The sequence below is a fragment of the Lactobacillus crispatus genome (assembly GCF_018987235.1).
Classification (GTDB): Bacteria; Bacillota; Bacilli; order Lactobacillales; family Lactobacillaceae; genus Lactobacillus; species Lactobacillus crispatus.
In genome coordinates, this window is record NZ_CP072197.1 from 980414 (window position 1) to 1095756 (window position 115343).

Annotated in this window: 104 protein-coding genes, 1 other RNA gene, 3 pseudogenes and 1 CRISPR repeat array (2 of these 109 running past the window's edge); of the genes and pseudogenes, 71 read left to right on the forward strand and 37 right to left on the reverse strand. The window is 35.3% G+C overall.

Translation table 11 applies throughout. The features are described from left to right. The 5 genes and pseudogenes from J6L97_RS04780 to tnpC all read left to right on the forward strand — a co-directional run. A protein-coding gene (locus J6L97_RS04780) for a mucin-binding protein (RefSeq protein WP_263386388.1) crosses the window boundary here: on the forward strand, positions 1-1886 show its end. 2296 nt of this gene lie to the left of the window's left edge; the window shows 1886 of its 4182 coding nt (coding positions 2297-4182); its start codon lies off the left edge, out of view; the stop codon is at positions 1884-1886. A gap of 221 nt (positions 1887-2107) precedes the next feature. Continuing rightward, positions 2108-2284: a hypothetical protein gene (locus J6L97_RS04785; protein ID WP_164477102.1), complete on the forward strand. Its 177-nt coding sequence runs from the start codon at positions 2108-2110 to the stop codon at positions 2282-2284. Then, positions 2281-2628, forward strand: a complete 348-nt coding sequence (tnpB, locus tag J6L97_RS04790) for an IS66 family insertion sequence element accessory protein TnpB (protein ID WP_054832798.1) — start codon at positions 2281-2283, stop codon at positions 2626-2628. Before J6L97_RS04785 ends, tnpB begins: the two co-directional genes overlap by 4 nt. 88 nt (positions 2629-2716) lie before the next feature. Further along, positions 2717-2920, forward strand: a pseudogene (locus J6L97_RS11070) (transposase domain-containing protein). Continuing rightward, positions 2874-4106: an IS66 family transposase gene (tnpC, locus tag J6L97_RS04795; RefSeq protein WP_220309105.1), complete on the forward strand. Its 1233-nt coding sequence runs from the start codon at positions 2874-2876 to the stop codon at positions 4104-4106. Before J6L97_RS11070 ends, tnpC begins: the two are co-directional and overlap by 47 nt. Before the next feature lie 228 nt (positions 4107-4334). Here the strand turns inward: tnpC and J6L97_RS11225 are convergent, their stop codons facing one another. Further along, on the reverse strand, positions 4335-4475 hold the full coding sequence (locus tag J6L97_RS11225) for a hypothetical protein (protein WP_216786117.1): 141 nt from the start codon (positions 4473-4475) through the stop codon (positions 4335-4337). A 74-nt stretch (positions 4476-4549) separates the two neighbouring features. Then, positions 4550-4711, reverse strand: a complete 162-nt coding sequence (locus J6L97_RS04805) for a hypothetical protein (RefSeq protein ID WP_164477101.1) — start codon at positions 4709-4711, stop codon at positions 4550-4552. A 453-nt stretch (positions 4712-5164) separates the two neighbouring features. On the opposite strand from J6L97_RS04805, the gene J6L97_RS04810 reads away from it, so the two are divergent. The 9 genes from J6L97_RS04810 (at position 5165) to cas2e (ending at position 15119) form a co-directional block, all read left to right on the forward strand. Beyond that, positions 5165-5437, forward strand: coding sequence for a hypothetical protein (locus tag J6L97_RS04810; RefSeq protein WP_201782105.1), 273 nt, complete (start codon positions 5165-5167; stop codon positions 5435-5437). Between the two features lie 56 nt (positions 5438-5493). Next, positions 5494-8244 carry a CRISPR-associated helicase/endonuclease Cas3 gene (locus J6L97_RS04815; protein ID WP_057726626.1) on the forward strand — a complete coding sequence of 917 codons (2751 nt, stop codon included), beginning with the start codon at positions 5494-5496 and terminating at the stop codon, positions 8242-8244. Between the two features lie 195 nt (positions 8245-8439). Further along, positions 8440-10149: a type I-E CRISPR-associated protein Cse1/CasA gene (locus J6L97_RS04820; protein ID WP_057726625.1), complete on the forward strand. Its 1710-nt coding sequence runs from the start codon at positions 8440-8442 to the stop codon at positions 10147-10149. Positions 10150-10159: 10 nt separating this feature from the next. After that, positions 10160-10765: a type I-E CRISPR-associated protein Cse2/CasB gene (gene casB, locus J6L97_RS04825; protein WP_057726624.1), complete on the forward strand. Its 606-nt coding sequence runs from the start codon at positions 10160-10162 to the stop codon at positions 10763-10765. Positions 10766-10792: 27 nt separating this feature from the next. Further along, on the forward strand, positions 10793-11902 hold the full coding sequence (gene cas7e, locus J6L97_RS04830) for a type I-E CRISPR-associated protein Cas7/Cse4/CasC (protein WP_057726623.1): 1110 nt from the start codon (positions 10793-10795) through the stop codon (positions 11900-11902). Next, the gene (gene cas5e / locus J6L97_RS04835; protein ID WP_057726622.1) at positions 11883-12608 is read left to right on the forward strand and encodes a type I-E CRISPR-associated protein Cas5/CasD; all 726 of its coding nucleotides are present in this window, start codon (positions 11883-11885) and stop codon (positions 12606-12608) included. The genes cas7e and cas5e overlap by 20 nt, the downstream gene beginning before the upstream one ends. A gap of 9 nt (positions 12609-12617) precedes the next feature. Further along, on the forward strand, positions 12618-13274 hold the full coding sequence (gene cas6e, locus J6L97_RS04840) for a type I-E CRISPR-associated protein Cas6/Cse3/CasE (protein ID WP_057726621.1): 657 nt from the start codon (positions 12618-12620) through the stop codon (positions 13272-13274). 4 nt (positions 13275-13278) lie between these two features. After that, entirely contained in the window at positions 13279-14226 is a 948-nt protein-coding gene (gene cas1e / locus J6L97_RS04845) for a type I-E CRISPR-associated endonuclease Cas1e (RefSeq protein ID WP_057726620.1), read from the forward strand. Beyond that, a complete protein-coding gene (gene cas2e, locus J6L97_RS04850; protein WP_057726619.1) occupies positions 14223-15119 on the forward strand; it encodes a type I-E CRISPR-associated endoribonuclease Cas2e in 897 nt (298 codons plus the stop codon). Before cas1e ends, cas2e begins: the two co-directional genes overlap by 4 nt. 77 nt (positions 15120-15196) lie before the next feature. On the opposite strand, the gene J6L97_RS04855 is transcribed toward cas2e, so the two are convergent. Further along, positions 15197-16033: a pyruvate, water dikinase regulatory protein gene (locus tag J6L97_RS04855; protein WP_057726618.1), complete on the reverse strand. Its 837-nt coding sequence runs from the start codon at positions 16031-16033 to the stop codon at positions 15197-15199. Between the two features lie 226 nt (positions 16034-16259). Here J6L97_RS04855 and J6L97_RS04860 point away from each other — a divergent pair, with 226 nt between their 5' ends. The 11 genes from J6L97_RS04860 (at position 16260) to rpoD (ending at position 28337) form a co-directional block, all read left to right on the forward strand. Continuing rightward, positions 16260-17294, forward strand: a complete 1035-nt coding sequence (locus J6L97_RS04860) for an IS30 family transposase (protein ID WP_123811765.1) — start codon at positions 16260-16262, stop codon at positions 17292-17294. A 144-nt stretch (positions 17295-17438) separates the two neighbouring features. Further along, positions 17439-17615 carry a 30S ribosomal protein S21 gene (gene rpsU, locus J6L97_RS04865; protein WP_002880182.1) on the forward strand — a complete coding sequence of 59 codons (177 nt, stop codon included), beginning with the start codon at positions 17439-17441 and terminating at the stop codon, positions 17613-17615. A 160-nt stretch (positions 17616-17775) separates the two neighbouring features. Next, positions 17776-18219 carry a GatB/YqeY domain-containing protein gene (locus J6L97_RS04870; protein ID WP_013086431.1) on the forward strand — a complete coding sequence of 148 codons (444 nt, stop codon included), beginning with the start codon at positions 17776-17778 and terminating at the stop codon, positions 18217-18219. Between the two features lie 25 nt (positions 18220-18244). Further along, positions 18245-19204: a PhoH family protein gene (locus J6L97_RS04875; RefSeq protein ID WP_005723097.1), complete on the forward strand. Its 960-nt coding sequence runs from the start codon at positions 18245-18247 to the stop codon at positions 19202-19204. Positions 19205-19206: 2 nt separating this feature from the next. Further along, positions 19207-19731: an rRNA maturation RNase YbeY gene (gene ybeY, locus J6L97_RS04880; protein ID WP_054832704.1), complete on the forward strand. Its 525-nt coding sequence runs from the start codon at positions 19207-19209 to the stop codon at positions 19729-19731. Continuing rightward, the gene (gene era / locus J6L97_RS04885) at positions 19731-20633 is read left to right on the forward strand and encodes a GTPase Era (RefSeq protein WP_005719725.1); all 903 of its coding nucleotides are present in this window, start codon (positions 19731-19733) and stop codon (positions 20631-20633) included. The genes ybeY and era overlap by 1 nt, the downstream gene beginning before the upstream one ends. Before the next feature lie 183 nt (positions 20634-20816). Continuing rightward, positions 20817-21212: a CRISPR direct-repeat array (repeat unit 28 nt; unit sequence GTATTCTCCACGTGTGTGGAGGTGATCC). 158 nt (positions 21213-21370) lie between these two features. After that, positions 21371-22126: a DNA repair protein RecO gene (recO, locus tag J6L97_RS04890; RefSeq protein ID WP_057726802.1), complete on the forward strand. Its 756-nt coding sequence runs from the start codon at positions 21371-21373 to the stop codon at positions 22124-22126. 259 nt (positions 22127-22385) lie between these two features. Next, positions 22386-23303, forward strand: coding sequence for a glycine--tRNA ligase subunit alpha (gene glyQ, locus J6L97_RS04895; RefSeq protein WP_005719721.1), 918 nt, complete (start codon positions 22386-22388; stop codon positions 23301-23303). After that, the gene (gene glyS / locus J6L97_RS04900) at positions 23296-25359 is read left to right on the forward strand and encodes a glycine--tRNA ligase subunit beta (RefSeq protein WP_057726803.1); all 2064 of its coding nucleotides are present in this window, start codon (positions 23296-23298) and stop codon (positions 25357-25359) included. Before glyQ ends, glyS begins: the two co-directional genes overlap by 8 nt. Before the next feature lie 29 nt (positions 25360-25388). Continuing rightward, positions 25389-27209, forward strand: a complete 1821-nt coding sequence (gene dnaG / locus J6L97_RS04905; RefSeq protein ID WP_005719718.1) for a DNA primase — start codon at positions 25389-25391, stop codon at positions 27207-27209. 15 nt (positions 27210-27224) lie between these two features. Then, on the forward strand, positions 27225-28337 hold the full coding sequence (gene rpoD / locus J6L97_RS04910; protein WP_005719716.1) for an RNA polymerase sigma factor RpoD: 1113 nt from the start codon (positions 27225-27227) through the stop codon (positions 28335-28337). Positions 28338-28383: 46 nt separating this feature from the next. Here the strand turns inward: rpoD and J6L97_RS04915 are convergent, their stop codons facing one another. Further along, positions 28384-29058, reverse strand: coding sequence for a M23 family metallopeptidase (locus J6L97_RS04915; protein WP_013086425.1), 675 nt, complete (start codon positions 29056-29058; stop codon positions 28384-28386). After that, positions 29058-29498, reverse strand: coding sequence for an 8-oxo-dGTP diphosphatase (locus J6L97_RS04920; protein WP_005719714.1), 441 nt, complete (start codon positions 29496-29498; stop codon positions 29058-29060). The genes J6L97_RS04915 and J6L97_RS04920 overlap by 1 nt, the downstream gene beginning before the upstream one ends. Positions 29499-29598: 100 nt before the next feature. Here J6L97_RS04920 and J6L97_RS04925 point away from each other — a divergent pair, with 100 nt between their 5' ends. The 9 genes and pseudogenes from J6L97_RS04925 (at position 29599) to J6L97_RS04965 (ending at position 36539) form a co-directional block, all read left to right on the forward strand. Beyond that, positions 29599-30282, forward strand: coding sequence for a tRNA (adenine(22)-N(1))-methyltransferase (locus tag J6L97_RS04925; protein WP_057726804.1), 684 nt, complete (start codon positions 29599-29601; stop codon positions 30280-30282). Next, the gene (locus tag J6L97_RS04930; protein ID WP_057726805.1) at positions 30279-31076 is read left to right on the forward strand and encodes a Nif3-like dinuclear metal center hexameric protein; all 798 of its coding nucleotides are present in this window, start codon (positions 30279-30281) and stop codon (positions 31074-31076) included. Before J6L97_RS04925 ends, J6L97_RS04930 begins: the two co-directional genes overlap by 4 nt. An 18-nt stretch (positions 31077-31094) precedes the next feature. After that, positions 31095-32336, forward strand: a complete 1242-nt coding sequence (gene pepT, locus J6L97_RS04935) for a peptidase T (protein WP_054832705.1) — start codon at positions 31095-31097, stop codon at positions 32334-32336. A 306-nt stretch (positions 32337-32642) separates the two neighbouring features. Further along, on the forward strand, positions 32643-33014 hold the full coding sequence (locus tag J6L97_RS04940; RefSeq protein ID WP_057726806.1) for a GntR family transcriptional regulator: 372 nt from the start codon (positions 32643-32645) through the stop codon (positions 33012-33014). Continuing rightward, a complete protein-coding gene (locus J6L97_RS04945; protein ID WP_054832709.1) occupies positions 33011-33718 on the forward strand; it encodes an ABC transporter ATP-binding protein in 708 nt (235 codons plus the stop codon). The genes J6L97_RS04940 and J6L97_RS04945 overlap by 4 nt, the downstream gene beginning before the upstream one ends. Further along, positions 33718-34548 carry a hypothetical protein gene (locus tag J6L97_RS04950; RefSeq protein ID WP_057726809.1) on the forward strand — a complete coding sequence of 277 codons (831 nt, stop codon included), beginning with the start codon at positions 33718-33720 and terminating at the stop codon, positions 34546-34548. The genes J6L97_RS04945 and J6L97_RS04950 overlap by 1 nt, the downstream gene beginning before the upstream one ends. Positions 34549-34557: 9 nt before the next feature. Then, positions 34558-35361: a hypothetical protein gene (locus tag J6L97_RS04955; protein ID WP_057726807.1), complete on the forward strand. Its 804-nt coding sequence runs from the start codon at positions 34558-34560 to the stop codon at positions 35359-35361. Positions 35362-35381: 20 nt separating this feature from the next. Beyond that, a pseudogene (locus J6L97_RS04960) lies at positions 35382-36204 on the forward strand (hypothetical protein). A gap of 11 nt (positions 36205-36215) precedes the next feature. Then, complete coding sequence (locus tag J6L97_RS04965) at positions 36216-36539, forward strand: heavy metal-binding domain-containing protein (protein ID WP_054832706.1); 324 nt, start codon at positions 36216-36218, stop codon at positions 36537-36539. A gap of 132 nt (positions 36540-36671) precedes the next feature. Here J6L97_RS04965 and J6L97_RS04970 read toward each other — a convergent pair whose 3' ends face one another. Further along, positions 36672-36860 (reverse strand): LBP_cg2779 family protein, encoded by a 189-nt coding sequence (locus J6L97_RS04970; protein ID WP_054832707.1) that lies wholly within the window; start codon positions 36858-36860, stop codon positions 36672-36674. Positions 36861-36930: 70 nt separating this feature from the next. Continuing rightward, positions 36931-37494, reverse strand: a complete 564-nt coding sequence (gene lepB, locus J6L97_RS04975) for a signal peptidase I (protein ID WP_057726808.1) — start codon at positions 37492-37494, stop codon at positions 36931-36933. Positions 37495-37576: 82 nt separating this feature from the next. Between lepB and J6L97_RS04980 the strand changes: the two genes are divergently transcribed. From J6L97_RS04980 to J6L97_RS04995, 4 genes are read left to right on the forward strand one after another with little or no spacing between them, the layout of a single operon-like run. Continuing rightward, positions 37577-38329 carry a hypothetical protein gene (locus J6L97_RS04980; RefSeq protein WP_013086416.1) on the forward strand — a complete coding sequence of 251 codons (753 nt, stop codon included), beginning with the start codon at positions 37577-37579 and terminating at the stop codon, positions 38327-38329. After that, positions 38319-39296, forward strand: coding sequence for a hypothetical protein (locus tag J6L97_RS04985; protein ID WP_083554561.1), 978 nt, complete (start codon positions 38319-38321; stop codon positions 39294-39296). Before J6L97_RS04980 ends, J6L97_RS04985 begins: the two co-directional genes overlap by 11 nt. Further along, positions 39277-40650 (forward strand): RsmB/NOP family class I SAM-dependent RNA methyltransferase, encoded by a 1374-nt coding sequence (locus J6L97_RS04990; RefSeq protein ID WP_057726667.1) that lies wholly within the window; start codon positions 39277-39279, stop codon positions 40648-40650. The genes J6L97_RS04985 and J6L97_RS04990 overlap by 20 nt, the downstream gene beginning before the upstream one ends. Further along, positions 40647-41438: a Cof-type HAD-IIB family hydrolase gene (locus J6L97_RS04995; protein ID WP_057726666.1), complete on the forward strand. Its 792-nt coding sequence runs from the start codon at positions 40647-40649 to the stop codon at positions 41436-41438. Before J6L97_RS04990 ends, J6L97_RS04995 begins: the two co-directional genes overlap by 4 nt. Positions 41439-41490: 52 nt before the next feature. Here the strand turns inward: J6L97_RS04995 and fni are convergent, their stop codons facing one another. The 4 genes from fni to mvk are packed head-to-tail and all read right to left on the reverse strand — an operon-like array spanning position 41491 to position 45514. Beyond that, the gene (gene fni / locus J6L97_RS05000) at positions 41491-42507 is read right to left on the reverse strand and encodes a type 2 isopentenyl-diphosphate Delta-isomerase (RefSeq protein ID WP_057726665.1); all 1017 of its coding nucleotides are present in this window, start codon (positions 42505-42507) and stop codon (positions 41491-41493) included. An 11-nt stretch (positions 42508-42518) separates the two neighbouring features. Beyond that, a complete protein-coding gene (locus J6L97_RS05005) occupies positions 42519-43601 on the reverse strand; it encodes a phosphomevalonate kinase (RefSeq protein WP_057726664.1) in 1083 nt (360 codons plus the stop codon). A gap of 42 nt (positions 43602-43643) precedes the next feature. Then, on the reverse strand, positions 43644-44606 hold the full coding sequence (mvaD, locus tag J6L97_RS05010; protein ID WP_005719691.1) for a diphosphomevalonate decarboxylase: 963 nt from the start codon (positions 44604-44606) through the stop codon (positions 43644-43646). Next, on the reverse strand, positions 44606-45514 hold the full coding sequence (gene mvk, locus J6L97_RS05015) for a mevalonate kinase (RefSeq protein WP_057726663.1): 909 nt from the start codon (positions 45512-45514) through the stop codon (positions 44606-44608). Before mvk ends, mvaD begins: the two co-directional genes overlap by 1 nt. A gap of 78 nt (positions 45515-45592) precedes the next feature. Between mvk and rexB the strand changes: the two genes are divergently transcribed. From rexB to nth, 7 genes are all read left to right on the forward strand, one after another. Next, positions 45593-49072 carry an ATP-dependent helicase/nuclease RexB gene (gene rexB, locus J6L97_RS05020; protein ID WP_057726662.1) on the forward strand — a complete coding sequence of 1160 codons (3480 nt, stop codon included), beginning with the start codon at positions 45593-45595 and terminating at the stop codon, positions 49070-49072. A 2-nt stretch (positions 49073-49074) separates the two neighbouring features. Continuing rightward, entirely contained in the window at positions 49075-52683 is a 3609-nt protein-coding gene (gene addA / locus J6L97_RS05025) for a helicase-exonuclease AddAB subunit AddA (protein ID WP_057726661.1), read from the forward strand. A gap of 15 nt (positions 52684-52698) precedes the next feature. Beyond that, positions 52699-55479, forward strand: coding sequence for a DnaQ family exonuclease/DinG family helicase (locus tag J6L97_RS05030; protein WP_057726660.1), 2781 nt, complete (start codon positions 52699-52701; stop codon positions 55477-55479). A gap of 2 nt (positions 55480-55481) precedes the next feature. Then, the gene (locus J6L97_RS05035) at positions 55482-55979 is read left to right on the forward strand and encodes a hypothetical protein (RefSeq protein WP_054832708.1); all 498 of its coding nucleotides are present in this window, start codon (positions 55482-55484) and stop codon (positions 55977-55979) included. A gap of 53 nt (positions 55980-56032) precedes the next feature. Next, the gene (asnS, locus tag J6L97_RS05040) at positions 56033-57331 is read left to right on the forward strand and encodes an asparagine--tRNA ligase (protein WP_005723083.1); all 1299 of its coding nucleotides are present in this window, start codon (positions 56033-56035) and stop codon (positions 57329-57331) included. Positions 57332-57409: 78 nt separating this feature from the next. Beyond that, on the forward strand, positions 57410-58054 hold the full coding sequence (locus tag J6L97_RS05045; RefSeq protein WP_005719684.1) for a DnaD domain protein: 645 nt from the start codon (positions 57410-57412) through the stop codon (positions 58052-58054). A 2-nt stretch (positions 58055-58056) separates the two neighbouring features. After that, positions 58057-58686 carry an endonuclease III gene (nth, locus tag J6L97_RS05050; RefSeq protein ID WP_005723082.1) on the forward strand — a complete coding sequence of 210 codons (630 nt, stop codon included), beginning with the start codon at positions 58057-58059 and terminating at the stop codon, positions 58684-58686. Positions 58687-58840: 154 nt separating this feature from the next. Here nth and J6L97_RS05055 read toward each other — a convergent pair whose 3' ends face one another. Continuing rightward, the gene (locus J6L97_RS05055) at positions 58841-61153 is read right to left on the reverse strand and encodes a PBP1A family penicillin-binding protein (protein WP_057726659.1); all 2313 of its coding nucleotides are present in this window, start codon (positions 61151-61153) and stop codon (positions 58841-58843) included. A 2-nt stretch (positions 61154-61155) separates the two neighbouring features. Next, on the reverse strand, positions 61156-61785 hold the full coding sequence (gene recU, locus J6L97_RS05060; RefSeq protein WP_005723080.1) for a Holliday junction resolvase RecU: 630 nt from the start codon (positions 61783-61785) through the stop codon (positions 61156-61158). Between the two features lie 69 nt (positions 61786-61854). Here recU and J6L97_RS05065 point away from each other — a divergent pair, with 69 nt between their 5' ends. The 6 genes from J6L97_RS05065 to J6L97_RS05090 all read left to right on the forward strand — a co-directional run bounded on the left by J6L97_RS05065 (position 61855) and on the right by J6L97_RS05090 (position 66236). Then, positions 61855-62424 carry an SLOG family protein gene (locus J6L97_RS05065; protein WP_005719679.1) on the forward strand — a complete coding sequence of 190 codons (570 nt, stop codon included), beginning with the start codon at positions 61855-61857 and terminating at the stop codon, positions 62422-62424. Between the two features lie 93 nt (positions 62425-62517). Beyond that, positions 62518-62928 (forward strand): DivIVA domain-containing protein, encoded by a 411-nt coding sequence (locus J6L97_RS05070; RefSeq protein WP_005723079.1) that lies wholly within the window; start codon positions 62518-62520, stop codon positions 62926-62928. Positions 62929-62954: 26 nt separating this feature from the next. After that, positions 62955-63322, forward strand: an RNA gene (gene rnpB / locus J6L97_RS05075) — RNase P RNA component class B. Positions 63323-63388: 66 nt separating this feature from the next. Next, positions 63389-64513, forward strand: a complete 1125-nt coding sequence (locus J6L97_RS05080; RefSeq protein ID WP_057726658.1) for a THUMP domain-containing class I SAM-dependent RNA methyltransferase — start codon at positions 63389-63391, stop codon at positions 64511-64513. A gap of 3 nt (positions 64514-64516) precedes the next feature. After that, positions 64517-65749, forward strand: a complete 1233-nt coding sequence (locus tag J6L97_RS05085; protein WP_005722382.1) for a metallophosphoesterase — start codon at positions 64517-64519, stop codon at positions 65747-65749. Between the two features lie 49 nt (positions 65750-65798). Continuing rightward, a complete protein-coding gene (locus tag J6L97_RS05090; protein WP_005726999.1) occupies positions 65799-66236 on the forward strand; it encodes a hypothetical protein in 438 nt (145 codons plus the stop codon). A gap of 141 nt (positions 66237-66377) precedes the next feature. On the opposite strand, the gene J6L97_RS05095 is transcribed toward J6L97_RS05090, so the two are convergent. Together J6L97_RS05095 and J6L97_RS05100 are read right to left on the reverse strand one after the other, a co-directional pair. Beyond that, entirely contained in the window at positions 66378-67001 is a 624-nt protein-coding gene (locus J6L97_RS05095) for a non-canonical purine NTP pyrophosphatase (protein ID WP_005722384.1), read from the reverse strand. Between the two features lie 420 nt (positions 67002-67421). Then, positions 67422-67655 (reverse strand): hypothetical protein, encoded by a 234-nt coding sequence (locus J6L97_RS05100; RefSeq protein ID WP_005719669.1) that lies wholly within the window; start codon positions 67653-67655, stop codon positions 67422-67424. A 129-nt stretch (positions 67656-67784) separates the two neighbouring features. Between J6L97_RS05100 and J6L97_RS05105 the strand changes: the two genes are divergently transcribed. The 5 genes from J6L97_RS05105 (at position 67785) to J6L97_RS05125 (ending at position 71319) form a co-directional block, all read left to right on the forward strand. Continuing rightward, positions 67785-68141, forward strand: coding sequence for a hypothetical protein (locus J6L97_RS05105; protein WP_005719668.1), 357 nt, complete (start codon positions 67785-67787; stop codon positions 68139-68141). A 553-nt stretch (positions 68142-68694) separates the two neighbouring features. Further along, positions 68695-68850: a hypothetical protein gene (locus tag J6L97_RS11080; RefSeq protein ID WP_223876342.1), complete on the forward strand. Its 156-nt coding sequence runs from the start codon at positions 68695-68697 to the stop codon at positions 68848-68850. A 79-nt stretch (positions 68851-68929) separates the two neighbouring features. After that, positions 68930-69787 (forward strand): IS982 family transposase, encoded by an 858-nt coding sequence (locus J6L97_RS05115; protein ID WP_118992340.1) that lies wholly within the window; start codon positions 68930-68932, stop codon positions 69785-69787. A gap of 58 nt (positions 69788-69845) precedes the next feature. After that, entirely contained in the window at positions 69846-70502 is a 657-nt protein-coding gene (locus tag J6L97_RS05120; RefSeq protein ID WP_013086396.1) for a hypothetical protein, read from the forward strand. A 46-nt stretch (positions 70503-70548) separates the two neighbouring features. After that, positions 70549-71319, forward strand: coding sequence for a hypothetical protein (locus J6L97_RS05125; RefSeq protein WP_057727077.1), 771 nt, complete (start codon positions 70549-70551; stop codon positions 71317-71319). Here the strand turns inward: J6L97_RS05125 and J6L97_RS05130 are convergent. Beyond that, a complete protein-coding gene (locus J6L97_RS05130; protein WP_118992340.1) occupies positions 71302-72159 on the reverse strand; it encodes an IS982 family transposase in 858 nt (285 codons plus the stop codon). The genes J6L97_RS05125 and J6L97_RS05130 overlap by 18 nt on opposite strands. Before the next feature lie 129 nt (positions 72160-72288). On the opposite strand from J6L97_RS05130, the gene J6L97_RS05135 reads away from it, so the two are divergent. Continuing rightward, positions 72289-72840 (forward strand): cysteine hydrolase family protein, encoded by a 552-nt coding sequence (locus tag J6L97_RS05135; protein ID WP_057727074.1) that lies wholly within the window; start codon positions 72289-72291, stop codon positions 72838-72840. A gap of 233 nt (positions 72841-73073) precedes the next feature. Beyond that, positions 73074-73310: a replication initiator protein A gene (locus J6L97_RS05140; RefSeq protein WP_005719662.1), complete on the forward strand. Its 237-nt coding sequence runs from the start codon at positions 73074-73076 to the stop codon at positions 73308-73310. A gap of 32 nt (positions 73311-73342) precedes the next feature. On the opposite strand, the gene J6L97_RS11085 is transcribed toward J6L97_RS05140, so the two are convergent. Beyond that, entirely contained in the window at positions 73343-73660 is a 318-nt protein-coding gene (locus J6L97_RS11085) for a hypothetical protein (protein ID WP_223876403.1), read from the reverse strand. A gap of 465 nt (positions 73661-74125) precedes the next feature. On the opposite strand from J6L97_RS11085, the gene J6L97_RS05150 reads away from it, so the two are divergent. Then, on the forward strand, positions 74126-75304 hold the full coding sequence (locus J6L97_RS05150; RefSeq protein ID WP_005728142.1) for an IS256 family transposase: 1179 nt from the start codon (positions 74126-74128) through the stop codon (positions 75302-75304). A gap of 164 nt (positions 75305-75468) precedes the next feature. Continuing rightward, positions 75469-78984 carry a DEAD/DEAH box helicase gene (locus J6L97_RS05155; protein ID WP_057726940.1) on the forward strand — a complete coding sequence of 1172 codons (3516 nt, stop codon included), beginning with the start codon at positions 75469-75471 and terminating at the stop codon, positions 78982-78984. A gap of 117 nt (positions 78985-79101) precedes the next feature. Here the strand turns inward: J6L97_RS05155 and plsY are convergent, their stop codons facing one another. Beyond that, on the reverse strand, positions 79102-79737 hold the full coding sequence (plsY, locus tag J6L97_RS05160) for a glycerol-3-phosphate 1-O-acyltransferase PlsY (protein WP_005719656.1): 636 nt from the start codon (positions 79735-79737) through the stop codon (positions 79102-79104). A 98-nt stretch (positions 79738-79835) separates the two neighbouring features. Between plsY and parE the strand changes: the two genes are divergently transcribed. The 5 genes from parE (at position 79836) to J6L97_RS05185 (ending at position 87029) form a co-directional block, all read left to right on the forward strand. Beyond that, the gene (parE, locus tag J6L97_RS05165; RefSeq protein ID WP_013086390.1) at positions 79836-81782 is read left to right on the forward strand and encodes a DNA topoisomerase IV subunit B; all 1947 of its coding nucleotides are present in this window, start codon (positions 79836-79838) and stop codon (positions 81780-81782) included. 18 nt (positions 81783-81800) lie between these two features. Next, positions 81801-84257: a DNA topoisomerase IV subunit A gene (parC, locus tag J6L97_RS05170; RefSeq protein WP_057726941.1), complete on the forward strand. Its 2457-nt coding sequence runs from the start codon at positions 81801-81803 to the stop codon at positions 84255-84257. Between the two features lie 147 nt (positions 84258-84404). Further along, positions 84405-85379 carry a LysR family transcriptional regulator gene (locus J6L97_RS05175; RefSeq protein ID WP_057726942.1) on the forward strand — a complete coding sequence of 325 codons (975 nt, stop codon included), beginning with the start codon at positions 84405-84407 and terminating at the stop codon, positions 85377-85379. A gap of 29 nt (positions 85380-85408) precedes the next feature. After that, on the forward strand, positions 85409-86344 hold the full coding sequence (locus J6L97_RS05180) for a manganese-dependent inorganic pyrophosphatase (protein ID WP_054832972.1): 936 nt from the start codon (positions 85409-85411) through the stop codon (positions 86342-86344). 85 nt (positions 86345-86429) lie between these two features. Then, positions 86430-87029, forward strand: a complete 600-nt coding sequence (locus J6L97_RS05185) for a peptidylprolyl isomerase (protein ID WP_013086386.1) — start codon at positions 86430-86432, stop codon at positions 87027-87029. Between the two features lie 41 nt (positions 87030-87070). On the opposite strand, the gene J6L97_RS05190 is transcribed toward J6L97_RS05185, so the two are convergent. Further along, complete coding sequence (locus J6L97_RS05190) at positions 87071-87430, reverse strand: helix-turn-helix domain-containing protein (RefSeq protein ID WP_057726943.1); 360 nt, start codon at positions 87428-87430, stop codon at positions 87071-87073. Positions 87431-87735: 305 nt separating this feature from the next. Here J6L97_RS05190 and J6L97_RS05195 point away from each other — a divergent pair, with 305 nt between their 5' ends. Both J6L97_RS05195 and J6L97_RS05200 read left to right on the forward strand, forming a co-directional pair. Continuing rightward, positions 87736-88914: an IS256 family transposase gene (locus tag J6L97_RS05195; RefSeq protein WP_005728142.1), complete on the forward strand. Its 1179-nt coding sequence runs from the start codon at positions 87736-87738 to the stop codon at positions 88912-88914. A 203-nt stretch (positions 88915-89117) separates the two neighbouring features. Next, on the forward strand, positions 89118-89813 hold the full coding sequence (locus tag J6L97_RS05200) for a YoaK family protein (RefSeq protein ID WP_005719647.1): 696 nt from the start codon (positions 89118-89120) through the stop codon (positions 89811-89813). 877 nt (positions 89814-90690) lie between these two features. Here J6L97_RS05200 and J6L97_RS05205 read toward each other — a convergent pair. The 3 genes from J6L97_RS05205 to J6L97_RS05215 all read right to left on the reverse strand — a co-directional run bounded on the left by J6L97_RS05205 (position 90691) and on the right by J6L97_RS05215 (position 93786). Continuing rightward, the gene (locus J6L97_RS05205; protein WP_005728142.1) at positions 90691-91869 is read right to left on the reverse strand and encodes an IS256 family transposase; all 1179 of its coding nucleotides are present in this window, start codon (positions 91867-91869) and stop codon (positions 90691-90693) included. Between the two features lie 295 nt (positions 91870-92164). Then, entirely contained in the window at positions 92165-93022 is an 858-nt protein-coding gene (locus J6L97_RS05210; protein WP_118992340.1) for an IS982 family transposase, read from the reverse strand. A gap of 503 nt (positions 93023-93525) precedes the next feature. Next, positions 93526-93786, reverse strand: a complete 261-nt coding sequence (locus J6L97_RS05215) for a GlsB/YeaQ/YmgE family stress response membrane protein (RefSeq protein ID WP_005727307.1) — start codon at positions 93784-93786, stop codon at positions 93526-93528. A 357-nt stretch (positions 93787-94143) separates the two neighbouring features. On the opposite strand from J6L97_RS05215, the gene J6L97_RS05220 reads away from it, so the two are divergent. Next, entirely contained in the window at positions 94144-95301 is a 1158-nt protein-coding gene (locus J6L97_RS05220; protein WP_020993030.1) for a GH25 family lysozyme, read from the forward strand. A 149-nt stretch (positions 95302-95450) separates the two neighbouring features. Then, positions 95451-96062, forward strand: a complete 612-nt coding sequence (locus tag J6L97_RS05225; RefSeq protein ID WP_005719642.1) for a DUF5052 family protein — start codon at positions 95451-95453, stop codon at positions 96060-96062. A 44-nt stretch (positions 96063-96106) separates the two neighbouring features. Here the strand turns inward: J6L97_RS05225 and J6L97_RS05230 are convergent, their stop codons facing one another. Next, a complete protein-coding gene (locus J6L97_RS05230; RefSeq protein WP_057726713.1) occupies positions 96107-96565 on the reverse strand; it encodes a hypothetical protein in 459 nt (152 codons plus the stop codon). A gap of 502 nt (positions 96566-97067) precedes the next feature. Between J6L97_RS05230 and xerS the strand changes: the two genes are divergently transcribed. After that, the gene (gene xerS / locus J6L97_RS05235) at positions 97068-98135 is read left to right on the forward strand and encodes a tyrosine recombinase XerS (protein ID WP_057726712.1); all 1068 of its coding nucleotides are present in this window, start codon (positions 97068-97070) and stop codon (positions 98133-98135) included. Between the two features lie 53 nt (positions 98136-98188). Here the strand turns inward: xerS and J6L97_RS05240 are convergent. From J6L97_RS05240 to J6L97_RS05250, 3 genes and pseudogenes are all read right to left on the reverse strand, one after another. Next, positions 98189-100065 (reverse strand): annotated as a pseudogene (locus J6L97_RS05240) (endonuclease MutS2). A gap of 336 nt (positions 100066-100401) precedes the next feature. Then, positions 100402-101280: a DegV family protein gene (locus tag J6L97_RS05245; RefSeq protein ID WP_057726711.1), complete on the reverse strand. Its 879-nt coding sequence runs from the start codon at positions 101278-101280 to the stop codon at positions 100402-100404. A gap of 69 nt (positions 101281-101349) precedes the next feature. After that, positions 101350-101766 carry a helix-turn-helix domain-containing protein gene (locus J6L97_RS05250; RefSeq protein ID WP_005719632.1) on the reverse strand — a complete coding sequence of 139 codons (417 nt, stop codon included), beginning with the start codon at positions 101764-101766 and terminating at the stop codon, positions 101350-101352. Positions 101767-102048: 282 nt separating this feature from the next. Between J6L97_RS05250 and J6L97_RS05255 the strand changes: the two genes are divergently transcribed. After that, on the forward strand, positions 102049-103740 hold the full coding sequence (locus J6L97_RS05255; protein ID WP_057726710.1) for an Rqc2 family fibronectin-binding protein: 1692 nt from the start codon (positions 102049-102051) through the stop codon (positions 103738-103740). Positions 103741-103814: 74 nt separating this feature from the next. On the opposite strand, the gene J6L97_RS05260 is transcribed toward J6L97_RS05255, so the two are convergent. The 11 genes from J6L97_RS05260 to J6L97_RS05310 form a co-directional block, all read right to left on the reverse strand. Next, positions 103815-107009: a carbamoyl phosphate synthase large subunit gene (locus tag J6L97_RS05260; RefSeq protein ID WP_057726709.1), complete on the reverse strand. Its 3195-nt coding sequence runs from the start codon at positions 107007-107009 to the stop codon at positions 103815-103817. A 4-nt stretch (positions 107010-107013) separates the two neighbouring features. Further along, the gene (locus tag J6L97_RS05265) at positions 107014-108069 is read right to left on the reverse strand and encodes a carbamoyl phosphate synthase small subunit (protein ID WP_013086377.1); all 1056 of its coding nucleotides are present in this window, start codon (positions 108067-108069) and stop codon (positions 107014-107016) included. Between the two features lie 4 nt (positions 108070-108073). Continuing rightward, positions 108074-108985, reverse strand: a complete 912-nt coding sequence (locus tag J6L97_RS05270) for an RluA family pseudouridine synthase (protein WP_005719627.1) — start codon at positions 108983-108985, stop codon at positions 108074-108076. After that, complete coding sequence (gene lspA / locus J6L97_RS05275) at positions 108978-109442, reverse strand: signal peptidase II (protein ID WP_057726708.1); 465 nt, start codon at positions 109440-109442, stop codon at positions 108978-108980. Before lspA ends, J6L97_RS05270 begins: the two co-directional genes overlap by 8 nt. A 5-nt stretch (positions 109443-109447) precedes the next feature. After that, on the reverse strand, positions 109448-111124 hold the full coding sequence (locus tag J6L97_RS05280) for a formate--tetrahydrofolate ligase (protein ID WP_057726707.1): 1677 nt from the start codon (positions 111122-111124) through the stop codon (positions 109448-109450). Then, positions 111124-111459, reverse strand: a complete 336-nt coding sequence (locus tag J6L97_RS05285) for a hypothetical protein (RefSeq protein WP_005719623.1) — start codon at positions 111457-111459, stop codon at positions 111124-111126. Before J6L97_RS05285 ends, J6L97_RS05280 begins: the two co-directional genes overlap by 1 nt. A 136-nt stretch (positions 111460-111595) precedes the next feature. Beyond that, complete coding sequence (locus tag J6L97_RS05290; protein WP_158083626.1) at positions 111596-112783, reverse strand: phosphatidylserine decarboxylase; 1188 nt, start codon at positions 112781-112783, stop codon at positions 111596-111598. Next, the gene (locus tag J6L97_RS05295; RefSeq protein WP_081036413.1) at positions 112728-113273 is read right to left on the reverse strand and encodes a YSIRK-type signal peptide-containing protein; all 546 of its coding nucleotides are present in this window, start codon (positions 113271-113273) and stop codon (positions 112728-112730) included. Before J6L97_RS05295 ends, J6L97_RS05290 begins: the two co-directional genes overlap by 56 nt. Before the next feature lie 182 nt (positions 113274-113455). Beyond that, entirely contained in the window at positions 113456-114034 is a 579-nt protein-coding gene (locus J6L97_RS05300) for a tetratricopeptide repeat protein (RefSeq protein ID WP_057726705.1), read from the reverse strand. A gap of 40 nt (positions 114035-114074) precedes the next feature. Beyond that, positions 114075-114647, reverse strand: a complete 573-nt coding sequence (locus J6L97_RS05305; protein WP_057726704.1) for an AAA family ATPase — start codon at positions 114645-114647, stop codon at positions 114075-114077. A gap of 1 nt (position 114648) precedes the next feature. After that, positions 114649-115343 carry the 3' portion of a hypothetical protein gene (locus J6L97_RS05310; protein ID WP_057726703.1) on the reverse strand. 334 nt of this gene lie beyond the right edge of the window, so only the last 695 of its 1029 coding nucleotides appear in the window; its start codon lies beyond the right edge, outside the window; its stop codon occupies positions 114649-114651.

Consider the following 115343-nt stretch of genomic DNA (forward strand, 5'->3'; position numbering starts at 1 on the left):
TTGATCTAGATGGAGATACTCCTGATGAACCGCTTAAGACTGATAAAACAGGTGCAACTGTTGACTTTACAGGTGACTCCTTCACTAACTTCTCAAGTGATGTAGCAACTAACGTAGACTCATTGATTAAGTACTATACTGATCGTGGCTACCTAGTTAAAACTAAACCAAGCGATGAAGAATTATCTGGCAAGTTTGATGGAGATAAAACTCAAACACAGTATCTGAAATTACAACTAGTGCATGATAAAGCGACAGTTAGCGGTGAAGATGAAAATACTCCAGCACCTGATACTCCAATTAATGAGAATGATCCTGATAGTGTTAAGTATCCGTCTGACGTAAGTAAAGATAATTTAGTAATTTCCAGCCAAAATATTATTCATTATTATGATGAGACTGGTAATAAGCTACGTGATGATAAAGTTACTACTGACGATAGTACATTAACTAGGGAAGTAACTATTGATAAAGTTACAAGTGACGTAATTAGTACTGGTAAATGGACTGGTGGTAAGGAATATGAAAATGTTAATACACCGGTAGTTAATGGTTACTATACTGATAGAGTCAGTGCCGGTGCAAGTACCGTAACTCCCGCTGATGCCGATCCTAATAGTGGACGCGTACGTAATGGAGTAATTACTAATGAAACTACAGTGATTTACCACCCAATGGGTCACATTATTCCAATAGATAAATCAGGCAACCCAATTCCAGGTGCGGAAACACCAATCTTTAATAATGATCCTAATGATCCAACCAAAGGATCTACAACTAAGTCACCAATCATTCGTGGTTACCATCTCGAAACTCCTAGTGATTCAGCAATCACTCCTGATGAACCAGGTAAGGATCGTCCAGTAGTTTATGTAGCTGATACTCAAGAATTGATTCTAAAGGTCCATGATGAGGATACTCAAAGCTACTTAGGAGATCCGGTAATTTTTGATGGTTATACTGATCAAGAGGTTGGCAATTCTCCAGTAGATAAGCTTGAAGAATTAAAGAAGAAATATCTCGATCTTGGCTATGAAATTGTTGAGATCCCTCAATTGGATAAGAACTATGATGATACACCAAATGTAGGTGGAGAACCAGATAAAGAGCCACAAGTTTTTGTTCTTAAGGTTAAACATCGAATTGTACCAGTTACTCCTGATGATCCAAAGACACCTGATGATATCATTCCAGATAGTAATCAAAATTATCCAGGAGGATTAACTGAGACTGATCTTTCTAGAACTATCACTCGTACGATCGTTGTTAACTTCCCAAGTGGTACAAGTCAAGAAATCAAACAAGTGGTTACCTATACTAGAACGGCAACTGTTGATGCTGTAACTAAGGAAGTAAAATATTCAGCTTGGACAACTAAGAATAGCGATTGGCCTAAATATGTTGCTCCAGTTGTTCCAGGATATACTCCTGATAAGGATATGATCGAATTGACTTACGTTCCGGCTGATGGCAAGGATGTGACAGTTGAAATTAACTATACTGCTGATCCTGAGCCTGATGAACCGGCAACTCCAGTTAAGCCAGGCGAGCCTATTACTCCAGTTACGCCAACTAAGCCAACTACACCAACTAAGCCGGTTAAGCCTACTAAGCCAAGTAAGCCTAAAAAGCCAGCTAAGCAGACAAAGCCTGAAGTTGTGAAACCTGTTAAAGAAACAAAAGGCAAGCAACTTTATGGTAGTGCTCAAGCTAAAGTTGACAGTAAGGCTGCTCAGAATGTTGTAGACAAAAACAAAGCTAATGGAACTAACGATAAGAAGTTACCACAAACTAATGGTGAAAGTAATTGGCAGCTTTCACTTCTAGGTGTGGGTGTACTTGCACTTGCATTATTAGTTTTGAAGAAAAAGAGAGACGATGAATAATCGTTAACAAAAAGACTTACAATTAGTGGCTCTTTGACAAATCCTGTTGATAATGAGTAAATGAATAGAATCAAGCAACCATTAAAAGGCTGTTTGGTTCTTTTTCTTTGTACAGATTTTCTTCCAAACGAATTGTAAGTAAGCGTCAAATAACCGGGTATCTGTTTTAGCCTTCATTTTTCAGGTATTCTAATCTCATCAAATTAATGGAGGTTACGAATATGATCGAAAAACAACAACCCATTGTGTCACTTGGACATTCAACTAAGCCTAAAAAGGCTCGTCCACCACGTAATAATTTATTGCTTAATCTAAAAAAGGATGACTTAGAACTGAAGTTCTACAGTAGTTTAGATACTGAAATTATGAATAAGCTGCTTGAGAAAGTCTTATTATGATTAGGCTCAGTGATTTGGGTCAAGTCTACATCGTTTGCGGTAAGACGGATCTGCGTAAAGGCATTGATGGCCTAGCAACTTTAGTTAAAGAACAGTTTGAACTTGATCCTTTTAGTGGTAAAGTTTTCCTCTTTTGCGGCGGAAGCAAGGACCGCTTCAAAGCCCTTTATTGGGACGGACAAGGTTTTTGGCTGCTCTACAAAAGATTTGAAAATGGAAAATTGAACTGGCCCAGGAATCAAAATGAAGTTCAAGCTTTATCTTCTGAGCAGGTCGACTGGCTAATGAAGGGCTTCGCAATCAATCTAAAAATAAAGAACACGAAAGCGTGCGAATTCTACTAACACTTGACATCGCGCGCTTTTTTGATATTCTTTTAACTAATAAATTTAGGAGGAAGTTTATTAGTTAAAAGAAAATTTAGAAAAGACTATTGCTCAACAAGCAACTACAATTCAAAACTTAACTGATGAAATCAAGCTCCTCCGTGAACAAGTAGCTTACTTGACGCAGAAGCGTTATGGCAAATCTTCAGAATAAATGCCTTTAAATGGACAAACAAGTCTCTTTGATGAACCTGATGCTCAAGATGACGGAGAACGTCCCCGACGCCGCAGTTCAGACTATTACTTATAACAGAAAAACTCAGCGCAGGAAAAGAGCCGACCTGCTAGCTGCCCTTCCAGCTGAAGAAGTTCACCATGAATTAGGCGACAAGCATTGTCCTGATTGTCATTATGAACTGATTGAGATAGGCAAGCAGTCAGTTCGCCAAGAATTATTGTTTATCCCAGCTCAACTTAAAAGGTTAGACCATATCCAACATGCTTACAAATGTAAATATTGCAGTCAAAGAAATCTTAGCGACAAGATCATTAAAGCTGCAGTACCTAAAGCTCCCCTAAACCATGGTCTAGGTTCAGCTTCACTCATCGCTCATTCACTTTATCAAAAATATGAAATGAAGGTGCCGGACTATCGCCAAGAAAGCGACTGGAAGAAGATGGGACTAGAAGTTTCAAGACAGATGTTAAATTATTGGGATTTGAAAAGCAGTCAATACTACTTTAAACCAGTGTATGATCTGCTTAAGCAAAAGCTGTTAATGCGGCCAATTTTACATGCCGATGAAACTTATTATACAGTCTTAGAAAGTAAAACAATCAAGACTTACTATTGGGTCTTCCTTTCAGGCAAACATGATCAATACGGGATTACACTCTATCATCATGATCCTTCCCGGAGTGGCAAGGTTGCCTTAAACTTTTTAGGAAACTATCCCGGTTATTTGCACTGTGATATGTGGCAGGCTTATGAGCAATTGCCAAAAGCAACTTTAGTTGGCTGCTGGGCTCATGTTAGAAGAAAGTTTCACGAAGCCGTACCACAACAGGCTTCTGAAAAGTCCCTTGCCCAAAAAGGACTCAACTACTGCAATCGCATGTTTTACTTAGAACAAACCTGGGAGAATTTGAGCAAACAAGAACGTTACCAGCTAAGACAAGCAAAGCTCAAGCATCAAGCTACTTTTGAGCATGTCTTGCTTGATGGCAATTTAGAATTATCTAACAATAAGGCCGAACGCGCTGTAAAATCACTCGTCATGGGCCGGAAGAATTGGTTATTTTCTCAAAGTTTTGAGGGTGCTACTGCAAGTGGCTTTATTCTAAGCTTAATTGAAACTGCCAAGAGAAATGGCCTTGATCCTGAAAAGTACTTGAATTATTTGCTTCAGAAATTACCGAATGAAGAGATTCTGGATTCGGAACCCCTTGAAGCTTATTTACCGTGGCAAGAGAAGATCCAGGTAAATTGTAAATAAAAGAACTTAAATAACCGTCTCAGTATAACAGTAACTGGGACGGTTTTAAGTACACTATTTTATTTGACGCTTATTCTTTATCTTTAATATCAAGCTCGAATTTGATACAATGGTTAATTGAGGACATAGAAATCACCTTTATTTATAAGAATTTGTGTGGAAACGATTTTTATTAAAGAGGACTATGTCCTCCTTTTTTAATGCAATAAAAAACCTGTTAACAGCTTATCATATTGATAAGTCATCAACAGGAAAAATTATAGAGCCATAAAAATCAGCAAAGCAATTATGAAGGTTGCGAATGCCAACATTAGCATGAGTACCTGGTAGACGCTCACGGGCTGTAATCCTTTTTAAAGAATAGTCCATTGGAACCACCCCATTTCAAGAAGACAGCCATCGCCCATAAAACTTCTCGCAACGAAGATTATACCATACGGAGACTATTGATTGGGTTCTTTTTTAGCTAACTCTTCTCGGCGCTTCTTGATGACTTCTTCAATTTTGACTAGATCTTCCTCTTTAGCAAAAGTAAGGATGAATTGCCGAGTGCGAAAGAGTTCACCAGCTCTATTCCACTTGGATACAAAACTAAACATTCCCATTAAATTCCCTCCGCGATGTTCGATAACTAAATTATAGCACCGATTTTTGAACCATTGTTGTAGCGCACTCGACAGACACCAAGTACGCTATAACATAGTAGCGTTCATTGAGTTCCCGTTAGTTAATAAAATGCTAAAATAGTGAGACTGGATATGATAAGCAAGCACTCATCTTAGTCAAATTGCTGTAGAAATTAATCCTTAGAAAGCAGCAACAAACCGCACTGTCTCAGTGTTTGAGGCAATGTGTGATTGGGATGAGTCGGACAACACATGTGGAGGTGATCCTTTGAGCGTCAAGTTTGGCAATTTTTGAGTTATTGTATTCTCCACACATGTGGAGGTGATTAAAAAAGTGATAACTGTGTTCTGATATTCATTGGTATGAAGTAAACAAGTATACGAATTCTAATATGTATGAATTAAAGATTGTAAATTATACGAGAGAAAAGAATGATGAAATTAAAATATATAGGTGAAACTTTAGGGGTAACTGGCTTAACAAATGGCAAAATCTATGAATGTATAGCTGAAGAAGGACCTTTTTATAGAGTCATTGATGACAGTGATGAAGATTATTTATATTCCCAAAACAATCCAGCACCACTTGATGGTTCATCTAAGGGCGGAAAATGGGAAGATTTTAGCATTTGGTATTATGATAAATATGATCAAGTAATAAAAGGCATCGATTATTCTATGTATATAAATAAAAATAGATTGTAAAATAAAAAGTAATTATAAATATTAGATTAAGTAGATAGTATAAACTAAGGAGAAACATGACAATTTTATCAAATACCACCCTGTCTTTATGGGGTAAAAAGAATATTAATAAAGATAGCGAAGAAGTATGGTTACCCTTAATTGCTCACTTAATTGACACAAAAAATGTTATTGGATGGTTATATAATCATTGGCTTAATGACGGCCAAAGACGCATTTTGAGTCAGGGATTTGAAAACTCAAATGAAGTTCAGAATCTTGTTGAATTTATTGGATACATTCATGATATTGGTAAGGCTACACCAGCTTTTCAAATTAAGCAATCGTTTATCCACAATGAAGACTTAGACCAGGATTTGTTAGAAAGATTATTACAAAATGGGTTTGATAATTTAGAAGAATTAAAGGCAAATATGGATACTAGACACTGGCTCCACGCTCTGGCCGGTGAAGTGATCTTAGAAAATAGTGGGTTAAATGAAAGTATTGGCGCTATAGTTGGCGGGCACCATGGTAAACCACAAAATAAGTATTTTGACTATGAAGATCAACTGATGGATGATACTTCTAAATATTATCAATCAGATTCTTGGGCCGAAAATCCAACTAGAGAAAAATGGGAAAATGTACAAAAAGAGATCATCAATTATGGTTTAGATTTGTGTAATTTTAAAAATTTAGAAGATATACCTACAGTTACTGACTCACAAGCAGTAATTTTAGAAGGCCTAGTAATTATGGCCGACTGGTTGGCATCTAGTGAATATACAATTAAAGATGGTAAGCGTGTTAGCATGTTTCCATTAATCTCGATGGATCAAGGTTTTAGCGATATTGATATGACATCAAGATATCAACAAGGAATTTTAAATTGGCTTAAAACAGATTCCTGGACGCCTCAATTGATAGTCGATACTAAAGAGCAATATCAAAAACGCTGGAATTTTGATCCAAGACAAGTTCAGGAACAAATGTCTCAAGCAATCGGAGATAGTGTGGATCCTAGCATGATTATCGTTGAAGCCCCGATGGGTATTGGTAAAACTGAAATAGCTCTAACTGCTGTTGAGCAATTAGCTGCTAAGACCGGTATCAATGGCCTGTTTTTTGGCTTGCCAACCCAGGCTACTGCAAATGCAATGTTTGATAGAGTAGATAACTGGTTGGGGAATATTGCCAAAGAACAGAGCGAAAACCTCTCTATTAAATTGATGCATGGAAAGGCACAGTTTAATCAAAAATATCACAATATTCCTGATGCTGATGATATTGAAACCGATGAAGGTGCAGTTGTTGTTAATCAGTGGTTTAATGGTAAAAAGTCAATATTAACTGACTTTGTAATTGGAACTATTGATCAATTGCTTTTGATGGGCTTGAAGCAAAAGCATCTGGCCTTAAGACATTTAGGGCTAAGCGGAAAAATAGTTGTAATTGACGAGGTTCATGCTTATGACGTATATATGAGTTCCTATCTTGAAAAGGCAATAGAGTGGTTGGGGGCATATCATGTACCAGTTGTTGCTTTGTCGGCTACGCTTCCAGTTGATAAAAGAAATGAACTTCTTACAGCATATTGTAGAGGAAAATATGGCAGTGAAAAATTTAAAGCTCAAAATACTAATTGGCAAACTTGTCAAGCATATCCCTTATTAAGTATTTTGGATGGCAAAGTTTTAAAACAAAAGTCAGACTTTTCTACTAAAGCTGATGATACTACAGTTAAAGTTACTCGCTTAAACATTGAAAATTACGATTTAATTGAAAAGATTAATGATCAAATTGAAGATGGCGGTGTCGCAGGTGTCATAGTTAATACGGTAAAGCGAGCACAAGAATTGGCAAAAATTGCTGAAAAAGAGTGTTCTGAAGATACGCAAATTTTGGTGCTTCATTCCGCATTTTTGGCTAATGATCGTAGTAATTTAGAGTCCAAATTGGAAAAGTCAATTGGAAATCACCAAAAACGTCCAAAGAAAATGATAGTAATTGGCACGCAAGTGCTCGAACAATCTTTGGATATCGATTTTGATGTTATGTATACGGATATTGCACCAATAGACTTGATTTTACAAAGAGCGGGTCGTTTGCATCGTCATCAAGTTAAGCGCCCAGACAAATTAATTGAGCCTCAACTATTCATTATGGGTATTAATTCTAATGGGGACTATGGGGATGCAAATCAAGCAATTTATGAGAAATATCTTTTAATTAAGACGGATCATTTCTTAAAAGACAAGATCAAATTACCTAGTGATATTTCTAATTTGGTTCAAAAGGTATATTCAGCGGATACTGATAATGAAGTACAAGATCTTCAGGAAGCGGAAGTTAAGAAATTCAACATTGATCAAGAAAAGGCAGAACAAAAATCAAAAGGGTATCAAATTAGATCCCCAAGAGTTGAAAAAACTTTACATGGTTGGCTTGATAATGATAGTGACACTGATCTAAATGATGTTAAAGCAGAGGCTGCTGTCAGAGATACGAATGAAACAATCGAGGTTCTTTTGCTAAAAAAAGATGCCGATGGATTTTATTTAATGGATGGGCGAAAAGTGGATGAAGAAGTTCCTGATAGCGTTGTTGCTCAGCAGTTGATTAGGCTGCCCCATGCATTAACGATGAATATAAACCAATCTATACGAAATTTGGAACGAGATACTATTAGTAATTTTCCTGAATGGCAGAACAGTTCCTGGTTAAAGGGCTCGGTAGCTTTAATTCTTGATGCCAATAATGAGACAGAATTTAATGGATATAAAATTAAGTATTCATCTGACTTGGGGTTATCGTACGAAAAATAGTAAACTGTATTAAGTGTATTCCTCACTTAGGTGAGGGTGATCCCATTAATTAATCATTTATTAAAGTAATCCCCATGAAAATGGGCTTGGCGGTTTCATAAACTGAAATCGCTTTTTATTTTATTGTAAATTAAAAGGAAAAGTTTTATTATAAATATTAATTAATCATTTATGAATTGGAAGAGATGGTGATATATGAGTAATGATTTAAGTTTCAATCTGGTTACTGATCCTTGGATTAAAGTCCTGAAAAAGGATTATACCGAAAGTGAAGTCTCTTTAAATGAACTTTTTAGTAATTCTGAAGATTATCTTCAGCTTGCCGGTGATATGAAATCGCAGGACTTAGCGATTCTCAGATTATTGTTGGCTATCTTACTGTCAGTTTATACTAGATTCGATGCAGATGATACGCCATACTCATGGCTGGATTTAGATGACAAATGGCGAGTGACTCGGACAGATAATGATGGCTTCAACTCTCAAAAACTAAAACTGGGAGACACTTGGAGAAGTCTATATGATCAAAAAACTTTTTCAAAAAAAGTATTTGATTATCTAAATCTTTATCAGGCTAAGTTTAATTTATTTGGTGAAGATCCTTTTTATCAAGTTAATCGTCAAGTCTATGACCAAAATGTGCCGGAAAATAAAAAGGTAGCTAAAGGTGCGGGTACAGTATCAGTTAAACAAATTAATCGACTTATTTCTGAAAGCAATAACAGCCCGGCACTGTTTTCACCTAAATCAGGTATTGAAAAAGATAGTGTTAATAATGCGGAATTAGTTCGCTGGTTAATTACTTACCAAAACTTCACAGGTGTTACTGATAAGACCAAAGTTAAGTCAAAGGATAAGTTCTCTGTTTCTCCTGGTTGGTTGTATTCAATTAATCCTGTTTATATTAAAGGTAAAACTTTATTTGACACTTTGATGTTAAATCTAAGCTTAGTTACCAATGATTCTGCAGATGGAACAAACTGGCTAAACTCACAAAGACCAGTGTGGGAATACGATGATATTAATGATTATCTTCAACAAAGATTGAATGGAGTATATCCTGACAATTTATCTGAATTATACACTGTTTGGTCTAGAATGATTCATATTGATTGGCAAAATGGTCAGCCAGTTATATTTAGCGCAGGACTGCCTAAGTTAGATAGTGAAAAACAATTCCTAGAGCCAATGACGACTTGGCGTAAAAATAAAGATGGTGTTGTATATCCAGCTGCCAAGAATAAAAATAATATAAATGTCGCTATGTGGCGTAATTTTGGTCAGTATATAAGAACTAAAGCTAACGAAGATGAAAAAAGAATTCCAGGAATTGTTAGTTGGATTCAGGAATTGAAAAAAGAAAAATACATTTCTAAGCATACTAACATCAATATAGCTACAGTAGCTATGATAAGTGATGGAAATGCTACATCTCAATCACCTTATGCGGAAATCACTGATAATATGCAAGCTAAGGCAGGAGTTCTTTTTGATGATGAGCCTATGCTTGAAAATCGGTGGCAAGATAAGATTGAAGAAGAAGTATTATTAGCACAAAAGGTTGTGGCTTATTTCTATTGGTTTGCAAAAGATATATCGAACATTCAAACCCATAGCGAGAAGAAAAAAAGTAATGATGATTGGGCAAGTCGAAAGGTAGCGCAACTTTATGACGAACTGAATCAGCCATTTTACACTTGGCTTTCTGGATTAGATATAAATCAAGACCGTAATGTCAAAATTAAAGAATGGCGTGAAACTTTAAATCGTCTTGTTGCAACGCAAGCTAAAAATATTTTTGTCAATGCAACTGCTGATGAAATCATTGGCGGGAAGGAAGACAATATTTTTACAATTTATAATAAACTACGCAGAAACGTCTATGTTTGTCTCGGATTAAAGTAAGGAGAAAAAGATGAGTGATGCTTATACTGCTACGGCACGAATAATTAATCAGCTGTATGGTGATGGAACTCCTGATAAAGGTGCTTTGGCTGAACTTAGAAGGACAACAGCTATCACCGATAAAGGCGCTGAAAAAATCTGGCCTTTAATTTTTTCAGCCGTGCCTAAATTAAGTACAAATGGAAAACCTACAAAGCTTGAAACAGCAGTTTATACTGCTCTTCACTGTTATGCTGCATTTCAACAAGGGAATGATTCATTTGTCTTTGGTCAAATTCCTAGATCAAAAGATAAGGAAGAATCTGGAGAAAATGGTGTATCTCTTTTTACTGCACTGAAGAAAATGAAAATAAACGACTCTAACGAAAAGAAGGCTTTAGATAGGCGAGTAACAGCTTTATTAGCAACTACAAATATCAGCAGTGCCACCAATTCAATTAATCATCTAGTAAGTATTCTTAAAGGAAAGAAAATGGGTGAAAAGATTGACTTTGCTCAATTGGCGGAAGACTTGTATAACTTTCAGTGGAGTACGAAAAATGCAAGATTCGTTGCCTTGAAGTGGGGAAAAGATTACTACTGGAACGTTTATAAGCTGGCATCAGACAACGATTAGTGAACAAAAAGCAAGGAGAAAATCAAAATGAATAAGAATCTTTATATGGACATTAATGTATTGCAAACTGTACCATCATCAAATATCAATAGAGATGACACTGGTTCACCTAAAACAGCTATTTATGGTGGCGTGACTCGGTCAAGAGTTTCTTCACAAAGCTGGAAGAGAGCAATGCGTTTAGCCTTTAAACAAGACTCAGAAAATGAAGAATGGCTTAAGAGCTATAGAACTTTGAAAACAGCTAGTCTTTTGGCGAATAAGTTACAAGAACTAGATTCAAATTTAAGTGAAGAAGATGCTTTAAAGAAAGTTGAAGAAGTCTTTAAAGTAGCTGGAATCAAATTAAAAAAGGACAAGAAAACGGGCGAAATGTTAACTGGAGCACTACTACTAGTAAGTGAAGGGCAACTCGAAAAGATCGCTAAACTTGCTTTGTCTGTTGATCAAATAGATAAAGATACAGCTAAAGAAATTAAGAAAAATTTGATGGGAGATCAATCTCTAGATTTAGCTTTATTTGGAAGAATGGTGGCAGATAATCCAGAATTGAATGTGGATGCTTCTAGTCAAGTGGCTCATGCAATTTCCACTCATGAAGTTACTCCAGAATTTGATTATTACACTGCAGTTGATGATGCAAATGCGAAAAGCCAAACAGGTTCTGCAATGCTTGGTACGATTGAATATAATTCATCTACTTTATACAGATATGCCAATGTTAACATTCTTGATTTATTGCACAATCTTGGTAATAAAGCTTTGACTATTGAAGGAATTAAGCTCTTTATCAAAGAATTTGTTTTGACAATGCCGACTGGTAAGGAAAATACTTTTGCTAATAAAACACTCCCTCAATACGTTATGATTAATGTTCGTACTGATACACCCGTTAACCTAGTATCTGCATTTGAAACACCAGTTAGATCTGAAGGTGGCTACGTTGATAAATCTATCGATCGATTAGAGGATGAATATAAAAATTCCTTGAAATTTGTAGATAAGCCTGTGTTTAATGTCGAATTGACGAATAGTGAGAATATAGTCGACAATCAGGCTGAAAATATTGATGATTTAATTAATCAAACTGCTGAATTCGTAAAACAGGAGTTAGAAAATGAAGACAGCAACGATTAGATTGACTGCGCCACTTCAGTCTTATGGTAATTCTGCATCTTTTAATCAAAGAACTAGTGATAGTTATCCAACCAAAAGTGCTATTGTAGGTATGATTGCAGCTGCATTGGGCTACTCAAGAGAAGATAATGAAAAAATTTTGGAGCTAAATAATTTATTATTTGCTGTTCGAATTGAGCAATCAGGCAAAATGTTGACAGAGTTTCAAACAGTGGAATACAGAAAGAGTGCAAGCAAGACTGCTCGAAAGTTAACGTATCGTGATTTTATTCAAGATGGAGTTTTCATGGTAGCGATTGGCAGCGATGATGATCAATTGATCGAAAACATCAAAGAAGCACTTGAACATCCAAAATTTCAGCTTTATTTAGGAAGACGGTCTAATCCGCCAGCTGGTCCACTTAAAATTGATATTTTTGATGGAAAAAATCCCTTACAAGTACTAGAAGATATGCCCTGGCAAGCTTCAGATTGGTATAAGAGGAGCTTTAAGTCGTCACAATTTCTAACTAGAATAATTGCTGATGCTAGTTTAGATCCTGAAAGTACCCCCTTAATGAAAAAAGATAAAGTGGGCTCTTTTGATCAAAAAGATAGATATTATCAATATCGTCCTATCGTAATCAAAAAAGCAGTTAAACTTAAAAATTCAGAAAATAATCAGACATCAGATAATACTGATTGGGATTTTTGGTCATTTGTGTAGGAGGGTAGAATGTATATTTCGAGAGTTGAAATTGATACTAACAACCGACAAAAACTTAGGGATTTGTATCATTTAGGTGCATATCATAATTGGGTTGAGAATTGCTTTCCGAATGAATTAAAGAAAAAAGTAAGATTACGCCATTTATGGAGAATTGATGAATTAAATGGTAAAAAGTATTTACTTGTTTTAAGTGAAGAAAAGCCAAAATTAGATAAGCTTGAAAGATATGGTCTTGCCAATACGGCAGAAACGAAAGACTATGATCATTTTTTAAGTAGTTTAAATCAAGGAAAAAAATATCGCTTTAAACTAACGGCTAATCCTTCATATAGAATTACAGATGCAAAAACCGGTAAATCAAAAGTAGTACCGCATATTACTGTTTTGCAGCAAACTAAGTGGTTATTAGATCGATCAGAAAAATATGGTTTTGATTTAGTTAAATCAGAAGATGACGAAGAAACATATGAAATGAATATTACGTCAAGAGATTGGCCACGATTACGCCGCAAGGGCAATAAAATAGTAAAATTAAGTCGTGTTACTTTTGAAGGCTTATTAGAGATTAAGGATTTGCAACAATTTAAGCAGGCAATGGTAACTGGTATAGGGCGTGAAAAAGCTTTTGGGATGGGACTACTCACTGTAATTCCAATGGAATAATATAATGAAAAATAATTATGGTGCTAAGAAACCAGAACGTCAGGAATTAGGACGAGTTTCGGATAGAATAAGTTTTATATATGTAGAACATGCCAGAATAAATAGACAAGATAGTGCAATTCAAGTAGTTGATTACCGTGGAATTATTAATATTCCGGTTGCTTTAGTAAGTGTGCTTTTACTGGGACCAGGAGTTGATGTTACACATCGGGCGATGGAACTAATGGGAGATTCCAGTTTAGCTGTTGTTTGGGTTGGAGAATGTGGTGTACGTCAATATGCACATGGTAGATCGCTGAATCATTCTTCCAGATTATTAGAAGCACAAGCTAAGTTAGTATCTAATCGAAGAAGTAGATTGGCTACAGCTCGCCAGATGTATGAGATGCGCTTCCCAAATGAAGATTTTTCTGATTTAACGATGGAAGAATTGCGTGGTAAAGAAGGTTCTCGAGTTAGGCGGATATATCGTGAACAATCTAAATTAACTGGTGTTAGCTGGAATAAGAGAGAATATAAAGTTGATAATTTTGAGGATGGAACTCCTATCAATAAGGCGTTGACAGCAGCACACCAGGCTTTGTATGGCTTAAGTTATAGTGTTATCGTAGCTTTAGGTGCTTCACCAGGTTTAGGATTTATTCATACAGGTCATGACTTAGCCTTTGTTTATGATTTTGCAGATCTATACAAGGCTAAGTATTCAATTCCAATTGCTTTTAAAATGACTGCTAAATATGGAAATCAAGATATTGCCACACATACTCGGATTGCAATGAGAGATGAGTTTAAGAAAGGTAAACTATTGGCTAAAATGGTAAAAGATTTGAAAAGTCTTTTATTAAAAGATAGTACTGCCGATATTGAATCTCCTCAAGTAATAATGAGTTTGTGGGATGATCGTGAAGGCCTACAGAAATTTGGCGTTCAGTATCATGAGGCACAGTCATGATTGTGATTACTTTAAGCAAAACTCCACAATCTTTACGTGGAGACCTAACTAAATGGTGTCAAGAAGTTCAAACGGGTGTTTATGTTGGAAACTTTAGTGCACGTATTCGTGATCTTATATGGCAAAGAATCATATCTAATATTGGACAGGGTGAAGCAACGCTAATATATAGTACTAATAATGAATTAGGCTTCGACTTTAAAACTACGCGTCAAGATAAAATGGTGGCTGATTTTGATGGCATACCGCTGATGGTGCATTTAAATAGTCAAAATAAGTTATCTAGCAAAAAGAAATTAGGGTTTAGTAAAGCAGCACAGCATCATAAAGTAAATACTTTTCGATCCCAAGTCCAGGATAAAGCAGATAGTTTAACTTCACTAGCGGTTCTTGATATAGAAACAACAGGACTTAATCTTGAAAAAGATAAGATTATATCAATTGGTGCTATAAAATATCTTGAAAATAATGATTGTGAGAAATTTTATCGATTAATCAAAGTTGATACTGAAGTGCCTGATAATATAGAAAAAATAACCCAGTTAAATAAGGGAGTATTAGCTAATAAAGGAATCGATATCAAAACTGCTTTGCTAGATTTGAGAAAGTTCTTAGCCGATAGGATTGTTGTTGGTTATAACTTACCATTCGATATTAATTTCTTGAATAGAGATTTCAAAAAGTATTGTCATTATTCGTTATTGAATGAATGTGTTGATTTGCTTTCTGCAGTTAAAAAGAAAAATGTCTTTTTAGATAATTATCATTTGAGTACTGTGCTAGAAAATTACAATATTAAAAATTCAAATCCACATAATTCGTTAGCTGATGCTGTGGCCACAATGGAATTATTGAAAAAGCTAATTAAAAATGATAATTATAAGATAAAATAATCATTACAAAGTGAAAAAACGGTGCTAACCTTAATGGCTAGTACCGTTTTAATTATGCCTATTGAAAGTATCTATTATTACTTAGCGTAATCATCAATGCCCAAGTGCTCCAAAATAAGTGCGGCAGTTTCTTCAATGGAGCGGTGAGCAACATTAATTACATAGCAACCTAATTTTTTATAAAGTGCTTGTGTTGATTCAAGCTCCTTGTTGATTGAATCCATATTAGAATAAGTAGTATCAGGATTCAAACCATAAGCGATCATTCTTTGACGTCTGATTTCGTTCAATACAGATGGATCGTTAGTCAAGCCAATAATTTTCTTAGGATCAATTTCATAGATTTCTTTTGGAATGTGAGTTTCAGGAACAAGTGGTAAATTAGCTACCTTTAAGTTCTTATTGGCCAAGAACAAAGATAGTGGAGTCTTAGAAGTTCTTGATACCCCAAGTAAAACAACGTCAGCTTCCAAGAAACCTTTCGGATCTTTACCATCATCATACATTACAGCGAATTCCATTGCAGAAATTCTATCAAAGTACTTTTGATTTAAGCTATGCTGTGCACCAATTTTTTGATCTGGTGTCATATGAGTAGTTTGTTGAATTGCTTCAACTACAGGTGAAAAGATGTCAACACATTCAACATTATGCTCACGGGCAAATTTGATAACTGGCATTTGCATTTCATCTTTAACCAAACTATAGATAATTACCAAGTTTGGATATTTTTCAATTTCTGTTAAAACTTCGTCCAACTTCTTTTGGTTAGTGATAAAGGGGTAACGACGATAGTTGATATTGCAGTTAGGAAATTCTGCAGCTGCAGCTGTGGCGTTACTAAAAGCAGTGTCACCAGCCGCATCAGAAATAATAATAATGTTTAATTCATTTTGGTCTTTTGTTTCTACCATATTAAGCTCCTCGTGTATTATTAAATATCTTTCTGAAAATAATTATACTATTAATGAAAGCGGATTAACAATAAAAACTCAGCTCTTTTATTAAGGTAAAGTAGTCGGTTTATTTAACTTAAAAATTTACCCGGATTTAAAATTGAAGTGCAACACCAAGTGTTAAACAAAAAGGCCATGAAGACCTAAACTTGAAGTGACGAAAAATCAAGAAAGGAAGATCTTCATGACCAATTCAAATTCTAGCATTTCTAAGCACTATCATCAATTAACCAGCGTACAACGTGGACAAATTCAAGCAATGCTGGATTCCGGCATAACTTCCCGTACTGTTATCGCTCAAGAAGTCGGCTGCCATAAGTCGACAATCAGTCGCGAAATCAAACGCGGAAGCGTCCTGCAAAGAGACAGCAGCTATTTATTGTATGAGCACTATTACGCTGATACTGCACAGCTTTATTATGAGAAGCGTCGCAAAAACTGCTATCAGCGCAATCCATTGAAGCATTATGCTGTCTTTTTGAGAATGCTCTCCAGACGCTTCAAAGCTAAATTTGATGCCACCAGCATCGATGAATTCGTTGGTGAATTCAAAAGGACTATGCCAGGCTACCCTTGTCCCAGCACACCAACTGTCTATCGCTATATTGATCAGGGCTTGCTGGACATAAGCAATATTGATCTGCCTATGAAGCTCAAAAGACGCAGGAACAAGCGTCATCACGGCCAGAGCGGTCATGCTTTGCACAAGAAGAATCTTGGCAATTCCATTGAACAGCGTCCTAAAGAGATTGAAGACAGAAAAACGCCGCTGCACTGGGAAGGAGATCTGGTTAAAGGCGTCAGACGCAAGAATCAGCCTGCTTTAATGACTTTGACCGAAAGAACCACACGCTTTGAAGTAGTTATCAAGATTCCTGACTATCGGGCAAGCACATGCCAAAGGCTGCTTCAAAATGAGATTGACAGACATCCTGCCTGGTTTAAATCGATCACGTTTGACAATGGCTCTGAGTTTGCGGATATGACCAAGATCAAAGGCTGCCAGATCTACTTCGCCCACCCATATTCTCCATGGGAAAGAGGCACCAATGAGAACTGCAATGGACTTCTGCGTCAATTCTTCCCTAAAGGCAAAAGCATGAAAGATAAGTCAGCTGCTTATGTTCAACAGGCAACTGATGCCATTAACCGCAAACATCGTCGAATCCTTCAATATCACACAGCAGAAGAACTCTTCAAGCAATATATTTCCTCATAGCCTAACTGTTGCACTTAATTTGACAATTCAGGAACTTAAAAATTTATCAAAAAGTTTTTGAATTGTATTGACCCTAAAGATTAGTTTGGTATAATTTAAGTAAATGTATGGCGTAACGCCAAGAAATGGAAGGAGGGATCACACATGGCTAAGACAATCGTTCACGAAAACGAGTCTATTGATGATGCTCTTCGTCGTTTCAAGCGTTCCGTTTCAAGAAGTGGTACCTTACAAGAATACCGCAAGCGCGAATTCTACGAAAAACCTAGTGTTCGTAGAAAGTTGAAGTCTGAAGCTGCACGTAAGCGTAGACATTATTAATAAACTACTGAGAAAGCTACCTGTTTTTGGGTAGCTTTTCTTTTTGACTTCTTGAAGCATAATTTTGATTATGTTAAGTAAATATTTGTTAGTTTTATTTTAGTTAAGAACATAGTTTGTTATAATACTATTGGGTTTTTAATAGAAAGAAGGATATTAGATGAGTTTGTCAGATCAAATCATGGCTGATATGAAATCAGCTATGAAGAATCACGACAAGACAACTCTTAATACTGTCCGGATGATCAAATCGGCCTTAATGAATGAAAAAATTAAAGCAGGACACGATTTAACTCCAGATGAAGAATTAACTGTTCTTAATCGTGAAAAGAAGCAAAGAGAAGAATCGATTGACGAATTTATTAAGGCTAATCGTGATGATTTAGCTGAAGAAACCAAAAAAGAATTAGCAGTTGTAGAAAAGTACATGCCTAAGCAAATGAATCAGGATGAACTTAGAGCAGCTGTTAAGGAAACAATTGATGAAGTTGGTGCTAAAGGTAAGTCTGACTTTGGTAAGGTAATGAAAGCTTTAATGCCAAAGATTAAGGGACGTGCCGATGGCAAGGCTGCTTCGCAAGCAGTTCGTGATCAGCTAAATTAGTAGTAACAAGAAGGAGCGGGTCTATTTGGCTCAAACAACTTTTACACCTCAAAGACCAGAAAATATTCAAAAACTAGTTGGAGTTAATGATGGAAATTTAAAGCTTCTTTCTGAAGGTTATGATCTTTCTGTGTCAGATGTCGGTAATGAGATTGTCATTGCAGGAGACGATGAAGAGAAGATCAAGAAGGTAGTTGCTGTTCTAAAGGCACTCGATAGTGTTGTGAATACTGGTGTTAACATCGGTGCGCCCGACACAGTAAGTGCGATGAAGATGGCTGACAAGGGTACCACAGAGTACTTTGCAGACCTATATAAAAAGGTTTTGATTAGGGATGCTAAAGGTAGACCTATCAGAGTCAAGAATATGGGACAAAAGCGTTATGTCGAAGCTATTGATAAATCTGATGTTGTCTTTGGAATAGGACCAGCTGGAACGGGGAAAACATTCTTAGCCGTAGTTTGTGCAATTGCCGCCTTTAAGAAGGGAGAAGTTTCTCGAATCATTTTGACTAGGCCAGCTGTTGAAGCTGGTGAATCACTTGGATTTTTACCTGGTGACTTGAAAGAAAAAGTTGATCCATATTTGAGACCAATTTATGACTCCTTGTATGCTATTCTTGGGACTAATACGACTGACCGTTTGATGGAACGAGGCGTAATTGAAGTTGCTCCACTTGCTTATATGCGTGGACGAACTTTAGATGACGCTTTTGTAATTCTTGATGAAGCCCAGAACACTACAGATGCCCAGATGAAGATGTTTTTAACTAGACTTGGATTTAATTCTAAGATGGTCGTAAACGGTGATATGACACAGGTCGATTTACCTGGTCGACAGCATAGCGGGTTAATTGATGCTAGACATATCTTGAAGAATATCGACCAAATTAAATTTATCAACTTTTCTGCTAATGATGTTGTTCGTCACCCTGTAGTTGCGAAAATTATTACTGCTTATGAAAAAGAGGACATTAAACACTAAAAATGGATCCAATTGATATTACTTATAATGATGAAGTTGGCTTTTTAGATGATGAAAAGCGTAACTGGCAAGACTGGATTATGAAACTTTTGCTGCTAGCTAAGAAGGAAATTGGCAAAGGTAACAACTTAGAGATGAGTATTAACTTTGTTGACGAAGATCGTAGTCATGAAATTAATCTAAAGTATCGTGACAAAGACCGTCCTACTGATGTAATTTCCTTTGCAATTGAAGATGGTGAGGATTCAATTGATCTTGCAGCATTTGCAGATGATCCAGACTTTCAAGAGGATATCGGTGATCTATTTATGTGTCCTAGTGTGATTAAGCGTCACAGTAAAGAGTATGGTACAGGTTTTGATCGAGAATTTGGATATACAATAGTCCATGGCTTTTTACATTTAAACGGCTACGACCACATTAAGCCGGATGAGGCCAAAGAAATGTTTGGTATTCAAGGAAAAGTGTTAGAAGATTATGGTTTGCCATTGTATCCTGATCAATTAGATGAAGGCAGAGGTAAATAATGGAAGAAAAAGAGTTTAAGTCTGGCTTTGTTGCTTTAGTTGGTCGTCCCAATGTTGGAAAATCAACTTTAATGAACTATTTAGTTGGTCAAAAAGTTGCCATTACGTCTAATAAACCACAAACGACTCGTAATCGCATTTCGGGTATTTATACTTCAGATGAAATGCAAGTTGTTTTTGTAGATACGCCAGGTATTTTTAAGCCTCATTCAAAACTTGACGACTATATGGATAAGGCTAGTGTATCTAGTTTGAATGACGTTGATTTAGTTTTATTCATGGTTGAACCTGAGGAAATGGGTAAGGGCGATCAATACATTGCCAACTTGTTAAAAGAAGTAAAAGTTCCTGTTCTTTTAGTAATTAATAAAGTTGATGAAATTCATCCTAATAAGCTTTTGCCAATTATGGATTCATATCACAAACTTGAGGGCTTTAAAGAAATACTACCGATTTCTGCTACTCAAGGAATTGGGATTGAAGATCTGCTTAAAACAATTAAGGAATATTTGCCAGTAGGCCCACAATATTATGGTGCTGATCAGATCACAGATCGGCCTGAATATTTTGTGGTAGCCGAGTTAATTCGTGAACAAATTCTGCGACTGACTTCACAAGAAGTACCACATGCTACTGCTGTCGCAGTTGATCATATGAATACTCATCAAAATGGCAAGCTCTTGATTGAAGCGACTATCTATGTTGAGAAAGACGGTCAAAAAGGCATTATTATTGGTAAGGGCGGTAAGATGCTCAAGCAGATTGGGATTAATTCACGTCAAGAGATTGAAAGATTGCTTGGTGAAAAGGTCAACTTGCGTCTTTGGGTTAAGGTCCAACATAACTGGCGTTCTGACCCTAACTTTTTAAAGCGAATAGGCTATGACAAAAAAGAACTTTAGTTGAATTACTGTTGTATAAGCGTTGTCGAAAGATGACGTCTTTTTTGTATGTTTAGGGAGACAAGAAAATTCTATTCGTTGGATGACTAATGAGACAGAAATAGATACAATAGTAATTGACAAAGTGATGAAATTTGGGGATCTATTGTTTTGTGATTGTTGTTATATTGGGATTTGTTTACCGTATTCTCCACGTGTGTGGAGGTGATCCTAGTTGCCCTGATACCGAACGGGATCCGTACCGGTATTCTCCACGTGTGTGGAGGTGATCCTCAAAATCAACTAAAACGACCGTAGAATCGCTCGTATTCTCCACGTGTGTGGAGGTGATCCTATTAGTGTCTCTGCCGGCATTTTCACGATGATGTATTCTCCACGTGTGTGGAGGTGATCCACTATCTTTAGGAACATAACCTCGCTTGATCATGGTATTCTCCACGTGTGTGGAGGTGATCCTAGTTGCCCTGATACCGAACGGGATCCGTACCGGTATTCTCCACGTGTGTGGAGGTGATCCCCCCCTAATATCATCTTTTTTAATTGAAAACCAAGTATTCTCCACGTGTGTGGAGGTGATCCTATGCAGAGTGGCGTGCATGTCATGATTACAGGGTATTCTCCACGTATGTGGAGGCTGAAACAGCAGTCTTTTTGTACTATAGACTATTTATGATATTATGATATCTTCATCAGAATATCTATAAAAAATTAATTTTAAATACTAAAGGAGTCATAATATGGCACGTGAACTAAAACAAGTTCAGGGTATTATCTTTAAAAGGCAGAAATATAAAGAAGCAGATTTATTAGCCAAAATTATGACTAAACAAGATGGAATTATGACTCTGATTGTTAAAGGAGCCCTGAGGCCTAAATCACGATTAAGTGCAGCAACATTAAATTTTTCTATTGGTACTTACGTAATTTATACGAGCGGAAAGGGCTTAAGTAATTTACGCACATATAAAGAGGCAAGGCAGTTTGATGGCTTATATAATGATTTAACCAAGAACGCTTATATTTCTTTTATTTTTGATTTAATTGATCACGCCTTTGTAGAATATCAGCCAATTGGTAAATATTATGATTTAGCTTTATTCGCTTTGAAAAAAATAGATAATGGCGTTGATGCAGAAATGATTACACAAATTGTGCAGATGAAAATATTAGCAGCATATGGTGTTGAGCCACAGCTAAAGCATTGTGTTATTTGTGGTAAGGAAAAAGGCGTTTTTGATTATTCGATTAAAATGGGTGGAGTTATTTGTAGCGATCATTTTAGTACAGTCACTAGCCGAATGCATTTAAAGCCAAAAGAAACTGCTGTAATTAGAACAATTGGCTTATTACCGATTGAGCGATTAGGCGATATTAAAATTAATGAAGAAACGAAGAGGGCTACTAGAAAAGCGATTGATCGTATTTACCATGAAACGATAGGCCTAAATTTAAAGACTAAGAAATTTTTAGATGAATTAAAACTTTTTAGTTAGTAAAAATCTGGTTTTACCATGACCCATGTGTTAAAATAAAAACGTATTTGACGATGATGAGGATTTAAGAAAAGTACTAGTTCAGCGAATGTCGGTCGGTGTGAGGACATCTAGGAAAAGGCACCTCTAGTCATACTGTTCAATTAAGAGCAGGAAGGATACTTCCTGAATTAGGGTGGAACCGCGATAATATTTCGTCCCTATGCAAAATTTTGCATAGGCTTTTTTTATGGCCTAGCGCAGGAGGAGATTAAAGGAAATGGCAGATAAGAAATTAAATATTCAGAATATGATCTTTAAGCTGGAACAATTCTGGTCCTCCAAAGGTTGTATGATTATGCCTTCATACGATGTTGAAAAGGGTGCGGGTACAATGAGTCCTTACACTTTTCTTCGTGCAGTTGGTCCAGAACCATGGGCAGCTTGTTATGTAGAGCCTTCTAGAAGACCTGCAGATGGTCGTTATGGTGAAAACCCTAATCGGTTATTCCAACACCACCAATTCCAAGTTGTTATTAAGCCAGCTCCTAAGGATATTCAACAATATTACCTAGACAGTTTGAAAGTTTTAGGTATCGATCCTTTGGAACACGATATTCGTTTCGTTGAAGATAACTGGGCTAACCCATCTATGGGTTGTGCTGGTGTTGGTTGGGAAGTATGGCTTGACGGTATGGAAGTTAGCCAATTCACATACTTCCAAGTTGTTGGTGAATTAGATGTTAAGCCAACTATGAGTGAAATCACTTACGGTGTTGAACGCCTTGCGTCATATATTCAAGATGTTAACTCAGTATTTGATCTTGAATGGGGTAATGGCATTCTTTATCGTGATATCTTCAAGCAACCAGAATATGAACATTCTAAATATGCATTTGAAGAATCAAATCAAGAACAATTGCTTCAGTTCTTTGATATTTATGAAGCAACTGCTAAGCGTTTATTAGATAAGAATTTGGTTCACCCAGCATACGATTATATTTTGAAGTGTTCACATACTTTTAACTTGCTTGATGCTCGTGGTGCTGTTTCAGTTACTGAACGTGCTGGTTATTTATCAAGAATTAGAAATCTTGCGCATGAAGTTGCTGTCAAATTTGTCGAAGAACGTGAAAAACGTGGCTTCCCATTGCTTAAAAGTGCAGAAGACAAAAAGGCGGGGGTAGAAAATGGCTAAAGATTATTTATTTGAAATTGGTACTGAAGAAATGCCAGCTCACGTTGTACCACGCAGCGTTAAGCAATTAGCTGACAGAACAAGAAAATTTTTAAAAGAAAATGGCTTGAAATTTAAAGATATTAAGACTTTTTCAACTCCACGTCGTTTGACTATTTTGGTTGAAGATTTGGCTGAAAAGCAAGACGATATTGATGAAGTTAAAAAAGGTCCAGCTAAGAAGATTGCTCAAGATCAAGATGGTAATTGGACTAAGGCCGCTCAAGGATTTGCTCGTGGCCAAGGAATGACTACAGACGATATCTATTTTGAAGAACTCAAGGGTACTGAATACGCTTATGTTCACGTTCAAAAGGAAGGTAAGAAAGCTAGTGATATCTTACTTGGTATGAGCGATATCATTAAGGCGATGACTTTCCCTACTAAGATGCGGTGGGATTCAAATGATTTTGAGTTTGTTCGTCCAATTCACTGGCTTGTTTCATTATTTGGCAGTGATGTAATTCCTGTTAAGATTTTGGATATTACTGCAGGTCGTAAAACTCAAGGCCATCGTTTCTTAGGCGATTCAGTTGTTTTGGCTAATGCTGATGACTATGAAGATGCATTAAAAGATCAATTTGTAATTGCTGATGCAGATGAACGTAAAGATATGATCGTTCGTCAAATGAATGAATTAGTTAAGAAGAACAACTGGCAAGTTAAACCAGATCGTGATTTACTCGAAGAAGTTACTTATTTAGTAGAATATCCGACTGTATTTGCTGGTTCATTTGATGAAAAGTATTTGAAGATTCCTGATGAAGTGCTGATTACTTCAATGAAAGACAATCAAAGATACTTTGAAGTCTATGATGAAAATGGTAAGTTAATTAATCACTTTATTGCTGTTCGTAACGGAAATAAAGATTACCTTGATAATGTTATTTCAGGTAATGAAAAAGTTTTAGTTGCTCGTTTGGACGATGCTCAATTCTTCTATGATGAAGACCGCAAGTATCCACTTAGTCATTTTGTTGATCGTCTTAAGAATGTTTCATTCCACGATAAGATTGGTTCAATGGCTGAAAAGATGCAACGTGTTCGCATGATTGGTGATTACTTAGCTAAGCGTTGGGATTTACCAGAGAATGTAGTCAAGGATTTCGACCGTGCTAGTGAACTTTACAAGTTTGACTTAGTTACCCAAATGGTTGGTGAGTTTGCAGAACTTCAAGGTGTAATGGGCATGCATTATGCTCGTCTTGCAGGTGAGGACGAAGAAGTTTCAGTTGCAATCAAGGAACACTACATGCCTGCCACTGCTGAAGGTCCACTTCCTGAAACTACGGTTGGTTCATTATTATCAATTGCTGATAAAATTGATACAATTGTAACCTTCTTTGGTGCAGGAATGATTCCTACATCATCTAATGACCCATACGCACTTCGTCGTTATGCATATGGTATTGTAAGAATCTTACTTAATGAGAAGTGGTCATTACCATTTAACGAAGTTTTACCAGAAATCATTAGTATGCTTAATGGTGTAACTCCAGCTAAGCTACCTAAGAGTGATGCTGACCAGGAAATTGCAGACTTCATTCGTGATCGTGTCAAGCAATACTTACAAAAGAATGACTTCAAGTATGATATTATTGATGCTGTTCTTGCTTCAAGTCAACAAGATCCAAGTCAAATTTTAGCAGCAGCTAATGTATTGCAACTTCACCATGATGATGAAGAATTCAAGCCAGTAGTTGAGAGTTTGACTAGAATTGATAACATCTTAAAGAAGGCTAAATTTAAGAGTAATACTGCTGTTGATGAAAGTCTCTTTGATGATAACAGTGAAAAAGAACTTTACGCTGGCGTTCAAAACTTGCAAGATATTGAAAGTTTGGCTGATCTCTACCAAGGTTTTGTTCAACTGCAACCAGTGATTGATCAATACTTTGAAACTAATATGATCATGGCTAAGGACGAAAAGGTCAAGAATAACCGCTTAGCACAATTATATGCAGTTAATGAATTAGCAGATCGTTTAGGTGACTTAAGCAAGTTAGTTATTAAGTAGTTAATTTAGATAGAAAAAGGGTGATTCATATGGCTGGACGGATTCCTGAAGATTTTATTTCAGAGGTTCGCAGTAACGTCAATATTGTTGATGTTATCAGTCAGTACGTTTCGCTTGAGAAAAAAGGCAAAGACTATATTGGTCTTTGCCCTTTTCATCAAGAAAAAACTCCGTCGTTTACTGTAAATGCTGATAAGCAGTTTTTTAAGTGCTTTGGTTGTGGTAAGGGTGGAAATGTTTTTAAATTCTTGATGTATAAGGATGATTTAACTTTTCCCGAAAGCGTCGAGCGAGTAGCTGAGTTTGCCCATATTGCTATGCCTAATGGATATGGTCATAATAGTGGAACCAAATTAAATCCACTTATGCAAATGCATCAGGATGCCGTTGATTTTTATCATCGTGTGCTTTTGACTACTAAAGCCGGTGAACGGGGGATGCAGTATGCTCAAAAGCGAGAACTAGATCAAGAAATATTAGACCATTTTAAGATAGGCTATGCACCTAAGGCTGATAATGTTTTGATTACTTATTTACGTAGTAAAGGTTATCAAGATGATGATCTAGCACAAAGTGGTTTATTTGTTCAAGCTAGGGATGGGCAGTTATACGACCGTTTTCGTGACCGTTTGATGTTTCCATTGGATAATGAAAATGGGAGAACGATAGGCTTTTCTGGTAGACGAATTTCTGATGATAAGACCGAAGCTAAGTATATGAATAGTCCTGAAACGGGGATTTTTACCAAGTCAAAGGTATTATTCCACTTTGCAGAAGCAAAGAAAGCAGCTCGTGGTGAAGGTCACTTAGTTCTATATGAAGGTTATATGGATGTAATTGCAGCATATAAAGCAGGGGTGAAATCGGGAATTGCCTCAATGGGAACTAGTTTAACAGATGACCAAATATATTTGTTGAGACGTATTACTCCTAATATCATTATTAATTATGATGGAGATGATCCAGGAGTCCATGCCGAAGAACGTGCTGCACGTATGTTTAATAAAGATGGCAATTTTAATTTAGGAATTGTAGTTTTACCAGAAAAACTAGATCCTGATGAATACGTCAAAAAATATGGCGCTGAGAAGTATCTGGAAGAAGTCAAAGGTGCCTTAACGCCGACTGACTTTTTCTTAAAACGGTTGGAACAAAAATATAACTTAGATAATGACCGTGAAAAGATTGCTTATTTAGGTGAGGCCGTAAAAGAAATTGCACAAGTGCGCAATCCAGTTGAGCAAGATATGTATACTGAAAAATTGGCGAAGTCTAGTGGGGTTTCTATTGCTTCGTTAAAGGCAAATCTTGCTAAAGAAAGACGGCGAAATAATCGGGCACGTAATCATGTACGTAATTCTCAAAGAAATTCACCTGATTATCCGATAGACGTACCTTTACCTGGTGATGAAGACGTGCCTACAGAGCAGTCAGTAGTTGAAAAAAATCCTAGTCAGACCAGACTCTTGTATTTATTTATTCATTCAACTGATGCTCAAAAATATATGTTAGAAGGGCAATTTCATTTTCCTAATCAGGATTTTGAAACTCTGGCACAGGATTGGTTAAAATATGCGGAAACTCATGAAAATCCACAAATTGATGGGTTCTTAGATTTTATTCCTGAGCAACTTCAAGGTATAATAGTAGATGCTGAAATGGCACAGATGCCAAAAGATTCTACAATTCAAGAAGTTGATGCTTTGGTTCTAGCATTAAAAAGACGCAACATCTATTCCAGGCTGAATGAGCTTCAAGCTCAATTACAGGATGCTAAGCGCAAAAATGATGCACAAGGAATTATTGCAATCACTCAGGAGATTATTGGATTAAAACGGATCTTAGGTTAATAAGGAGGCTTTTTAGTGGCAGAAAAAGAAACTACACAAAAACTATCTTTGGATAAGATGGTTAAGCAAGTCGTAAAAGACGTAAAGAAAGATAAGTCGATCACTGAAGAAGATTTCACTGCTCGTTTGATTAAGCCTTATAACTTACAAGGCAAGGCTGTAGATCAACTAGTACAAGAGTTTGAAGATAATGGTATTAGCATTGTTGATGAAAACGGTGATCCTTCAAAGTTAGCCTTAAAGAAACAAAAGGATGTTGAAAAGGCTGAATTAAAGGATATGTCTGCTCCATCAAGCGTACGCATGAACGATCCAGTGCGGATGTATTTGAAGGAAATTGGTCGTGTACCACTTCTTACTGCTGATCAAGAAATTGCTCTTGCCAAAAGAATTGAATCCGGGGATGAAGAGGCAAAGCAAGAATTAGCCGAAGCCAACCTTCGTTTGGTAGTTTCTATTGCTAAGCGTTATGTAGGACGTGGTATGTCATTCCTTGATTTGATTCAAGAAGGTAATATGGGACTAATGAAAGCCGTTGATAAGTTTGATTATCGTCTAGGCTTTAAGTTCTCAACCTACGCAACTTGGTGGATTAGACAGGCAATTACTCGTGCGATCGCTGACCAAGCACGTACAATTAGAATTCCTGTTCACATGGTCGAAACAATTAATAAATTGATCAGGATACAACGTCAATTGTTACAGGACTTAGGCCGTGAACCTACACCAGAAGAAATTGGTGCAGAAATGAATATGCCAACCAATAAAGTACGTGATATTCTAAAAATTGCCCAAGAACCTGTTTCATTAGAAACACCTATTGGCGAAGAGGATGATTCACACTTAGGCGACTTTATTGAGGATAAGGATGCAACTAGTCCGGAACAACATGCTTCTTACGAAATGTTGAAGGAACAACTTGAACAAGTACTTGAGACTTTAACTGATCGTGAGGAAAATGTTTTGCGTTTGCGTTTTGGTCTTGATGATGGTCGTACCCGTACTTTGGAAGAAGTAGGTAAGGTATTTGGTGTTACCAGAGAACGTATTCGTCAGATTGAAGCTAAGGCATTACGTAAGTTGCGTCATCCAAGTCGCTCAAATCAATTACGTGATTTCATGGATTAATTATAATTATCTATATTAAAAGAGCTAAGTTTTACTTAGCTCTTTTTTATTGGACTGGATCTTTACCTGCTGCCCTTAGATTATCTTCAATGATTTTCATTGGATTTAACCAAGTGCCATTATCTTTCCAATAGTATTTGCATGGCGTATTGTCATGCTTTTTATCAATGTAATCTTTATCTGTCTTAGTAACTCCTAAATGAATGTGAGAGCCGGTCAGTTTACCAATTTTTTGTCCCAACTTGACTTTTTGACCTTTTTTAACATAAATATCAGTAATACTGAGGAAGCCTTCCTGGTAAACTTCAACATAGCCATCATCGGAAATAATCCAAATATAAAGTCCTAAACCTGGGGCGTATTTAACACGATGGACAGTTCCTGCATGCACAGCATATACGGAAGAATGTCCAACTTCACTAAATCCGAAGTCATAGCCATCATGAAAATAACTCTTGCTAGGATAGACTCGACGAATGACGTCAGTTTCACCAAACTTTTGTCCAGATTTAAATTTGATTTTCTTTTCATAGAGCTTCTTAAAAGGGTAACCCCAAGTAACATGAACGACTTTTTTCTTTTTAGCAGTCTTCTTTTTCTTAACCGTGTGAGTTTGTGGTCGTAAACTATTCAGATTGTTTTGCCATAAGGGAATAGAGGCAAAAGCTAAAATAGCAATTAAAGCAGCTAAAAGTGCAAACTTACTTTCAGTTTTTTTCATTAAAATAGCTCATCTCGCTTTCCGTCAAGCATATGTTCACTAATTGTTTGTTCAAAAAATACTGGTAAATCATGATCAAAATTGTAAGCTAACTTTTGCTTTTTCAATTCTTTAGCACTCATCCAGGTTAGTTTACCTTCGTCTGATTCTTTAACGGTACCCGAAAATTGTTCAGCTATGTAGAAAAATACTAAATAACGTTCATCATTGTGATCATAAAATTGTTTAACACCAACTAATTGAGGATGACTAATCGTTAATCCAGTTTCTTCTTTGACCTCCCTGACGACAGAATCATGAAAAGATTCATGCGCTTCAACATGACCACCAGGAAAAGTAAGTCCTGGCCAGACCGGATCGTTGCGATCAAGAACTAAAACCTGATCTTTGTTTTTAACCATGCACATATTAGTTAATGTGACATTTTCTGTTCTACTCATGTAAAAAACCCGCTTTCTGTGACGATTATATCAAATAGTAGCAAAATAAGACTATGAAATATGCTAAAATTTGTTTAACCATATCTTTTATGGAGGAAACATGAATTTAAGATTAAATACGTTGGCAAAGATGGTAGATCCTGGCAGTCGAGTGGCTGATATTGGAACTGATCATGCATACTTGCCAATTGAATTAGTAAAAAATGGCAAAATTGATTATGCAATTGCTAGTGACGTTGCAGAGGGCCCTCTTGAAAATGCTAAAAATGATATTGCAGCAGCTGGGTTAACCGAGCAAATTGAAACTCGCTTAGGTAGTGGGTTAGAAACCGTTACTCATGCTGATCAGATTGATACAGTTGTGATTGCCGGAATGGGCGGCAAGTTAATGACTGATATTCTTGATAGAGCTTGGAGCAAAGATGCACAATTTAAAACTCTGGTACTAGAACCTAATATAGGCGAAGCAGGGGTACGTAATTGGCTGATGATGCATAATTATAAGATTATCTCAGAAAAATTAATTGCAGAGGCTGGGCATACTTATGAATTAATTAAGGCTAGCTTAACTGAAGAAAAGCATGAGATGACTGAAAAGGAAATCTTTTTTGGCCCCTTTATTGTACAAGAAAAGAATCCAGTTTTTTATCAGAAATGGGAAGGCCAACTCGCTTATTATCAAAGATTGCTGGTTAATTTGAATAAAGCAAGAAAAAAAGACGAAGATCGAATCAATGAAGTAGATCATGATATTAAATTAATCAAGGAGGAATTGGAGAAATGACCAAAGTAAAAGACATTGTTGCGCGCTTGCGACAAGATTTTCCGGAAAACATTGCTTCACAAGGTGATCCTGTTGGTATGCAAATTGGATCAATGGAGGCTGATGTTACCAAAGTAATGACTACTTTAGATGTACGTCCCCAGGTAGTTGAAGAAGCTGTTGAAAAAGGGGTTGATTTCATCGTTAGTCACCATCCTGTAATGTTTAGACCAGCACAAAATTTGGATTTTGCGAATGCACAAAACGCAATGTATGGCAATATTATCAAGAATGGAATTACTGTTTATTCAATTCATACTAATTCAGATAAAGCCCAAGATGGATCTGCTGATTGGCAAGCAGAGGAATTAGGTCTGCAAGATGTTGAACCATTTTGTCTGGATGATGATGGAATTGCTATGGGTAGAAAAGGAAAGTTACCTAGAACAATGACTGCTTATGATTTTGCCTATTATGTTAAAGAAAAAATGCAAATTAAAATGGCACGTCTGATTGCTGCAAACAATGAAAAGCCAATTACCAGTGTAGGATTTATTTGTGGCGATGGTGGTAAATATTGGACTAGAGCCTTAGATGACCATTTAGATGCTTTTATTACTGGGGATGTTTATTATCATGTAGGCCATGATATGATTTCATCTGGTTTAACTGTTGTTGATCCTGGTCATTATACTGAAAAACTATTTAAGTACAAGGTCTATGATCGACTTAAAAAGTGGAATGAAGAAAATAACTGGAATGTTGGAATTGAGCTTTCCGAGGTTTCTACCAATCCATTTCAAGACTTATTTTAATTAGAAAGAGAGTTATATATGAAATATCCTAATTTGTTACCTAGATTTTTAAAGTACGTTAAAGTTAATTCGCGTTCTGACGAACATTCAGATCGCTTTCCATCAACTGAAAGAGAAGAAAACTTCCAAAAGAATGTTATTATGAAAGATTTGGAAGAATTAGGTTTAAGTGACATTCACTACAATCAAAATGCTGGTAGTGTAATCGCTGAAATTCCGTCAAATGTTGATTATGATGTTCCAGTAATGGGCTTTTTAGCTCATAGTGATACGGCAGACTTTAATTCAGAAAATGTTAAACCACAGATTCATGAAAATTATGATGGCGAAAGCAAAATTCAATTAGGAGATTCAGAGTTTTATCTTGATCCTAAAGTTTTTCCACATTTGAAGAATTATAAAGGACAAACAATTATTACGGCCTCAGGTGATACCTTACTTGGTGGGGATGACAAGTGTGGTGTGTCAGAATTAATGACTTTTGCGGAATATTTAATGAATCATCAAGAAATTAAGCATGGTAAGATTCGATTGGCCTTTACTCCCGATGAAGAAATTGGTACTGGTGCTGAACACTTTGATGTTGAAGACTTTGGTGCTGACTTTGCTTTTACTGTTGATGGTGAAGCTCCTGGTAAGTTAGATTGGGGTACGTTCTCTGCGGCACAATTTAGTCTTGATATTCAGGGAGTTAATGTTCATCCAGCTGTTGCTAAGGGGCAAATGATTAATGCAATTCAAGTTGGAATTGACTTTCATAATCAACTGCCAGAACACGATCGCCCAGAACATACCGATGGACGCGAAGGTTTCTTCCATCTAATGAATTTTGCTGGTACTGTTGATAATGCTCACTTAGATTATATTATTCGTGATTTTGAACGTGATGGGCTTGAAGAGCGGAAGAATTTGGTTAAGTCAATCGTTAAGAAAATGAATGATGAATTCGGTACTGAACGAATTATACTTAAAATGTGGGACCAATATTACAACATGGCCGATGAATTAAAGAAACATATGGACATCGTTGACTTAGCGCGCGATGCTTATAAAGCAGAAGGTCTTGAAGTCAATGAAGACCCGGTTCGTGGTGGTACAGATGGCTCACAATTGACTTATATGGGCTTACCATGTCCTAATATTTTTGCCGGAGAAGAAAACATGCATGGTCGTTATGAATACACAGTTCTTGAGTCTATGTGGAAAGCGGTCGATGTCATGATTAAAATGGCGGAATTAAACGCTGAAAGAGCTAAGTAGTGAAACATTTTTGACTATAAACAGCGATAATTCTATTTATGATCTAATACGAAGAGGTTGATAGATTAGTAAATAGGATAAAGTAGTTAATAAAGTAAAATTATGCACTGATAATATTAAAACGAAAAAGATAGTTTGTAATTACCGTCATTATAGGAATTATAGACTATCTTTTTGTTGTACTTTTAACTTTTATGAACTTGTGAAACAAAGTGATTAAACTTAGCCCTTGCAAAAAGTGACTAAAGTGAGTATTATAGTTAGTGTAATAGATTAATAATACAGTATAAAATAGGAGCTGAGTAAATGGAATTTAAAGATAATATTCCTATTTATCTTCAGATTGAACAATACTTGTATCGTCAAATTGCTTTAGGCAAGTTAACGGCTGGTGAAAAAATTCCTTCTGTTAGAAAACTTGCTTTGGAATTAACTGTTAACGTTAATACTGTGCAAAGAGCGCTACAACAGATGAACAGTCAAGGTATTCTTTATACTAAGCGTGGCGAAGGTAATTTTGTTACTGAAGATACTAAGTTATTGGCTGAAACCAAGCAATCATTAATTAATAATGAATTAGAGCAATTTGTCCAAAATATGGAAAAGTTTGGTATAGGAAAGACTAAGTTGGTTTCAACGTTAAAGAATTATTTAAAAAATGGTGGGGGATCAGAATGAATGATTTATTAGCTATTAAAGATGTAAGTTATAAGAAAAATCAGAAGCAAGTATTGCAAGATGTGAACTTGAATTTAGCTCCTGGCAAGATTGTTGCTTTACTTGGTGAAAATGGTGCTGGTAAGACCACTTTGATGCGAATTATTGCCGGTGTAGCTAAGAATTACAAAGGCAAAATTAATTTAGAGGGGGCAACAAAAGAGGCAGAAAGAAAGGCTAAGTTGTCTTTTACTGATGGTTTAACTGGCTTCAGCGATTCAACAAAGATCAAGGAAGTGGTTAAATTTTACGCAACGATTTTTCAAGATTTTGATGAAAATGAATTCGATGAGCTGCGTAAGTTTATGAAATTAGATCCTGAAGTGAAGTTGAGTCAGTTATCACGAGGAATGCGTGAAAAATTGATTATTGCTTTAACATTTGCTCGTAAAGCAGATTTGTATTTACTTGATGAACCTTTTGGTGGGATTGATGCAATGGCTCGAAAGAAAATTATTAATTCCATCATTTTGTGGAAAGATGAAAAGGCAACGATTTTAATCTCAGATCACTTTGTCAATGAAATTTCATCTCTACTTGATGAAGTAGTAATTGTGAAAAATCATACGGTTTTGGAACATAAATCAGCAGATGATATTCGTCAAACGCATAAATCAATTGAAGAATATTATGAGAGTTTTTATGCAGATGAGGATGACGAATGATGACTAGTTTTAATACATTGTTTAATCGCATGTTTCAAGAAAAAAGTAAGTCAGTCTATTTGATCTTCTTAATTCAGGCATTTGCCAGTTTATGTTTAACTATTATTGTCTTTGTTTCTGGCAATGGTACTCCAGAATTTGTTAATGGAAATGATACTAGCAATGTAAATCTGGTCGTAGCATTTTTGGCAGTATATGCAGTGATGATGTTAATAACATCATTTGTGGCTGATTTCGTCTATTGGATTGTTTCTTCAATAAAAAATGAGAAGATTAATCGCAGTCAGACTTGGCGTTTGATTCCGGTTAGTGATACTAAATTTTTACTTGGCAATTTTGGTACAGCGTTTTTAACTTATATCTGGTTGGGAATCTTAGAGACAGTAACGATTTTGATTACGTTATTGCCAATGTTATCTGATCAAGAAGTGCGAAAAGTACTTAGTCATGTCAGTCTTAATTTATCAGCTCATGACTGGCAGGAAATGTTGGCTAGCCTTGGTTTGATTATCCTAATTGGTTATGCATGGTATGCAATTGTCAGTTTACTTAATCTTGCTAGTCGCAGTATTATTGACTTTTTACCAGGTGGTTCAAGTAAGGTCTTGACTTTCATTATTAGAGTAGTTGTCATTATTGCGATTATCTGGATTTTAGGTCATGCAGCATCGATTATCTTCTCAGTTTTAGGCGAATTTAGTCCGTTTGCAGTTAACAATTATGATATTGATTATGCCACTACTTTATTACAATTCTTGGTCTTCGATGTAGTAATCACTTTAATTGATATTTTCTTGCTAAACAAATTCGTTGAAGCAAAACAGAATTAGGAGGCTTTTATGACAAGCTTTAAAGCCTTATTCAAGCAAATGTTTGGACAGAAAAGACGATATGCTGACTTGGTCTTATTATTGCAAGTCTTTGCAGTTCTTTTTCTGTTAGTAATGGCTCTGTGGGATAAAAGTAATTTCGTTTATCTTAATATTGATAAGAATAGCAATTGGCTAGATTATATACTTAGTGCAGGAATGATAACCACTCCGGTTGCTGATGTTATATTTTTAGGTCTTCTTTGCTGGCAAAATGAAAAAATTAATCTAAGCCAAACTTGGCAACTAGCCCCAATCTCAAGCGTAAAAATTTGGCTAACTAATATGTTTTCGAGTTTTGTTGAGTGTATTTACATTTTTATTATTCAAGTTGTATTAGGCTTTTTAGTCGCTATGGCAGATAATTTGAGTCATCATTTGCCACTTCTTCACGCTATGATTGATTCTAAATTTAACTGGTCGGATTTCTCCCCAGTAATTGAATTTTTATTATTTTTGTCAGGGCTAGTTTTAGTTATTTTCACCTTTGTCAGTTTTGCTAATTTTTTAACTAGAGCAATAGTTGATCAACTACCATTTAACAATAATATTTTAATTAAATTATTTGTAATGGCGCTGATCGTCATTATTGCAGTTCTTATTGCGGGCAAATTAAACGATCAGATCACTACAATGTATCTACGTCATTTAGCTAAAGAAAATGATCTTTTTGGTGTTTCAACTACTGAGTACTTTGCTGGTGCAATTGTTTTAGGAGCAATTGATAGCTACTTAATTAGTAAATTAGTGGAACCTAAAATCGTTAGTCGTTAGTGAAAGGGCTGGATTGAACAATGACTAATTTTGGGACTTTATTTAAGCAGATGTGGTCACAGAAAAGGCGATTTATATATTTAGTCTTCTTAATTAATATCTGCGTAGTTTTATTTTTGTCGGGATATTTCCTTCTTTTTAGAAATTGGGATTGGCTTACTAATGCTCCAGCTAATAATTTGGGGCAATTCTGGCGTAATAACTTTGCTGGTATTACTATATATTGATTTTGCTTTTTGTGCAATCACTTGTTGGCAAAATGAAAAAATCAATTTGAGTCAAACTTGGCACTTGGTAGCTAGTGATGAACGAAAAACATATTTGGCAAATAACTTTAGTAGTTTAGTAGCGTGTGGTTATTTTTTCTTACTTCAGCAAATAGTTAATACATTATTATTAATTCCTAGTTTTGGAGCTGGTAGTTTTGCTCAAGCTTTTCGTGAGTTTGGTTTATACCCAACCAAAATGATATCAGGTGTTGAATCAGTTAATAATCAGATGCTAATCTTTCGCTGGATATTTATCGTTTTAATTATTTTGTTTATTTATTTCTTTGTCAGTTTTGCTAATTTTATTTCGCGAGTAATTACAGACTTTTTACCTTTTAAGAGTACTCTTTGGGCTAGATTGTTAATCATTGCAATTTTGGTAATTGTAGCTGTATATTGTGGAATAATCTTTATGTCAAGATTAAATGGCTTTATCGATAAAAGACCGGCTTTACAAGTAACAGATCCTATTTGGTTAAACGATTTATGTTTATTTGCAGTTAACTTTATTCTAGGCATTTTGAATTTAATCTTGGTTAAAAGATTTGTAGAAGCTAAAGGAATTAATTATTAAAGGAGAAGATTATGGCAGATATTTTAGTTACTACTACTGAAAATATTCCCGGTAAGGATTATGAAATTATCGGTGAAGCTTTTGGTGTTACCACGCAGTCAAGAAATGCAATATCTGACTTTGGGGCGGGATTAAAAAGCATCGTTGGGGGTGAGATTAAAGGCTACACCAAGATGCTGACGAATTCACGGCTTGAAGCAATTAGTCGTTTGAAAGAAGAAGCAGCTAAGATGGGTGCAGATGCTGTGGTAATGATGCGTTTTGATACAGGATCAATCGCTGGAGATATGCAATCGGTTGTAGCATATGGTACAGCAGTTAAGTATCAAAATTAGTAAGTAAATGATTAAAGGTGTTCGAGTAATGATGCTAGAACACCTTTTTTACTGAGGGTTATAAAAGTTAAGAGCATGAAAAAGGGCTTCATTTGAATTTGAAATGAAGCCCTTTCTAAGATAACTAATCAACTAAGCATTAGCTGACATATAGTCATAAAGTTGATTTACTTCTTCAGCTGTAAATTGACCATCACCAGTTTTCGTAGCATGGACTTTTTCAACTGATAGGTGACTAGCAAATGCTAGATCAGTGTCATTAACATGGTGTTTTACTTGAAAATTAATAATTGCATCAGATAATTCTTCTTGCTCATTCATAATAATTTCTCCTTACTCTTTAATTTTAATCAAATCAGGACGAAAAATAAAATTTTTTGTAATTTTTCAATTAAAATGTTTTCCATTGTGTAAACGGCCAATACCTGAATACGACTCGTCCAACTAGCGCGCTTCGTTTAACAAACCCAAAGTAACGGGAGTCCTTTGAGACGTCACGGTGATCTCCCATGACGAAGTAACTATCCTTAGGTACTCGCTTTTTTAAAGTGAAATTGTTAGTATAGAGTTCACCTAATTTATGTGACTCTCTTTGGTAGCCATTATTTAAATATGGTTCTGCAATTTGTTTGCCGTTAATGTAAAGCTTATCATTTTTAGAAGTAACCATATCACCAGGTGTGCCAATAATTCGCTTGATATATAGAGCACCTTTTTGGTCTGGTGCTTTTAGAATGACGATATCATTTCGTTTAGGCGTAAAATGACGTACAGCAATCAAACGATCGCCATTCTCAAATGTGGGCTGCATTGATGGACCAGATACTGTTTCATTTGATAGGAAAAAACTAAAAATAAAGTAGTAAATTCCCATCAAAATTGCAAACATAATAATTATGTCTAAAACAAAGCGGCCAATGCTTTCATCATCATTTCTCTTTTTGGTTTCAACCATAGAATATCTCCTTTGCTTGCTAGTCTTATTATAACTGAATTCTCCGCCGTTGAATGGTAAAATCATATTAAGGTGTTTAAGTATGACAAAATTTTTGACGAAATTAACAAAATTAGAGCAAGAGATAAATCATCCTGCGGTTAAACGACAAGTTGAAGAAATAGCATTAATTGATAGTTATGTACAAGCAGGTAAGCCATTGAAGCGGGCACCACGCAGATTAGGTTTATTGCCAGATGAATTTGAAGAAGTTTTAGTTGAGGTGGGACCAGATAAAGAAGGGGCCTTAAGGGATTTAAATAATTTACTTAATAATTTTCGGCAATATCTCTCTTTAATATATGGCATCTGGTCTCTGCCTAATATTCAGACTGCGCAGTTAATTAAAAATAAGCTGCATGTACAAACAGCGTTAGAAATCATGGCAGGCAACGCGTATTGGTCTCAAGCTTTGGCTCAGGTTGGAATTAAAGTTCACAGTACAGACTCATTAGAGTGGGCCAAGACGTCGACCACTGGAGCTAAGCCTTTTTATCCAGTAGAAGATTTACCAGCTGACCAAGCAATTAAGAAGTATCACACAGTTAATCTAGTTCTATGTTCGTGGTCACCAAATTTCGGTCACGGAGATTTAGAAACTGTGGCAGCTTGGCATAAGTATAATCCAAGTTGTCATTTGCTCTTTGTTGGTGAAAAAGATGGTGCTACTAATTCACCAGAATTTTGGCACCAAAATTGGTTTAAAAATAGTGCAGCTTTAGACGAGATTAATCATTCCTTGCAAAGCTTCGATTTTATTAATGAACAGGTATTTGAAATAAAAAATGAATTTTAAAAAGATATTTTTGTTACTGATTCTTTTATTATCTTTTTTAGGAATTGGAACAATGCTCTCCAATATTGAATCTAGTTATGCTGACGAATTGCTGGAAGCACACGGCTTAACTAATAATACCCGCTATTTTAGAACAGATAGTGATGAAAAGATTAGTATTTTCCTAAAATATTTGGACAAAAATTATGCGAATCATCAAATTCAATTGCATTTAGATAATAATTATGAAAAAAAACAAGTGCTTGTTTGGGCTAATCATGCCGTTACTGGCTTGCCAACTGAGAGTGGTCGCTATTTTTCACCTGATGATTTTAAAGGACAGGTTTCTTTTGTGGTGCTGGGGCCAACAGTTAAACTTAATTTATTAGATGTGCAGAATAATAAATATGTTATTTTAGGCAAAAATTATTATTCTGTTATAGGCGAATTTAAGGACTATCCACAGGTAGAAATGGATAAATATTATCTAAGTACAGGAATTGATCAGCCAACTGCTAAAGACCAGCTCAAGAATTATCGAATTGTAGTAGATGCAACACCTGCAGTGATTGAAAAGATTGCTAAGCATTATCATGCTAGTTTGCATATTCCGTCTTTTGTTCAAGAGCATCATCGTGATCGTTTATCTGTCGTGCCGGATATTTTAATGTTAGTTGTTTGCCTATTGGTCGGAATGATTACAAATATGTTGCTTGCAATAGGAATTAAGCGTCAGGCTCGTTTAACACGTCTACACGATGATTTGCTGCGCAATTGGGTAATTAACCGCAGCGTACGTTTATTTTTAATAGAGGCTATTTTTGCCCTTGCTACATACTTCTTTTTAAGATGGCATGCCTTTTATTCAACATATGGTTCTTTAATAGTTACATTAATAGCTTCCTGGGTTGTAATTGTGTTGGCGTTTTGTGGGATGGTCTATTACTTAGTGAGAAAGGACAGGAAAATTGCTAAATCTACCAAATGAATTTAAAACTAAATATGAAAAATTATTAGGTACCAAAAAAGCACAAGAACTGTTTGCGGCGATGAATGAAGAGAGCAAAAAAGCTTTTAGAATTAATACATTGAAGCCTACTAAGGTTTCATATGAGCTTACTGATTCAGTACCGCAAATAAATTCAGCCTATTATGGTGAAGTATCGGGGGAAGATCCTGAGTGGGTAAGCGGTAGTGTTTATTCTCAAGATCCAGCGGCTATGTTTCCTGCGGCAATTAGTGGTGTTCGGCCAGGAGAGCGCGTGCTAGATCTGTGTGCTGCGCCTGGAGGAAAAACAACAGCATTAGGAGAACAATTGAAGGGTGAGGGCCTTTTAGTAGCTAATGAAATCTCTGCAACACGAGTAAAGGCACTACGGGAAAATATTGAACGTTGGGGCATCAGTAATGCCTTAATTACTAATGAAAGTCCAGAAAAGTTAGTTCCAATTTTTTCGGAATTTTTTGATGTGATTTTAGTCGATGCTCCATGTAGTGGTGAAGGAATGTTTAGAAAAAATCCGGAGGCAATTGATTATTGGTCTCAAGACTATGTTTTAACATGCCAGAACCGTCAAAAAGAGATCCTCAATGAAGCTGTTAAGATGCTTCAACCTGGCGGACGCTTAATTTATTCAACTTGTACCTTTGCGCCAGAAGAGGATGAGCAGATTGTTAGCTGGTTAAATAAAGAATATGGTTTTACAATTTTAGATACAGGGATACAAGCTAATAAGATTGATGTTGGACAGCCTGAGTGGGCTGATGGAAATCCTGATTTGACTAAAACATTACGCTTTTGGCCTCAAGATGGTATAGGTGAAGGACAATTTGTGGCAGTTTTACAAAAAGTAGGTAAAGCTAGAATTGAAAAAAAGAGCAAAAACAAAAAAGCCAAGCGTGATCCGTGGCGCTTAACCAAAAATGATCAGGAACTAGTTGGTCAGGTAATGGATCAGTTTAATTTACCAGTTGCTTTAAGTGACTGGCGTAATAAAGCAAAAGTCCGTAATGAACATGTCTATATTCCTGCAATCAGTTTGCCTGAAAAAAGTAAGCTTCATGTAATTAATAATGGAGTCGAGTTGGGTATATTAAAGAAAAAACGTTTTGAACCAGGACATCAATTGGCAGAAGTGCTAGGTAAGGTAAAGCAAGAACGGGTTTATGATTTACCGACAATTGAAGAATACCAAAATTATTTGCACGGTGAAACCGTTAAAGTGGACAGTGATTTGCGGGGCTTTGTGTTAGTCAGCTATCAAAAATTAATATTTAGTTTTGGCAAAATCGCTGGTAATCAAGTATTGAAGAACTTTTACCCAAAGGGATTGAGAAAATGATAAAACTAATTGCGACAGATATGGACGGAACCTGGTTAACTGACCAGAAAGACTATGATAAAGAATTATTTTTGCGTGAATTTGCGGAAATGCAAAAGCAGGGGATTAAATTTGTAGTTGCTAGTGGCAATCAATATGCTAACTTAATGACTCGTTTTCCTGAGGTTTTGGATAAAATTTATTTTGTAGCTGAAAATGGGGCATTAGTTGCTCAAGGAAGACAAATTTTGCATGTTGACTCGTTAAGTGATGACATATATCAAACTTTATTAAAAATAACTACTGAATATCCATATCCAGCTGTAGTGATGGGGCTAGTAAGTGCTTATGTTAAAAAGAGCAGTGGACGAGCTTATAAACAAGAAATGAAAAAATACATGGAGCATATTACTGTAGTAGATTCTTTTGGAGAAATTGATGATCGGATTTTCAAGGTCAGTCTGACAGTGCCAGAAGATAAAATGTCTAAAATTTTGCGCGAATTAAAAGAAAAATATCCGGAGGTTGGTTTTGTTTCTGGTGCAGCAGACTCGATTGATATGCAAACTAAGGGAATGAATAAAGCAGTAGGTCTAGCATATTTGAGTCAAAAATTAGGGATCAAATCAAGTGAGATGATAGCTTTTGGCGATAGCGGTAATGATGTAGGAATGCTGAAATATGTAGGCCGTAGTTTTGCTACTGCAACGGCGTTGCCAGAAGCCAAACAAGCTGCAGGGCAAATTATTGGTTCAAGTAATGAAAGTGCTGTTCAAAAAGAAATTGCCAAATTGCTTGAAATTAAATAAGGAAAATTATGTAAAGTAAAAGCACTAGTAATCATTAACTAGTGCTTTTACTTTACAGTAACTGATCGATTTGAGCCTTTAATGGTAAATCATAGTATTTTTTTATTTGTACCAGGGATGCTAAATCTTTTTTGCCGTAAACAGCAATTAAAGCAGCCAATTCATTTTTCCAATTAGTAATTAATTGCTCTAATCCAGTACTACCATTTTGGATGTATTCTTGTAAAAAAACATTTGAAATACCAACAAATTTTCCTCCTAGAGCTAAACCTTTTAAAATATCTAGGGGATTACGTACTCCACCAGAAACAAAAAATTTAACTTGCTCTTGCCATGCCATCAGAGCAGTCACCACAGTAGGTAAACCTAAATCTTCTAAGTATGAAACGTCACTGGCATTACGTGCATTCTCAATCTGGGCAAAGTTTGTGCCACCAGAACCGGCGACATCGAAGTATTCAATGCCATTTACTTTTAAAAGATGAATACTTGTTTGATCCAATCCAAAACCGACTTCTTTAATAATAATGGGCAAATCGATAGCGGTACGAATTGCTTTAATTGAATCAAGCCAACGAAAGTCACGATCACCTTCAGGCATGGCAATTTCTTGTATTGTATTTAAATGGATCTGAAGCGCATCTGCATTTAATTCTTGGATAATTTGTTTAATTGCAGAGATTGGTGTTTCTGGATTAACATTAACAATTAGTACACCATCTGGATCTTCTGCTCTGGCAACCATAAAACTGTCTAGTTGATCAGTTTCCTTAGCTAAAATGCTGGCAGATCCCAAAGCTAGGGCAATATTTTGCTGCTGGGCAACCTGTCCCAATGCTTGATTAATTTGTTTAGAAGCAGCTGAGCCACCAGTCATAGCATTGATAAAAAAAGGCGCAGAAACATTTTTGCCAAACATTTCTGATCCCAGAATAGTTGGATCGACTTTTGTTTCAGGCAGAGCAGGGCGCAACAAATGCAGTTGATCAAAACTATTATATTTTTCTTTATTAAAAAACATCTGAGCTAACTTCAGATGTTCTTCTTTTCTTTCAGATCTAATCGACATAGAACTCTCCATCAATGAGCCATGATAATCTGGTGAACCTTAAAATTAAGAGGCATAATTCCCTTATGGCGCCATTCGCTTTCAAGTGCTTCAACATCGGTATTAGTATCTGTAATCACAATGCCACAGTCGCCATTACCAGCACCAGAAGTTTTAGCAGCTCCACCAAAATTTTCTGCAATTTTGATTAATTGCGATAAACGTGGAATTTCAATGGCAATTTGGTTAATTTTGGCAAAGTGCTGCAACAATTTACGGTTAGCCCGAATTTGTTGTTTGATTAAAGCAATATTGTTTGCTTCGAAACCTTGAACCATCTTTAAAACACAAGCTCTAGAAGCTACTAAGAAATTTTCATATTCCATATTCAAAGCCGCCTTATTAGCGTTAGTTTCATCAACGAGGCGTGAAGTTGATGCTGGCTTTTGACTCCAACCAATCATCAGTTTCATATCTTTAGGAGGAGTTAGTAATTCAACTTTTAAGCCAGGCCAAGCTTCATTAACGACTTGAACTAAAGTCTTATTAGCTAATTCTTGCTTTAACCATTTTTTGTCAAAAGTTTGGTAAGCTAACCAGCCGCCATAGACACTAGCTGCAATGTCACCAGCTGAGCCATTTCCTTGAACTGAATAGTGTGAAATAGCCGATAATTTATAAACCAGTTCATTGCTCATTTTTACGCCATAAAAACGCAAGATAGCTTTAACTGTAGCTACTGTGACGGCTGCACTTGAACCTAAACCATATTTTTTACCATCTGCAGAATCTAAGTCTGAATTGACGTGTAAATCATAGACTTTCATTTTGATATTTTGCTCAATACAATATTGTTCAGTAAATGAAATAGCTGACAAAATATATTCAAAAGGGTTGTCACGATTATCGATTACCATTTTTGAGCCCTGACGAACCCAATGAATCGAATCCTGTGAGTATTGCTTGGAGTGAATTAAGCCAGTTGCCCCTTTACTCTTAGTGATTGACACACGTACAAATTGGTTAACTGCTACTAAAATAGCAGGACAATCTTGCTCTAATACTGCATATTCTCCGGCAATATATAACTTTCCGGGCGCTTTTTCTGTTATCAAAAGAACTAAATCCTCGAATCTAATTAACTTTTTTAATTACAACTAGTCCAAATAAGTAATTCCAGGACCAAAACTTGCATTCACTATATTAACATTATTAAATTCGGACGAAAAGCGTTGAATGATATCTTTGCTATTTCTTAATTGGCAAAGTACCTTAATATTTGGTCCTGCATCAATTGTATAGTAACATTCAATTCCTTCAGTACGAAGTTGTTCAACTAATTTAATAGCTTGAATGGTTTGCGGCTCAAAGTAAGTGAATTCAGGCTGTGCAGTTAAATTAATTGCATGCATTTCATTTGCATTTAACTCAGCTAACTGGCCTAGGGCAGTGAAATCATTACTTTTTATAGCTTTGATCATTTCATTTAATTCTGAATTGTTGCGTTCAAGCCAGGGCCTGAAAAATGGAGAAGATTGGGCATCTTTCATACCATAAGTCGAAGAAATCTTTTTTTGTTTGGTATTTAATTCAACTGCTAAAAGGTGAAGATCCATCGTTGGTGTTTCATCTAGTGCATATGCGTAAGATGTTTCGTCGCTATTACCTTTTTGCCAAACAGCAAAACCGCCATAAACGGAGCGGCTGGCAGAACCAGATCCAATCCTGGCTAAACGAGATAAATCTTCTAGATCAATGTTGATGTCATAGCATTGACAAAAAGCAGCAGCTAGTGCCGCAAAAGCAGAACTAGATGATGCTAATCCTGCAGAAGTAGGGACGTGATTGACAGATTTAACGATTAAATTGCCAGTGACGTGAAAACGAGCCTGCAATTTTTTTAGATAAGCAAAAACACGTTGACTAGCTGCAGCAGTTTGCTGTTGATTATTTAAGAAAAATTGATTTTCACCATCTGTTTTTTCAACGCTAGTATCAGTATAAAAAGCATCTAAAGTCATTGATAAACTAGACATTAAAGGAAGACGTAATTTGTCGTCAGCTTTGCCCCAGTACTTGATTAAAGCAATATTTGTATGTGCTCGTGCGGTTCTATTCATTAAATCTCCTCAATCCAGTAGTCACTAATTAAATCTTTACATTTAGCGGCAATTTCTTGGGCGACAGTTTCGTTATCGCACAAGGAAATAGTAATGCCGCCAAGACCTCCGCCTGATAATTTAAAGCCTAAAGCGTTATTTGACAAGGCAATTTTTTGCAGTTGGTCAATTTTATTTGTTGAAAGATCAAATGAATGCAAAATTTCTTGTGCTTCATTAAAAATCTGTCCAACTGCTTGACGATCGTGCTTGATCCAAGCTTTTTTAGTAAGATCCGCTAATTCACCCAAGCGAGCTATTTTTTTCTTGGCATAGTCGGACTTTTCAAGCATTTTTTTAACTAAAAAAACAGCTTCCTTTGTATTGCCTAGTTGACCAGTATCCATGATTAACAGGGTAGCTCCTAATTTGGTTTGTAATATTTTAGGCCCCATTTTTTTATTAAAAAAAACTAGATAATCTGAATTAACAGTGGCTGCATCAAGACCAGAAGCTTTACCATGATTGATCATTTCAGCATGATTAGTTACAGTCATAATTTCTTTTTCAGTCATATTCAGCTGAAAGAATTGGTTCATTGCCCTAGTGGTACCTAATGCAACAGTAGCGCTTGAACCAAAACCACGTTCCATTGGAATTTCACCAGTGTATGTAATTTTAAGTGGATGGTTATTGCCAGCCTTTTTTTGCATATGTTTAACTACATATTTTAGGCCATCATATTCTGCCGGTGCTTCAAATAATGGACCGTGGTAGCGAGCGGTATCCATCCACATTTGAGAAGCAGATTCAACAGTAGTTTTAATGTGTAAAGCCTTAATTGGCATAGCTAAAGCATCATATCCATAAACTACTGAATGCTCCCCAATAATAATTACCTTGCCATGAGCTAAATAGCTGCTTTTCATTTTTAATCATCCTTAAAATAGATTTATACAAAAGATTGCCCTTGCTATGATAAAATAAAAAGCAAGGAGTGCGAACAAATGATCAAAATTCTTACAGGACGACAAACCGACCCATTACAAGAAAAAATTCTGGAAGAAGCAGTTGAAAACTATCAGCAACACCCAGAACAAGAAACTTTTATCATCGTTCCTAATCATATTAAGTTTACCACAGAAGTTAGGGCAATTAACAAATTAGCAACAAGCAAACAACAAACTGAGACTGCAGTTAAAAATTTGCATGTTTTGTCTTTTTCGCGTTTAGCTTGGTTTTTCTTAAAAGATGCCGAACAAGGATTGCCTAATCAACTAGATGATGCAGCTAGTGCAATGCTCTTAGCTCATATTATTGAGAACAAAAAAGATGAATTGACTATTTTTGAAAATGTTAATGTTAATTCTGGATTAGTAAATCAGCTTTATCAGACAATTTTGCAAGTTTATGACGGAAATTTAGATTTAGACGAGATATCAGAGGATAATTTAGATCAAGAAACTAAAAATAAATTACATGATTTGCGGATTATCTATGATGCCTTTATTAAAGAAATTGCGGGTAAATTTTCTACTAAGAATGAGGTTCAGCTGCAACTAAATGAAATTTTAGCTAAAAGTAAAAATTTAAAGCAAGCCAGTTTTTATTTCTGTGATTTTTCACATTTTTCATTACAGGAAACACTAACGATTAAAATTTTGATGCGTAAAGCAAAAGATGTAATCCTTGCGTTTAAAACGCGCTTAGGTGAAATTAATTCTAGTGCGGAAGAAGGAGATTATGATTATGTAATCCAGCAAACTATTAAGCGCTTAACGCTGTTCTTACAAGAGAGAAAAATGGACTACGTGACAGCAACTTTTCCGCTTAATTCGCAACCAAATGGTCGTGAAATATTAAATAGTCTTTGGACGGAGACAATTCCTAAAGTTGACGAATTGAAGCAGGTACAATTAGTTAAAGCAGACTCTCGATATGCAGAGGCTTATTTTGTAGCGCGGACTATTTATCAACAGGTAGCACTAAGCAACTATCGCTATCATGATTTTTTGATTTTAGCTCCAAATTTAAAGGAATACGAGACTTATTTGACGCCAATTTTACGTCAAAATCAGATTCCATTTTTTAATGATTTACAACAGGAAATGAAGTATCATCCTCTGGTTGTTTTAATTGAAAGCTTATTTAACTTACATGAGAATCCGTTTCAAACACAAAATATGCTAGCCATCCTAAAGACACACTTGTTAATACCTTCTTGGTATAAGGAAGAGGCGAAGTATATTCATGATGTTGATGAACTAGAGAATTTTGTTCTGGCTCATGGTATTAATCATAATTTATGGAAAAAACACTTTGATAATTTTGTGAATGCTGAAGTGATCCGCTTAGACAAAATGGATGATGAAGTAGCTAAGATCGATCGTTTGCGCAGCTACTTGGTTGATAAGATTTCAACATTTTTCAAAATAATAGAGCAAGAAAAAGATAGTCAAAAGGCGTTAACGATATTTTTTGAGTTCTTAACTAAGAACGGAATTGCCGACCGATTAGAAAAATGGCGTGATGAGGCGAATGCAGCCGGTGATTTACAGCAGGCGCAGCAACCAGAGCAATTATGGGATTTATTAATGCAGCTGTTGCAAGACTATTTAGCAATTAATCCTGAAACTTTTGATTTAAATGAATTCTTTAATATGTTAATTAGCGCTTTCCGAGAAGCAAATTTTTCCCAAATTCCTTCAACACTTGATGCGGTAAACCTTTCTGAAATGGGGATGGTACAAACTAGCGGCTATAAGCAAGTGTTTATCATTGGCGCTACTGCTAGTAATTTACCCCAAATTCAGAAAATGCCAGGTTTTTTAACTACTGAAAACTTGAATCAGCTACAAAATAGTTTTAATTCAGAATCTTACTTAGAAGATAGTCAACAGCTTAATAACTTAGACCAAAATTATCAGTTTGGTTTGTCGCTAGCTTTAGCACAAGATAGGGTATATGTATCTTATCCAGTGCTTAATGCTTCAAATGAAGAACTTGATCCTTCAATTTATTATCAACGTTTAAAGGATTATGGTGCTCAGCAATTTGTTCAACATGATTTGCCAGAAAAGATGCAGGATCTTTTGTCTTTCATTACTAACCCTGATGCAAGTTTAGGCTATTTAACCTATATGAATTCAATAAATTCAGGTCTTGCTGTGCAAGAGTTATTAAAAATCACACAGGAGCAACTACCTCAAAAAACGAAGACAGTGCTTGATGCAAGTGATTTTGATAACCAGCCAGAAAATATTGGTCAGGACTTGGCTAGTCAATTGTATGGTCAAAACTTGAATTCATCTGTGTCACAACTGGAAACTTTTTATGAAAATTCATATGAATATTTCTTGAATTATGGGCTTAAGCTGCGGCGACGGTTTGAAAATGAATTTGATGTTATTCAGGCTGGAAACTATTTTCACGAGACTTTTGACCGTTTAGTGAAAAAACTAAACAAGCAGCATACCGACTTAGCAGATTTAAGCAGCATAGAACTGGAACAAATGCTTAATTCGGTGCGAAATGTGATGAAGGATGAAGGAAAATATTCTCAATTAATGAATGATCCTTTTAATCAATATCTTTTCAAGTGTCTAGACCATACTACTTCTAAGGTAGCTCATAATTGGCGGCGCTCCTTGAAGGAAACCCCGTTACGGGCTAAGTATTCTGAATTAAGTTTTGGGTTAGGCGAAAAAATCAAAGGATTAAGCTTAGAAGTGCCAGATATATCAGGTCAACATAAAGTTGATTTGCGCGGTAAAATGGACCGGGTTGATTTGGCCAATTTCAATGATAAGGATCAAGTTTTAGCCCAGGTTATTGATTACAAGTCATCAGCTAAAAAATTTGATCTTGGGATGTTTTATAACGGAATTGCTTTACAGATGGTTTCTTATTTGGATGTTTTGACTAAAAATGATCAATTTTTTGCTGGAAAAGATCGTCTTTCATTATTGGGTGCTTTTTATCAAACTGTTACTAGACAATTAGAACGTTTGAATAGCAATAAACTAATTGATAGTAGTTTAAATTTGAAAAAGGGAGCAACTGATAGTAAACCCAAGCTGATGTATACTGGCTTAATCAGCAATGATCCAGAAATCTTAGTAGAAGCTGAGCCATTACTTGATGATCATCCTAGCTATTCTTCTGAACTGTATACTGGGGTTAAAACTAAGGCTAGAGGTGGCTTTAGCTTGCCACGTGACCGCAACTTTAGTGAGGAAGAAATTGAATTACTGCTAGAATACGATGAGTATCTTATTCGACAAGCATCAAGCCAAATTTTATCTGGAAAAATTGAACTTAATCCATATCGTTATGGCAAAGCGAAGAATGCCTTAACTTATTCTGATTATCGTGATGTCTTCTTTTTTGATGCGATGCTGCGTCAAAATCAATATCATGAAATAAACAATCTGAATAAAAAAGAATTAATTCTTAAGATCAAAGAGAAATTAGGAAAGGAACAATAAAATTGTCTCAATTTACTAAAGAGCAACAACAAGCAATTGATGATCGTGGTCATGATATTCTGGTTTCTGCTTCTGCAGGTAGTGGTAAGACAACTGTTCTTGTTGAGCGCGTTTTAAGGGAGATTCTTTCGGGAACCCAAGTTGATGAATTATTAGTAATTACATTTACCAAAGCAGCAGCTGAAGAAATGAAAACTAGAATTAAACAGGCATTATCAGCTGAATTAGCAAAGCCGGGATCTAATCGCAGATATTTACGTGAGCAGCTAAATCAAGTGGATACTGCTAATATTTCTACAATTGATGCATTTTGTCTAGAAGTAATCCATCGCTTTTATTACTCTGTAAACTTAGATCCAAGTTTTAGTATTCTAACTGATGATACTCAAGCTGCATTGTTAAAAGAACGTGCATTACGTGAAATTGAAGGGGAGTTTCTAGAAGAGAAAGACGTAAATTTTAGGCATTTTTATGATAACTTTGCAGGGGATCGAGATGCGGATAGCCCGCGCGACTTGTTGCTAGATTTGTATGATTTTGCCATGGCCAAACCTGAGTATCGCTCATGGTTAAAAAAATTGGTTGATGTTTACGTGGTTAATGGCAGTATCGTGGAATCTGATTTGTGGCAAAAACAGATTAAGCCATACTTGCTTACTAGTATTGGCGACTTACAAGGGAAAATTAATGATTATTTAGAAAATCCAGTAATAGAAACAAAAGAGCTAGCTAAGGCTAAGGAAGCTTTTACCTTGTTTGCACAAAATTTAGATCATTTTGTTTTTGCTTTAGAAAATGATGCAGACTACGATAAACAACGAGAACTATTACGTTCGTGTGTTTTTACAGTGAATTATCGTAAGTCAAGTAAATGGGATGAAGATGTTCTAAATTTTTATGAAGACCTACAAAAGTTAAAAGATGAAGCAAAAAATTTTGTTTTTGATACTTTTACTTCATTTTTTGCTGTTGATGAACAAGAACAAATTAAAGTCATGCAGCGCGGCCAAAAGATTGTTGCTGCAATTGCTAAATCCGAGCTAGCCTTGATTGATCGGTTTAATAAGCTGAAGCGCAGTGAAAATTTGCTTGACTATAGTGATATGGAACAATTGGCTTATCAGATTTTGAGTCAAGATACATCGAATTCTCAAATGGCTCGTGAATTTTATCAAAATAAATTCAAAGAGATTTTGATTGATGAATATCAGGATATTAATGCTTTGCAAGAAAATATCATCCAGCAAATCAAAAATAAAGATAAAAATACGCTTTTCATGGTTGGTGATGTAAAGCAGTCGATCTATGGCTTTAGACAAGCAGAGCCAAGCTTATTTTTGAAAAAATACCATGATTTTGCCAATGATGATAATAAACAAACCAAAAGAATTCTGTTGTCAGATAATTTCCGCTCTACTGAGCCGGTTACCAAAATTGTAAATCAAGTATTTAAAAGTGTGCTAAGTTCAGATTTTGGCGGGATTGACTATCAAAAAGAAGGACAATTGATTTTTGGTGCTAAGTATTATCCTGAAAACACTCCTAAAGCTAGTGAAGTAATTGTTCATGAAAAGAAAAATAGCAGTAATGAAGATGAAAATGAGATAGATTTTTCTGAAATTCAAATGGTTTTAGCACGTATTAAGCAACTAAAAGAAGAGCGTGTACAAATCTTTGATAGTAAAACAGGAATGAGAGAGTTACGTTACAGTGATATTGCTATCTTGACTAGAAGTCGTAGTGATAATTTGGAAATAATGCAGGAATTTGCTAAGCAGGATATACCATTATTTGTAACTGATGCGAAGAATTATTTTCAAACTTTTGAATTGACTGTTATGATGAACTACTTAAAGATCATTGATAATCCCGATCAGGATATTCCATTAGTTTCAGTTTTACGTTCGCCTTTGTTTAATTTTGGTGAAAAGGATTTAGCTAAAATTCGTATCAAGAGTAAGAACTCTACTTTCTATAGTGCATTGACTTCTTATGTAGGTGTAGGAGATGAATTAAGTACTCGAATCAAAGATTTTTTAAATCAACTAGCTGATTTGCGCAAGTTTGCCACGGCACATCGTATTTCTGAATTGATTTGGAGCATTTATGCTAGGACAAATTTATTAGAGATAATGACCGCACTACCTAATGGTGAACAGCGACGAGTTAATCTAGAAGCTTTATATGAACGTGCTGCTTCATATGAGAGTGCAGGGTTCAAGGGATTATACCAATTTATCAATTTTATTAATCGGATGCGGCAAAGTCAGAAGGACTTGGCACAGCCTTTATTAACTAAAGAAGCTGGTAATGCGGTCAGATTAATGACTATTCATGGTTCTAAGGGACTAGAATTTCCGATCGTGTTTTATGTGGGGATGCAGCATAAATATCAAATGCGTGATTTAAAAGGTAACTATGTGATTAGCTCAGATAGTATAGGAATTACGCTCCGTGAAGAACATTATCGGATTGACTCTTTAGTTAAAGCGATGGGAAATGTAACTAAAAAAAGACAATTATTAGAAGAAGAAGCGCGAATTCTTTATGTAGCATTAACGCGGGCTAAGCAGAAATTAATTTTGGTTGGCGATGTTCCTAATCTGGATAAACGAGTTAAAGAATGGTCGACTGAACTAAATCAGATTGGTCAATTATCATTAGCAGATAAGTTATCTTCCACTAGTCCATTGAGTTTTATGGGACCTGCGTTGGCTTTAGATCGTCACCTAGCTGTGAAAATGTCTGATATTACTAATTCGTTGGATAAGAGTCAGTCGTTTTTGTATATTAATTATGAAAATGCTAACGATGAACTACCTGATTATCAGAAAGCGGAGACAAGTAATGATAAAACGCAAAGTAACCTTTTAAATCAAACCACGAAACGGCTTTATCAATTTAATTATCCGTTTAAAGATGCTAGTGAAACTACAGCTTATCAGGCGGTATCTGAAATAAAAAAAGCATTCAACGATCCGATCGAGACCGAATTAGAGAATGCTCACTTATTGACATCGACTAATCGTTATTTACAACCGATTGATACTAAACCTAATTTCTTGTATCAAACTAAGTTTACTGGTGCAGAAATTGGAACTGCTACACACATGATTTTGCAGTATTATGATTATCAAGGCAATGGTGCTGAAGATCAACTAGAAGTAGAAATTCAAGAATTGATTAAGCAAAAGAAACTGAATCCAGAAATTGTTTCTAGTTTAAAGAAAGACCAAATTGAGTGGTTTGTTCATAGCAATTTTGCCGAGGAATTTTGGCAAAAGCCAGAGAATTTAAAGCGAGAAATAGATTTTTCTAGTTTAATCTCCGCTAAAACTTTGTTTAAAAACTTTTCAGATCCTAATGCCAAAATTTTGGTTCATGGTACAATTGATGGCTATTTTGTCAAAAATGATGGTATTATTTTGTTTGACTACAAAACTGACCACGTTGATCAATCGCATTTATCTGAATCAATTGAATTGATTAAAGAAAAATATACAGGTCAGCTTAGACTATATGAACAAGCTATCAATGAATTTAGTCAAAAAAAAGTTATTGGAAAATATTTAATTCTGCTTGATGCTAAACAAGCGGTTGAAGTGAAATAGAGGAAGGAGGAAATTATGGCAAAAAGTTTTACTAAAGATACATTTGCTGTAGTTGATCTAGAGACTACAGGAACGCAACGTGAGAATGGGCATCATATTATTCAGTTTGGGTGTGCTATTATTAAAAATCGCAAAGTAGTTAAAACTTATTCATTTTTGATCAATCCGCATCGTGAAATACCACAATCAGTTGTTAATTTAACCGGAATTCATGATCAAGATGTAGCAAAACAAAGAGATTTTGATTATTATGCACCCAAAATTACTAAAATTTTGCAAAATACTGTTTTCGTAGCTCATAATGTTGACTTTGATTTGCCTTTTTTGAATTATGAACTAGTGCAACATGGTTATGAGGCACTTACAAATAAAGCAATTGATACTGTAGAACTGGCTAAGATTGCTTTTCCGACTTTTCCATCTTATAAGTTGAGTGATTTGACAACACAATTGGGGATTAAACATTTAGATCCACATAAGGCAGATTCTGATGCTTATGGGACTGCAGTTTTATTGCTTGAAATTTTTAATAAATTAGAAAGTCTACCTCAAGCTACACTGAATACCCTCAGTTCATTATCTCATGGGCTTATTCGGGATACATCTTGGGTGATTACAACGATTGCAGATAATTTACGTCAAGAAAAACGGCCTTTAGGTAAAGAATATATGCAAGTGCGTAATATTATTCTGCAAAAACAAAATGATAATTCTGAAGCACATGGTGGGAATGCTAAATTCCCAAAGACTGACTCAGAGAAACAAAAGCTATTTAAAGGTCATTTACACTTTCGTAGAGCTCAAGTCGACCTAATTAATCATTTGCATCAGTTTATTAATGATCCAGATAAAAGAGCGATGCTAATTGAAGCACCTAACGGGACTGGGAAAACTTTTTCTTATCTTTTTGCTTATGCTTATCAGCTTTATTCTGGTAGAAAATTAGTTGTAGCTACACCAACTAAAGTGTTGCAAGAACAAGTGATTGAACATGAAATTCCGCAGTTATTTAAGGTGACTAAGTTGGATTTGACTGCAGAAGTAGTTAAGTCAAGTAGTCGTTACCTTGACCTTGACGGATTTGTACAGACGATTTTTCAAGGTACACCGAATAAGCAAACCTTGATATTACAGATGCAGATACTGGTTTGGCTGACTAAGACTAAAACTGGTGATTTAGATGAATTAAATTTAACTAACTATAATGCACCACTCTTTGCACAGATTCAACATCCAGGGGATGCAAGAGTAGGTAGCCGTTTTGCAGGGGTCGATTTTTGGAATTTAGCGCGTAAACGACAAGAAGAAGCGGATATATTGGTGACTAATCATGCTTATTTGGCTAACCACTATATGGATACAATTTGGGGTCAGAATCCGTATTTAGTCATTGATGAAGCTCATCGTTTCACAGACAATGTCGTAAGTTCGCGTAATGATTCTTTGCGTTTTGAAGCTTTGTGGGGAGTTTTAAGTCATCTCCGTAATTTGCTTTATTTCTCAGATGAAAGTGTTGAAGCGCAATTTAATGATGATGTGCAGCTGAACCTTTTACTAAAGAAAATAGATCCTAAAATTTTGGAATTAATTCAGTTAATTAATGAATTACAAAAGCAACTTTATTTTCAAAGAGATAATGCTGTTAATCGGACAGTTTTAGCTAATGATAATCTAGAACTTAGTTTTCAAGGAAAAAGTTTATTTGGCGGAAATAGCAAGTTTAAAGCGATTTTACCTAAGTTCCAACAAAAATTAGAAGAGGTTAGGGACTTAACTAATCAGGTTTTATTTGAATTATATAATGAACAAGAACGCATGCTGGCTAATGTTGAGGTATTAGTTAATGAGATTACGGAACAAATTGATCGCCTAGATTATTACTCTGAAAAGGGCTATCAATTGGCTGATTTGCTTTCTGATCAAAAAGGTTTAGAGCAAGATGGCTTTATTTTGATGATTACTAATCCTGATGATCCACTAAGTACCAATTTAGACTGGTTAATGCTTGATGCTGGTGAAGTATTAAAACAAATCTATAGTCGTTTTGACCATATTGCCTTCGTCAGTGCTACTTTAACCAGTAATCGAAATTTTGAATATGCAATCAACCAGTTAGCTTTAACAGAATTACATCCGGTTGAATATATTGGTAAAAGTACTTTTAATATAAAAAAGCATTTGCAGGTACTGGCAGTTAATAATATGCCTAGCCCTGATAGTGAAGAATTTGAAAAGACTATTGCACAAATTTTACTTAGTGACATTCAAGATAAGCACCATGTACTTGTTTTGATGACTAATTTAGAAAAAATTAAAACGGTTTTTACCATGATTATGAATGAGCCACAGCTAAAAGATTTTGAAATCTTGGCCCAGGGATTGTCTGGTTCCAATAACCGAATTGCTAAGAGGTTTGTAATTGCTAAAAAGTCAATTATAATTGGTGCTGATAGTTTTTGGGAGGGAATTGATTTTCATGATTGTGGGATTGATACTGTTTTTGCGGCAAAAATCCCGTTTGAATCTCCTGATCAACCTGAAGTTCGTTTAAGGCAGAAGAAATTGGAAGATCAGGGAATCGATTCTTTTACTAAAGATAGTTTACCAAGAGCTGTCATTCGTTTTAGACAAGGAATGGGCCGTTTAATTAGAGGAGAACAGGATCATGGTCAATTTGTAATTTTAGACCCAAGATTATGGACTAAAGATTATGGTCAAGAGTTCCTTCAAACGATTCCTGTCAAAGTTGAAAAGGTTACTAGAGAAGAATTAAAAAAGAAATTAGAAAATAAATAATTATGTTACAAGATGATACAAGACAAACAATCAAGTTTGTGAGTTGGGTAATTGGTTTGATAATAGTTGCCTTTCTAGCCAGCATTGCTATCTTTTATTATGCTGGATCTAGAAGTCGGGGCAATGATCAAAAAGTTACGCAATTGGCTACTAGTAAAACACCAATTAGAAAGATTCAAAACTATTATCATTTAGATCGTGGCACTAGCAGCTATGCTATAGCAGGCACCAATAATAAGGGAAAACAATATTACTTTATTTATTTGCCAAATTCTAAAAAGGCATATCTATATCCTGCGGCCAAAGGAATCACTGAATCTAAGATTAAAAATAAGTTTAAATCTATCCATACGGATGCTACAATAAATAATATTAATCTTGGTTGGTATAAGGGTGAGGCCGTTTGGAAAGTGGCCTACAAAAAACAAAACGGCAATCTAGGTTATACTTTATATGAATTCAAAAATGGAAATGATATCTCAGAAGTCGATAATTTATAGAAACTTTGGTATTATGGAAACTGTATAATTGATGAAAAGGTGGATAGGATTTTATGACAGAATTGATTTCAATTAAAGATTCTTCTAAACATGTTGATGAAGAAGTCAAGATGCATGTTTGGTTAACAGATAAACGATCAAGCGGAAAGATTATCTTTTTGCAATTACGTGATGGTACTGCATTTTTCCAAGGGGTAGTACGTAAGAATGATGTATCAGAAGAAGTATTTGATGCTGCTAAGTCACTTAGACAAGAAGCAAGTTTTTACATTACTGGTACTGTTCATGAAGACGCACGTTCACACTTTGGTTATGAAATTCAAATCACTGATTTAAAAGTGGTTTCAAACAATGAAGGTTACCCAATTGGTAATAAGGAACATGGTGTTGACTTCTTACTTGATCACCGCCACTTATGGTTAAGATCAAAGAAACCATTTGCTATTATGCAAATTAGAAATACCATGTTTAAGGCTACTGTAGATTTCTTTGAAAAAGAAGGCTTTATCAAATTTGATGCACCTATCTTTATGCATTCAGCTCCAGAAGGTACTACTCAATTATTCCATGTAGAATACTTTGACCACGATGCATATCTTTCACAATCAGGTCAATTGTATGGTGAAGCCGGTGCTATGGCTTATGGTAAGATCTTTACTTTTGGTCCAACTTTTAGAGCAGAAGAATCAAAGGGTCGTCGTCACATGACTGAATTCTGGATGATGGAACCAGAAATGGCTTGGATGCATCAAGATGAATCGTTAGATATTCAAGAAAGATATCTTGCCTACATGGTGAAGCAAGTTCTAGAAAATAATGAATATGAACTTAAGATTCTTGGTAGAGATCCTGAAAAACTTCGCCCAACTACTGAAGGTAACTTCGTTCGTCTTCCATACGATGATGCAATTAAAATGCTTCAAGATGCTGGACGTGATATTAAGTGGGGCGATGACTTTGGTGCTCCAGATGAAGGCTATATTTCAGAACAATATGATCGTCCAGTCTTCATTGTCAACTATCCAACCTCAATTAAGCCATTCTATATGAAGAAGAATCCTGATAATCCTAAGGAATACTTATGTGCTGATGTAATTGCACCAGAAGGTTATGGTGAAATTTTTGGTGGCTCAGAACGTGAAGGAAATTACGAAATCCTTAAGCAACAAATTCTTGACGCTGGTTTGAATTTGGAAGACTACCAATGGTACCTTGACTTACGTAAATTTGGTGGAGTTCCTCACTCAGGTTTCGGTATGGGCTTTGAACGTACTATTGCTTGGGTTTGTCACCTTGACCACATTCGTGAAGCAATTCCATTCCCAAGATTGATTAACAGAATGCAACCTTAATTTGGTTAATAATTAAATATTGATACACAAAGTTGGACTAGTTATTAGTTCAACTTTTGTTTTTGAAAGGAAATTATTTTGGAATTTAATGATTATCGGGCATTAGGCTTTACAACCTTACAAAATGGATTGATCGCTTACTACCCTCAATTAGGCATTAGTGATGCTGAACTAATTTTGATAATCCAATTGGAAGCATTTAGCCAACGAGGTGAGAGTTTTCCATCTAATGAAAAGATTGCCGCTAATACTAATTTATCGGTTAGTGATGTGGGTAATCTTATTCAGCGGCTAATTGAACGAAATTATTTAACTATTGAACAAATGACTGATAGTCAGGATAAAATTGGTAATAAATATAGTCTCAATAAGTTGTATAATGCACTTGATCACTATATTGATCAAAACGTCTTGATCAAAGATAAGAAAAAAGATAAAACTGTTTCAGTTGCTAATAATTTAGAAAATAATCCGTTAAATTATTTGTCACGAAAAGTAGAAGTTGAATTTGGTCGCTATCTGAGTCCAATTGAACGAGAAGAGATTGCGCAATGGTTAAGTGTGGATCACTATGCTCCTGAATTAATTGAACTTGCTTTGCGAGAGGCTGTATTGTCTCAGGCATATTCTTTAAAGTATATTGATCGTGTTTTACTTAATTGGCAAAGGCATAGTCTGAAAACAACTGATGAAGTTGAGAGATTTTTGAAAAGGAATCGATAAAAATGACAGAAGATTTATTGAGTGATGAAGAAGCACGTAGAGTTTTGAAAAAAATTTTAGCATTGTATCCTGACGCACAAGGTGAATTGCAATGGGATACTAACTTTCATTTACTTTGTGCGGTTATGTTGAGCGCACAAACGACTGATAAGATGGTTAATCGTGTTATGCCTAGTTTTAGTAAAATGTTCCCAACCCCAGAAGTATTAGCAAAAGCTCCAATTGAAGAGATTGAGCATGAGATAAAAACTATTGGTCTATTTCGTTCAAAAGCTAAACATTTAAAGGCCACTGCGCAAATTTTGGTCGATAAATATAATGGACAGGTTCCTAAGGATAAAAAGTTATTGATGACCTTACCAGGGGTGGGAGAGAAAACTGCTAATGTTGTTTTGGCTGAAGGCTATGGTGTGCCAGCTATTGCTGTTGATACTCATGTGTCACGGATTTCTAAAAAGTTCCATATTGTAGATGACAAAGCTACTCCACATGAAGTAGAGAAGCGATTAGAAGCAATTTTACCTAAAAGTGAATGGATAAAAACGCACCATGCAATGATTCTATTTGGTCGTTATACAATGCCAGCTCGAGCTAAAGGCGATCCGTATTCTTATTTAAATTCCGAAAAGTAAAGCCGAAATAAATTCGGCTTTTTTTATTGAATAATTTTATATAATCTGTTGTTACTAAATTTTAATTTTATAATTTCAGGCCTCAACTACGTTTCGGCCAAAATAAAAACAGATAACAAAACGCTATCTGTTAATAAATATATTTAATTATTGCCTAGTCATTATCCGAATCATCATTACGTTCATGTGATTCTTCCTCAGGTTTTCTCGTTGATGAACTTTGTTGTGTTGAAGAAGATTGTGTTCTTCTTTGAGAGGAAGAGGCTCGCTGACTGCTATTGGATTGAGATGATGAGCCATTTTCACGACTTGATGATGATTGAGTAACTGCAGTTCTAGAAGATGAAGGAGTAGTTCCAGTATTATCGCTTGAAGTATCAGTTTCTTCATCGTCTTCATCATAACTTGCTGGACTATTACCAATTCCGGCTGGGGCATGGCCTCGAACAAATAATTGCCAAGTGCCGCCACTAGTTGCTAATTCTGGAGGATTAGAGTTATTTACAATTTTCGCTCTTACAACTGAGCTAGGCTGTTTCCAGTCTAGGTTAGGCTTATTGTTCATTAGGTAGGTCATCATACTCTTATACATTAGCTGTGCAGATTGTTGACCTATTCCAGAAATAGTACCGTCCTTTAAATTATCGTAACCAGTCCAAACACCCATAACATATGATCTGGTATAACCAACGAACCATGAATCTTTTGGAGTTGAATTATAGCTTGGGTACTTAGCTAGATCTTCATCAGAGTATTTAACAGTACCGGTTTTACCAGCTTGATAAAGATCTGCAATTTTTGCATTAGTACCAGAGCCTCGTTTGATTACGCCTTTAAGCATATCGGTAATCATATAGGCAGTTGATTTCTTCATTACACGTACACCATTTGAATCATAATTTCTGGTTAATCCATCTGGTGTTTCAATCTTAGAAACAAATTGCGGCTTGTGGTATACGCCCATGGTGGCAAAAGCACTATAAGCACCAGTCATTTGTAAACTAGACGCATTAGCGCCAATTGCTACTGATAAACCAGATTTTGGTGAAACATTAACGCCCATTCGGCGAGCAAAAGCTGAAGCCCGTTTTACTCCAACTTCAGCAAGAGTTTTACCAGCTGGAACATTACGTGACTGCTCCAATGCATGTCGCATAGTCATCATCCCGTCGTATTTGTTGTCCCAGTCATATAATTGGATATTGGTACCAGGATAAACATACTTACTGTCATCAATCATTTTTGCTGTTGACCAATTCAAGTATTGAATAGCAGGTGCATAGTCAAGTACTGGCTTAATTGACGAACCGGTAGAGCGTCCAGTTTGAACAGCCCGGTCTAATCCTAATTGAACAGAAGGTAAGTGACGTCCACCTAAGATTGCAACAACATGACCATTGTTTGGATCAACTACAGTTGCACCAATTTGCATTTTATTGTTTGTAAAAGGTACAGAACCGTTGTTAGCTAACTCGTACAGCTTGTTTTGAGCTTTTTGATCGATATTAATAGTAATCTTTAAATTATCGTGATATGGATCAAAGCCTTTGCTCTTAACTTCAGAAATTACCTCTTTAATGTATGGATCATCAATTTTTCTAAGCTTAGACTCGTTATTATTTCGATGTGATTTAAGTCCCTTACTAATTGGTTCAGCAACTGCTTGATTGTACTCAGCTTTAGTAATTTTGTCATTTTGTAGCATAGTCTTTAAAACAATATCACGCCGGTATTTGGCCTTTTGCGGATAAAGATATGGATCATATGCAACAGGTGCATTCGGCATCCCTGCAATCAATGCAGTTTGTGCCAAATCTAACTTACTTAGTGGCTTACCATAGTAGTAGTTAGAAGCAGTACCCATGCCATAATTTCCATAGTTCATAAAGACTTTATTAATATAAAATTCTAAGATTTGGTCTTTACTGAATTCATGTTGGACTTTCATAGCTAACCAAGCTTCTTGAGCTTTTCTCTTCAGAGTACGTTGAGAAGCAGCAGTAGAGAAGACCGTTAGCTTAACTAACTGCTGGGTTATAGTAGAACCACCTGCAGCAATACTATTACTTTTGGCATTAGTTAACATAGAACCAATAATTCTAATTGGGTCAACGCCTAACTTATCTTTGTAAAAACGTTTGTCTTCTACTGAAACTACAGCATCTTTTAATTGCTGAGGAATGTCTTTATTTTTAACATAAATTCTTTTTTCAGAACCAAGTGATAGTAAAAACTTACCATTGTTAGTATATAGACTTGAAGATTTACCACTCTGCAATTGGTCCTGACTAATGTTAGGAGCATCTTTGGCATAAAAAGCAAAAAGCCCGATTCCAGAGATTACTATTAAAAATATCAGCAAAAAGATCCATTTAATGATTCTAATCCATAAGTGGCCACTACTTGGCCTTCGACCATGATAGTCTCTTCGTGATTCTCGTTTCATATTATTGTTATTATCAGCCATGATTATCTTTTCCTATCTGCAATGAATTTATCTACCGCCTTAAGATAAGGCAGTGTAGGACGAAAGCCACTTTTGATTTCAAAAGAATTGTTTTCAATTTCTTTTAAAGTCATTGAGCTTTTATCTTTTTTTCGCCAAGCTCGAATTACAAAACTAGCTGGAGTAACAAAGTAGCGCTCTAAGCTAGCGAACCTAATAATTGTAAAACAAATTCCTTGTTGTTTTAAGCATTCGTCCAAGTGAAAAATTTGGTGTTCATGAAAGTTTTTTAATGGGAAGTTAGTTTTATTCCGTGTTTCTTTTGCCTCAAAATCGAGATAGTACCCTTTATAAACACCATTATAGTCAGTTGTTGAAGCTTGCCTAAAGTAAGCTTCACGAATGACCGCCTTAGAACGTTTGGGATAATCAACTTTAACAATTTGAATTGGGGTTGGCTTTTTATGAACAACTGCAATTTCTTCCATTAAATAATATTTATTAGATTCATTGATTTGTTGCTCAAGTGTCATCCCACGATCAGAAAAGTTAACACCTTTTTTATGATGATATGATCGGTGAACTGGATGTTCATCTTTTTTAGTTACAGGTTTTCTAAATGCGGCTAAACTACCGCTAGGATATTTGACCATTGTCCTCACTCCTGTTAGCATTATAGCAATAAAGACTACATTTTTGAACATAAAGGGGGGCTTAAACAAATGCAGCGTTTATGGGTGACTGGCTATCGCAGCTATGAATTAAATGTTTTTGGCGATCGTGATCCCAAGATAACTGTCATTAAATATGCCCTAAAAAATTACCTGACAAGTCTACTGGATGATGGGCAATTGGACTGGATTATTACTGGAGCTAACCTCGGTGTCGAACAGTGGACAGCTGAGGTTGGACTTGAATTAGGAGAAAAATATCCGGTAAGAACATCAATAATGATTCCATATGAAGAATTTGCTAATCGATGGAATGATAGTAACAAAGCTAAATTCTTAAATTTGAAGGAAAAAGTGGACTTTTTTGCTTCAACTTCTAATACCCCTTATCAAAGTCCACTTCAATTACGTAATTATCAAAATTTTATGATTCAGCATACTGATCGAGCATTGATGATCTATGATTCAGAGCACCCAGGTAAACCTAAATATGATTATAATTTAATCCAAAAATACCAGGAAACTAAAGAATATCCATTAGATTTAATTGATTTTTATGATTTACAAGATGCAGCTGAAGAATACCAAGAAAATCATCAAATAAATCATTTTTCTGAATAATATGGTAAAAATTTTATTAAAGTCTGTTTCTTTATTTTCAGTCAGCGTTGTTTTTGCTAAAATAGGGTGGAATGTAAAGGAGTTGTCAGTAAGATGGCAAATTTAAATGATATAAAATTATCAGGACAAGATATATTAAAGAAACAATTCAAAAGTAAAGTAAAGGGATATGATCCCGATGAAGTTGATGCATACTTAGATGAAGTAATTTCTGATTATACTACTTTTCAACAAATTATCGAAGATTTGTATGGTCAGATCGGTACGCTCCAACGTCAATTAATGGATGAAAAGCAAAAAGCAAAGAAAACAGTTGAGGCTGAAGAAGAAAAGGTTAAGACTTATATGCCAACGCATAGAAGAAGTGCGCCTGTGAAGTTTGCAGAAGATGCAGATGATACTCAAGGTGAAATTTCGACTAATATGGCTATTATTCAACGGATTTCAACTTTGGAAAGAAAAGTTTATAATCTAGAACAACACGTTTATGGATTAAAGCATTAATTTTTGCTATAATGACTAACAGTGTGAATTTTGAGTAGGCGCGGCTAGCTTATGTTAGCTGAGGAAAGTCCACGCACACACAGACTGCGATGTTTGTAGTGATCGTATTCAGCCTAACAAGCTGGAGGGGGACGTTAGTCTTCACGGCGGAAAAAGTGCTAAATCTTCGGACATGCATTACTATCCTGAAAAGTGCCACAGTGACGAAGCAAGGTCAGAAATGACTTTGGTGGAACGAGGTAAACCCTGCGAGTGTGAAACCCAAATTTGGTGGGGGAGTTTCGGCCTAAGGAAATGAACTAAAGGTCGGATTATTGCTTTAAGCAGTAAAGATAGATGACTACTGAAGGTAATCTTTGCCAGAGATTATTGGAACAAAACGTGGCTTATAGAAATTCACACAGGCAGAGTTGGGCTTTTAGGTCCAGCTCTTTTTTATTTTGAAAATGAAAGAGTAACAATGAAAGAATACCAACTTTACGCAACTATGGGCGCTGGTTTTGAAAGTGTCGTTAATAAAGAATTACAGTCTATGGGGTATAAGACCCATGTTGAAAATGGTCGTGTCTTTTTTAAGGGTGGTCAAGAAGATATAGTTAGAACTAATCTTTGGCTGAGAACAGCTGACCGAATTAAAATTTTGCTAAAAGAGTTTAGAGCAACAGATTTTGATACCTTATTTAATGAGATTTATGATTTTGATTGGGCCGAATTATTGCCTGTTGACGCTAAGTTTCCTGTTCAAGGTAGAGCTGTAAAATCCAAATTGCACTCTGAACCAGATGTACAGTCAATTGTAAAAAAGGCAATTGTTAATAAGATGGTTGACCAGTACCATCGTCGTGGCTTTTTGCCAGAAACTGGTAATGAATATCCCTTAGATATTCATATTTATAAAAATGTAGCTCGAATTTCGCTAGATACTACAGGCGCTAGTTTGTTTAAACGTGGCTATCGAGTAGAGCATGGTGGAGCCCCTATGAAAGAAAACTTTGCGGCCGGGCTATTAAAACTAACTCCATATAATGGTACTCACCCCTTAATTGATCCTATGACTGGTTCAGGAACTTTAGCTATTGAGGCAGCATTAATTGCTAAAAATATAGCACCAGGAACCTGGCGTAAATTTGCCTTTGATGGTTTTGACTGGTTTAACCCTAAACTACATAATGAAGTATTAGCAAAGGCTAAGAGTGAAGTTAAGCCGCTTGAAGCACCGATTTGGGCTAGTGATATTGATCAGTCTGTTCTTGAAGTAGCTAAATTAAATGCTCACAATGCAGGTGTATTGCAAGATATTCGCTTTAAACAAATCGCAGTTAAAGACTTTACTACTGATCTAGAAAATGGAATTATAATTGCGAACCCACCTTATGGTAAGCGATTGAAGGATCGTGAGTCGGCAGAAGAACTGTATCGCCAAATGGGAGAAGTACTTAGACCGCTTAGTTCGTTCAGTCAGTATTACTTAACTGCAGATCCTAACTTTGAAAAATGTTTTGGTGCAAAGTCTACTAAGAAGCGCAAACTATTTAACGGAAATTTGCGGGTTGATTTCTATCAGTATTGGGCTAACAGAAGGTAAGAAATGATTACAAAAGAGCTTAACACAGAATTTTGGGTGATCTCGGATACGCACCTAATCGCAGATAGTTTACATGATGAAGGACAAGCCTTTTCACGCATGCAAAAAACTAGTCAAGGTAAGGATTTGTATTATCAAGAAATAGCCCTTTCTGCTTTTATGCGAATGGCACAAAGAAAAAAGCCTGCCGCAATTATTGTAACTGGTGATGTGACATTTAACGGTGAACGAGTTTCTGCTGAGAAATTTGCTCAAATTTTTAAGCCGTTGAAAGAAACTAAAGTGTTAGTTTTACCTGGAAATCACGACATTTTTGATGGGTGGGCTAGAGAATTTCGTGGTAAAAAACAGTTCTATGCTGGTGAAATTAGCCCAATGTTTTGGCGCTCGATCTTTGATAAATCATATCGTGAGGCCTTAGATGAAGACGATAATTCATTGGCTTACAGTGTCCAACTGAATCCGCAATATCTTTTAGTTTTAGCGGATTCAAATATTTATGGAAAAGAAGAGACAACAGAAGCACCGCACACTCACGGCGAAATTGGAAAAGTACAATTAAAATGGATTGAAAAACAATTTCGTTATGCGCAGGAACATCAGTTACGTCCGGTTTTATTTATGCATCATAATTTATATGCACATAATCCAGCAGTTAACAAAGGCTATGTAGTTGATGACGCTGTTGAGCTACGACGTTTGTGTGCGCGTTACAACGTGAAATTAGCTTTTTCTGGTCATATTCATGCTCAAAATATTATGGGACCACAAGACATGACGCCTACAACTGAGATCGTTACATCAAGTTTTTGTTCTAATGATCAAGGCTATGGAGTAGTGCGAGTTCATTCACGGCACATTACATATGTGCGGCGTAATTTTGATATGACAAGATATTTAACGGATGAGGAAAAGGAAAATTATACTTTAGTTCATTATCATAAGTATTTAAAAGATCTACAGCTTGGTAGTATTTCTGCGGATATGATGCAAAGTGAATTAAATCAGTATCACGAAGACATCGAGTTAGTTAGGGCGATGGGGAATTTGTTTGGCTGGATGAACTATCATTTCTTTAATGGTCATAATCATATAAAGGCTAGCGAGTTGAATAAAATCCATGCTTCTAAAGAATATCAAGTTTTGATTAAGCACCATCCTGAGTATCGGTTATATCTAAAGACGCTGTACGACACAAGTGATCACTCTAATTTACAAGTGAAGATACGATACTAAACAAATTTTAGTATAATGGATACTGATTCTAAAGAAAGCGGACATGATTATGTTAAAAGATGAAACAAAATTTGATCAATTAGGGCAAAAGCTTTTTATGAAAGGTGTTTTGCAAGACTTCGAAAAGAAAAATGGTCCAATTAAGGGCAGAATGATGGTTACAGAAGGAAAGATTCCGCCGGAAATGTTAACTAAGCTGCAATCTGAATTGATGAATAGTAGTAATTGGATTGTAGTTGAAGGTAGTTTTGATTTTTATAATTATACTGTCGGCATGATTGTAGATTTGACTACAGGTAAGCCATTAGCAAATGGATGGTTGGTACCACAATTGGGTCACCCAGGGATGCAACCTGCAGAGAAATGGCAAGAATTTTTGATTGAAAAAGTCGTTGATGCAATCGATGAAAAAGGTAAGATTAATTTGCCGCTATATGTTTGGATTTCAGATCGTAGTGATTTGACCAAGACTGATCAAGATTTATAAAAATATTTTTAATTATGTAAAGCTTAAACAAAAAGGTAGGTCAATTTTGACCTACCTTTTTTAGGATTTATTTATGAGTATTAAGAAGTTATTGAATTAAGTAAGTAGATATTATTTAACCAGTTTAATTTTCAAAGTGAGCTAGTTATTAATTGCCTGAGCAGATTTTTGAGCATCCCACCAATCGGGTAAATCACACAATAACTTATTTAATGTATTATTGCGGTGCGAAATTGAGTTTCTCTCATTGAGATTCATTTCTGCAAAGGTTTTTCCTAGTTCTGGAACTACGAATAAAGCATCGTAACCATAGTTACTGCTACCATGTGGATACTTAGCAATTAATCCACTGATTCTACCAGCACTAACAATATCATTGCTTTCTTGACCTGGCCAAGTAAAGACAAAGGTAGTGTAGTAGCTAGCTGTCCTTTTTTCACTAGAAACTCCACCTAAATAGCCTAATAATTTAGCTTTATCATCTTGACCATTATGGTGGTAAGGCAAGATTCCTAAAGAGTTAAGTAGATAATCAACACTTAGACCTGAGCTTTCTGATAATGTAGGCAAATTGGTAAATTCAGCTAAACGATGTGCTGTAGCTCTAGCATTACTTAAAAATGTTGCCTCAGAATATGACTTTTGTGGTGCATAATCTACTTCAGCTAAACCAACTACTTTGATAGGAAGACTAAGCTGGTTAAGTTTATCTTGTAATTCATTAATTTTATTTTGGTCATATGTTGTAAATAATAAACTATCCATTATTTTCCCCATGCTTTCAAAAATAGATATACCATTTATAGTGTATCCGCTTTCATATATTGCACAGTCATTGTCTTATCTTTGTGAAGTAAAGTCAAGCATAGATAATAGCTTTTATCAAAAAGTCCATATACTTCAGGTTTTTAAACTGAATAATGTTATTTTTAATGACTAAGATTGTGAAAATTATAATATGAATTCATTTCAATTTATATTACTTTTATATTTATACCAATCTTGTATAACCTTTTGATATATAATTTCTCTGAGGTTGTTTTTTTATATGAAAAAACGAAATACATTTATCACACTAAACTTGTATCAAATTACACAAGATAGAGTGATTAATCAATTAATAAAAAAATAAAATTGTATTTTAATAAAAAAGAGAAAATCTTTTTTAGATTTTCTCAATTATGATTAACTAGCTATTAAAAATTTCCATAATGCATTATTGGTGTACCAGTTTTGCGGTTGAATTGCTCCTAGACAGGCTACAATAATATAAATTGCTAATGTTGAGATTATGAATGCAATTCCTAAGTTGACAATGTTGAATGGAAAGGTAGTTTTATGTTGTTTCATTGCGATGTGAATGGCGAAAGCCAACAGAACCAAGCCTATAATAATTCCAAATTGATAATAAATGCTCATTTTCTCTCCTAAGTTACAGTTAAAAGTATACGTTAAAATCGGATTAAAGAGTGATTTTTATTTATCTAGCCTCTTTATTTTATCAAAATCAATGTTATATTAGAGAGGTAGAAAGAAGATTATGTACATATGTCTGTAGATATTTACAATGAAAAACTTGAACCATACGACGATGGTAAGCGTCATAAATTTAGTGGTACTTTTGATAGATTAAACGATCGCTTAGCTATTTTTAAGGATTTGCGTATTGCAGGTGCTGGTGGCAATCCAATTGTTAAGCAGTTAGCACTGCATTACTTGAAAACTTTCAAAGACCTTGATTTGAAGAGGGGCGATGTAGTTGAATTTGAAGGCATGGTTGAAAAAGATTCTAACAATGGCTTCACAATTGAACGCCCAACTCAAGCAGAAAAAATCAGATCAGCAGCTGCCGATGATGCTAAAGTTGACGTGGTTGGCGATGATTGGAATTGGTTTGAAAATTAGTTAACGGAAGTGACTTACGAGATGTAAGCCGCTTTTATTTTTGAAATTTAAGTCATAGCTAGAAATGTAGTAAAATTAAGCTTGTAAGGAGAATTAGATGCACTTTGATATCTTTAATCGAAAAACTGTCTCAACTGATAAAATGTTTTTCCAGACAACATTAAATCCTAAGCAAGCAATAATCATTGGCAATGGTGCTAAATTTCGACGTTGAGTTTTCTTTTCTACTAATTTTGCTACATTTTATGTAATCATTCTGTCAGCTATTAGTATTTTATTAATTAAGTCTAATGTTTCTGTACTAATTTGCTTACTATTAGCATTAGCAAATTTAGTAATTAATCGCTCAATACCTCGTTATTGGCAAACTTTCTTTGGCCCGAATGCTGAATATGGAAAAAATCATCGTCCAGCCATTTTGCCTATTTTATATATCATAACCTTGTTCGGTTGGCTTTGGAGCGTATCACATTTCGTAGGATCTTTAACTTTTATTACTGGTACATTTGTGCTAGTAGGTCTTGCAGGTAGTTTATTATCGCTCTGGATATGGATGAATTTGAATACTGTTAGTTGTGTTCCAATCAGTGAATTACAATGGCGAAGCAATGCCAAACGCAGGGGAATGTCTGATGAAGACATTGATAAGGTTATTGCTAGTTTAAAAAAGCGTAGAGCAATATATTTTAGTACGCGTGGTGCTAGTTAAATCGTTTTAGTTAATAAAAAAGTCCAATCTTGTTAGACTCGACTTGTAAATAGTAATAATAGAAAAGAGTCTGATCTGATTGAACTGCCTTAAGCTTAAGCGTTTTAGCCACCATTTACAAGTTAGTTTTAAAGATTTAGTGATAATTTGTCGGCACTGGTATCGTTTGTATGCACCGGCTGAGTTTACTCATCGGCGAAATATTGATCAAATTAAAACTACGGACAGTCTGATTTTGGCTTTACTTATCTGGCAAGCTAAGACAGGAATTGAATCACAAAGAAGATTCTGTGAATGTTTCAATTGTTTATCACACTCACGTTTTAATCGGCGTTCACGTCAGCTATTGCAATTGATTTATCAGATACGGCAAGAAATGAATAAAAAGGTTGACCTGAATGGACATTTCTTGATCATTGACAGCTTTCCGGTACCTGTTTGCCAACCAATTCGCAACTATCGTGCTAAAATTTTTCGCGGTTATGCCAACATTGGTTATAAGGCCACCAAGAAAATTTACTTCTATGGTTTCAAAGTTCATGCCATTGTTAGCGATGACGGTTACATTCTTGATTATGTCGTAACAAAAGCATCAGTTCATGATGCCAAGGAGACAGTTGAACTGATGGAAAATGCACATCCATCTAATTACTATCTTCTTGGCGACGAAGGCTATTTAGGCAAAGAACTGCATCAACAGCTAAAACAAATGGGTTATGAACTTTGGACACCATATCGTAAAAATATGACAGGAGCTAAAAAGCACAATGATCATCAATTGATGGCTATTCGCAGAACAATTGAAAGCGACTTTTCGCTTCTGACCTATTACAATGCCGAGAACAATCGAGCACGTAGTCTGATAGGCTTTCAAAGCCGGTTGGAAATTGCAATTTTAGCTTATAATTTGGCTTATTGTCTAGAAAGATTTAACTAGCACCACGCGTATTTTAGTAAACACGATAAATAAAATTATAGACGAAAGATAGAATTTAATGACAGATTTTACAGAATTTGAAAGTACAATTTTTTCATCAGACGATAATTTTGCCATTCGAAAAATTAAACATAATGTCATTTTGACGTATCGCACTCAAGATGATGAAAAAGAATATGAAAGCCTAAGTAAGAATACATATCGTGTATTTTTTGAAAATAATCTTGAAGTTAGTCGACTGTATCCACCTGATGAATTCAGTCACAATTGGCTAATCCAAATTTTAATGCCGCAACTTTCAATTGATTCGCTCAAATCTATGGCGATTGCCTTAACTACATTAGAAAGAATTGCGCAAAGTCAAGAAGGCATGCAATTATCTGAATATGTTAAAAATAGTGAGTTAGTAGAAATAAAGTCCTGGTTTGATCTGCGTAATAAGTTGCGAAAAATATCCAAAGCTTATAGCCTAATTAAGCAAAGTACTGATCAAACAACACAGTGGCTAGGAAGTGATGGACATCGTTATCGTGAAGTGATTTTAGCCAATAGTTTACGGCTTAATTATGGTCAAGATGAAGTTGTTCGTTTAATTCCAATTAAAAATAATTGGGTTATTCAGTTTGTTAAAACTGATTTCAGTGCAACTGATGGCGTAATTGATCAGCTTTTTGCGGCATTAACATTATTGACTCAATATGTAAAACAAATTTAAATCAGAGATGAAACATATTCTTTATGCCCTTAATGGGACTTTTTTCATGTTACTCGTTCCGGCTTTATTTGTATTAGCATTACGACAATTAAGCCATGAAGCTAACCAAAAATTGGTAAATACATTTGGTTTTAATAGTCAAATTATTGCTGGCGGATTAGGAATTATTGTTCATGAACTTAGTCATTTGATTATGGCTATAATTTTTGGTCATCATATTAATGCGGTTAGTTTATTGCGCATCCCTAGTAATACCAATGATATGTCACTTGGCTATGTTAAACATACTTGGTCTCCTACATCTACTTATCAAAAGGTGGGTAATGCTTTTATTGGCATTGCACCTGTATTAGGATGCACCTTGCTGATTTACATAATCATGCGTACATTGAATGCACCTATTTCATTGGTTCAGAATCAGCTTACTACTCAGTTATTAAGTAATGGTAATGCACCTAACTGGAATTTCTTAACTCATAGTTGGATTTATATTTTTGAATTATTTCAGCTTAATTTTGATTCAATATGGCACTCAATTGTTGCTTTATTGCTAGTAATCAGTCTATGTTTTGGTGGATTCGATTTAAGCGAGGCTGATATAAGTAGTGGCAAATATGCTTTTTTAGGATTAATTGGTATAACCTTTATCATGCTTCTCTTAGTTTCTTTTCTAGGCTTTCACGCTGCATTATTACCGTTTTTAGTTAATATTACTGTCTGGATTTATTTGGTATTCATTATATCAATAGTAATTTTAGCAATAATTAATTTAATTATGTATATTTTAAAACGCGTGGTGCTAGTTAAATCGTTCTAGACAATAAGCCAAATTATAAGCTAAAATTGCAATTTCCAACCGGCTTTGAAAGCCTATCAGACTACGTGCTCGATTGTTCTCGGCATTGTAATAGGTCAGAAGCGAAAAGTCGCTTTCAATTGTTCTGCGAATAGCCATCAATTGATGATCATTGTGCTTTTTAGCTCCTGTCATATTTTTACGATATGGTGTCCAAAGTTCATAACCCATTTGTTTTAGCTGTTGATGCAGTTCTTTGCCTAAATAGCCTTCGTCGCCAAGAAGATAGTAATTAGATGGATGTGCATTTTCCATCAGTTCAACTGTCTCCTTGGCATCATGAACTGATGCTTTTGTTACGACATAATCAAGAATGTAACCGTCATCGCTAACAATGGCATGAACTTTGAAACCATAGAAGTAAATTTTCTTGGTGGCCTTATAACCAATGTTGGCATAACCGCGAAAAATTTTAGCACGATAGTTGCGAATTGGTTGGCAAACAGGTACCGGAAAGCTGTCAATGATCAAGAAATGTCCATTCAGGTCAACCTTTTTATTCATTTCTTGCCGTATCTGATAAATCAATTGCAATAGCTGACGTGAACGCCGATTAAAACGTGAGTGTGATAAACAATTGAAACATTCACAGAATCTTCTTTGTGATTCAATTCCTGTCTTAGCTTGCCAGATAAGTAAAGCCAAAATCAGACTGTCCGTAGTTTTAATTTGATCAATATTTCGCCGATGAGTAAACTCAGCCGGTGCATACAAACGATACCAGTGCCGACAAATTATCACTAAATCTTTAAAACTAACTTGTAAATGGTGGCTAAAACGCTTAAGCTTAAGGCAGTTCAATCAGATCAGACTCTTTTCTATTATTACTATTTACAAGTCGAGTCTAACAAGATTGGACTTTTTTATTAACTAAAACGATTTAACTAGCACCACGCGTATTTTAAATATTATTTTATAAAGGAGAAAATAATGGCAAAAGCGTTATTAGTTATCGACTATAGTAAAGACTTTGTAGCTGATGATGGAGCTCTTACTTGTGGCAAGCCTGCTCAAGCAATTGATCAACGTATTACAGAACTGTGTAAACAGTTTCTACAAAATAAAGATTGGGTGATTTTCCCGATGGACGCGCACTTGAAAAATGATCCATATCACCCTGAAACTAAATTATATCCACCGCATAATATTATTGGAACTGCTGGCCGTGAAGTATATGGTCAAACGGGTAAATGGTATTTAGAAAACAAAGATAATGATCATGTTTTATTAATGGATAAAAATCGTTATTCAGCTTTTCAAAATACTAATTTAGATAATTATTTACGTGAACGCCATATTCATGACCTGACACTAACTGGTGTTTGTACTGATATTTGTGTATTGCACACAGCGATTGCGGCATATAATTTAGACTATGAAATTACAATTCCACGTTCTGCTGTTGCTACTTTTACATCAAATGGCGATGAATGGGCAATGGCTCACTTTAAAAATGCATTAGGTGCGAATATTGCTGATTAATTTAATGGCCTGCATAATTTACTAGTAAGTCCAATTATTACTATCTAATAAAAATATACGTTATAATTAATGTAAAGGAAAAAGCTATGTAAAGTGAAGAGGTCAAAATGTATACAAATATTCGTAAGTTTAAAAAGGGCGGAAACTACCCGGAACAGCAAAATGGGCTACCACAAGCATTTTTTCATAATCCCAAGTATAAGAAGTTAAGCCCCGATGCATGATACCTATACATGATACTTACGATGAGAATGATTGATTCACAAACCAATGGATGGGTAGATGCTGACGGTAATATGTATATTATTTATTCTAATCAAGAGCTAATGGATGACATGCATTGCAATTCTTATACGGTGAAACGACTAAAGAAAGAATTGGTTAATCATGATTTGTTACTCGAAGAAGATGCTCCTGCAGAACATGATGATAGGTTATATCCTTTAAGAATTAATGAAAACGAAAAATGATAAAAGACATTGGTAAATACGGCCAATGTCTTTTATTTAGTATTAGTAAAGAAAATAACTAATGTATCCGCATCAGGATAAGGCTCTGAATGAACACTTAAGAAATTTTGCAGTTTATGATTGTATTCAATATTATTTTCACTTTGACTATTTTGATAAATTTTCTCTAGTCCAGCTCGGTTAGCCGGATAAATAGCATTGTTCATGGCGAAACCTACAGCGTTACTTTGAACGTCATTTAGTAAATATGATGTCCCAATTTGATTGAGTAAATGATCTATGCGTTCTATTTCCTGCTTCTTATCATGTACGTTTGGCACAAGCAGTAGAGAGACAGCTGTAATATCCATTTCACATTGTCCCCCCCAAAAATTTATCATAAAGCTCGCTAAAGTTTTGATCTGATTGAGCTAAAAGCCATTCCTGGTAGATTTTTAAAATACGAATTGTTTTTTGAATATCATATAAATAAAGCTTACGATAACTAAACTGCTGAAATTTTCTTGTAATTCCAGAAAGTAGCTCTGTATAGCAATTTAAGTCTTCAGCAATTTTAATTGCCGAGTCATTTTTATTTCCTTTCTGTATTTCATTTACATTAGCTGATACTTATATAAGTCTATATTATAATACTGTACTTTCTATACTTTTATTATAAGATCATCGCATGATTTGTTAATAATAGAGACTGTAAAATAGTTTGTGTAAGGATGAATGATTCCTTAAATTTATTTCTTTAAACATTAGAAAAAGGAGTTCCTTTCTCGTATGATTGGTTTGAACAAAAAAACACATACAGAAAGAAGAACTCCTTCATGAATGATTTTACCAAAGATTTTGCTCAAGCTCTATTCAATCCAGACAAAATAAATGATTTATTGCGCAAAGAGCTACAACAGGCTGTTAATAACTTGCTAGAAGCTGAGTTGACTGCCTTTCTAGGCTATGATCCCTATGCCAGAAATGGCTGGAATACTGGCAATTCTAGAAATGGTGCTTATTTCCGCAAGGTTGATACCCAGTTTGGACCAATTGAAGTGCAAGTGCCTCGAGACCGCAACGGTCAGTTTCATCAGCACACGCTGCCTGACTACAAGCAGCACTCTGATGTTTTGGAAAGCACGATTATCAAGCTATACTCCAAAGGCGTAACTACCAGAGAAATCGCTGACTTGATTGAGAAAATGTATGGCAGTCATTATAGTCCAGCTCAAGTATCAAATATTTCCAAGCAGATGCTCCCCAAGATTGAGGCTTATCACAAGCGCAAGCTAAGCGACAAGTTTTTCTGTGTCTATTTGGATGCGACATACCTTCCTTTGCGCCGAGAAACGTTTGAGCGTGAAGCAGTATATATTGCCATTGGCATTAAACCTAATGGACATAAGGAAGTCATTGACTACTGCATTGCTCCTAGTGAGAACATTGAAGTTTGGACAGAGATGCTTCAAAACATGAAGTCCAGAGGCTTGAAGCAAGTTGAGCTTTTTCTTTCTGATGGTGTTGTTGGCATGAAAACAGCCTTGGCCAGGACTTATCCTAAAGCTCATTTTCAACGCTGCCTGGTTCATGTCATGCGCAATATCTGCGCTAAAGTACGCGTCGACGATCGTGAAAAGATCATGAACGAATTCAAGCAGATACATCAACAGACAAGCAAAAAAGAAGCTGCAGCTGTCTTGCACAAATTCTATGCCAAATGGAATAAAGCTTATAGCCATGTCATCAAAGGTTTGAAGGAAATTGAGCCCGATCTGCTAGTCTTCTACAATTATCCCAAACAAATCAGAGCTTCAATTTATTCAACCAATATGATTGAATCCTTTAACAACGTCATCAAGCGTAAAGCTAAGCCTAAGGCAGAATTTCCAACTGAACAGTCGCTTGATGCATTTATTGGCATCCAGGCAATGAGCTACAATGACCGTTATTTCAATCGAATTCATAAAGGCTTTGGTCAGGTTCAGGACACCTTAGAATCCTACTTTGATTAAATAAATAATTAAAAAATCAATTTACGAGAAAGATCTATTTACACAAAAGATTTGACAGTTTCTAATAATAAAATGCTCACTAAAAATGTTGTGACAATTTATTATTAACAACTAAACAATTATGATAGTGTAAGTAGTAATAATTATGAAAGAGCGTGATATAAATGGCTAGATGGCATAGATTATTTCCTGAACGAGTTTTTGATCGTGGAGAAATATATTATGGCAATGATATGGTTGAAAATATTCAATTAGCTCAAGATCAGGAACACTTTACCGCTCAAGTTCAAGGCGGAATTGGTCGTTCTTATACTGTAACTGGTCGTCTTCGTTTAGATGGTCGAGCTTCAGAGTTAGACTGTAATTGTCCATGGGCTAATAAAGGGCATCGCTGTAAACACGAGGTTGCGGCTTTACTTGCAGTAGAAAACGAACATAACGTTAAAGTCCCTTTTTCTGACTTAATTTCTGAACATCTTAAGCAAATGATCGCACATAAAAGCCCAGTACTTAACCCCTTAAATTTGATTGGCAATATGAAATTTACCAAAAAAAGTTATGATCAGGCACTGGAACTTAATGATCACTGGTTGATTAGTAGTTGTCGGCATTTTGATGATAAGATGCGTAAATATGAATATTTTTGGGAGATAGTAACAGAGGACAATGAGTTAATTACATTATCTGTGCAATTTACTCGCTGGCAAATTATATCAATTAAATTTGATAGTGATTTTTCCCGTATTGAAAAAGATAGTGTTAGAATATTAGCTCTGTTTTACTTTATTAATGAGTATCTTGATGACGATCCATTTGATTTAACTAACCAGGCCGCTGAAGATCTACTTGAATTTTATAGTGACGCTTCTACCCAAAATGATGAGCCGATTATTTTGCGGGCAAGTATTGATAAGTATAATAACATCCCTAGTTTGACGTTTAAATTAGGAAAGAACAAGCATATTTATAAAGTTAAAGATCTTAATCAACTAGTAGATGCATCCCGACACAGCTCTTCTCTAAAGCTAGGTAAATTTTTCAACGAGCCTATAAATCAGGCTAAAATGGATATTGATAGTCAACACTGGTTATCTTTTATTGAAAAAATTATAGATGCTCGTAATCTAAACGAAGAATTTTATTATAATTACAGTAGTCAGGTTGGTCGCATTACACTAGAGAACTCTGTGGCCGATGAAGTTAATGATTTACTTTATCAAGGCGTAAAGTTGTACTCAAATGAGCAGCCTATAGGATATACAACTGATCAACTAGATTTAAACATTAAAATTGAAACTCAAAAGTCATCTGCTTTAGTTAGTGTAGAGGATCTTCCAGTTTCTACTATAATTACTGGGAGTCATGCGTATTATGGCTATTACAAAGATGTATGGATCAAATATATAGGTCTTACGCCTGCTTCTTTGCATAATTTAGGATTGCAGCCTGGTGCTGAAATGCAATTTAGTAAAAAGACCGTTGCTAAGTTTGCACATAATATTTTGCCTAAATTTGAGCAAACAAAGTTTATATTAGTGTCTGGTACTGATGAGTTGAAAGCTATTTTGCCACCAGAGGCCCATTTTTTGTTTAAATTAGATTATCGTGTAGGCAGTATTTTATGTATGGCTCGAGTACAGTATGGGGATGCACAATACGAGTTAAATCAAGGATATACTGAAGAGGACCGACGCGATGTTGAAAAAGAGACCGCAGCATGGAAGCACATTAATACATATTTTAGTGATTATCAGCATGGGCGGTATGTTTTATCCAATGAAGAATCGGATGTCGTACAAGCTTTTCTAGATGATGGTATCAATGAGTTGAAACGATTAGGCGAAGTACAAATTACAGCTAACTTTAGATCACTTTTAAAGGGAATAAAGATTAATTTGGATGTTGGAGTAGGTATCAACCTGACTAATGAATTATTAGATATCGATCTTGCTGATCAAAAGATGAGCTGGGAAGACATTCAAGCGGCTTTGAAAGCCTACCAAGAAAAGCGAAAATATTTTGTTTTAAAAAATGGAATGCTAGCTAAGGCAGAACAACCGACAATTGAACAATTGGCACAAACTTTGCATGATTTAGGTATTAGTTTTAAGGATTTCATTCACGGTAAATTACATTTACCAGCATATCGTGCCTTTTATTTTGCTAAGCAAATGAAAGCTGCTAATGCACTGCATTTCTCAACTAATGAATCCTTTAATACTCTGATTAATGATTTAGCTAAGAATCAGTTGAAGCAAAATCAAATACCAGTTAGTTTGCAAAATATTTTGCGTCCATATCAGAAGATAGGTTTTAATTGGCTAAGCACTATCGTTAATTATAAATTTGGCGGGCTACTTGCTGATGAGATGGGATTAGGTAAAACCTTGCAGATTATTAGTCTTCTTTTAGCTCGCAAAGAAAAAATGCAAAATCAGTTACCTAGCTTAATCGTTGCGCCTGCTTCTGTTATCTATAATTGGCAGGCAGAAGTTAAAAAGTTCGCACCTAGCCTTAATGTGGCTCTATTAGATGGCACTAAAAAAGAACGAGAGAGATTGCTTTTAGATGCTAAAAAGTATGATCTGCTAATCAGTTCATATCAATCGCTTAATCGAGATCTAGAAGCGTATCAAAATCTAATTTTTGATGTAGAAGTAATTGATGAAGCACAAAATATTAAGAATCAGCAATCAGTTACCGCCAAGACAGTCAAAGTCATTAAAGCGCATCATAAACTAGCTCTAACAGGAACACCGATTGAAAATAAATTGAGCGAGTTATGGAGTATTTTTGATTACTTAATGCCAGGTTTTTTAGGTTCATATCCTGACTTTAGGAAAAAGTATGAATTACCGATTGTTAAAGAGCAAGATAAAGAGGCAGAAGATCAATTAGCTAATATGGTAATACCCTTTATCTTGCGGCGTCTAAAAAAAGATGTGCTACGTGACTTACCTGACAAAGATGAAGAAATTGTGCCTGTTAAAATGAATAAGAAACAAGCTGATTTGTATAATATGCAGACGCAAAAGATTATCGCTCAATTAAATGGACAGGGGGATGAAGACTTTAAGAGATCACGTTTTCAAATTTTGGCTCAGATTACTAAATTACGTGAAATTTGTTGTGATCCTCATTTGCTTTATGAAAACTATCACGGCAAGTCTAATAAATTAATTGCTACAATTGAGTTGATTAAGAATAATCTAGCAAATGGACATAAAATTTTATTGTTTTCACAGTTCACAGCTATGCTAGATATTTTGCATGAAAACCTTGCCAGATTAAGACTACCTTTATTTACTATTACTGGATCAACACCTAAAACTAAGCGTCAAGAACAAGTTCAAAAGTTTAATCAAATGGCTCAACCAGGGGTCTTTTTGATTTCATTAAAAGCAGGCGGAACAGGCATTAACTTGACTGGTGCTGATGTTGTAATTCATTATGATCCTTGGTGGAACTTGGCCGCAGAAAAACAGGCGACGGATCGAGCTCATAGAATTGGTCAAAAGCATTCTGTTAAGATTTATAAGATGGTTACAGAAGACAGTATTGAAGAGAGAATCATTGCTTTACAGCAAAAGAAAGCAGAATTAGCTGATATAATTTTTCAAAATGATCAGATTGCTGATGCAACAATGAGTAAAGACGATTTAATTAAGATTTTGAAATAAATAGATCATTATAATAAAATAAAAATATTTGTTTGTACTTGCGAACTATTGTTTGCAAAAGTATAATATTTAGGTAAACAAAAACCAACAAGCTAAATGCTTGCTGGTTTTATAATTTTAGTTTGAGTTAGTATGTTTCTTTTTATACCAATACACTAGACCGAATGGAACCAGATTCTCTTGGTGATGTTCGATTCGAATAATATTGCTTCGGTGACTCCAGTAAATTAAGATTACGAGCAATCCACTGATAATGCTCAAGGCAAGATCGTGGAAAAAGAATGAAGCAATAAAGATTAGAACTACTGAGATCAAACTAGTTAATGAAACCATACTTGTAATAAATAAGATAGGGAAGAAGATTAACGCACAGATCAAGAAAAAATGGACATTATATCCTAGTAAAAATCCAGCGGAAGTTGCTACTGCCTTGCCTCCTTTGAACTTTAAAAAGACAGGAAAAGCGTGGCCTAAAATTGCAGCTAAGCCAAAAATCAAGCAAAGATAATGTGGTCCTAGTTTAAAAATTATTGGTAATACTGTAGCAAAAGTTCCTTTGAGAAAATCTACTATAAAGACAATGATTCCAGCAGCTGGTCCTAATACTCTAAAGGTATTAGTCGTTCCGATATTTCCTGATCCGTATTTCCTAATATCTTTATGAAAAAAGATATTACCCACTAACACACCTGTTGGGAATGATCCAATCAAGTATGCTAAAATAAACAACGATGCAAATTTTAATGCAAACATATTTAACAACACTCCTATTAATCTATCGCTATTTTAGCAAAGATTATCTTTTAAATATATGGTGCTGGTTAAATTAATGAACAAGTGGAGGAATTTTAGTGGCAAAAGCTAATACTTATGATGATTCTTCAATTCAAATTTTACATGGCCTAGAAGCCGTTCGTAAAAGACCTGGTATGTATATTGGTTCAACTGATATTCATGGTCTTAATCAATTAGTGTATGAAATCGTCGATAACTCTGTCGACGAAGCCATGGCTGGTTTTGGTAAAGAAATTGATGTAACCATTCATTCAGATAATAGTGTTACTGTAAGAGACTTTGGGCGTGGTATGCCGACAGGAATGCACAAATCGGGTAAGCCCACAATTGAAGTTATTTTAACTGTATTACATGCTGGTGGTAAGTTTACTGAACAAAATTATAAAACTTCAGGCGGGTTGCATGGCGTAGGTTCATCCGTTGTTAATGCACTTTCAAGTTATATGAAGGTTAGAGTCGTTCGCGATGGTAAAGCTTATGAAGAAGAATTTAAAGATGGTGGGCATCCGGTAGGTACATTAAAGTGTGTAGGAAAGACAAAAGAGCCAACAGGGACTACCATTACGTTTAAGCCAGATGAGACTATCTTTTCAACCACGAAGTATAAGTATGAGACAATTCAGGAGAGAATTCGTGAATCTGCTTTTCTACTTAAAGGGGTTAAATTTGTCTTAACAGATGAGCGTGAGCCAGAACATCATGATGTTTTTCAGTATGATGATGGAATTAAATCATTTGTTAAGTATTTAAACGAAGGTAAAGGCACAATTAGTGATGTCTTTTATTTTGAAGGCAAGCAAGATGGCATGGAAATTGAATTTTCAGGTCAATATAGTGATGGATATTCAGAAAATTTAGTTTCATTTGTTAACAATGTTAGAACTGGTGATGGTGGTACCCATGAGTCAGGTGCTCGTAGTGGATTTACACGTGCATTTAACGATTATGCTAAAAAGCAGGGTCTACTAGGTAAAAAAGATAAAAATATTGATGGTTCTGATTATCGTGAAGGGCTTAGCGCGGTTTTATCTGTTAAAATCCCTGAAGAATTACTTGAATTTGAAGGACAGACTAAGGGTAAATTAGGTACTCCACAAGCACGTTCTGCTGTAGATTCACTTGTTTATGAGAAAATGTCTTACTATTTAATGGAAAATGGTGAGCTGGCTCAGGAACTAGTTAAGAAGGCTCAAAGGGCTAGGGATGCACGTGAAGCAGCTAAAAAGGCACGTGATGAAAGCAGAAATGGTAAAAAGAGACGAAAAAAAGAAGTTTTGTCTGGTAAATTAACGCCAGCTCAATCGCGAAATCCTAAAAAGAATGAACTATTCTTGGTCGAAGGTGATTCAGCTGGTGGATCTGCTAAGCAAGGTAGAGACAGAAGATTTCAAGCAATTTTGCCTCTTCGTGGTAAAGTATTAAATACTCAAAAGGCAAAATTGCAGGATATCTTTAAAAACGAAGAAATTAATACCATGATTTATACCATTGGTGCTGGTGTAGGAACCGAGTTTAATGTTGATGACTCTAATTATGATAAAGTCATTATCATGACTGACGCCGACGATGATGGTGCTCACATTCAGATCTTGCTATTAACATTCTTTTATCGTTATATGCGGCCGATGATTGAACACGGAAAAGTTTATATTGCTCTGCCACCGCTTTATCGCTTACAAAAAGGTCGAGGCAAAAAGACGCAAGTTCAATATGCATGGACTGATGAAGAACTAGCTGATGATGAAAAGAAAATGGGACGTGGCTATTCGCTGCAGCGATTCAAAGGTTTAGGTGAAATGAACGCGGAACAGCTATGGGCTACTACTATGGATCCTCAATCGAGAATGTTAATCAGAGTTAAAATTGACGATGCTGCTCTTGCTGAGAGACGAGTTACTACCTTAATGGGTGATAAAGTAGCCGCAAGAAGAAAGTGGATTGAAGAAAATGTTAAATTCAGAATGGGCGAAGACGGCTCAATTCTAGAATCCGAAGATGAATAAAAGAAGGTTTTAAATTTAATGGCCACAAAAGAACGAATTCGAGAAATGCCACTTGAACAAGTAATGGGTGAACGTTTTGGACGATATTCAAAATATATTATTCAAGAACGTGCTTTGCCTGATATTCGAGATGGCTTAAAGCCAGTTCAGCGGCGTATCCTTTATGCAATGTATCAAGATAGTAATACTTATGATAAACCATTTAAAAAGGCTGCTAAGGCTGTCGGTAATATCATGGGTAACTTTCACCCTCACGGTGACAGCTCAATCTATGGGGCTTTAGTGCACTTATCACAAGACTGGAAGATGCGCGAACCGTTAGTTGAAATGCATGGTAACAATGGTTCAATGGATGGTGATGGCCCAGCAGCTATGCGTTATACGGAATCCCGCTTAAGCAAAATCTCTAATATGCTTTTGCAAGATATTGATAAGCAAACCGTAAACATGGTGCTTAACTTTGACGATACTGAGTATGAACCTACAGTCTTACCTGCACGCTTTCCTAACTTATTAGTTAATGGATCAACTGGGATCTCATCTGGTTACGCTACAGAGATTCCACCACATAACTTAGGTGAAGTGATTGATGCAACAATTTATTTGTTGAAACATCCTGATGCTTCTCTTGAAGATTTGATGAAATATGTAAAAGGCCCTGACTTTCCAACTGGTGCTATTGTTATGGGGACTAAGGGAATTAAGGAAGCATATAGGACAGGACGTGGTAGAATTCAGGTCCGTGCCAAAACCACTATTCAAGAAATTCGTGGGCATAGACAAGAAATTGTTGCTACGGAAATTCCATTCGATGTTAACAAAGCACTATTAGTAAAAAAGATAGATGAAATCCGTCTGAATAAAGAAATTGATGGAATCGCAGAAGTTCGTGATGAAACTGACCGCCATGGTTTGTCAATTGTGATTGAATTGAAAAAAGATGCTGATGCGCAGAATATTTTAAATTATTTATTTAAAAATACTGACTTACAAGTATCTTATAACTTCAACATGGTCGCTATTGATCACATGACTCCTGTTCAAGTTGGGCTAAAACGAATTTTAGCTTCTTATTTAGAACATGAAGAAGACGTTGTAACTAAACGTACGAAATTTGACTTAGATAAGGCAGAAGCTAGATTAGAGATTATTCAGGGCTTGATTCATGCCATGGATATTTTGGATCAAGTAATTAAAACCATCCGCGCTTCTAAAAATAAAGCCGATGCTAAGAAGAATTTAATAGCTAAGTATAAATTTACTGAAAAACAAGCTGAAGCAATTGTTTCTTTACAACTTTATCGTTTAACTAATACGGATGTTAATGAATTAATTGCTGAACAAGACAAGTTAAATAAATTGGCCGAAAAATACCGTAAATTATTATCAGATCGTGCAACTTTAGAAAAAGAAATTATTAAAGAGTTAAATGCAGTCAAGAAAGAATTTGCTAATCCACGTCGAACTCAAATTTCAGAAGAAAGTGCTAAAGTTGAAATTGATGAAAAAGCCTTAGTTGCTGATGAACAGGTTAGAGTACTAATTAGTCGAGATGGCTATTTAAAGCGTTCATCTTTACGTTCATATCAGTCAACTAATGATGATGACAATGGTTTACCAGATGGTGACAAAGTAGTTTATGAAAACACACTATCTACCCTGACTAACTTGTATTTATTTACCAATAAGGGGAATGTCATTTATCGTCCAGTACATGAACTAATTGAAACCAAATGGAAAGAAACAGGACAACACCTATCACAAGAAATTGGATTAGACAGTGATGAGCAAATTATTCGCGTCTTTGTATTTGATAAATTGAATACTGATTGCAACTTTATTCTGGCTACTAATGACGGTTATATCAAACAATTGGAGTTAGCTAACTTACAGCCGACGAGAACTTATAAGTCACGTGCAATGACAGCTATCAAGTTAAAGGGCAAGGATAGTTATGTGGTTGGGGTAGATTTGATCAAATCAGATAATCATAAGGAAATCACATTATTTACTCATCGCGCCTATGCAATTAGATATGATGTTAGCGAGATACCAACTTCAGGAGCTAAAGCAGTAGGTGTTAAATCTGCTAACTTGAAAGATGACGATTATATCGTAAATTATGTCCTAGTTGATTCTAAGTATGTTGATTTAATGCATGTTGGGCTAATTACTCAACGTGGGGCATTTAAGCAATTCAAACTTAAACTAGTTAATAAAGTTTCTAGAGCCAAGCGAGGGGTACTAGTACTGCGGGAATTGAAGAATAAACCGCATAGAATTGTTGCTCTAATGCCATATGCTCAAGATCATTTGTTACATGTCACTACTTCTAGTGACCGTCATGTAAATATTAAAACTACGGATTATCCATTAGGCGATCGTTATTCTAACGGCTCATTTGTTATTGATACTACCGTTGATGGGACGCCTGTAAGTATTGAATTGGGAAGACCCATTAGTAGTCAAAATTAAGATTTGAGTTTAACTAAAACAATATATTAATTTTTAAAAACAGTGTTAAGACATATGTTTTGACACTGTTTTGTTTTGGATAGATAATAGCAGTGTTATGGGACATGGCTTATCGTAAAATAATATTTTAGGAAAGAGATAATCGTTATGTCTAAAAGTGATACTATTTTATCGGCTAAATCATTGCGTTATTTTTTACAATTGATTGAGACGATGAATTATACCCAAGCTGCACAAATTTTAGGTATTACTCAACCGGCTTTAACTCAGCAAGTAAAAAAATTGGAACGCGCTATTGGTGCTCCATTATTTGGACAAATGGGGAAGAAGTTATACCTAACCGAAGCTGGTAAAGAAATGGAAGCAGCAGCGATAGAGTTGCTAAATACCATTAATGGTGTTATTAGTGACATTCAAGAATATACCCAGTCAGATAAAGGCAATATTTCAATTGGTATTCTAGAGTCCGTACATGTTGATCTTTTCTACCAATTTTTACGTTACTTCAATAAAAAGTATCCAGAAGTAACTTTTACTGTTGATTACTTTGACCGCAAAGAGCTATGGCACAGACTTGATTCCAATATGATTGATATGGCGATTATGTATATGCCAGATACTACTAATAAAACAGGAGCTAATTTCCGTCATCAATACAATCATCGTGATATTTGCCCTGAGCATATTGTTGTACTGACTCACAAGGATAATGTGGAAGCAGGAGGGACATATTCTGTTACTCGTTTTGGCAACAGAAAGTGGGTTGCATATCCGGAGAATTACTACTTATCAAGATTAATGCGACTTAACTTTAGTAAAAAGATTGATCTCGTTACTCCGTTTAAAATTGCATCTACTAAGGAAATGATCAAAATTGCAGAAAATACTGATCTTGATACTTATGTAGATCAGACTTACTATGAGGCGCATAAGGATGAGATTAATTTGACTCCTGTTTATATTAAAAATATGCCTGAGTTTACGACTGCTTGTGTTTATCGTAGAGGAAAATTAGATGTTCCTAGGATGAAGAAATTACTAACGGAATTACAGATTTTCTTAGACAATAACTTGGATAGGAACAATAATTTTAGTAAACTATTAAGTGAAGAAATTAAATAAAATAATTAGAAAAAGAGGCAATTTATTTAATGGAAAAAGAATTTGTTTTTGGACACCAAAATCCAGATACTGATGCAATTGGCACTGCTATTGCATTTTCATATTTGCAAAACAAGTTAGGTTACAACACCGAAGCCGTTGCCTTGGGTGAGCCTAATGATGAAACTGCATATGCTCTTAAAAAATTCGGCTTTAAAGCACCTCGTGTAATTAAAGAAGCTGCTCCAGAAGTTAAATCTGTTATGTTGGTTGACCACAATGAACCACAACAAAGTGTTTCAGATATTGACAAAGTTAAGGTTACTCATGTTGTGGATCACCATAGAATAATGAATTTTAATACCGCTGATCCATTATATTACCGTGCAGAACCTGTAGGCTGTACTTCAACCATTGTTTGGAGAATGTTCAATGAATTTGGTATTGAAATTCCAGAAAACTACGCTGGTTTAATGCTTTCAGCTATTATTTCAGATACTTTACTTCTTAAATCACCAACTACTACAGATAAGGATAAAAAGGCTGTAGAAGCATTGGCTAAGATTGCTGGCGTAGATTACAAGGAATACGGCTTAGCAATGCTTAAGGCTGGTACTAACATCAGTGACAAGTCAGAAGAAGAATTGATTGATTTAGATGCCAAGAGCTTTGAATTAAATGGTCACAACGTCCGTGTTGCACAAATCAATGTTGTTGACTTACCTGAAGCGTTAGAACGTAAGGAAGCCTTTTTAAAGGCAATGGATGCTTCATCTAAGGATAATGGTTATGATATGTTTATGCTTTTAATTACTAACATTCTTGACTCAGATTCAGAAGCTTTAGTTGTTGGCTCTGATGAGACTAAGTCATTATTCGAAAAAGCATTTAATAAGCAACTTAGTGATTCAGAAGTTAAATTACCTGGTGTAGTATCACGTAAGAAGCAGGTTGTTCCACCTCTTACTGATGCTTTTAATGCTTAAAAGTAATGATGTAAAAAATAGGAGGTAGGGTTAACCGCCTCTTATTTTTTACCTAAAAATTAAAACTGATTTTAGGAGAAAAATATTGAAATACCCACAATTAAATTTAGAAAATCAACAGGGACCAACAGCTGTATTGAAAACCAATCAAGGTGAAATAAAAATTCAACTTTTTCCAGAACAAGCCCCAATGACGGTTGAAAATTTTATTCGTTTAGCTCAAAAAGGCTATTATGATGGTACTATTTTTCACCGCGTAATTAGCGACTTTATGATTCAAGGTGGAGATCCTGAAGGAAATGGCACTGGTGGTGAAAGCATTTGGGGGCATCCATTTGAAGATGAACTTTCACGAGAACTTTTTAATATTCGCGGAGCATTATCAATGGCTAATTCAGGCCCTAACACTAATGGTAGTCAATTTTTTATCGTTCAAAACAAGAATATGCCTAAGCGTTACATAAAACAGATGGAACCCGCAGGCTATCCAAAGGAAATTATTCATGCTTATAAGCAAGGCGGAACTCCATGGCTTGACGGTCGTCATACGGTCTTTGGACAAGTAATTACAGGCATGGATGTAGTTGATAAAATTGCTAAGTCGAAAAAAGATAAAATGGATAAACCACTAGAAGATATAACTATTGAGTCGATCCAAGTCCAAGGATCAAAGTTTGATGACTAACAAAAACGTGCTGTTTTTTCGGAATAAACAGCACGTTTTTGTTAATTATTCATTTCTTTTAGAAGGGTGATCAAAGACTTACATACGCGTTCAGCCTTAGGTTCTGATAATTTTCTTAATTCGTTAATAACTTTTTTCATGAAAACGGGTGTATTGTTATCATGAATTTTTTCAGGCTTGATTTTTTTAGCACGATAGGCATTGTTAATGATATCGGGTGTAGTAGTATTCAAAGCTTTGGCAATAGAATCAAGCTTCTGAATACTAATGTTTTGGTCCTTAGTCCTTTCCACACGTGAAATAAAATTTACAGAAAGATCACTTAGCTCAGCCAAATCTTCCTGTGTTAGTTTCTGTTCACGTCTTCTACGAGAAATTTCTTCTCCTAAATTAATATTCACAAGCATTCGATCCTTTCAAGTAACTTATAGTCTATTATAGCCTATATAAAATTATGTAAAAAATGAATAGACTATTTTAATATTCTCAACATACACTTATATTAAATAATAAGAAATTATATTTGTTTATAAATGTACATTTTTAGCGTAATCAGTGCTATTAGGCACTACAGTGAGACTGTAAAATAGTTTGTGTAAGGATGAATGATTCCTTAAATTTATTTCTTTAAACATTAGAAAAAGGAGTTCCTTTCTCGTATGATTGGTTTGAACAAAAAAACACATACAGAAAGAAGAACTCCTTCATGAATGATTTTACCAAAGATTTTGCTCAAGCTCTATTCAATCCAGACAAAATAAATGATTTATTGCGCAAAGAGCTACAACAGGCTGTTAATAACTTGCTAGAAGCTGAGTTGACTGCCTTTCTAGGCTATGATCCCTATGCCAGAAATGGCTGGAATACTGGCAATTCTAGAAATGGTGCTTATTTCCGCAAGGTTGATACCCAGTTTGGACCAATTGAAGTGCAAGTGCCTCGAGACCGCAACGGTCAGTTTCATCAGCACACGCTGCCTGACTACAAGCAGCACTCTGATGTTTTGGAAAGCACGATTATCAAGCTATACTCCAAAGGCGTAACTACCAGAGAAATCGCTGACTTGATTGAGAAAATGTATGGCAGTCATTATAGTCCAGCTCAAGTATCAAATATTTCCAAGCAGATGCTCCCCAAGATTGAGGCTTATCACAAGCGCAAGCTAAGCGACAAGTTTTTCTGTGTCTATTTGGATGCGACATACCTTCCTTTGCGCCGAGAAACGTTTGAGCGTGAAGCAGTATATATTGCCATTGGCATTAAACCTAATGGACATAAGGAAGTCATTGACTACTGCATTGCTCCTAGTGAGAACATTGAAGTTTGGACAGAGATGCTTCAAAACATGAAGTCCAGAGGCTTGAAGCAAGTTGAGCTTTTTCTTTCTGATGGTGTTGTTGGCATGAAAACAGCCTTGGCCAGGACTTATCCTAAAGCTCATTTTCAACGCTGCCTGGTTCATGTCATGCGCAATATCTGCGCTAAAGTACGCGTCGACGATCGTGAAAAGATCATGAACGAATTCAAGCAGATACATCAACAGACAAGCAAAAAAGAAGCTGCAGCTGTCTTGCACAAATTCTATGCCAAATGGAATAAAGCTTATAGCCATGTCATCAAAGGTTTGAAGGAAATTGAGCCCGATCTGCTAGTCTTCTACAATTATCCCAAACAAATCAGAGCTTCAATTTATTCAACCAATATGATTGAATCCTTTAACAACGTCATCAAGCGTAAAGCTAAGCCTAAGGCAGAATTTCCAACTGAACAGTCGCTTGATGCATTTATTGGCATCCAGGCAATGAGCTACAATGACCGTTATTTCAATCGAATTCATAAAGGCTTTGGTCAGGTTCAGGACACCTTAGAATCCTACTTTGATTAAATAAATAATTAAAAAATCAATTTACGAGAAAGATCTATTTACACAAAAGATTTGACAGTTTCACTACAGTTTATAGTATAGTCTTAAATTGAATACTTTTATTGTTAAAATAGAAATGAAATAAAAGCTTAAAAAAATATACTAATTATTAAGTTTTTAAGCTTATAATGTATACAAGGATATAAAAATAGATTGGGGATTTGATGAGTTTAAAAGAGGTTTTAAATAGTAATCGGCCTGCAGAGTCACGACAATTAGCGTGTGCGTTAACTTTTTGTGGGGGATTTATTGATGCATATACATATATCCAGAGAGGACATACGCTTTCCGCTGGACAAACAGGAAACGTTATCTTTTTTAGTTCAGCATTAGCTGATCATAATGTTCCTGGAATGATTAATCGAGCTAGTACGTTTATTGCTTTTTCTTTAGGATTGCTATTAGTAGGACTTTTTCATAAATATGTGAAAAGTCACTATTGGAGAGTATTTTGCTTATTTCCAATTTTAGCGATTTGTATTGTAGTGGGCTTTTTGCCTAAAAGTGTTCCTAATTATTATATTGTGCCTGCTATTGCGTTTGGATTGGCTATTCAAAACGCATCTTTCAGCAAAATTGAAGGCATGGGTTATAACAATGCATTTACAACTGGAAATTTAAAAAAATCGGTTGTTGCATGGAGTGCATTTTTCTTTGGTGAAGACAAAAGTAAACATACAGCTGCCGTTAATTATATGATGTTAACAATTGCATTTGCAGTTGGAGCAATAATTTCAGCTTTACTGCAAAAATTATTGGTATTAAAAACTATTTGGATTGCAGTCATTTTTTTAACGACGATTAATTTAGTTTATATCATTGCATTGAGACGAAATAAAAAAATTGATTTTTCAAAATGATTTTAAAAGCACTTGTCATAATTGGCAAGTGTTTTTTTGAAGAGGTTGTGAGTGAGAAGAAAGCGACCAATCTTAAAAATAATAATTTTATCAGTGTGCGTATAATTCATATTATGTAAAGCCAGATTAAAAAACAATCATTTAATAATAGAAGTCATAATTAATTTAATTATTTCAGCAAATAAGTCTTATTTTGGATTTGTTAACTCGAATTCAGGTTATTTATTTTTTCAAAAAATGAATTTTGCTTTTTTAATTTTTGTTTTTACTTCATTTACTCTGACTATGACAAGAAAATCACCTCTCAATAAATTTTTACATGCTGAGATCGCAATTCTATGACCAAGTTCATTTATTTTGATCAATAGTTAGTTTTATAGTTTAATAGTTAGTTGTTCATTTGTATGAACCAGTTTTTAAAAGTAATGGTTTTATTGATGGTTGGAATTATAGTTTTTCATCAAGTTAATCAAGCTAGATAAAATTACTTTTATGGCTAAGAGTAAATCAATGGTATCCTAGATATTCTTGAGATAATTTTTTAGAGATTAGTTTCCGTATATTTTATGGCTAAAAGTCTGAATTGAATAATATGCTGACAATAATCAATAAAACAACCTTCAAAGAGAAGTATTTTGAAACAGTTATGGTAAAGTAATTCTAATTAAAAATAATGAAAATAGTTGAGTAATATGCTAGTTTTGCCTTTAGTATCTATAAAGCCATTTTTTATTTTTATGCTATAGCTTTCTTTAAAACAAAAATTTTAATGATCACTAGATACCACTTCCCGATATATCAACAATTTACTTGATGAAACTGTCAAATCTTTTGTGTAAATAGATCTTTCTCGTAAATTGATTTTTTAATTATTTATTTAATCAAAGTAGGATTCTAAGGTGTCCTGAACCTGACCAAAGCCTTTATGAATTCGATTGAAATAACGGTCATTGTAGCTCATTGCCTGGATGCCAATAAATGCATCAAGCGACTGTTCAGTTGGAAATTCTGCCTTAGGCTTAGCTTTACGCTTGATGACGTTGTTAAAGGATTCAATCATATTGGTTGAATAAATTGAAGCTCTGATTTGTTTGGGATAATTGTAGAAGACTAGCAGATCGGGCTCAATTTCCTTCAAACCTTTGATGACATGGCTATAAGCTTTATTCCATTTGGCATAGAATTTGTGCAAGACAGCTGCAGCTTCTTTTTTGCTTGTCTGTTGATGTATCTGCTTGAATTCGTTCATGATCTTTTCACGATCGTCGACGCGTACTTTAGCGCAGATATTGCGCATGACATGAACCAGGCAGCGTTGAAAATGAGCTTTAGGATAAGTCCTGGCCAAGGCTGTTTTCATGCCAACAACACCATCAGAAAGAAAAAGCTCAACTTGCTTCAAGCCTCTGGACTTCATGTTTTGAAGCATCTCTGTCCAAACTTCAATGTTCTCACTAGGAGCAATGCAGTAGTCAATGACTTCCTTATGTCCATTAGGTTTAATGCCAATGGCAATATATACTGCTTCACGCTCAAACGTTTCTCGGCGCAAAGGAAGGTATGTCGCATCCAAATAGACACAGAAAAACTTGTCGCTTAGCTTGCGCTTGTGATAAGCCTCAATCTTGGGGAGCATCTGCTTGGAAATATTTGATACTTGAGCTGGACTATAATGACTGCCATACATTTTCTCAATCAAGTCAGCGATTTCTCTGGTAGTTACGCCTTTGGAGTATAGCTTGATAATCGTGCTTTCCAAAACATCAGAGTGCTGCTTGTAGTCAGGCAGCGTGTGCTGATGAAACTGACCGTTGCGGTCTCGAGGCACTTGCACTTCAATTGGTCCAAACTGGGTATCAACCTTGCGGAAATAAGCACCATTTCTAGAATTGCCAGTATTCCAGCCATTTCTGGCATAGGGATCATAGCCTAGAAAGGCAGTCAACTCAGCTTCTAGCAAGTTATTAACAGCCTGTTGTAGCTCTTTGCGCAATAAATCATTTATTTTGTCTGGATTGAATAGAGCTTGAGCAAAATCTTTGGTAAAATCATTCATGAAGGAGTTCTTCTTTCTGTATGTGTTTTTTTGTTCAAACCAATCATACGAGAAAGGAACTCCTTTTTCTAATGTTTAAAGAAATAAATTTAAGGAATCATTCATCCTTACACAAACTATTTTACAGTCTCTACTTGATATATCGGGATTTCTTCTTAGTTGTTAGTTTCAGATAAAATCGTTTTGAATCGTCTAGTTTCATATTTTTCGCCCCATTTTTGCCCCATAAAATTACTAAAAATCACAATGTTTTCTGAATTTTATTGATAATAATATATATGTTATACGCGTGGTGCTAGTTAAATCTTTCTAGACAATAAGCCAAATTATAAGCTAAAATTGCAATTTCCAACCGGCTTTGAAAGCCTATCAGACTACGTGCTCGATTGTTCTCGGCATTGTAATAGGTCAGAAGCGAAAAGTCGCTTTCAATTGTTCTGCGAATAGCCATCAATTGATGATCATTGTGCTTTTTAGCTCCTGTCATATTTTTACGATATGGTGTCCAAAGTTCATAACCCATTTGTTTTAGCTGTTGATGCAGTTCTTTGCCTAAATAGCCTTCGTCGCCAAGAAGATAGTAATTAGATGGATGTGCATTTTCCATCAGTTCAACTGTCTCCTTGGCATCATGAACTGATGCTTTTGTTACGACATAATCAAGAATGTAACCGTCATCGCTAACAATGGCATGAACTTTGAAACCATAGAAGTAAATTTTCTTGGTGGCCTTATAACCAATGTTGGCATAACCGCGAAAAATTTTAGCACGATAGTTGCGAATTGGTTGGCAAACAGGTACCGGAAAGCTGTCAATGATCAAGAAATGTCCATTCAGGTCAACCTTTTTATTCATTTCTTGCCGTATCTGATAAATCAATTGCAATAGCTGACGTGAACGCCGATTAAAACGTGAGTGTGATAAACAATTGAAACATTCACAGAATCTTCTTTGTGATTCAATTCCTGTCTTAGCTTGCCAGATAAGTAAAGCCAAAATCAGACTGTCCGTAGTTTTAATTTGATCAATATTTCGCCGATGAGTAAACTCAGCCGGTGCATACAAACGATACCAGTGCCGACAAATTATCACTAAATCTTTAAAACTAACTTGTAAATGGTGGCTAAAACGCTTAAGCTTAAGGCAGTTCAATCAGATCAGACTCTTTTCTATTATTACTATTTACAAGTCGAGTCTAACAAGATTGGACTTTTTTATTAACTAAAACGATTTAACTAGCACCACGCGTATGTTATTTACTAACTACTACTCTATTCTATTTTTATTAACTGCTCTTAAAGTTACTTGAAATATTATTAAATAAATAATCAAGCGGTAAAAATGATAATTCTACTAAACTCATGACTCAAGTCGCTACTTAAATCTGTGTTTTTACATGAATAAGACATCTAAATAAAGTTTCAATCTTCAAAAAATGCTGAGAATCACTCTAAGATTTCTTTTTAATGAATTAATTTATCGTGGTTACTCAATCTTTATACAAACAAGCAACATTTTAATTCATTATTATAACCCTTATACCTCTATCTCCCCTCCTCTGCTGACCAGGGAAGACGAAAAAAGAGCCGAAATCAGACATAATTCGTCCAATCAGGCTCTTTTCTTATCTAGCTAGAATAAAAATCTGAATAAAATCAATCTGTTGCAGGTCTAATTTTATTCATAATGAAGGCAACGACGATTACCAAGATAACTGCACCTAAAATTGACGGTACAATTGCCATGTCCGCAACCTTCGGTCCCCATTCCCCTAAAAGGGCTTGGCCTAGTGAAGATCCAACCAATCCTGCTAAAATATTAGCAATCCAGTTCATTGACTTACCATGTCCAGTTAAAGCACCTGCAATTAAGCCGATTACTCCACCAACAATTAATACCCAAATCCAATGTAGCATTTTGATCACCTTTGCTTTCTTGCAAAATATCTTATCACATTTCTGATTAAACAAAGCGCTTTCTTTAACTATCTTTATTTTAAGCGAATGAACTATTTCTTGTCACTTTTAAAATATATTATTTGACTGTCTTATACTTTTCTTTAGATTTGGGGCATATTTCTTGCCACGACTAATTCTTTATTTTTTGTCTATTGTATATCTCAATTTGATTTCAATTTTTTTCGGTTTGATTACTGATATATTAATAAATGATCTCATCTATTGCCTTTTGAGAACTATATCTGTAGTCTATAAAGTATAAATTATGTGAGAGATATAGATAAGATTCTCTCCACTAAGTATGGAGGACATAAATTGTTTAAAAGGAAATCAATTATTAAATTAGCATGTGCAACTATGTTAACGAATGCAGGTGTCACACTTTTATCTCAAATGACTCGTTTCTCTGACTCAGAGAGCATTGTGCAAGCTTCATCAACATCAGTTGTTGCTAAAGCCCTTGGAATTGATGTTGCCAGCTACCAAAGCGCAGATTTAACTGCTCATGCCAAGGCTGGTTCTCAATTTGCAATCGTTAAAGTTAGTGAGGGAACCAGTTATCGCAACCCTAAGGCAGCCAATCAGATTAAATCTGCTATTGCTAATGATATGATGCCGATGGCTTATCATTTTGCAACTTTTAGTTCAAGTTCATCGGCCGCTAAGCGCGAAGCGCAATACGCAATTTCTTCTGCTAAGGCGTTGGGATTACCAGCTGGCTCATACTTAGCCTGCGATTATGAAACTGGTCAGGGCAATATCATTACTAATGGTAAAAATGTGACAGCTAAGGCTATTATTGCCTTTATGGATCAAATTAAGGCGGCTGGCTATCAACCACTTCTCTATGCTAGTTCTTCCGTTTTGCAAAACAATATTAATACTCCATCTATCGTGAACAAGTATCCTAATTCACTCTGGGTAGCCGCATATGCGATTTCAGGCCGAGTAGACCAACCCAACTTTAAATACTTCCCTTCAATGGATGGTGTCGCAATCTGGCAGTTCACAGATAATTGGCGCGGAATGAATACTGATGGCAATATTACAGTCTTGCCATTATCAATCGCAGGTAACGCGGCAGTCTCACAGGCTCCTAAGGCTTCCAATACCAAGAAAACAGCTACAGTTATGTACAAGTCATATGTTTATGACAAAAATAGCAACCGGACAAATGATTTTTATAATGCTTACAGCTCTATTACTTATTATGACAATAAGGTGAGAATTAAAGGCAAATCAATGATTCGTGTCGGTGAAGACAAGTATGTGATGGCAAGTAACGTACTAGGCAATTCACGCGTCTTTAAAGCTGATGCTAAAGTGTATAAAAATGATGGCACCATTAATACAAAATGGTCTACTAAAAAATCCGGTTCACCGATCAAGACTTATGGCCCTAAACATTACATCAATAATGAAGCTTACTATCGAATTGGTAAAAATGCTTACGTTAAAGCAGACAAGTTCTAATTTATTTTTAGCAGCAAATATTTGCTGCTTTTTTGATGCATCCCTAAAACGTAAATGAACTGACGAATCATTTCCAATTTATTTATCTGCATCCCTTTTTTACCCATGTTAAAATTAAGGCATTATATAGAAACGAGGATAAGATAAGGATGAAATTTAAAAAGAAGTTAGCTTTATTCTTAGGTCTGGGAGTATTATTGCTTTCTCTGACTGGTTGTAGTGATTTTCAAAACTGGGAATTATCTATGCGCTCTAAGATTGGGGCATTGCCCTTAACAGTATCAACGTATGATTCTAATGGACAAAAGATCGACCAGATCAAAGCTAAGTCAGTTAATATTCATACTGATAAAAAGATGTCACAGAAAAGTAGTAATGGCACTGAACATTCTAGCGTAATTGATGTTGACTATGGCAATAATCGAATGATTCACGTTGGTTCTACTATGATTGCCTATGAAGGACTGAAAAACTACGAGGATGCATTTAACAAAAAAGTTAAGATCGACGATCAAAATCGTTCTGTTCCTCTGTTAAATACAATGTATCAGAATTTTAAAAACGATTGGAATGGTAGCTCAAGAGTAGTAATGATTAGAAGCCAATTAGGAATGCCGATTGCTGTCTTTATTGGAAATCACGTCTCAATTCATAAGAGTGATATGAAGAATGCAACTCAATTTGTGATTGATGGTCATCGTCTATTTGTTTACCGTGCTGATTACACAGTTTATCCAATGTCCAGTTTAAAAAGCAATTAACTATAAAAAGTGTCAATCCTCATTTTAAGGACTGACACTTTTTATTATTTATCATCAATTAATGCATTAAATGCTTCATTAGTTTCAACGATGTCGCTCATTACTTGATTAATCCAGTCATTAAGCTTATCGTTATCGTAGTTTTCTAAACCGCCTTCGGAATCTCCAATGTCCGCAATACCATTATTGAAATCTACTAGTTCAGTAATTAACTTTTGAGCAAAAATCTTAGTGGTGCCACCAAAGTTTTCCGCAAAATTATTTACATCCCCATATGCATCGGCAATATCACTGAAAACTGTGACAGTTTTACCAAAAGTCTCACTCAAGTTATCTACATCTGCTTGAGTTGGTACAGTCAATTCTTCATCTTCATTATTAAGTTGTTCATCTAAACGAACGCCAATGTCGTTTAACACTAAGTGACCATCATATAGACGATTCAGTAATTTGATACCACTAGGGTTTTTAGCTTGGAAGTTTACACTAATTTTTTCTGTCATACTTTTTCCTCATCTCACATAATGTATTTTCATCTATTGTACAATTTTTAGCCAAAAAATACGACTAAACAAGGAAAATAAGCTTTTTTCGATTCTTTATAAAAAATGTTATATTTTACTTGAACATTAGCAATAAAGAGCATAAAATAAACGATTGAAAAGTGTTGTACCATACAAACAACATATGTTTGTAAGTAATGTTTGAATTACTAAATGTAATTTGCCCTTACTTACTGACGAGCAATCACTGTTGCTATAATTAGAATGCTAAGAGTTTTCTATAAGCGTTGCTGGTATTCTAGTTATAGTGACATGATTATCTAAGTTAAATTTAGTTGCAATCATTTTTCTACGTTAGTACTATAGATATTCACGTTCGAATGAGCGCAGTAATTTTAAATTAGACTTTTTTTTATCACCTATTCCTGAGAATAGGTGATTTTTTTATGATTAACGTATTTGTATGATATAATATAAACATTAGTTCGTGAAAGGAGCAGATATGGAAACTGCTAAATACCTAGAATTGATCCAAATTGAAGTAAATAAATTGCCTGATTTTGTTAAGCAATTTAATCTTGGTACTAATCATTCATTAACTACTACTTACCAGTACTTAACTGAAATTCGACGCTTCTTCGATTGGCTACGTCAAGAAAATATCTCTTCTGCTTCAGATAATGCTCATGTTACTACGGATACATTAGCCAACTTACGTCGCAATGACATAATGCTGTATATTGATTATTTAGGACATACCCGTAATAAGCAAGGCCGACTAAACTCCCCCACTACGATTAATCGCTCAATTAATGCTTTACGCTCCCTATTTAAGTTTTTAACCATTACTGCCGACAATAATCATGGTGAGCCATATTTTGAGCGGAATGTAATGCTTAAAATTAATTCTTTAAATGATACGCAAACACTTAATTATCGGGCTCATGTACTTGAAAGCCACATGTACACTGGTAAGTTAAAATTTGAATTTTTGACTTTTATTGATCAGGACTATATTAACCATTGTAATAAGCAAGCAAAGATTGGTTTTAAGCAAAACAAAGAACGTGACATGGCAATTGCTGCATTAATCTTAGGTACCGGCATTCGGGTGTCTGAATGTGCTGGCGTTGATTTGAGTGATTTAAACCTTAAGGATGCTGTACTAGATGTAACTAGAAAAGGCGGACAAAAAGATAGTGTACCAATTGCAGAATGGACACTTCCTTATATCAAGCGATATAAAGGTATTCGTAATGAACGCTATCATGCAGATAGTAAGCAAGTGGCATTCTTTTTAACTCAATGGCATGGTCAAACGCGGCGAATTACAACTAATGCAATTGAAAAAATGATCAATAAGTATTCTGCAGCTTTTGGTCATCCCCTTACCCCACATAAGTTACGTCATACGGTTGCTTCTGAGCTCTATGAAGTAACTAAAGATCAAGTGCTTGTAGCACAACAGCTAGGTCAAAAAGGCACTTCAGCCACCGATCTATATACTCATGTTGATCAGAAAAAACAGCGTGCGGCTCTCAATGAGATCTCAAAAGAAAATCACGATTAATCAAATTAAATGCAAAAACGAGTTTGGCTATTCAATTCCAAACTCGTTTTTTATTAATGTTTCAATTTCTTGTAAGCTTTTTTGGAGCCACGATCTAGATCACGATTAAACTTATAATCTTGCCAGTCTTTAACAAAGAGTAAATCTAAGTTATATCCTTTTGGGTACAAGTCTTTAGCTAGTCGTCTTAATTGTAAACGTCTGAGTGGTACTTCTACAAATTCTTTTGCCAAAAATATCTTTGCTGCATTTTGGGTAGGAAGATATTTATAAAAGATTCCTTCTTCTTTTAAATTGGTAGCATATACAATATCACCTTTATGAAATTCTTTTTTAACAACCAGGTTGCTTTTGTTTTTCCGCTGGTGAACGAAACGTTTTTTAAAGATAAAGGTAAATTATTGCCCGCTAATATGGCTTCTGCTTGATGCAGAACATTTTCTGGAATACCTGATTTTTTGGCGATCCATAGTGCTCGACTATTACCAATACTTCCTATCTTTAACTTATAAGTAGGTTGCAGATTTTTTAAGTCAAAATCCATTGCAGCTGTGATAAAACCATCATGCTGCTTAGCAAAATCCTTAATAGAGCTGTAGTGTGTTGTGGCCATGATTAAACAGCCACGTAAATACAACTCTTGTAGAATTCCAATAGCGAGTGCGCTTCCTTCATTTGGATCTGTCCCTGTCCCTAATTCATCTAATAATACTAAACTATGGAATTGAGCATATTTGGTAATCATGGCAATATCTTTCATTTCGGCTGAAAAAGTACTCAGAGAATTATCTAGGTCCTGGTGATCACCTATTAAAGTAAAAACGTCATCCATTAATGGAATATCACATGGTTTATCGCTTGGTAAAAACAGACCTAGTTCGGTCATTAAAATCATCAAACCAGTAGTTTTAAGCGCGACGGTTTTACCACCAGCATTTGGTCCTGTAATCATTAGAACACTATTTTCTTGGGTTAATTCTAAGGTTAACGGAACAGGATTAATGATCAAGGGATGCCGCACTGCACGTAAAACAAGAGAATTTTCACGATTAATTTTAGGCCTAATACAATTATATTTTTGTGCAAACTTTCCCCTAGCAAAAATCATATCTAGTAAAGTGATTAGTTCAATGTTACGCTTAATATCATCCTTCACGTCGTATATTTTTGCAGTTAAAGCACCTAAGATTGCTAGTTCTAGATTACGTATTTGTGCCTTTAAATTGGTTATTTGCTGATTTAGACGAACAACCTTAGCAGGTTGAAAGTAGACGGTTTGTCCACCATTAGAAACAGCCACAATAGTCCCTGACAATTGATTTTTGTAGTTTGCTTTAATTGGAATGGTAGCGTAGCCCTCTTTTTCAACGATCATTGCGTCTCTAATCATTTTTTGATTAGGTTTACTAGTCAAAAAATGATTTAATGCAGTTTTGAGTTCAGTAACAGATTTCTTTAAGTCGCGGCGCATTTTTGCTAGTTCACGATCTGCCTCATCGCGTACTTGACCATGTTCAATAGTAGTATAAATAGCATTTTCAATGTCTGGCAATAGCGTCATGTCTTGGACATATGCATTGAGTAATGGTGCTAGCTGCTCATGTCTGGCTAAAAAGCGTTGTAGTAGGCGATTTACTCGTAAAAATTCTGCTACTTTTTCTAGATCATCGGGAGTTAAGATTAGTCCTTTTTCAGCTTTAGTAATTAAATGCTCGATATCCTCAGAACTGGCAAAAGGAATGTGCTGCCGTAATTTCAAAATCTTCACGGCTTCTTCTGTTTCATTAAGCAGTTGTTCTACTTTATGTAAATTGCTACTTGGTTGGGCGGAACTTAATTGTTCTTTGGCAGCAATAGTAATTGCCTGTTGAGCTAAGATATCTTTAACTTGAGTAAAGTTTAAGTTTTGATTATTGTTGATATTTTTCAATTTGATGTAATTTCCTTATGTTTAATTTAACGTTGATTGTAACTAATGGCTTAATAAGTATGCTTGCAGACATATGCATTTCCTCGAATTTCTATAATTTGATTTAAAAATGATTGTAACATAAAAAGAACATTAAAATAAATACTATAGTAAAACAGTTATTAAATTAATTCCTATATTTTGTGATAACCATAGCACTATTGCACATTATAGCAATTTTACTATGACATTCAACACTAGTATCTCAACTGTAATTTTTAATTACAAATCTATTATCGTAAAAAGGGTAAACAAAAAAAGACCATAGTACAAACTATGGTCTATGGCTATTTGTTCTTATTTTAATTCGAGCTTATCAATATCAACCATCCATGCAATTGCAATTGATTTCTCTCCTAAGTGTGTAGCGATTACTGGACTAAATTCAGCTACATCAACTGGCTTATCTGGAAAGTTTTCATTAACAAATTGCTTAATTTGCTCCGCTTGCTTTAAATCATTTGAGTGAAATACAAACAAGCGGAGCTTATCTTTATAAGGCAAATTTGCTGTCTTCTCTAAAGTTAATTTTTCTACCTTAGAAACAGCACGCCTTAATGATCTGATCTTATCAAAAGCAACGATTTTTCCTTCATCATTAAAAGTTAACAAAGGCTTGATTTGAAGCATTGTCCCAATAAAAGCACCGGCATTGCTTAAACGGCCACCACGACTTAAGTTTTTAAGATCATCTACTACAAAGAATTCATCAATTGTCTTACGTATCTCATCTAATTTCTTTAAGATAGCCTCTGGTTCCATACCATTTTTTATCATTCTTGCGGCAGCTAACACCAAGTAGCCTTGCAATCTAACTGTCATCTTAGAATCGTATGGATATAAATTATATTCAGGATTGTTATGTGCCATATTTACCATATTTTGATAAAAGCCTGAGATACCACTGGACAAAGTGATAGCGATAATAGCTTCATAGCCTTCTCCGTGTAATTTATTACATAATTCTATCATTTGACCCATGCTGGGCTGTGAAGTTTTAGGAAAAGCAGCACCTTGTCTCTCCATCTCAAAAAGCTGGGTGGAAGTGATATTAACGCCTTCTGAATATTCCTTATCACCTACGATGACAGGAATAGGAACTACATTAATATCATTATTTTTAACTTCTTGATCAGTTAAGACACTAGTACTGTCAGTAACTAATGCAATTTTCAATTTATTAACCCTTCCCATATCTAATTTAGCATAGAAAAATTATAGCATAAAAGGCACCTATCACGCACCCTATTCCATTTTTTCTAGGGTCATAGAAGTATCAGCGACTTGATTTAATTGCTTAATAAATAAATTAGCAGCATCTCTGTCAAAATAGACAAATAATAAATTCTCAATCTTAGTCAGAGTTTTTTTTAGTTCTTTAGCTTTAGTCACGCCAGCTTCACTTAGATTCACAATCTTGCTTGAATCTTTTTCCGATCTAGTGATATTAATAAAGCTCATAGTCTTCTTTTGCTGCAATTGACGACTTAAGGTTGATAATGAAATATTAAGCGCTTCTGCCAGCTTCCCCATCGCTAATGCTTGATTTTTGTTTTCATCAAAAAATAGCAAAATTCGAGTTTGTGAAATATTTAAGCCACATTTGTGATTTATTTCTTTTTTCACTTGATCTGCGATCGTACTAAAAAATAATACATCCATTCGTATAGTCCTTTTTCTCCAATGTAGATTACTATATACTTGTATTTTATCATTTAATATTACATTTGATAATACCAAAAGGCTAATTTATCAGCAATATTGTATAATACAATGTACTTTTTATGTTGTAATATACAACTGAATGATATAGCAGACTTAGCGTGAAACATTTACTACTGTATTGTAGGCTTCAATTATGATTAGCTATAACTTATAAATATAATCATTTTAGAATCTGACTAAAAATTGATATAATATTACACGAACTTTGAGGTGATATTTATGGCATTTGATGGATTATTTATCCATAGTTTATTAAAAGACTTAGTCCCTACTCTGGTAGGTGGTCGCTTATCAAAAATTTATCAACCATTTGATCAAGACCTAGTCTTAATTTTTAGAAAAGATAGAAAGAATTATCAATTTTTAATTTCGGCCAATGCACAATATCCAAGAATGTATTTGACTAAACAAAACATTGCAAATCCTGATAAAGCACCTATTTTTGTCATGGTTTTAAGAAAATACTTAGAAGGTTCAGTTTTGCAATCGATTGAGCAAGTTGGCTTAGGCCGAATTGTCAACTTTCATTTTAGTAATCGAAATGAACTTGGTGATCAAGTCAAGCTCGTGCTTTCTGTAGAATTAATGGGACGTCATAGTAATGTCATCCTTTATAATCAAGAAGACAATCACATTATTGATTTACTTAAGCGAATTAATCCTGATGAAAATAGAGCGCGTGTTTTACTGCCAAAAGCAAAATATGAGTTGCCCCCACTAAAACCAGGATTAAATGGGTTGACTCTATCAGAAAGTGAATTTAAACAATTAAGTAGTGAAAACCAGCCTAATGAAATTGCTCAAAAAATGGATGGCTTAGATAAAGATGATCGAACTGAATTATTAGGCTATCTTGAAGACGATTACACTTATTCATCTTTTAAGATCTTTTTTAATCAGTTTGACAATCCGCGTGCTTTTATTTTAAAAACACCTAGAAATAAGCGTAAGATTTTTTGTTATTTGCCCTATCATTTAGATTTAGAGAAAGAAAGCTCTAATCCAGATCTGAATGCTGGCTTAGATGAATTTTATGAATATCAGGCAACACGTGATTGGGTTAAGCAGCGTGCAGGACAAGTTGAACGTGTAGTTAAGAATGAGCAAAAGAAACTAACTAAGAAAGTTAAAAAACTTGAGAAGCAATTAGATCTTGCTGAAAATTCAGAGGGCTATAGAATTAAAGGCGAAATTTTAAATGCAAATTTGGCTCAAGTAAAACCTGGAATGACTAAAGTTTCATTACCTAACTATTACGAAAATAATGCTCCATTAGAGATTAAATTAGATCCTGCTCTCTCCCCTGCTCGTAATGCGCAAAAGTATTTTACTCGTTACAAAAAGTTACGTGATTCTATTAAGCACATTAATGAACAGCTTCGTATTGCTAAGGATGATATTCGTTACTTTGATTCAATTCAAACAGCTATTGACAATGCGAATCCACAGGATATTGATCAAATTACAGATGAATTGATTAATCAAGGATATTTACGTAAACAAAAGAAAAATAAGCGTAGGAAGAAAATCACTGAACGCAATTTAAATGAATTTAAACTTTCATCTGGTAAACACGTATTGGTTGGTAAAAACAACTATCAAAACGATTGGCTTACTCTTAAAAAAGCTAATAAATCTGATTACTGGTTTCATGTTAAGAATATGCCAGGCTCACATGTGATCTTACGCGATGATCAGCCTACTGATCAAGATATTAAAGAAGCGGCTGAGATTGCAGCTTACTTTTCTAAGGCTAAAAATTCCGCTCACGTACAAGTTGATTATGTGCAAGACAAGCGTGTGAAAAAGCCTAATGGTGCTAAACCAGGATTTGTAATCTACACTGGACAAAATTCAATTGAAGTAACTCCTGAAGAAAAGGAAATTATGAATAAAAAAATTGAAAAATAAAAATCATCGAACTAGTTAGTTCAATGATTCTCATAAATGCAAAGTCATATCGACTTTGCATTTTGTTTTGCTTATTAAATAGGTTGAGTAGTTAAAGCCAATGATTCTAGAACGTCTAAAATCAATTCCGCTGTTTCGATACTTGAGAAAACAGGAATATGTGTATTCAGCGCTTCATCTCTGATGCGCGATGCATCTTCGCTAGCTGCATCAGACAAATTAGTAATATTAATAACCATGACGATCTTATGTTGACGAATTTTATCTAGTAGATTTCTAGGGTCTTTATGAACCTTCTCCACTACTCCAGTAGTAATCCCAGCTTCCGCAAACATATTAGCTGTTCCTTCGGTCGCAATTAATTTGAAACCCAAGCGATCAAATCGGCGAGCTAGTTGGGTCACGCGATTCTTGTCTTCATCTCTGACTGAAATAAAGATTGTTCCATAACTTGGAATATGTAAATCACTTGCTTCATATCCTTTGTATAAAGCCTTAGCTAGTTGAGTATCTCGACCCATTACAGAACCTGAGGATTTCATATTTGAATCGAAAGTATTACCACTTGAATAATTAAGAAATGAAAATACTGGCATTTTAATATGAATAAAATCGCTGTTTTGCCATAGACCATTAGGATATCCTAGCTCTGCTAAATTTTTGCCAATTAAAGCTTCTGTAGCACAAGTAGTGATATCCTTATCTAGTGATTTTGATAAAAATGCTACATTATGACCTGCATATGGTTTAATTTGCAATAGATATAGGTCATTATCAACGAATAAATAGTGCAGATTAAAAATACCTTTTGTTTTCAGCTGCTTAATTAATTTAATTGACTCTTGCTCAATCTTTTTTTGCTGCTCTTCGGTTAAATTTTGCGGCTGAATCACTGCAATTGAATCAGAGGCATGCGAACCTGTTTGCTCTAGATGTTCAATTATACCGGGCAAAGTTACATTGGTACCATCAGAGATAGCCGTTACCTCATATTTGTGTCCCTCAATAAAGCGAGAAATAGTTATTTGATCAAGTTGGTTTTCTGCTAAATATTTCTCTATTGCAGGAACATCATAAACAACTGCAGATTTTTTCTTGTTTTCTTTATTCATACCGCCAATTAAAAGTGGAAAACCATATTTAGAAGCAAAAGCGAAAACCTGGTCTGTATCAGTTGTTTTATTTAATGCCGGGACCCGCTTTAAGGTAGTAAATTGTTGATCAAGCAAAGTAGTAATCTTATCCCGCGGATCGTCGTTTGCCTTTTGCCCAATAACGTGCAAACCACATTTTTCCAACTCTTTACTCAATGCACTGATTCTTTTGCCAGAAAATTGAACTAATACATCAGAAATATTTTCTCTTTTAGCAACAGTTAGAATATTTTCAACTGTAATGGAATCAAAATAAACTCGGTCAATATTCTTATACCTTGATGAAATCGATTCGTCATTATTTGATAGAAGCACAGTAACATAGCCATACTTATGTAAAGTATCGGCCGCGTGAGCAATCATATAGTCAAACTCGCTAGTAACCGAAACTTGAAGCGGCAACATGCCCAAAATCAAGATCTTTTTTTCAGCATTTAAAGCTTTTGCTTCATTTTGAACATCATATGCACTGTAGTAAGCACAAACATTAGGTTTATATATACCTGCTGAGCCGTCGATCTTCAAATATGATGGCTGCAAGTCAATTTTATTAATCAAAGAGCGAACTTCAGTAACTGATTTTTGTAAAATCTTAGCTAATAATGGGTTAAAGAATCCATAGTCTTTAGCTTCTTGCAGCAAATCACGCGAAGGCTGCTCCTTCTCTTGTAATAACTTTTTGCCAAGTCTTACAATGTGAAGCAATTTCTGATAATAAACCGGATGCAAATGTGTTACTTTTTGTAATTCAGAATATGGAATATCTTGATCAATTGCGGCTAATAATTTAACTAAATGCAATTCATCAGGATGTGCCAAATCATTCAAAATATCTGCAGTGGATTTTTCTTTTTCTTTTATAAAAGCATGCCAACCCAGTTCTAAATTAATAGTTGCATCTAAGCCTTTCAGAAAAGCAGTTTCAAAATTACGCCCTACACCCATTGCTTCTCCACTTGCTTGCATGCGACTTCCTAGCAAATAGTGGTTATAACCGGATTCAGCAAATGACCAATATGGCATTTTAATTGCTACTGCATCTAAGGTGGGTTCAATTGAGGCATTAAGTCCAGATAGAGGATCGGTAATCTCATTCAGTCGATAACCGATAGCAACTTTGCTAACGACATATCCCACATCATACATTCCAATTCTTTGAGCCCAAACAGAACTTCGCGTCAAACGCGGACGAATCGTCAAAAGCTTAGATCGAATTTGAGTTCCATGGTGTTTAATCGCAAAATGAAAACTAGCAAATCCAATGAGATCAAGATTAGACATGATTTTTCTAACGGTTATTCTTAACTCTTGAATATGATCATTGCTTAGGGTTAATGATGGCATCACAACTGCAGAGTCACCTGAATTAATACCTACAGCTTCAATAGATCCCGCAAAATTGATAAAAGCTAAATTGCCATCCTTATCACGGATTACGTCAACAATTACTTCTTCCCAACTAGATAAGTCTTCAGTTAAGCGATAATTCTTCCATGTAAAATTATCATTTTGCTTTTCTTCTTTAAAGTAACTGATTAAATCGGTAGGATTTGCAAATTGCAAATGTTCGTTGTGTACAAAACGGTTGTACTTAGTAACTAATACGGGAAAAGTGACTTTGTCGTTAATGCTTTCTAGCGCATTATCTAAATTATCCTGAATACTCTGATTAAGTTCCCAAGATTGCCCGGTATCAATATGTAGCTTAGTAAGCAACTTTGTCTTTTTCTGTTGATTCCCCATTTGTAGAGCACGCGAATTCAATGTTAGTAACTGAATTCCCATTTGTTCTAAAATGCCATCTTGTAATAACTTATGTGCAACCTTTAAACCATTAGTTGAACCATAAGCTGTCATAATTGCATCTGGCTCTTCCATCCGTAGAATTCTTTTCAGGAAGTCGAGAGTCATCGGTTCAAGATAGACTGTTACACCAGATTTTTTATCAGTTGAAATTGTAGCTGGATTAGGATTGACTAGCACAACTTGAATGCCTTCTTCTGTCAAAGCATCAATTGCTTCTGTTGCCATAAGATCCATTTCTGCTACACTACCGATTAAAGTAGGGCCTGATCCGATAATTAAAACTTTATCTAAATCGTTTTCTAATGGCATATAACTACCCCATCATCTGTAAAAAATAATCAAAAATTTCATCTGCATCATTAGTGCCTGGTGCTCCTTCAGGATTAAAAGCAGTGGCGATCAATTTGTCCTTACTGTTCCAGAAGCCCGCCATCAGTTCACTGTGTAGATCAAAGTATTCACGATTCATATTCATCTTCACACTATCAGGCAACACTAGTTGGTCAATATTCATCGCTGTTTGCCAGATAGCATTACTATTTTGTTCAATCACTGGATAATTAATACCATCAAATTCTTGTGGTAATTGAACCAGTTCAAAGCCGAGATAATCGCTCAAAGTTAAAAAACCTAATCCGATTCCTAAAATTGGATACTTACCATAAAAATGATCTAAAACTGGCGTTAGCTGATTAATTACTTCTTCTGGTTTTCCTGGCCCATTTGAAATAATTATTCCTTCAGGACGTAAGTTTTCAATATCAATCGGACTGGCACTGTATGGTAAAACTGTCGTATTTACTTTTCGTAAAGATAAAGCACGCAGCATTGAGTGCTTTAGCCCAAGATCTAGCACAGCTACAGTTCGTCCAACATTAGGGGATGCATATGCATTCTTAGTTGAAACAGTCGCAGATTTATTTTTAGGTAAAACTAGTGCTTTAATCTGATCAAAGGCATGCTCGTCATTAGTATCCATGATCGAAGCCTTAATTGTACCTTCTTCCATTAGACGATGAACTAAAGCACGAGTGTCAACTTTGAAAATTGCAGGGATGTTCTTTTCTTTCAAAAAAGAACTTAAATCTTCAAAATTTTCACTATCTGAAATATTTAATGCAATATCGTTAGCAATAATCCCTTTAACTACGGGATCAATACTTTCATAATCAATGGCATTAATACCGTTATTACCAATCATTGGTGAAGTAAAGACTAAAATTTTACCAGCATTAGTAGGATCTGTTAATGCTTCTTGGTAGCCAAAATTAGCCGTTTGAATTGCTAATTCACCGGTTGAAATAATACTGGCACCAATTCCTTCACCTGGAAATGAACTGCCATCTTCTAAAATCAAATAACGTTTCATATTATCACTTACTTGTTTGTTCTAGTTGAGCCAACGTTTCTTGAAAAATTTGTGGTGGTTCTACACTAAACTCTAGCCATTCGCCAGTACTTGGATGTTTAAATCCTAATACTTTAGCATGCAAAAATTGACCATGACCTTTCAAGGTTTTACGTGGACCGTATAATGGGTCTCCTGCAACCGGATGTCCAATATAGTCAAGATGAACTCTAATTTGATGGGTTCTTCCAGTTTCAAGCTGACACTCAATTAAGCTATAATCCTTGAACTGCTCAAGCACCTTGAAGTGAGTAATAGCTTTTTTGCCTGTTTCAACTACCGCCATTTTCTTGCGGTCATATGGATTGCGACCAATTGGTGCATCAATTACCCCATTTTCTTCCGCAAAATTACCATGAACAATTGCCCAATAAAGACGTTTGTTAGTCTTATGAGCCAATTGATCTTCTAATGATTCACGAGCCTTGGCGGTCTTAGCGATCATTAATAAACCAGATGTATCTTTATCAATCCGGTGGACAATTCCAGGACGAAATCCTTCTGGTGATTGTGCTAAGGCCTTGGTGTGATATAACAACGCATTTACTAAAGTATGATCTGGATGACCTGGTGCGGGATGCACTACCATACCTTGAGGCTTGTTAACTACAATGACATCATCGTCTTCATACACGATATCAAGTGGAATATTTTCGGGTATAACATCTAACGGTTTAACCGCTGGAATATTAACTTCGATTTTATCTCCCGCCTGAATCTTATAAGATACTTTTTCGACTTTGCCATTAACTAGGATATTTTGGTCTTTAACCAGTTCTTTAACTCTAGTTCGAGATAGATCAGGAATTTGTTCTGAAACAAACTTATCTAAACGTCCCTTTTCGTTTTTTACTTCAAGTGAATATTCTTTAGTCATGTTGTTCTTCCTTACCTTCAATAAAAATTAAGTAAATGAACACAAGGATTACTCCAACAGTAATTGCGGAATCCGCAATATTAAAAATGTTGAAGTGAACAAAATCAAGCTGAAGCATATCAACTACATATTTTAAATGCAAACGATCAATAAAATTACCAACAATTCCACCTAAGATGAGGGCTAAACCCGCATCAAACAAGGTATTCTTGTACTTTTTGTTAAAAAGAAAATACAAGCAAACACTAATGGCAATAATACTGATAATGTAAAAAAGCCACATTTGACCAGTTAAAATGTTCCAAGCCGCGCCATTATTTTGTAGATAATTAAAAGAAAGAATTCCAGGAATAATCTGGTGTACTTCTCCTATAGCATAATGAGCAACAATATAATTTTTTAGTCCTTGATCAGCAAGAACGACAACTAATGAAATAATTAAATATAAAAATTGCATATTTTTTAGAATAATCCACTAATTTTACCATTGTTATCAACGTCAATGTCTAAGGCTGCAGGATGCTTAGGTAAACCAGGCATATCTAGCACGTGACCAGTAGTGACTACGATAAAACGAGCTCCATTTTTTAAACTAATTCCCTTTACATGAAGCTTAAAATCAGTTGGAGCACCTAATTCATTCTTATTATCAGTGAATGAATATTGTGTTTTAGCGATAATTACAGGTAAGTTAGCCTTGTCTAACTTTCTTAATTCTTCGATTTGTTTTTCAGCTTTTTCGCTGTATTCAACTCCGGCTGCATGATAAATCTTAGTGGCGACTTTTTTAATTTTATCTTTAACATCGTCATTATCTGCGTATGTTGGAGTTAAATTTGCTGCATTAGAATTAGCTAAATTAATCACAGCTTGAGCAGCTTTAATGCCACCTTTTGAACCTTCACCATGGTAAGTAACCACTTGAGCTTGAACGGCCTGTTCTTCAATTAATTGCTTAAGTAAAGCGAGTTCTTGTTCAGTATCTGAAGCAAAACGATTGATCAAGACAATTACTGGTACATTGTATGAACGCATATTATTCATGTGTCGTTCTAGATTCTTAAATCCTTCTTTCAATGCATCCAAGTTTTCTTCATTTAAATGATCAGTTGAGCCTAATGCCTGATATTTTAAAGCACGAACAGTTGCTACAACTACTGCAGCATCGGGCGTCTTGTCCAGATGTCTTGAGACAAAGTCCATGAACTTTTGCCCACCAAGATCACTACCAAAGCCGGCCTCAGTTAATACATAGTCGCTTAAATGCAAAGCCAAGTTTGTCGCAATGACGGAATTGGCTCCATGTGCGATATTAGCAAAAGGCCCCCCGTGCACTAATGCTGGTGTGTGTTCCAAGGTCTGTACTAAGTTAGGCTTCAGCGCATTAGACAATAGTGCAGCAATTGCACCTTGGAATCCTAACTGTTTAACATAAACCGGCTCATCATCTTTAGTGTAGCCAACTAGCATATCACCAATTCTACTCTTTAAGTCGTTGATATCTGTTGCTAAACAGAGAATTGCCATTAATTCATTAGCAACAGTAATAGCAAAACTAGCTTGGTGCTCAACACCATTGAATTTAGAGCCTTGACCAACCGTGATTTTTCTTAAAGCACGGTCATTAACATCAAGCCCACGCTTAAGTAAAATTCGGTCAGGATCAAGATTTAGGCTATTGTCTTGGTAGATGTAGTTATCAACTAAAGCTGCAAGTGTGTCAATTGCGGCAGTTAAAGCATGCATATCTCCTGTGAAGTGTAGGTTGATATCTTCCATAGGGATGATTTGTGCTTTCCCACCACCTGTAGCACCGCCTTTTAATCCAAAAACAGGTCCCATCGAAGGTTCACGCAAGGCGATCATCGCATTCTGGTGCAACTGATTGTGAATTGCATCCCCCAAGCCAATTGTAATCGTTGACTTACCTTCCCCAGCGGGAGTAGGAGAAATTGAGGTTACTAATACTAATTTACCTAACTTTTTACTAGCACGAGTCCTGTTAATGGCTTGCCAAGTAATCTTAGCCTTATCATGACCATAAGGTTCTAAGTCTTCCTCTTTCAAGCCTACCTTAGCGGCTATTTCATTAATAGGTAATTCTTTGGTTTCTTGTGCGATTTCAATATCTGATTTCATTATTGCTTATTCTTCTTTCTAGACATCATTAAAACAGAATAGCTTTGGTAATCACTTTTTAGTTGATAAACTTGAAAATTACGCCAACTTGAAAGCAAAGTCATTTGATTGATTTTTACTTTTGAACGATATGGCAACTTGAGTAATATTTTGTCTCCACCCTTTTGCAAGTAAGAAAAGGACCAAGTATAAACTGCTAAAAGTAAGAAAATGATACCAACTACTATTCCAGGTATACTAATTGCTTTGTTCCCTTCATAGCCCAAAATAAAGGCGATAAATAGAACGATTAAGAGCCAAGAATAATAGATAATTCCTGCAACTCCTAGAAACATGAAATGCCGTTTAGATTTTAGAATTTAGATCACACCCTATTTATTTAATCATGTCTATTGTATCAAAGATTTAATCAAAATAAGAGGGTTGAACTTACAGCAATTAAATATAAGTCCAATCCTCTATCACATTTATTTACTTTACTACTGCTATTTCGTCTCTAACCTTTATATTGCTTGAATCGATGCCAGGTTTTTGACCGTGAAGATTAAAGTCTAAATCAACTGTCGGTTGAAACAGTAAGACATGTGTTGAACCACCAAAGTGGAACATGCCCAATTGCTCACCTTTTTTGACATGCTGTCCAATACGAACAGTAATTTCGTTGTTTGATACATCTCCCATACCTACGGCTACAAAGCACATCAGGCCTATCTTAGGGTTATCAGCTTGAATAAAGATTACAGCACGTGTTGCAGTTGAAGTTAAAAAGGCTTGTGAGTCATTAGCAGCTACTGGATCAGCACCATTTGGATTTTCGAAACCTTGACTTAACGCTTCACCATAGTAGCTACCATTGATGTGATATGCTTTAACAATCTTACCACTAACTGGACTGTTCCAACGGTGATAGCTTAAGGCGCTTAAAAATGCCTGATAAATAGTGCCACCCTCGAATTTAGAAGTCCAAGGATCATTATGAAGTAGATCAAGCAAGGAATATGGGTGCCCCTTGATCCAAAACTTATTTTTCAAAGGAACATGCTCTACTTCTTTTGAGTTAGATTGAGAAGTTGTTGATGTATTTCCTGGATAATCACCAGTTTTCGTATCATCAGTGTCTGAACCTAGTGAAATGTACGTGATCTTAATAGGTTCAAAGTGATCATCACCATGTTTAACAACTTCAACAGCTTTGGCATTTCGATTTGGAGTATAACCTTGAATTTCTGGGGCATTGTATTCACTAAAACTACTAATTGTCCAGTTACTATACTTAATCACCTTCCCTGTTACTTCATCTAATGTCGCAGTTCTCGTTAGCGTTATCAATTGACTAGCATCAATGGTACTGCCATCAGGTCTGACTACCGTAATTTGACGTTTGATCATTTCGTTTAAATCATTTTGACTAACACCAGTTAGATAATTCTTACTTGGATTATCTGGCAACTTATCAGTTGACTGCTTTGGACCATTTGGTGTGATAACTATTACTTTATGCTTCAAATGAATATCAATTGGATCATTGTCAGAAGCTTTAAATTTATAGCTGGTTGGTAACATACTTACTAATTCATAACCTGCGGGGATGATAAAGTCACCATCATGATAGGTTAGTTTCTTCAGCTTGGCCTTGACCGATTTCTGCCTTATTAGCATTGGCATCCTGGTTAGGCTGAACTTCGATTGGCTTAGCAGTTGCACTAGGCTGCTCTACCCCCCCATTTTGAGTTTGAACATTAGAATTTTTTACTTTGCTTTCAACTAATTGTCTAGCTTTAATAGTTGATTCGGGTTTAGAGACTGTCAAATTATTTTCTGTATGATTTTCAACAGAATTATCTGCAGTATTATCGTTTTCTTGAGAAGTTGGTTCAGCAGCCTTACCAGAAACATCATCTGTTTTATCTTTATTTAAACCAGCTTGCACAGAAGAATCTGCTTTCTTCTGTACTACTTTCGCAGTTTGCACACCGCTATCTACCGTACTTGCTTGTACAGTATTTGTATTAATCGCACCAACGTAAAACAAAGTTGATAACAACACTGAAGTGACACCGATAGATAATTTACGTATTCCAAAATGCTGAACTTGATCCGCATTTTGCTGTAATTCATTTTTCAGTGTTTTCTTTCCTGTCAAAGTCATATCAATCATTCTTCCTTATGTATGAATAAATTTTTCACATCATTATCTAGCAATTGTTATTATAATCTTGTTTGTAGTTATCGTATCAATGAAACACAACACAAAAGCTCTGGTCTTATTTTTAATAAAATTTCAGATTAAAAAAGCCGCGTCCGGTTTAGGGATGCGACTCGTCGATGTTATTAATTTTTTAAATATTCATCTAGTCTTTGTAAAATCTCGGCTCTTAGTGATTCAATTCTCTTAGCTATTGATTGCCACATGAATTTATCTTCAAAGCGGTCACAATAAGAGTAATATTCAGCTTCATTTATGTATTCTAATGCAGATAATGGATCTTCATCTGTACCATACCCTTTGTACAAACATAGCGCTAAACGATAATAAATATCTGATTTAATATCATCATCAATACCAGATTTATTAGCAAAATCTTCTGCTTTGATATAGTACTCAAGAGCCAAGTTGTAATTTTGTTTTATTGCATCTCCATAGAAGTAACTATCTCCTACTTTATAACAGGCTTCTGCACTACCGTCATCTGCGGCAATCTTAAAGCAGTAAAACGCCTTCTTGTAATCACGCTTCCCTGTACGACCATATTCATAAATATAGCCCAAATTACAGATAGCTTGAGTGTTACCTAGCTTTGCTGCATATTCATAATATTTTTGTGCTTTTAGGTAATCACCATTGCGGTAGGCCTCAGCGCCTATATCTAATAATTTATTTGATTTTTGTAATTTATCGTCTTCATCCATTATTCTGTCCTGATTATATCAAAATCTCTGAAAACCATGTTTATCGATAATTTAACACCATATCGATTATATCCTGTGCTTGCTGCAAATCTGCAGAACTGATCACTTTGACTTTATCTGGTATTTTAAAATCTTTATAATAGCCAACAAAACGTTTAATTATATCCATATTCACTGAATATTCTCGATCACGATTGCGCTGCACAAGAGTTTTTAATGCATGATCTAGAGACTCCTCACTGAATGGATCTTTGGAGTCCAATAATGGCTTAAAACAATCAATGACATATACTTGATAATCGACTGGCACTCTTTTCAGAATATCGCTGATTGGATTGAATCCATGACCAGCCAGATTCGTATTATCTATGACAGTTGGCAACTTATTCTGCAAACGTGTGTCTAGTTCTTCATAAAAAATATGCCATACAATTGATTCTGTTTGCGGGACAAAATTTATCTGAGTGTGACCATTATTAGAATTGATCCCATTTAGGCGAATTCTAATTTCATCTCCAGAAATAGTATAGTTTTGTAAATTATTCATCTTAATAAAACTAGATTTACCAGACGCTTGTGGTCCTAGCATTAAGATTAAAGGTATCTTTTTCATTTTATTGGTCATCCTGATAGAATAAATCTCTAAATTTCTTGTGTTTATACTGTTGTGCAAGTTGCGGTGTCTTCCAAGCAACACTATTTGTCCATAGTCCTGCACCCTCACCAATAACTACAACTGACTGACCGTTTTCAGTATGAGCACCATAATAAATACCATCACCAGCACCTTGCATCCAGGTACGGACATTCAAGTAATCAATGTTATGGATCTTCTTCCCTATCATCTGTGCCATGCCCCAATTCTTAGTAGCATTTCTATAAGACCTGGACATGTCGCTATATAAATGCTCGTTAGCAAATTTAACGTTAATTTTATGTAACTCTAGTGAACTGTAGCCATCATTGATTTTATTTTGACTAATCTTAATAGTTTCTAGTTTGTCATCATCAGCAGGATAAGTATACCAAGTTCCTTGTAGTTCTTTTGGTACATTTAATAGTCCATCATCTCCAGGCAAGTTAGATTTTTTACCAGTAGAATTCGAAGAAGCATTATTAGAATCTGAACGTTCATCGTTAACTTTGGCATTTTTAGCCAAGCTATTCACCAACTTGTCTGAATCCCGTTTGTTCAAATAAGCAATCATTTCTTTCATGGTAACTGATTCTAGCTTTTTACCATTTAAAAAGAGATAATAAATATTTTTACTATTTACTTGTTTCAGAGTATATCCTGCATTTTCGGAAA

Excerpts from the sequence above, each read along its gene's own strand:
- J6L97_RS04785 (WP_164477102.1), top strand. The coding sequence starts at position 2,108 with ATGATCGAAAAACAACAACCCATTGTGTCACTTGGACATTCAACTAAG.
- tnpB (WP_054832798.1), top strand. The coding sequence starts at position 2,281 with ATGATTAGGCTCAGTGATTTGGGTCAAGTCTACATCGTTTGCGGTAAG.
- tnpC (WP_220309105.1), top strand. The coding sequence starts at position 2,874 with ATGACGGAGAACGTCCCCGACGCCGCAGTTCAGACTATTACTTATAAC.
- J6L97_RS11225 (WP_216786117.1), bottom strand. The coding sequence starts at position 4,475 with ATGGACTATTCTTTAAAAAGGATTACAGCCCGTGAGCGTCTACCAGGT.
- J6L97_RS04805 (WP_164477101.1), bottom strand. The coding sequence starts at position 4,711 with ATGGGAATGTTTAGTTTTGTATCCAAGTGGAATAGAGCTGGTGAACTC.
- J6L97_RS04810 (WP_201782105.1), top strand. The coding sequence starts at position 5,165 with ATGATGAAATTAAAATATATAGGTGAAACTTTAGGGGTAACTGGCTTA.
- J6L97_RS04815 (WP_057726626.1), top strand. The coding sequence starts at position 5,494 with ATGACAATTTTATCAAATACCACCCTGTCTTTATGGGGTAAAAAGAAT.
- J6L97_RS04820 (WP_057726625.1), top strand. The coding sequence starts at position 8,440 with ATGAGTAATGATTTAAGTTTCAATCTGGTTACTGATCCTTGGATTAAA.
- casB (WP_057726624.1), top strand. The coding sequence starts at position 10,160 with ATGAGTGATGCTTATACTGCTACGGCACGAATAATTAATCAGCTGTAT.
- cas7e (WP_057726623.1), top strand. The coding sequence starts at position 10,793 with ATGAATAAGAATCTTTATATGGACATTAATGTATTGCAAACTGTACCA.
- cas5e (WP_057726622.1), top strand. The coding sequence starts at position 11,883 with ATGAAGACAGCAACGATTAGATTGACTGCGCCACTTCAGTCTTATGGT.
- cas6e (WP_057726621.1), top strand. The coding sequence starts at position 12,618 with ATGTATATTTCGAGAGTTGAAATTGATACTAACAACCGACAAAAACTT.
- cas1e (WP_057726620.1), top strand. The coding sequence starts at position 13,279 with ATGAAAAATAATTATGGTGCTAAGAAACCAGAACGTCAGGAATTAGGA.
- cas2e (WP_057726619.1), top strand. The coding sequence starts at position 14,223 with ATGATTGTGATTACTTTAAGCAAAACTCCACAATCTTTACGTGGAGAC.
- J6L97_RS04855 (WP_057726618.1), bottom strand. The coding sequence starts at position 16,033 with ATGGTAGAAACAAAAGACCAAAATGAATTAAACATTATTATTATTTCT.
- J6L97_RS04860 (WP_123811765.1), top strand. The coding sequence starts at position 16,260 with ATGACCAATTCAAATTCTAGCATTTCTAAGCACTATCATCAATTAACC.
- rpsU (WP_002880182.1), top strand. The coding sequence starts at position 17,439 with ATGGCTAAGACAATCGTTCACGAAAACGAGTCTATTGATGATGCTCTT.
- J6L97_RS04870 (WP_013086431.1), top strand. The coding sequence starts at position 17,776 with ATGAGTTTGTCAGATCAAATCATGGCTGATATGAAATCAGCTATGAAG.
- ybeY (WP_054832704.1), top strand. The coding sequence starts at position 19,207 with ATGGATCCAATTGATATTACTTATAATGATGAAGTTGGCTTTTTAGAT.
- era (WP_005719725.1), top strand. The coding sequence starts at position 19,731 with ATGGAAGAAAAAGAGTTTAAGTCTGGCTTTGTTGCTTTAGTTGGTCGT.
- recO (WP_057726802.1), top strand. The coding sequence starts at position 21,371 with ATGGCACGTGAACTAAAACAAGTTCAGGGTATTATCTTTAAAAGGCAG.
- glyQ (WP_005719721.1), top strand. The coding sequence starts at position 22,386 with ATGGCAGATAAGAAATTAAATATTCAGAATATGATCTTTAAGCTGGAA.
- glyS (WP_057726803.1), top strand. The coding sequence starts at position 23,296 with ATGGCTAAAGATTATTTATTTGAAATTGGTACTGAAGAAATGCCAGCT.
- dnaG (WP_005719718.1), top strand. The coding sequence starts at position 25,389 with ATGGCTGGACGGATTCCTGAAGATTTTATTTCAGAGGTTCGCAGTAAC.
- J6L97_RS04915 (WP_013086425.1), bottom strand. The coding sequence starts at position 29,058 with ATGAAAAAAACTGAAAGTAAGTTTGCACTTTTAGCTGCTTTAATTGCT.
- J6L97_RS04920 (WP_005719714.1), bottom strand. The coding sequence starts at position 29,498 with ATGAGTAGAACAGAAAATGTCACATTAACTAATATGTGCATGGTTAAA.
- J6L97_RS04925 (WP_057726804.1), top strand. The coding sequence starts at position 29,599 with ATGAATTTAAGATTAAATACGTTGGCAAAGATGGTAGATCCTGGCAGT.
- J6L97_RS04930 (WP_057726805.1), top strand. The coding sequence starts at position 30,279 with ATGACCAAAGTAAAAGACATTGTTGCGCGCTTGCGACAAGATTTTCCG.
- pepT (WP_054832705.1), top strand. The coding sequence starts at position 31,095 with ATGAAATATCCTAATTTGTTACCTAGATTTTTAAAGTACGTTAAAGTT.
- J6L97_RS04940 (WP_057726806.1), top strand. The coding sequence starts at position 32,643 with ATGGAATTTAAAGATAATATTCCTATTTATCTTCAGATTGAACAATAC.
- J6L97_RS04945 (WP_054832709.1), top strand. The coding sequence starts at position 33,011 with ATGAATGATTTATTAGCTATTAAAGATGTAAGTTATAAGAAAAATCAG.
- J6L97_RS04950 (WP_057726809.1), top strand. The coding sequence starts at position 33,718 with ATGACTAGTTTTAATACATTGTTTAATCGCATGTTTCAAGAAAAAAGT.
- J6L97_RS04955 (WP_057726807.1), top strand. The coding sequence starts at position 34,558 with ATGACAAGCTTTAAAGCCTTATTCAAGCAAATGTTTGGACAGAAAAGA.
- J6L97_RS04965 (WP_054832706.1), top strand. The coding sequence starts at position 36,216 with ATGGCAGATATTTTAGTTACTACTACTGAAAATATTCCCGGTAAGGAT.
- J6L97_RS04970 (WP_054832707.1), bottom strand. The coding sequence starts at position 36,860 with ATGAATGAGCAAGAAGAATTATCTGATGCAATTATTAATTTTCAAGTA.
- lepB (WP_057726808.1), bottom strand. The coding sequence starts at position 37,494 with ATGGTTGAAACCAAAAAGAGAAATGATGATGAAAGCATTGGCCGCTTT.
- J6L97_RS04980 (WP_013086416.1), top strand. The coding sequence starts at position 37,577 with ATGACAAAATTTTTGACGAAATTAACAAAATTAGAGCAAGAGATAAAT.
- J6L97_RS04985 (WP_083554561.1), top strand. The coding sequence starts at position 38,319 with ATGAATTTTAAAAAGATATTTTTGTTACTGATTCTTTTATTATCTTTT.
- J6L97_RS04995 (WP_057726666.1), top strand. The coding sequence starts at position 40,647 with ATGATAAAACTAATTGCGACAGATATGGACGGAACCTGGTTAACTGAC.
- fni (WP_057726665.1), bottom strand. The coding sequence starts at position 42,507 with ATGTCGATTAGATCTGAAAGAAAAGAAGAACATCTGAAGTTAGCTCAG.
- mvaD (WP_005719691.1), bottom strand. The coding sequence starts at position 44,606 with ATGAATAGAACCGCACGAGCACATACAAATATTGCTTTAATCAAGTAC.
- mvk (WP_057726663.1), bottom strand. The coding sequence starts at position 45,514 with ATGAAAAGCAGCTATTTAGCTCATGGCAAGGTAATTATTATTGGGGAG.
- rexB (WP_057726662.1), top strand. The coding sequence starts at position 45,593 with ATGATCAAAATTCTTACAGGACGACAAACCGACCCATTACAAGAAAAA.
- J6L97_RS05030 (WP_057726660.1), top strand. The coding sequence starts at position 52,699 with ATGGCAAAAAGTTTTACTAAAGATACATTTGCTGTAGTTGATCTAGAG.
- J6L97_RS05035 (WP_054832708.1), top strand. The coding sequence starts at position 55,482 with ATGTTACAAGATGATACAAGACAAACAATCAAGTTTGTGAGTTGGGTA.
- asnS (WP_005723083.1), top strand. The coding sequence starts at position 56,033 with ATGACAGAATTGATTTCAATTAAAGATTCTTCTAAACATGTTGATGAA.
- nth (WP_005723082.1), top strand. The coding sequence starts at position 58,057 with ATGACAGAAGATTTATTGAGTGATGAAGAAGCACGTAGAGTTTTGAAA.
- J6L97_RS05055 (WP_057726659.1), bottom strand. The coding sequence starts at position 61,153 with ATGGCTGATAATAACAATAATATGAAACGAGAATCACGAAGAGACTAT.
- recU (WP_005723080.1), bottom strand. The coding sequence starts at position 61,785 with ATGGTCAAATATCCTAGCGGTAGTTTAGCCGCATTTAGAAAACCTGTA.
- J6L97_RS05065 (WP_005719679.1), top strand. The coding sequence starts at position 61,855 with ATGCAGCGTTTATGGGTGACTGGCTATCGCAGCTATGAATTAAATGTT.
- J6L97_RS05070 (WP_005723079.1), top strand. The coding sequence starts at position 62,518 with ATGGCAAATTTAAATGATATAAAATTATCAGGACAAGATATATTAAAG.
- J6L97_RS05080 (WP_057726658.1), top strand. The coding sequence starts at position 63,389 with ATGAAAGAATACCAACTTTACGCAACTATGGGCGCTGGTTTTGAAAGT.
- J6L97_RS05085 (WP_005722382.1), top strand. The coding sequence starts at position 64,517 with ATGATTACAAAAGAGCTTAACACAGAATTTTGGGTGATCTCGGATACG.
- J6L97_RS05090 (WP_005726999.1), top strand. The coding sequence starts at position 65,799 with ATGTTAAAAGATGAAACAAAATTTGATCAATTAGGGCAAAAGCTTTTT.
- J6L97_RS05095 (WP_005722384.1), bottom strand. The coding sequence starts at position 67,001 with ATGGATAGTTTATTATTTACAACATATGACCAAAATAAAATTAATGAA.
- J6L97_RS05100 (WP_005719669.1), bottom strand. The coding sequence starts at position 67,655 with ATGAGCATTTATTATCAATTTGGAATTATTATAGGCTTGGTTCTGTTG.
- J6L97_RS05105 (WP_005719668.1), top strand. The coding sequence starts at position 67,785 with ATGTCTGTAGATATTTACAATGAAAAACTTGAACCATACGACGATGGT.
- J6L97_RS11080 (WP_223876342.1), top strand. The coding sequence starts at position 68,695 with ATGAATTTGAATACTGTTAGTTGTGTTCCAATCAGTGAATTACAATGG.
- J6L97_RS05120 (WP_013086396.1), top strand. The coding sequence starts at position 69,846 with ATGACAGATTTTACAGAATTTGAAAGTACAATTTTTTCATCAGACGAT.
- J6L97_RS05125 (WP_057727077.1), top strand. The coding sequence starts at position 70,549 with ATGTTACTCGTTCCGGCTTTATTTGTATTAGCATTACGACAATTAAGC.
- J6L97_RS05135 (WP_057727074.1), top strand. The coding sequence starts at position 72,289 with ATGGCAAAAGCGTTATTAGTTATCGACTATAGTAAAGACTTTGTAGCT.
- J6L97_RS05140 (WP_005719662.1), top strand. The coding sequence starts at position 73,074 with ATGATACTTACGATGAGAATGATTGATTCACAAACCAATGGATGGGTA.
- J6L97_RS11085 (WP_223876403.1), bottom strand. The coding sequence starts at position 73,660 with ATGGATATTACAGCTGTCTCTCTACTGCTTGTGCCAAACGTACATGAT.
- J6L97_RS05150 (WP_005728142.1), top strand. The coding sequence starts at position 74,126 with ATGAATGATTTTACCAAAGATTTTGCTCAAGCTCTATTCAATCCAGAC.
- J6L97_RS05155 (WP_057726940.1), top strand. The coding sequence starts at position 75,469 with ATGGCTAGATGGCATAGATTATTTCCTGAACGAGTTTTTGATCGTGGA.
- plsY (WP_005719656.1), bottom strand. The coding sequence starts at position 79,737 with ATGTTTGCATTAAAATTTGCATCGTTGTTTATTTTAGCATACTTGATT.
- parC (WP_057726941.1), top strand. The coding sequence starts at position 81,801 with ATGGCCACAAAAGAACGAATTCGAGAAATGCCACTTGAACAAGTAATG.
- J6L97_RS05175 (WP_057726942.1), top strand. The coding sequence starts at position 84,405 with ATGTCTAAAAGTGATACTATTTTATCGGCTAAATCATTGCGTTATTTT.
- J6L97_RS05180 (WP_054832972.1), top strand. The coding sequence starts at position 85,409 with ATGGAAAAAGAATTTGTTTTTGGACACCAAAATCCAGATACTGATGCA.
- J6L97_RS05195 (WP_005728142.1), top strand. The coding sequence starts at position 87,736 with ATGAATGATTTTACCAAAGATTTTGCTCAAGCTCTATTCAATCCAGAC.
- J6L97_RS05200 (WP_005719647.1), top strand. The coding sequence starts at position 89,118 with ATGAGTTTAAAAGAGGTTTTAAATAGTAATCGGCCTGCAGAGTCACGA.
- J6L97_RS05205 (WP_005728142.1), bottom strand. The coding sequence starts at position 91,869 with ATGAATGATTTTACCAAAGATTTTGCTCAAGCTCTATTCAATCCAGAC.
- J6L97_RS05215 (WP_005727307.1), bottom strand. The coding sequence starts at position 93,786 with ATGCTACATTGGATTTGGGTATTAATTGTTGGTGGAGTAATCGGCTTA.
- J6L97_RS05225 (WP_005719642.1), top strand. The coding sequence starts at position 95,451 with ATGAAATTTAAAAAGAAGTTAGCTTTATTCTTAGGTCTGGGAGTATTA.
- J6L97_RS05230 (WP_057726713.1), bottom strand. The coding sequence starts at position 96,565 with ATGACAGAAAAAATTAGTGTAAACTTCCAAGCTAAAAACCCTAGTGGT.
- xerS (WP_057726712.1), top strand. The coding sequence starts at position 97,068 with ATGGAAACTGCTAAATACCTAGAATTGATCCAAATTGAAGTAAATAAA.
- J6L97_RS05250 (WP_005719632.1), bottom strand. The coding sequence starts at position 101,766 with ATGGATGTATTATTTTTTAGTACGATCGCAGATCAAGTGAAAAAAGAA.
- J6L97_RS05255 (WP_057726710.1), top strand. The coding sequence starts at position 102,049 with ATGGCATTTGATGGATTATTTATCCATAGTTTATTAAAAGACTTAGTC.
- J6L97_RS05260 (WP_057726709.1), bottom strand. The coding sequence starts at position 107,009 with ATGCCATTAGAAAACGATTTAGATAAAGTTTTAATTATCGGATCAGGC.
- J6L97_RS05265 (WP_013086377.1), bottom strand. The coding sequence starts at position 108,069 with ATGAAACGTTATTTGATTTTAGAAGATGGCAGTTCATTTCCAGGTGAA.
- J6L97_RS05270 (WP_005719627.1), bottom strand. The coding sequence starts at position 108,985 with ATGACTAAAGAATATTCACTTGAAGTAAAAAACGAAAAGGGACGTTTA.
- lspA (WP_057726708.1), bottom strand. The coding sequence starts at position 109,442 with ATGCAATTTTTATATTTAATTATTTCATTAGTTGTCGTTCTTGCTGAT.
- J6L97_RS05280 (WP_057726707.1), bottom strand. The coding sequence starts at position 111,124 with ATGAAATCAGATATTGAAATCGCACAAGAAACCAAAGAATTACCTATT.
- J6L97_RS05285 (WP_005719623.1), bottom strand. The coding sequence starts at position 111,459 with ATGTTTCTAGGAGTTGCAGGAATTATCTATTATTCTTGGCTCTTAATC.
- J6L97_RS05290 (WP_158083626.1), bottom strand. The coding sequence starts at position 112,783 with ATGCTAATAAGGCAGAAATCGGTCAAGGCCAAGCTGAAGAAACTAACC.
- J6L97_RS05295 (WP_081036413.1), bottom strand. The coding sequence starts at position 113,273 with ATGACTTTGACAGGAAAGAAAACACTGAAAAATGAATTACAGCAAAAT.
- J6L97_RS05300 (WP_057726705.1), bottom strand. The coding sequence starts at position 114,034 with ATGGATGAAGACGATAAATTACAAAAATCAAATAAATTATTAGATATA.
- J6L97_RS05305 (WP_057726704.1), bottom strand. The coding sequence starts at position 114,647 with ATGAAAAAGATACCTTTAATCTTAATGCTAGGACCACAAGCGTCTGGT.